101 protein-coding genes, 1 tRNA gene and 1 riboswitch (2 of these 103 cut by a window edge) are annotated in these 115343 nt (G+C 63.1%); of the genes, 52 read left to right on the plus strand and 50 right to left on the minus strand.

Features of this window, described 5'->3' with window-relative positions:
- From dnaK to pabB, 3 genes are all read left to right on the plus strand, one after another.
- Positions 1-342, plus strand: partial view of a molecular chaperone DnaK gene (gene dnaK / locus AB6809_RS24325; protein ID WP_006047881.1) — the 3' end only. 1617 nt of this gene lie to the left of the window's left edge; the window shows 342 of its 1959 coding nt (coding positions 1618-1959); its start codon lies beyond the left edge, outside the window; its stop codon occupies positions 340-342.
- 269 nt (positions 343-611) lie between these two features.
- Positions 612-1751, plus strand: a complete 1140-nt coding sequence (dnaJ, locus tag AB6809_RS24330) for a molecular chaperone DnaJ (protein ID WP_006047880.1) — start codon at positions 612-614, stop codon at positions 1749-1751.
- Between the two features lie 25 nt (positions 1752-1776).
- Complete coding sequence (gene pabB, locus AB6809_RS24335; RefSeq protein WP_310029826.1) at positions 1777-3669, plus strand: aminodeoxychorismate synthase component I; 1893 nt, start codon at positions 1777-1779, stop codon at positions 3667-3669.
- Positions 3670-3699: 30 nt separating this feature from the next.
- On the opposite strand, the gene panB is transcribed toward pabB, so the two are convergent.
- From panB to AB6809_RS24370, 7 genes are all read right to left on the minus strand, one after another.
- Entirely contained in the window at positions 3700-4515 is an 816-nt protein-coding gene (panB, locus tag AB6809_RS24340) for a 3-methyl-2-oxobutanoate hydroxymethyltransferase (protein WP_053857537.1), read from the minus strand.
- A gap of 33 nt (positions 4516-4548) precedes the next feature.
- Positions 4549-5229 (minus strand): deoxynucleoside kinase, encoded by a 681-nt coding sequence (locus AB6809_RS24345; protein WP_053857538.1) that lies wholly within the window; start codon positions 5227-5229, stop codon positions 4549-4551.
- The gene (gene folK, locus AB6809_RS24350) at positions 5226-5759 is read right to left on the minus strand and encodes a 2-amino-4-hydroxy-6-hydroxymethyldihydropteridine diphosphokinase (protein WP_006047876.1); all 534 of its coding nucleotides are present in this window, start codon (positions 5757-5759) and stop codon (positions 5226-5228) included. Before folK ends, AB6809_RS24345 begins: the two co-directional genes overlap by 4 nt.
- Positions 5760-5837: 78 nt before the next feature.
- The gene (pcnB, locus tag AB6809_RS24355; RefSeq protein ID WP_006047875.1) at positions 5838-7439 is read right to left on the minus strand and encodes a polynucleotide adenylyltransferase PcnB; all 1602 of its coding nucleotides are present in this window, start codon (positions 7437-7439) and stop codon (positions 5838-5840) included.
- Positions 7436-8122, minus strand: a complete 687-nt coding sequence (locus AB6809_RS24360) for an HAD family phosphatase (protein WP_006047874.1) — start codon at positions 8120-8122, stop codon at positions 7436-7438. The genes pcnB and AB6809_RS24360 overlap by 4 nt, the downstream gene beginning before the upstream one ends.
- A complete protein-coding gene (gene hda, locus AB6809_RS24365) occupies positions 8115-8858 on the minus strand; it encodes a DnaA regulatory inactivator Hda (RefSeq protein ID WP_029970417.1) in 744 nt (247 codons plus the stop codon). The genes AB6809_RS24360 and hda overlap by 8 nt, the downstream gene beginning before the upstream one ends.
- Before the next feature lie 71 nt (positions 8859-8929).
- Positions 8930-10006 (minus strand): AI-2E family transporter, encoded by a 1077-nt coding sequence (locus AB6809_RS24370; protein ID WP_006047872.1) that lies wholly within the window; start codon positions 10004-10006, stop codon positions 8930-8932.
- A 150-nt stretch (positions 10007-10156) separates the two neighbouring features.
- Here AB6809_RS24370 and purM point away from each other — a divergent pair, with 150 nt between their 5' ends.
- Positions 10157-11224: a phosphoribosylformylglycinamidine cyclo-ligase gene (gene purM, locus AB6809_RS24375; RefSeq protein ID WP_006047871.1), complete on the plus strand. Its 1068-nt coding sequence runs from the start codon at positions 10157-10159 to the stop codon at positions 11222-11224.
- A gap of 152 nt (positions 11225-11376) precedes the next feature.
- Here purM and miaA read toward each other — a convergent pair whose 3' ends face one another.
- Positions 11377-12324: a tRNA (adenosine(37)-N6)-dimethylallyltransferase MiaA gene (gene miaA / locus AB6809_RS24380; RefSeq protein WP_171800387.1), complete on the minus strand. Its 948-nt coding sequence runs from the start codon at positions 12322-12324 to the stop codon at positions 11377-11379.
- 117 nt (positions 12325-12441) lie between these two features.
- Here miaA and AB6809_RS24385 point away from each other — a divergent pair, with 117 nt between their 5' ends.
- Entirely contained in the window at positions 12442-13014 is a 573-nt protein-coding gene (locus tag AB6809_RS24385) for a hypothetical protein (RefSeq protein WP_307251779.1), read from the plus strand.
- Here the strand turns inward: AB6809_RS24385 and mutL are convergent.
- Positions 12998-15121 (minus strand): DNA mismatch repair endonuclease MutL, encoded by a 2124-nt coding sequence (gene mutL / locus AB6809_RS24390; protein ID WP_171800389.1) that lies wholly within the window; start codon positions 15119-15121, stop codon positions 12998-13000. The genes AB6809_RS24385 and mutL overlap by 17 nt on opposite strands.
- Positions 15122-15314: 193 nt before the next feature.
- On the opposite strand from mutL, the gene AB6809_RS24395 reads away from it, so the two are divergent.
- Positions 15315-15980, plus strand: a complete 666-nt coding sequence (locus AB6809_RS24395) for a VTT domain-containing protein (RefSeq protein WP_006047867.1) — start codon at positions 15315-15317, stop codon at positions 15978-15980.
- 114 nt (positions 15981-16094) lie between these two features.
- Here AB6809_RS24395 and AB6809_RS24400 read toward each other — a convergent pair whose 3' ends face one another.
- The 10 genes from AB6809_RS24400 to ydfG all read right to left on the minus strand — a co-directional run bounded on the left by AB6809_RS24400 (position 16095) and on the right by ydfG (position 23500).
- Positions 16095-16469, minus strand: coding sequence for a hypothetical protein (locus AB6809_RS24400; RefSeq protein WP_307251783.1), 375 nt, complete (start codon positions 16467-16469; stop codon positions 16095-16097).
- Between the two features lie 340 nt (positions 16470-16809).
- A tRNA-Lys gene (locus AB6809_RS24405) sits at positions 16810-16885 on the minus strand.
- 278 nt (positions 16886-17163) lie between these two features.
- The gene (ybgF, locus tag AB6809_RS24410; RefSeq protein ID WP_029970412.1) at positions 17164-17913 is read right to left on the minus strand and encodes a tol-pal system protein YbgF; all 750 of its coding nucleotides are present in this window, start codon (positions 17911-17913) and stop codon (positions 17164-17166) included.
- A gap of 19 nt (positions 17914-17932) precedes the next feature.
- The gene (gene pal, locus AB6809_RS24415) at positions 17933-18442 is read right to left on the minus strand and encodes a peptidoglycan-associated lipoprotein Pal (protein ID WP_006047864.1); all 510 of its coding nucleotides are present in this window, start codon (positions 18440-18442) and stop codon (positions 17933-17935) included.
- A gap of 43 nt (positions 18443-18485) precedes the next feature.
- Positions 18486-19778 carry a Tol-Pal system beta propeller repeat protein TolB gene (tolB, locus tag AB6809_RS24420; protein WP_371027355.1) on the minus strand — a complete coding sequence of 431 codons (1293 nt, stop codon included), beginning with the start codon at positions 19776-19778 and terminating at the stop codon, positions 18486-18488.
- 135 nt (positions 19779-19913) lie between these two features.
- Positions 19914-20927 carry a cell envelope integrity protein TolA gene (tolA, locus tag AB6809_RS24425; RefSeq protein WP_307251785.1) on the minus strand — a complete coding sequence of 338 codons (1014 nt, stop codon included), beginning with the start codon at positions 20925-20927 and terminating at the stop codon, positions 19914-19916.
- On the minus strand, positions 20924-21370 hold the full coding sequence (tolR, locus tag AB6809_RS24430) for a protein TolR (RefSeq protein WP_171800390.1): 447 nt from the start codon (positions 21368-21370) through the stop codon (positions 20924-20926). Before tolR ends, tolA begins: the two co-directional genes overlap by 4 nt.
- A 10-nt stretch (positions 21371-21380) precedes the next feature.
- Positions 21381-22058: a protein TolQ gene (gene tolQ, locus AB6809_RS24435; RefSeq protein WP_006047860.1), complete on the minus strand. Its 678-nt coding sequence runs from the start codon at positions 22056-22058 to the stop codon at positions 21381-21383.
- Between the two features lie 157 nt (positions 22059-22215).
- Positions 22216-22695 carry a tol-pal system-associated acyl-CoA thioesterase gene (ybgC, locus tag AB6809_RS24440; RefSeq protein WP_371027356.1) on the minus strand — a complete coding sequence of 160 codons (480 nt, stop codon included), beginning with the start codon at positions 22693-22695 and terminating at the stop codon, positions 22216-22218.
- 58 nt (positions 22696-22753) lie between these two features.
- Positions 22754-23500, minus strand: a complete 747-nt coding sequence (gene ydfG, locus AB6809_RS24445; protein WP_006047858.1) for a bifunctional NADP-dependent 3-hydroxy acid dehydrogenase/3-hydroxypropionate dehydrogenase YdfG — start codon at positions 23498-23500, stop codon at positions 22754-22756.
- A gap of 238 nt (positions 23501-23738) precedes the next feature.
- Positions 23739-23847: riboswitch (ZMP/ZTP riboswitch) on the plus strand.
- Positions 23848-24013: 166 nt separating this feature from the next.
- On the opposite strand from ydfG, the gene glyA reads away from it, so the two are divergent.
- The 7 genes from glyA (at position 24014) to AB6809_RS24480 (ending at position 28825) form a co-directional block, all read left to right on the plus strand.
- A complete protein-coding gene (glyA, locus tag AB6809_RS24450; RefSeq protein ID WP_029970409.1) occupies positions 24014-25261 on the plus strand; it encodes a serine hydroxymethyltransferase in 1248 nt (415 codons plus the stop codon).
- 6 nt (positions 25262-25267) lie between these two features.
- Complete coding sequence (gene nrdR / locus AB6809_RS24455) at positions 25268-25750, plus strand: transcriptional regulator NrdR (protein ID WP_006047856.1); 483 nt, start codon at positions 25268-25270, stop codon at positions 25748-25750.
- Positions 25751-25955: 205 nt separating this feature from the next.
- Positions 25956-26516 (plus strand): GspH/FimT family pseudopilin, encoded by a 561-nt coding sequence (locus AB6809_RS24460; protein ID WP_371027357.1) that lies wholly within the window; start codon positions 25956-25958, stop codon positions 26514-26516.
- Positions 26517-26545: 29 nt separating this feature from the next.
- Positions 26546-26980 (plus strand): prepilin-type N-terminal cleavage/methylation domain-containing protein, encoded by a 435-nt coding sequence (locus tag AB6809_RS24465; RefSeq protein ID WP_371027375.1) that lies wholly within the window; start codon positions 26546-26548, stop codon positions 26978-26980.
- Positions 26977-27795, plus strand: coding sequence for a PilW family protein (locus AB6809_RS24470; protein ID WP_310399966.1), 819 nt, complete (start codon positions 26977-26979; stop codon positions 27793-27795). The genes AB6809_RS24465 and AB6809_RS24470 overlap by 4 nt, the downstream gene beginning before the upstream one ends.
- Positions 27796-27890: 95 nt before the next feature.
- Positions 27891-28382 carry a hypothetical protein gene (locus tag AB6809_RS24475; protein WP_310399965.1) on the plus strand — a complete coding sequence of 164 codons (492 nt, stop codon included), beginning with the start codon at positions 27891-27893 and terminating at the stop codon, positions 28380-28382.
- 11 nt (positions 28383-28393) lie between these two features.
- Entirely contained in the window at positions 28394-28825 is a 432-nt protein-coding gene (locus AB6809_RS24480) for a type IV pilin protein (RefSeq protein ID WP_006047851.1), read from the plus strand.
- 59 nt (positions 28826-28884) lie between these two features.
- Here AB6809_RS24480 and AB6809_RS24485 read toward each other — a convergent pair whose 3' ends face one another.
- The 3 genes from AB6809_RS24485 to AB6809_RS24495 all read right to left on the minus strand — a co-directional run bounded on the left by AB6809_RS24485 (position 28885) and on the right by AB6809_RS24495 (position 30277).
- The gene (locus AB6809_RS24485; protein WP_006047850.1) at positions 28885-29349 is read right to left on the minus strand and encodes a DUF3318 domain-containing protein; all 465 of its coding nucleotides are present in this window, start codon (positions 29347-29349) and stop codon (positions 28885-28887) included.
- Positions 29350-29446: 97 nt separating this feature from the next.
- Positions 29447-29833, minus strand: coding sequence for a phage holin family protein (locus AB6809_RS24490; RefSeq protein ID WP_006047849.1), 387 nt, complete (start codon positions 29831-29833; stop codon positions 29447-29449).
- 141 nt (positions 29834-29974) lie between these two features.
- Positions 29975-30277, minus strand: coding sequence for a YqjD family protein (locus AB6809_RS24495; protein ID WP_006047848.1), 303 nt, complete (start codon positions 30275-30277; stop codon positions 29975-29977).
- Positions 30278-30617: 340 nt separating this feature from the next.
- On the opposite strand from AB6809_RS24495, the gene AB6809_RS24500 reads away from it, so the two are divergent.
- A complete protein-coding gene (locus AB6809_RS24500) occupies positions 30618-31256 on the plus strand; it encodes a peroxiredoxin (RefSeq protein ID WP_006047847.1) in 639 nt (212 codons plus the stop codon).
- Between the two features lie 146 nt (positions 31257-31402).
- On the opposite strand, the gene AB6809_RS24505 is transcribed toward AB6809_RS24500, so the two are convergent.
- A complete protein-coding gene (locus tag AB6809_RS24505; protein WP_053857547.1) occupies positions 31403-32593 on the minus strand; it encodes an acyl-CoA dehydrogenase in 1191 nt (396 codons plus the stop codon).
- Between the two features lie 93 nt (positions 32594-32686).
- Between AB6809_RS24505 and AB6809_RS24510 the strand changes: the two genes are divergently transcribed.
- Positions 32687-33472 carry an IclR family transcriptional regulator gene (locus AB6809_RS24510; RefSeq protein ID WP_107707304.1) on the plus strand — a complete coding sequence of 262 codons (786 nt, stop codon included), beginning with the start codon at positions 32687-32689 and terminating at the stop codon, positions 33470-33472.
- A gap of 38 nt (positions 33473-33510) precedes the next feature.
- Here AB6809_RS24510 and AB6809_RS24515 read toward each other — a convergent pair whose 3' ends face one another.
- On the minus strand, positions 33511-34344 hold the full coding sequence (locus AB6809_RS24515) for an EAL domain-containing protein (RefSeq protein ID WP_006047843.1): 834 nt from the start codon (positions 34342-34344) through the stop codon (positions 33511-33513).
- 259 nt (positions 34345-34603) lie between these two features.
- Between AB6809_RS24515 and AB6809_RS24520 the strand changes: the two genes are divergently transcribed.
- Genes AB6809_RS24520 through fahA form a run of 3 tightly spaced genes read left to right on the plus strand, consistent with a single transcriptional unit; the run spans position 34604 to position 38671 of the window.
- Positions 34604-35968: an MFS transporter gene (locus AB6809_RS24520; RefSeq protein ID WP_307251819.1), complete on the plus strand. Its 1365-nt coding sequence runs from the start codon at positions 34604-34606 to the stop codon at positions 35966-35968.
- A gap of 58 nt (positions 35969-36026) precedes the next feature.
- Complete coding sequence (gene hmgA, locus AB6809_RS24525; RefSeq protein ID WP_307251821.1) at positions 36027-37373, plus strand: homogentisate 1,2-dioxygenase; 1347 nt, start codon at positions 36027-36029, stop codon at positions 37371-37373.
- Complete coding sequence (fahA, locus tag AB6809_RS24530) at positions 37370-38671, plus strand: fumarylacetoacetase (protein WP_371027358.1); 1302 nt, start codon at positions 37370-37372, stop codon at positions 38669-38671. Before hmgA ends, fahA begins: the two co-directional genes overlap by 4 nt.
- 80 nt (positions 38672-38751) lie before the next feature.
- Here the strand turns inward: fahA and AB6809_RS24535 are convergent, their stop codons facing one another.
- A complete protein-coding gene (locus AB6809_RS24535) occupies positions 38752-39918 on the minus strand; it encodes an MFS transporter (protein ID WP_307251825.1) in 1167 nt (388 codons plus the stop codon).
- A 165-nt stretch (positions 39919-40083) separates the two neighbouring features.
- On the minus strand, positions 40084-40890 hold the full coding sequence (locus tag AB6809_RS24540; protein WP_307251827.1) for a crotonase/enoyl-CoA hydratase family protein: 807 nt from the start codon (positions 40888-40890) through the stop codon (positions 40084-40086).
- A gap of 94 nt (positions 40891-40984) precedes the next feature.
- Here AB6809_RS24540 and AB6809_RS24545 point away from each other — a divergent pair, with 94 nt between their 5' ends.
- Positions 40985-41599, plus strand: a complete 615-nt coding sequence (locus AB6809_RS24545) for a hypothetical protein (protein ID WP_029970394.1) — start codon at positions 40985-40987, stop codon at positions 41597-41599.
- 10 nt (positions 41600-41609) lie between these two features.
- Here the strand turns inward: AB6809_RS24545 and AB6809_RS24550 are convergent, their stop codons facing one another.
- Positions 41610-42632: a 2-hydroxyacid dehydrogenase gene (locus AB6809_RS24550; RefSeq protein WP_307251829.1), complete on the minus strand. Its 1023-nt coding sequence runs from the start codon at positions 42630-42632 to the stop codon at positions 41610-41612.
- Between the two features lie 529 nt (positions 42633-43161).
- On the opposite strand from AB6809_RS24550, the gene aspT (AB6809_RS24555) reads away from it, so the two are divergent.
- The 4 genes from aspT (AB6809_RS24555) (at position 43162) to AB6809_RS24570 (ending at position 49737) form a co-directional block, all read left to right on the plus strand.
- Positions 43162-44844: an aspartate-alanine antiporter gene (aspT, locus tag AB6809_RS24555; protein WP_307251832.1), complete on the plus strand. Its 1683-nt coding sequence runs from the start codon at positions 43162-43164 to the stop codon at positions 44842-44844.
- Between the two features lie 85 nt (positions 44845-44929).
- Positions 44930-46612: an aspartate-alanine antiporter gene (gene aspT, locus AB6809_RS24560; protein WP_307251834.1), complete on the plus strand. Its 1683-nt coding sequence runs from the start codon at positions 44930-44932 to the stop codon at positions 46610-46612.
- Positions 46613-46704: 92 nt separating this feature from the next.
- Positions 46705-48369, plus strand: coding sequence for a bifunctional aspartate transaminase/aspartate 4-decarboxylase (locus AB6809_RS24565; RefSeq protein WP_307251836.1), 1665 nt, complete (start codon positions 46705-46707; stop codon positions 48367-48369).
- Between the two features lie 144 nt (positions 48370-48513).
- Positions 48514-49737, plus strand: coding sequence for an alanine--glyoxylate aminotransferase family protein (locus AB6809_RS24570; protein WP_006047831.1), 1224 nt, complete (start codon positions 48514-48516; stop codon positions 49735-49737).
- 479 nt (positions 49738-50216) lie between these two features.
- On the opposite strand, the gene AB6809_RS24575 is transcribed toward AB6809_RS24570, so the two are convergent.
- Positions 50217-51428 carry an MFS transporter gene (locus AB6809_RS24575; protein WP_053857565.1) on the minus strand — a complete coding sequence of 404 codons (1212 nt, stop codon included), beginning with the start codon at positions 51426-51428 and terminating at the stop codon, positions 50217-50219.
- A gap of 394 nt (positions 51429-51822) precedes the next feature.
- Here AB6809_RS24575 and xdhA point away from each other — a divergent pair, with 394 nt between their 5' ends.
- Genes xdhA through xdhC form a run of 3 tightly spaced genes read left to right on the plus strand, consistent with a single transcriptional unit; the run spans position 51823 to position 56412 of the window.
- Positions 51823-53394, plus strand: coding sequence for a xanthine dehydrogenase small subunit (gene xdhA, locus AB6809_RS24580; RefSeq protein ID WP_029970387.1), 1572 nt, complete (start codon positions 51823-51825; stop codon positions 53392-53394).
- Positions 53395-53430: 36 nt separating this feature from the next.
- Entirely contained in the window at positions 53431-55797 is a 2367-nt protein-coding gene (gene xdhB / locus AB6809_RS24585; RefSeq protein WP_307251843.1) for a xanthine dehydrogenase molybdopterin binding subunit, read from the plus strand.
- A gap of 21 nt (positions 55798-55818) precedes the next feature.
- Positions 55819-56412 carry a xanthine dehydrogenase accessory protein XdhC gene (xdhC, locus tag AB6809_RS24590; RefSeq protein ID WP_307251845.1) on the plus strand — a complete coding sequence of 198 codons (594 nt, stop codon included), beginning with the start codon at positions 55819-55821 and terminating at the stop codon, positions 56410-56412.
- A gap of 68 nt (positions 56413-56480) precedes the next feature.
- On the opposite strand, the gene AB6809_RS24595 is transcribed toward xdhC, so the two are convergent.
- The 3 genes from AB6809_RS24595 to AB6809_RS24605 form a co-directional block, all read right to left on the minus strand.
- Positions 56481-57434, minus strand: coding sequence for a LysR substrate-binding domain-containing protein (locus tag AB6809_RS24595; protein WP_029970383.1), 954 nt, complete (start codon positions 57432-57434; stop codon positions 56481-56483).
- A 232-nt stretch (positions 57435-57666) separates the two neighbouring features.
- Positions 57667-58311: a 2-hydroxychromene-2-carboxylate isomerase gene (locus AB6809_RS24600; RefSeq protein WP_029970382.1), complete on the minus strand. Its 645-nt coding sequence runs from the start codon at positions 58309-58311 to the stop codon at positions 57667-57669.
- Between the two features lie 99 nt (positions 58312-58410).
- A complete protein-coding gene (locus tag AB6809_RS24605; RefSeq protein ID WP_029970381.1) occupies positions 58411-59961 on the minus strand; it encodes a TAXI family TRAP transporter solute-binding subunit in 1551 nt (516 codons plus the stop codon).
- A 539-nt stretch (positions 59962-60500) separates the two neighbouring features.
- Between AB6809_RS24605 and AB6809_RS24610 the strand changes: the two genes are divergently transcribed.
- Positions 60501-60854, plus strand: coding sequence for a BON domain-containing protein (locus tag AB6809_RS24610; RefSeq protein WP_006047823.1), 354 nt, complete (start codon positions 60501-60503; stop codon positions 60852-60854).
- Positions 60855-61197: 343 nt separating this feature from the next.
- Positions 61198-61446, plus strand: coding sequence for a hypothetical protein (locus tag AB6809_RS24615; RefSeq protein ID WP_006047822.1), 249 nt, complete (start codon positions 61198-61200; stop codon positions 61444-61446).
- A 48-nt stretch (positions 61447-61494) separates the two neighbouring features.
- Here the strand turns inward: AB6809_RS24615 and AB6809_RS24620 are convergent, their stop codons facing one another.
- Positions 61495-62283, minus strand: a complete 789-nt coding sequence (locus tag AB6809_RS24620) for a sulfite exporter TauE/SafE family protein (RefSeq protein ID WP_006047821.1) — start codon at positions 62281-62283, stop codon at positions 61495-61497.
- A gap of 211 nt (positions 62284-62494) precedes the next feature.
- Entirely contained in the window at positions 62495-63148 is a 654-nt protein-coding gene (locus AB6809_RS24625) for a LysE family translocator (RefSeq protein ID WP_307251853.1), read from the minus strand.
- A 226-nt stretch (positions 63149-63374) separates the two neighbouring features.
- Between AB6809_RS24625 and AB6809_RS24630 the strand changes: the two genes are divergently transcribed.
- The 5 genes from AB6809_RS24630 to AB6809_RS24650 all read left to right on the plus strand — a co-directional run bounded on the left by AB6809_RS24630 (position 63375) and on the right by AB6809_RS24650 (position 69764).
- Positions 63375-64268 carry a LysR substrate-binding domain-containing protein gene (locus AB6809_RS24630; protein ID WP_029970379.1) on the plus strand — a complete coding sequence of 298 codons (894 nt, stop codon included), beginning with the start codon at positions 63375-63377 and terminating at the stop codon, positions 64266-64268.
- 251 nt (positions 64269-64519) lie between these two features.
- Positions 64520-65503 carry a hydroxymethylglutaryl-CoA lyase gene (locus tag AB6809_RS24635; protein ID WP_029970378.1) on the plus strand — a complete coding sequence of 328 codons (984 nt, stop codon included), beginning with the start codon at positions 64520-64522 and terminating at the stop codon, positions 65501-65503.
- Positions 65500-66732 (plus strand): CaiB/BaiF CoA-transferase family protein, encoded by a 1233-nt coding sequence (locus tag AB6809_RS24640; RefSeq protein ID WP_307251856.1) that lies wholly within the window; start codon positions 65500-65502, stop codon positions 66730-66732. The genes AB6809_RS24635 and AB6809_RS24640 overlap by 4 nt, the downstream gene beginning before the upstream one ends.
- A 70-nt stretch (positions 66733-66802) precedes the next feature.
- Positions 66803-68284 carry an MFS transporter gene (locus AB6809_RS24645; RefSeq protein ID WP_006047815.1) on the plus strand — a complete coding sequence of 494 codons (1482 nt, stop codon included), beginning with the start codon at positions 66803-66805 and terminating at the stop codon, positions 68282-68284.
- Between the two features lie 394 nt (positions 68285-68678).
- On the plus strand, positions 68679-69764 hold the full coding sequence (locus tag AB6809_RS24650) for a glycosyltransferase family 4 protein (protein WP_029970375.1): 1086 nt from the start codon (positions 68679-68681) through the stop codon (positions 69762-69764).
- 38 nt (positions 69765-69802) lie between these two features.
- Here the strand turns inward: AB6809_RS24650 and AB6809_RS24655 are convergent, their stop codons facing one another.
- The 4 genes from AB6809_RS24655 to AB6809_RS24670 all read right to left on the minus strand — a co-directional run bounded on the left by AB6809_RS24655 (position 69803) and on the right by AB6809_RS24670 (position 75076).
- Complete coding sequence (locus AB6809_RS24655; protein WP_371027359.1) at positions 69803-72199, minus strand: PIG-L family deacetylase; 2397 nt, start codon at positions 72197-72199, stop codon at positions 69803-69805.
- 115 nt (positions 72200-72314) lie between these two features.
- Entirely contained in the window at positions 72315-72767 is a 453-nt protein-coding gene (locus AB6809_RS24660) for a GDP-mannose mannosyl hydrolase (RefSeq protein WP_006047812.1), read from the minus strand.
- Between the two features lie 56 nt (positions 72768-72823).
- Positions 72824-72973, minus strand: coding sequence for a hypothetical protein (locus tag AB6809_RS24665; protein WP_006047811.1), 150 nt, complete (start codon positions 72971-72973; stop codon positions 72824-72826).
- Positions 72974-73111: 138 nt separating this feature from the next.
- Positions 73112-75076, minus strand: a complete 1965-nt coding sequence (locus AB6809_RS24670; protein WP_371027360.1) for a hypothetical protein — start codon at positions 75074-75076, stop codon at positions 73112-73114.
- A gap of 801 nt (positions 75077-75877) precedes the next feature.
- On the opposite strand from AB6809_RS24670, the gene AB6809_RS24675 reads away from it, so the two are divergent.
- From AB6809_RS24675 to AB6809_RS24715, 9 genes are all read left to right on the plus strand, one after another.
- Positions 75878-76864, plus strand: coding sequence for a helix-turn-helix domain-containing protein (locus tag AB6809_RS24675; RefSeq protein WP_307251866.1), 987 nt, complete (start codon positions 75878-75880; stop codon positions 76862-76864).
- A 41-nt stretch (positions 76865-76905) separates the two neighbouring features.
- Positions 76906-78471, plus strand: a complete 1566-nt coding sequence (locus AB6809_RS24680) for a sugar phosphate nucleotidyltransferase (RefSeq protein WP_029970369.1) — start codon at positions 76906-76908, stop codon at positions 78469-78471.
- Positions 78472-78523: 52 nt separating this feature from the next.
- Positions 78524-79909 carry an undecaprenyl-phosphate glucose phosphotransferase gene (locus AB6809_RS24685; protein WP_029970368.1) on the plus strand — a complete coding sequence of 462 codons (1386 nt, stop codon included), beginning with the start codon at positions 78524-78526 and terminating at the stop codon, positions 79907-79909.
- Positions 79910-79979: 70 nt separating this feature from the next.
- On the plus strand, positions 79980-81119 hold the full coding sequence (locus AB6809_RS24690) for a polysaccharide biosynthesis/export family protein (RefSeq protein ID WP_006047806.1): 1140 nt from the start codon (positions 79980-79982) through the stop codon (positions 81117-81119).
- A gap of 78 nt (positions 81120-81197) precedes the next feature.
- Positions 81198-83432 carry a polysaccharide biosynthesis tyrosine autokinase gene (locus tag AB6809_RS24695; protein ID WP_006047805.1) on the plus strand — a complete coding sequence of 745 codons (2235 nt, stop codon included), beginning with the start codon at positions 81198-81200 and terminating at the stop codon, positions 83430-83432.
- Positions 83433-83488: 56 nt separating this feature from the next.
- Positions 83489-84607 (plus strand): GDP-mannose 4,6-dehydratase, encoded by a 1119-nt coding sequence (gmd, locus tag AB6809_RS24700; protein ID WP_006047804.1) that lies wholly within the window; start codon positions 83489-83491, stop codon positions 84605-84607.
- A 4-nt stretch (positions 84608-84611) separates the two neighbouring features.
- On the plus strand, positions 84612-85568 hold the full coding sequence (locus tag AB6809_RS24705; protein WP_006047803.1) for a GDP-L-fucose synthase: 957 nt from the start codon (positions 84612-84614) through the stop codon (positions 85566-85568).
- 25 nt (positions 85569-85593) lie between these two features.
- Positions 85594-86736 (plus strand): glycosyltransferase family 4 protein, encoded by a 1143-nt coding sequence (locus AB6809_RS24710; protein WP_006047802.1) that lies wholly within the window; start codon positions 85594-85596, stop codon positions 86734-86736.
- Between the two features lie 61 nt (positions 86737-86797).
- Entirely contained in the window at positions 86798-88129 is a 1332-nt protein-coding gene (locus AB6809_RS24715) for a glycosyltransferase WbuB (RefSeq protein ID WP_371027361.1), read from the plus strand.
- Between the two features lie 28 nt (positions 88130-88157).
- On the opposite strand, the gene AB6809_RS24720 is transcribed toward AB6809_RS24715, so the two are convergent.
- Complete coding sequence (locus tag AB6809_RS24720; RefSeq protein WP_370882097.1) at positions 88158-88607, minus strand: hypothetical protein; 450 nt, start codon at positions 88605-88607, stop codon at positions 88158-88160.
- A 215-nt stretch (positions 88608-88822) separates the two neighbouring features.
- On the opposite strand from AB6809_RS24720, the gene AB6809_RS24725 reads away from it, so the two are divergent.
- Both AB6809_RS24725 and AB6809_RS24730 read left to right on the plus strand, forming a co-directional pair.
- Positions 88823-89437, plus strand: a complete 615-nt coding sequence (locus AB6809_RS24725; RefSeq protein WP_006047799.1) for a DapH/DapD/GlmU-related protein — start codon at positions 88823-88825, stop codon at positions 89435-89437.
- A gap of 171 nt (positions 89438-89608) precedes the next feature.
- Complete coding sequence (locus tag AB6809_RS24730; protein ID WP_029970364.1) at positions 89609-91342, plus strand: FAD-dependent oxidoreductase; 1734 nt, start codon at positions 89609-89611, stop codon at positions 91340-91342.
- A gap of 84 nt (positions 91343-91426) precedes the next feature.
- Here AB6809_RS24730 and AB6809_RS24735 read toward each other — a convergent pair whose 3' ends face one another.
- Positions 91427-92644 carry a glycosyltransferase gene (locus AB6809_RS24735; RefSeq protein WP_029970362.1) on the minus strand — a complete coding sequence of 406 codons (1218 nt, stop codon included), beginning with the start codon at positions 92642-92644 and terminating at the stop codon, positions 91427-91429.
- Positions 92641-94083, minus strand: coding sequence for a hypothetical protein (locus AB6809_RS24740; RefSeq protein WP_307251883.1), 1443 nt, complete (start codon positions 94081-94083; stop codon positions 92641-92643). Before AB6809_RS24740 ends, AB6809_RS24735 begins: the two co-directional genes overlap by 4 nt.
- A 281-nt stretch (positions 94084-94364) precedes the next feature.
- Between AB6809_RS24740 and AB6809_RS24745 the strand changes: the two genes are divergently transcribed.
- Positions 94365-95513 carry an acyltransferase gene (locus AB6809_RS24745; protein ID WP_029970360.1) on the plus strand — a complete coding sequence of 383 codons (1149 nt, stop codon included), beginning with the start codon at positions 94365-94367 and terminating at the stop codon, positions 95511-95513.
- 81 nt (positions 95514-95594) lie between these two features.
- Here the strand turns inward: AB6809_RS24745 and AB6809_RS24750 are convergent, their stop codons facing one another.
- Positions 95595-96797, minus strand: a complete 1203-nt coding sequence (locus AB6809_RS24750; protein WP_307251887.1) for a glycosyltransferase — start codon at positions 96795-96797, stop codon at positions 95595-95597.
- Positions 96798-97166: 369 nt separating this feature from the next.
- Between AB6809_RS24750 and AB6809_RS24755 the strand changes: the two genes are divergently transcribed.
- The gene (locus AB6809_RS24755) at positions 97167-98420 is read left to right on the plus strand and encodes an oligosaccharide flippase family protein (protein WP_307251890.1); all 1254 of its coding nucleotides are present in this window, start codon (positions 97167-97169) and stop codon (positions 98418-98420) included.
- A complete protein-coding gene (locus AB6809_RS24760) occupies positions 98420-99493 on the plus strand; it encodes a glycosyltransferase family 4 protein (protein ID WP_307251893.1) in 1074 nt (357 codons plus the stop codon). Before AB6809_RS24755 ends, AB6809_RS24760 begins: the two co-directional genes overlap by 1 nt.
- Before the next feature lie 18 nt (positions 99494-99511).
- On the opposite strand, the gene AB6809_RS24765 is transcribed toward AB6809_RS24760, so the two are convergent.
- Complete coding sequence (locus AB6809_RS24765) at positions 99512-100444, minus strand: hypothetical protein (RefSeq protein WP_371027362.1); 933 nt, start codon at positions 100442-100444, stop codon at positions 99512-99514.
- Between the two features lie 43 nt (positions 100445-100487).
- Between AB6809_RS24765 and AB6809_RS24770 the strand changes: the two genes are divergently transcribed.
- The gene (locus AB6809_RS24770; protein ID WP_307251898.1) at positions 100488-100736 is read left to right on the plus strand and encodes a hypothetical protein; all 249 of its coding nucleotides are present in this window, start codon (positions 100488-100490) and stop codon (positions 100734-100736) included.
- On the opposite strand, the gene AB6809_RS24775 is transcribed toward AB6809_RS24770, so the two are convergent.
- Complete coding sequence (locus tag AB6809_RS24775; RefSeq protein WP_307251900.1) at positions 100718-101374, minus strand: hypothetical protein; 657 nt, start codon at positions 101372-101374, stop codon at positions 100718-100720. The two genes, AB6809_RS24770 and AB6809_RS24775, sit on opposite strands and share 19 nt — an antisense overlap.
- 1025 nt (positions 101375-102399) lie before the next feature.
- Between AB6809_RS24775 and AB6809_RS24780 the strand changes: the two genes are divergently transcribed.
- Positions 102400-104706: a hypothetical protein gene (locus tag AB6809_RS24780; protein ID WP_307251902.1), complete on the plus strand. Its 2307-nt coding sequence runs from the start codon at positions 102400-102402 to the stop codon at positions 104704-104706.
- 78 nt (positions 104707-104784) lie between these two features.
- Here the strand turns inward: AB6809_RS24780 and AB6809_RS24785 are convergent, their stop codons facing one another.
- From AB6809_RS24785 to AB6809_RS24800, 4 genes are all read right to left on the minus strand, one after another.
- A complete protein-coding gene (locus AB6809_RS24785; protein WP_307251904.1) occupies positions 104785-105417 on the minus strand; it encodes an FMN-binding negative transcriptional regulator in 633 nt (210 codons plus the stop codon).
- Positions 105418-105592: 175 nt separating this feature from the next.
- Positions 105593-106930 carry an oxalate/formate MFS antiporter gene (gene oxlT / locus AB6809_RS24790; protein ID WP_006047786.1) on the minus strand — a complete coding sequence of 446 codons (1338 nt, stop codon included), beginning with the start codon at positions 106928-106930 and terminating at the stop codon, positions 105593-105595.
- A gap of 378 nt (positions 106931-107308) precedes the next feature.
- Positions 107309-108172: a neutral zinc metallopeptidase gene (locus AB6809_RS24795; protein ID WP_371027363.1), complete on the minus strand. Its 864-nt coding sequence runs from the start codon at positions 108170-108172 to the stop codon at positions 107309-107311.
- 210 nt (positions 108173-108382) lie between these two features.
- The gene (locus AB6809_RS24800; protein ID WP_029970352.1) at positions 108383-109951 is read right to left on the minus strand and encodes a hypothetical protein; all 1569 of its coding nucleotides are present in this window, start codon (positions 109949-109951) and stop codon (positions 108383-108385) included.
- Positions 109952-110089: 138 nt separating this feature from the next.
- Between AB6809_RS24800 and AB6809_RS24805 the strand changes: the two genes are divergently transcribed.
- Both AB6809_RS24805 and AB6809_RS24810 read left to right on the plus strand, forming a co-directional pair.
- Positions 110090-110659, plus strand: a complete 570-nt coding sequence (locus AB6809_RS24805; protein WP_371027364.1) for a hypothetical protein — start codon at positions 110090-110092, stop codon at positions 110657-110659.
- Between the two features lie 129 nt (positions 110660-110788).
- Positions 110789-111907, plus strand: a complete 1119-nt coding sequence (locus AB6809_RS24810; RefSeq protein WP_029970350.1) for a glycosyltransferase — start codon at positions 110789-110791, stop codon at positions 111905-111907.
- Positions 111908-111931: 24 nt separating this feature from the next.
- Here the strand turns inward: AB6809_RS24810 and AB6809_RS24815 are convergent, their stop codons facing one another.
- A complete protein-coding gene (locus tag AB6809_RS24815) occupies positions 111932-112837 on the minus strand; it encodes an FkbM family methyltransferase (protein WP_006047781.1) in 906 nt (301 codons plus the stop codon).
- A 303-nt stretch (positions 112838-113140) separates the two neighbouring features.
- Positions 113141-114028 (minus strand): LysR family transcriptional regulator, encoded by an 888-nt coding sequence (locus tag AB6809_RS24820; RefSeq protein ID WP_029970349.1) that lies wholly within the window; start codon positions 114026-114028, stop codon positions 113141-113143.
- A gap of 62 nt (positions 114029-114090) precedes the next feature.
- On the opposite strand from AB6809_RS24820, the gene AB6809_RS24825 reads away from it, so the two are divergent.
- Entirely contained in the window at positions 114091-115110 is a 1020-nt protein-coding gene (locus tag AB6809_RS24825) for an SDR family NAD(P)-dependent oxidoreductase (RefSeq protein ID WP_371027365.1), read from the plus strand.
- A 69-nt stretch (positions 115111-115179) separates the two neighbouring features.
- Here AB6809_RS24825 and AB6809_RS24830 read toward each other — a convergent pair whose 3' ends face one another.
- Positions 115180-115343, minus strand: the final stretch of a protein-coding gene (locus AB6809_RS24830) for a hypothetical protein (protein WP_371027366.1). Its footprint extends 601 nt past the window's final position; the window shows 164 of its 765 coding nt (coding positions 602-765); its start codon lies off the right edge, out of view; the stop codon is at positions 115180-115182.

Genomic DNA, 115343 nt, shown 5'->3' on the forward strand with positions numbered 1-115343 from the left:
GGCGACGCGCTGGTTCACAGCACGAAGAAGGCGCTCACCGAATACGGCGACAAGCTGGAAGCTGCCGAGAAGGAAAAGATCGAATCCGCGCTGAAGGACCTCGAAGAAACGCTGAAGAGCGGTTCGAGCGACAAGGCGGCGATCGAAGCGAAGATCGAAGCAGTGGCCACGGCCTCGCAGAAGATGGGCGAGAAGATGTACGCCGACATGCAAGCTGCGCAAGGTGCCGAAGCTGCGGCAGCAGGCGCGGCGGGCGCGAGCGCGGGTGCATCGGCGGGTGGCGCGAGCCAGCCGCAGGACGACGTGGTCGACGCCGACTTCAAGGAAGTCAAGAAAGACTAAAGCCAGGTCGCATTCCGACCGTAAAGCCGCACACGGGTTTTGTGTGCGGCCCGGCTGCACAAGGGACCGCGCCCATCCGGACGCGGGAACGTGCAAGAGCGGTTATCACGCCTGGCGAGCCTTTTAGGCTCTCCGGGCACATTTGTTTTATGGAGGGCGTTGTTTTTTGCCGTATTCAGGCGGCATGAAACAGCGGCCGGACGAGTCGTGAGACTCCAGCATTCAAGAGGAGCCACCGCGCGGCATTGCGCGAGGGGCGTTGAACCGATATGGCGAAACGGGATTACTACGAGGTTCTGGGCGTCGCAAAGAACGCGAGCGACGACGAAATCAAGAAGGCTTATCGCAAGCTGGCGATGAAGCATCACCCCGACCGCAATCCGGGCAACAAGGATGCGGAAGAGCATTTCAAGGAGGTGAAGGAAGCCTACGAAATGCTCTCGGACTCGCAAAAGCGCGCCGCGTATGACCAGTATGGTCACGCGGGCGTCGATCCGAACATGGGCGGAGCCGGCGCGCAAGGCTTCGGCGGTTTTGCCGATGCGTTCGGCGATATTTTCGGCGACATCTTCGGCCAGGCGGCCGGGGGCGCCGCGCGCGGCGGTGGCCGTGCGGGCCCGCAGGTGTATCGCGGCGCCGACTTGCGCTACAGCATGGAAATCACGCTCGAGCAGGCGGCGCACGGCTACGAAACGCAGATTCGCGTGCCGAGCTGGGTCTCGTGCGAAGTCTGTCACGGCTCGGGCGCGAAACCCGGCACGAAGCCGGAAACCTGTCCGACGTGTAGCGGTTCGGGCGCGGTGCGCATGTCGCAAGGCTTCTTCAGCATTCAGCAAACGTGTCCGAAGTGTCACGGCACCGGCACCTATATTCCCGAGCCTTGCGGTCACTGCCACGGCGCGGGCAAGGTGAAGGAAACCAAGACGCTCGAAGTGAAGATTCCGGCAGGTATCGACGACGGCATGCGCATCCGTTCCGCCGGCAACGGCGAACCGGGCATCAACGGCGGACCGTCGGGCGATCTGTACGTCGAGATTCACATCAAGCAGCACTCGGTGTTCGAGCGCGACGGCGACGATCTGCATTGCCAGATGCCGATTCCGTTCACCACGGCAGCATTGGGCGGCGAGATCGAAGTGCCGACGCTTGCCGGCCGCGCGAGCTTCACGGTGCCCGAAGGCACGCAGTCGGGCAAGACGTTCCGGTTGCGCGGCAAGGGCATCAAGGGCCTGCGTTCGAGCATTCCCGGCGACCTGTACGTGCATGTGCAGGTCGAAACGCCGGTCAAGCTCACCGAACCGCAGCGCGATCTGCTGAAGCAATTCGAGAAGGCTTTGGTGGAAGGCGGCGCGCGGCATAGCCCGCAAAGCAAGAGCTGGTTCGACCGGGTGAAGAGCTTCTTCGATTAATGGCGGTTTGAGGTTGGCGGTCAGCATGACGGCAGATGAGCGCGGCGCAGTGTTTGCATTGCTCGATGATTGCGACGCGTCGGCGGCGCGCCGCTCAAGCCGTCTCTACACGCGCTTCGTGCATGAGCGCGTGTGCGCGAACGCCGCGCAGCTCGAAGCCGTGTGCGAAGCCGCGGCAGCGGACGCGCGGCTCGGTCTGCATGCCGTCGTACTCGCCGACTATGAATTCGGCCGGCATCTTCTCGACGGGGAATCGGGTCCGTCGTTCAAGACGCAGCATGGCGATGCCACGCTGCGTTTTTTATTGTTCGAACGTTGCGAAAAACTGTCGCGCGATGAAGTCGACGCGTGGCTCGTGAACGAAGACGGCGGTCTCGCTGAGCCGTCGGTGGCGGGCACGGCGAACGTGCGCGAGAGCGTCGAGCCCGAGGAGTTCAACGCGGCGATCGGCGTGATTCACAGCGCGCTGCACGCCGGCGATTCGTATCAGGTCAACTACACATACCGTCTTGGCTTCGACGTGTTCGGCTCGCCCGTCGCGCTGTATCGGCGGTTGAGGGCGCGGCAGCCGGTCCGCTACGGCGCGTTGATCGCACTGCCGGGCGGCGCGTGGGTGCTGTCGTGTTCGCCCGAGCTGTTCGTTGAGAAGCAGGGCGCTACGTTGCGCGCCCGTCCGATGAAAGGCACGGCGCCGCGCTCTGACGATCCGGCAACGGATCGCGGCGCCGCTGAATTCCTCGGCAGCGATCCGAAGAATCGCGCCGAGAACGTGATGATCGTCGATCTGTTGCGCAACGATTTGTCGCGTGTCGCGCAGACGGGCTCGGTCAAGGTGCCGGCGCTCTTTTCGGTCGAGCCATATGCGTCGGTCTGGCAGATGACGTCGACGGTGGAGGCCGCTTTGCGGCCCGGCACGTCGTTCGCCGGCATACTGCGCGCGCTGTTTCCTTGCGGCTCGATCACCGGCGCGCCGAAGCATCGCACGATGCAGTTGATCGACGAACTCGAGAGCACGCCGCGCGGACTCTATACCGGCGCGATCGGCTGGCTGGACGCGGCCGCGTCGGAACCGGCGGGCTCGGGTGGAAATGCGTGCGGCGACTTCTGCATGTCGGTCGCCATTCGCACGCTGACGTTGAAGCCGTCGGCGCAAGCAGGCTCGTTGCGCGGCACGATGGGCATCGGCGCGGGCATCGTGCTCGACAGCGTCGCCGACGACGAATACGCGGAGTGTCGATTGAAAGCGCGCTTTCTGACCGGCGCCGAGCCGGGATTCGAACTGTTCGAAACCATGCACGCGACGCGCGAAGATGGCGTGCGTTATCTGCCGCGGCATCTCGCGAGACTCTCGGCAAGTGCGGCAGCGTTGGGTTTTCCATTCGATGCCGAAGCCGTGCGCGCACAGATTGCGGAACAGTGCGCGGCGTTGCCTGCAAAGACTGCGCATCGCATGCGTCTCGCACTAGGCAAGAATGGCGCAACGCAGATCACGGCGGCGATCCTGACGCCGTTGGCCGACTCGACGGTCGGCGTGCTGCTCGCAACAGATCACGGCTTCCCGACGATGCAATCCGGCGATCCGCTGTTGCACCACAAGACCACGCGCCGCGCCGAGTATGACCGCGGCTGGCGCGAGGCCGAGGCGAAAGGCGCGTTCGACACGCTGTTCTTCAACGAACGAGGCGAGTTGACGGAAGGCGGGCGGTCGAACGTGTTCGTGAAGCTGGCGGACAAGTGGTGGACGCCGCCGCTCGAGTCCGGCGTGTTGCCGGGCGTGATGCGAAGCGTGCTGCTCGAGGACGACGCGAGCTTGCAGGCGAAAGAAAGAGTGCTGACGCAGGCGGATGTGTTGAACGCCGAAGCGCTGATGATCTGCAATGCGCTGCGCGGAGCGCTGCCGGCGCGGGTTATCCGTTAGAGCGGTGCTAATCCCGCGCCACCCAAACCCTCAAAACGTATGCTCAGGCCCAGGAAACGCCCCATCCTTCACCGCACGCACATAGGCTTCAACCGCCGCGAGAATACTCGGCTGGCCCTGCATGAAATCCTTCACGAAGCGCGGTCGCTTGCCGGGAAAAATCCCCAGCATGTCATGCAACACCAGCACCTGACCTGAGCAATCGAGCCCGGCGCCAATGCCGATCGTCGGAATACGCAACTGCTTCGTGACTTCGCTTGCGAGCAGCGTCGGAATGGCTTCCATCACGATGAGCTGCGCGCCCGCCGCTTGCATCGCGAGTGAATCGCGCAGCAACTGGTTCGCGCCTTCCTCGGTCTTGCCTTGCACCTTGAAGCCGCCGAACGCATGCACCGACTGCGGCGTCAGTCCAACATGCGCGCACACCGGAATCGAGCGCTCGACCAGAAAGCGCACGGTGTCGGCAAGCCACTCGCCGCCTTCCAGCTTCACCATCTGCGCGCCGGCGCGCATCAGTTCGACGGAGCTTCGATACGCCTGTTCCGCCGTGCCGTAAGTGCCGAACGGCAAGTCGGCGACGATCAACGCCGACGGCCGGGCACGCGCCACACTGGCCGTGTGATACGCAATATCGGCGAGCGACACCGGCAGCGTCGTGGTCTGCCCTTGCAGCACGTTGCCGAGCGAATCGCCGATCAGCAAAACGTCGACGCCCGCGCGATCGAGCAGCGCCGCAAAGCTCGCGTCGTAACAGGTGAGCATGGCGATCTTCTCGCCCGCATCGCGCATTGCCTGCAGTTTCGGCACGGTGATCGCGTTCCGGCTCGCTTCCTGCAAATAGGTCATGGGTCGATCCGTTGAAAGAGGGGCGCGCGCCGCTTAAAGCGACGTGCCTTTGACAAAGAATTCCTTGCGGCCGCGCATGGTTTCGATGCGTTCGGCGAGCAGCGCAAGGTCCGCGTCGGAGTCGAGCGGATTCAGATGTTCGGCGTTGACCGTCAGCACCGGCGTGCGGTCGTAGTGATAGAAGAACTCGTTATACGCGTCGCAGAGCGCATGCAGATAGGCGTCGGAAATCTGCAATTCCATAGGCACCGCGCGCTTCTGGATGCGCGAGAACAGCACCTCGGGACTCGCCTGCAAATACACGACGAAGTCCGGCGCCGGCGCGCTCACTTCGAGGCGCGCGGCGAGCGCGCGGTACAAATGCCACTCGTCTTCCTGCAGCGTGAGACGCGCGAAGATGTCGTTCTTCTGCGTCATGAAATCGGCGATAAGCGGCGTGCCGGCCAGTTGCACCGCGTTCACGTCCTGCGCCTGCTGCGCGCGTTGCAACGCGAAATGCAATTGCGCGGGCAACGCATAACGCGTGGTGTCGCGATAAAAGCGTTCGAGGAAGGGATTGTCTTCGGGCCGCTCGAACAATTCCTGCATCGACCAGCGTTGCGCGAGACGCCGCGCGAGCGATGTCTTGCCGACGCCGATCGGCCCTTCGATCGCAAGATAGCCGAACGGAGGCCGCAATTGCGGCGCGGTGACGGTGAGTGGCGGTGAATTCATTCGCAGCGGCCTTTGCCGGCGTTGAGTGCGTTGAGCGTCGGGCACTGGCAAGGCCCTTTGACCTTCTCGATGCGTTGTTCGCGCACGCCGTCGAGCAGCGCGTCAGCGCGGCCATGCCGCGGAATGATCAGCGCGGCGTCGATCTCGACGAGCGGAACCAGCGCAAACGCGCGTTCGACAAGACGGGGATGCGGAACGATCAGATCGGCTTCGTCGATGGATTGATCGCCGAAGAGCAGGATGTCCAGATCGAGCGTGCGCGGTGCATTGCGAAAGGGCCGTTCACGGCCGAACTGATGCTCGATCTTGTGGCACAGCGCAAGCAGATGCCGCACGGGGAGCGTCGTGTCGATCTTCACGACACAGTTGAAATAGTCGTCACCGCCCGCGTCGATCGGGGCAGTGCGATACAGGCTCGACTTGGCGAGCACGGTGATGGTGTGCTGTTGTGCGAGGCACACCACCGCGTCTTTCAGGGTCTGGCGCGCGTCCCCGAGATTCGCGCCGAGGCCGAGATAAGCAACCGTCATGGCATAACTTCCTGCAACTATCGTTCGACGGCTTCAGCCGACGCTGCATGAACCAGCGCTGCGTTAGCGAACGCTGCTTCAGTCTTCGTGCGGGCTGTCGTGGCCCGCTTCGGCGTCTGTGCGTTCGGCTGGCGTGCCGCCCTCCATTCCGTCGCCCGGTTTGCGGTTTCTGGCGCCACCGCCGCGCCGCCGTCGTTTTCTGGGGCTTCGGTCCTTCCCGCCTTGCGTGAGCAATGCCTCACGCGCCGCGATGTCTCCTTCGATGAACTCCGTCCACCACGCTCCGACCGACTCGTCGAGTTCGCCCGATTCGCAGCGCAACAGGAGGAAATCATACCCCGCTCTAAATCTTTGGTGTTCCAGCAGCTTCAGCGCGCTTCTTCCCGAACGTTTTTCGAGGCGCAGCTGCAAGCCCCAGATCTCGCGCATATCGGACGAAAAACGCTTGTGGATAGCGAGTTTCTCGGTCTGCATGTCGAGCACTTCGTCCATCGCGCGATGCAGCGCGGGCACCGGATACTCGCCGTTCGCTTCGAATTTCTGCCAGCGCTGCTGCACGTCGTGCCACAAAAGTGTTGCAAACAGAAAACCCGGCGACACCGGTTTGCCGGCGCGCACGCGTGCGTCGGTATTGTTGAGCGCGAGCGTGATGAATTTTTCGCCGGTCGGCTGCTCGAGCACGACGTCGAGCAAGGGCAACAGTCCGTGATGCAGGCCTTCCTGGCGCAAGCGCTTCAGACAGGCGAGCGCGTGACCGGACAGCATGAGCTTCAGCATCTCGTCGAAGAGACGCGCGGCCGGCACGTTGTTGATGAGATCGGCCATTTTCGCGATCGGGTCGCGCGTCGCGTCTTCGATCTCGAAGTCGAGCTTGGCCGCGAAACGCACGACGCGCAGCATGCGCACCGGATCTTCGCGATAACGCGTGGCCGGATCGCCGATCATGCGCAACAGACGCGCGCGCACGTCGGCCATGCCGTTGTGATAATCCAGCACGGTCTCCGTGGCCGGATCGTAGTACATCGCGTTGATCGTGAAGTCGCGGCGCGTGGCGTCTTCGTGCTGCTCGCCCCACACGTTGTCGCGCAGCACGCGGCCGCTCGCGTCCACCGCGTGCGTGCGGCGATCGAGCTCGTCGCGCTTCAGGCGCCGCGGCGGCGCAGCGTCAGCGGCGGGCGGATCGACCAGCGCGCGGAACGTCGACGTTTCGATGATTTCCTGGCCGAACTGCACATGCACGATCTGAAACCGGCGGCCGATGATGCGCGCACGGCGAAACAGCTTCTGCACCTGCTCGGGCGTGGCGTCGGTCGCGACGTCGAAATCTTTCGGCTTGATGCCGAGCAGCAGATCGCGCACCGCGCCGCCGACGATAAACGCCCGGTGCCCCGCCTGCTGCAGCCCTTCGGTCACGCGAATCGCGTTGCGCGAGATCAGCGTGGGGTCGATGCCGTGCACGTCGTGCGGAATGATGACCGGCACGTCGGGGTCCGGCACCTGTGGTTTGGTGGACGCGCCGCCGCGAGCCGGCTTGCGGCGCGCGCGGCCCGCGCCCGCGGCGCCTTGTGCATGGTGTGCCGGTGCGCTGCCGGTTTCGTCTGCGTCGGCTTCAGCCGGCAGCGTGTCGTCGGCGGATGCTGTGTCCTGGCCGAATAGCTTGCGAATGAGTTTTTTGATCACTGGGGTTGAAAGAGTTCGAGGATGCGCCAGCCCTTGGCTTGTGCATGAGCACGCAATGTGTCGTCCGGATTGGTCGCGATTGGGTCGGTGACCTTTTCGAGCAGCGGAATGTCGTTGTGCGAATCGCTGTAGAAATAGCTGTGCTCGAAGTCGCTCCAGCTTTTGCCGAGCGATGCGAGCCATGCCTCGGTGCGCACGATCTTGCCTTCCTTGTAGCTCGGCGTGCCGGTCGGGCGGCCCGTGTAGGCCGAATGCGGCTGGCCGTCGACGGTTTCCGCTTCGCAGGCGATCAGCGTGTCGACGCCGAACGCGCTCGCGATGGGACGGGTGATGAATTCGTTGGTGGCGGTGACCACGCAGCACAGGTCGCCCGCTTCGCGATGCCGCTTGACCAGTTCGACCGCCGCCGGAAGGATGGCCGGCGTGATCACTTCATGCATGTACTGCGCGTGAAAGTCCGCGAGCTGCGCGCGCGTGTACTTGGCGAGCGGCGTGAGCATGGCGATCAGATACGCGTGAATGTCGAGCTTGCCGGCCTTGTAGTCGGCGTAAAAGCGGTCGTTGTCACGGGCGAAGTTTTCGGCGTCGACCATGCCGTGTTTCACCATGAAGCGGCCCCATTCGTGGTCGCTGTCGGTGGGAATGAGCGTGTGATCGAGGTCGAAGAGTGCGAGATTAGCCATGGGGGTCTATTTTACTTGAAGCGGCGGACGACGCGGCGGGGCCGTCCTGGCCGGGCGAAGCCAGCATCGTGCGCAACAGCGGCAGCGTGACCGCGCGCTTCTGTTCGAGCGAGAAGCGGTCGAGCGCGTCGAGCAGCGCCATCAGGCTCGGCATGTCGCGGCGAAAGTGCGTGAGCAGATAGGCGGGCACGTCGTCGGCGAGCATGATGCCGCGCTCGCGGGCCGCATGCTTCAGCACGGCGGCTTTGCCTTCGTCGGGCAAGGGCGCGAGATGGAACACGAGGCCCCAGCCGAGCCGCGTGCGCAGATCTTCGCGCACCGTCATGCCGATCGGCGGCGCGTTGCCGGTGGCGACGAGCGCGCTGGTCGGATGCGCGCGCACTTCGTTGAAGAGATTGAACACGGCGACCTGCTGCGCGGCGGAGAGGCCGTCGCAATCGTCGATTGCATACAGCGCGACGCGCGGATCGAAACTGAACGCGGCGAGGCTGCTTTGCGGACCGGCGAAGCGCGCATGTCCGCGCGGCGCTTCGTGCACGAGTGCTTGCAGCAGATGTGTGCGGCCGCTGCCCGCTTCGCCCCAGATGTAGAACGTGCGATCGGCGACCGGCCCGGCGGCGAGCGCGCTATCGAGCTCACGCAGGCGCGTGACGAGCTCGGCGTTCGCGCCGGCGAAAAAATTGTCGAATGTCGATGGCGGCGGCGTGCCGAGATCGAGCGTCAGTTGACGAAGCACAGTAGGTTAATGCCGAAAGTAAGGCTGAAGCCGCGAAGTGTCCCGCTGAGCCGGGACGCCGGAGCAGAACATCAATTGTTATAGAGCGTGCTTTGCAGATAGCTTTGCCGCAACTCGCGCATCGCCACCGACAGAATCGCGCTGACCGGCAGCGCGAGCAGCACGCCGAAAAAGCCGAACAACTGCCCGAACGCGAGCAGCGCGAAGATAACCGCGAGCGGGTGCAGGCCGATTCGCTCGCCGACGAGACGCGGCGTGAGATAAAAGCTTTCCACGATCTGCCCGACGCCGTAAATCAGCGCGACCGCGCCGAAGCCGTACCAGTTGCCGAACTGCAGCAGCGCCGCGAGCAGCGCAAGCGCAAGACCGGTCGCGAAGCCGATATACGGAATGAACACGGCGAGCCCCGTGAAAATGCCCACGGGCAACGCAATCTCGAAGCCGGCGATGCTGAGCGCGGCCGCGTAGAACACGGCGAGCACGCCCATCACGAGCAACTGGCCGCGCAGGTATTGCGACAGCATCTGATCCATGTCGCGCGCGAGTTGCAGCGTCTTGTCGAGCCAGCGCCGCGGCACCACGCTCTGCATGCGCAGCAGCATGCGGTTCCAGTCGTAAAGCAGATAGAACAGCACGAGCGGCACCATCACGAGATTGCCGACCACGGTCATCATGACGTTGCCGCTCGTCACGATCGACGTCCACGCATAGCGCGCGACCGTCTGCGCACTGCCTTCGAGCTGGCCCATCACCATGTCGCGCACGCTCGCGAAGTCGAGCGAATCGGCGAGGCCGAGCATCGCAAGCTTGGGTTGCAGCCACGCATTCACATGCGCGAAGAGCTGCGGCACCTGCTGCCGCAACTGCGGCCCTTCCTTCTGGATGACGGCGAACACGAGCAGCACCAGCAGCGTCATCAGCAACGTGAAAAGCAGCATCATCAGCAAGGCGGCGAGTGCGCGCGGCACGCGCCGGCGCACCATCCACGCGACGCCGGGCTGCAGGATGTAGGCGAGAATCGCGCCGAGCAGAAAGGGTGTGAGGACCGGACTCAGCAGCCACAGCAGAATGCCGACGCCGAGCGCAATGGCGAGCCAGATGAAGGCGCGGCGCTGCACGGGAGTCAGTATCGAGGAATTCTGTTGCAAAGTTGTTTCCCTGGTGTCGTCGGAACCGGATGATCAAATTCCAGCCAGCCGGCCGGCAACTCTCTATGGGACCGGAGTAAGCGCTGAAGCGCCAACTCTCGATCGGCATCGGGTAAAATCGCATTTTACCGACCTTCGAGCGCTCCCCCCATGAATCAACCGAAATCCGCCCCGAATTCCACTGATTCGGCCCAAGGTCTGTCGTATCGGGACGCTGGCGTGGACATCGACGCGGGCGACGCTCTCGTCGACGCAATCAAGCCCTTTGCCAAAAAGACGATGCGCGACGGCGTGCTGGGCGGCATCGGCGGATTCGGCGCGCTGTTCGAGGTGCCGAAGCGGTACAAGGAACCCGTGCTCGTGTCGGGCACGGACGGCGTGGGCACGAAGCTGCGCCTCGCGTTTCAGTTGAACAAGCACGACACCGTGGGCCAGGATCTGGTCGCGATGAGCGTGAACGACATTCTCGTGCAAGGCGCCGAGCCGCTCTTTTTCCTCGACTACTTCGCGTGCGGCAAGCTGGACGTCGGCACGGCGGCGACCGTGGTCAAGGGCATCGCTTATGGTTGCGAACTGGCGGGCTGCGCGCTGATCGGCGGCGAAACCGCTGAAATGCCGGGCATGTATCCCGACGGCGAATACGATCTGGCGGGCTTCGCGGTCGGCGCGGTCGAAAAGAGCAAGATTATCGACGGCAGCACGATCGCCCCCGGCGACGTCGTGCTGGGCCTCGCTTCGAGCGGCATCCACTCGAATGGTTTTTCGCTCGTGCGCAAGATCATCGAGCGCGCGCAGCCCGATCTGAACGCGGATTTCGACGGCCGTTCGCTCGCCGACGCGTTGATGGCGCCCACGCATATCTACGTGAAGCCGCTCCTCGCGCTGATGCAGCAGATCGCCGTGAAGGGCATGGCGCACATCACGGGCGGCGGGCTCGTCGAAAACATTCCGCGCGTTTTGCGCGAAGGTCTGACGGCCGAACTCGATCATCGTGGCTGGCCGCTGCCGCCGCTGTTCTCGTGGCTGCAAAAGCACGGCGGCGTCGCGGACGCGGAAATGCATCGCGTGTTCAATTGCGGGATCGGCATGGCAGTCGTCGTGTCCGCTGCGGACGCGGATGCCGCGATCGGTCTGTTGTCGGCGGCCGGCGAGCAGGTCTGGAAGATCGGCGTGATTCGCGAAAGCGCCGCGGGTGAAGCGCAGACGGTTGTGGTTTAAAAGGTCGGTGGTTCGCGCGGCGTTGCGATGGATTGCGCCGCGCGGGCTGTGATTTGCCGGCTTGCGTTTGCCGGTTTGCTTTCGCCGGTTTGCTTTCACGCTTTTCGCGCCTCGCGGCGTTGCTTCATATCCCGCGCTTTACGCTTGACGCTTTACGTCAACGCTTCAATCACCTCTAGCACGCGCGCCGTTGCTTCTCGATCGCAGCAGTCCACCACCACGCGCTCCTCCATACTGCGCAGCCATGTGAGCTGCCGCTTGCACAATTGCCGCGTCGCGAACACGCCTTTGTCGCGCATGGTTGCATAGTCGACCGCGCCGTCCAGATATTCCCAGACTTGCCGGTAGCCGACGCAACGCATCGACGGCATCTCGGGCGACAGATCGCCGCGTTCCCGCAGCTTCACCACCTCATCGACGAAACCGTTTTCCAGCATCGCGTCGAAACGCCGCTCGATGCGCGCGTGCAGCACGCTCCGGTCGGAAGGCTCGAGCGCGATCGGCACGAAGCGCCAATCGGCCGCGGCATCGTCGGTGCGCGCGGGCGCGGCCAGCAGCGTCGACATCGTCTCGCCGGTCAGCATGAAGACCTCGAGCGCGCGCTGGATGCGCTGCGAGTCGTTGGGTGCGAGGCGCGCGGCTGTCGCGGCATCAACGGCGGCGAGGCGCGCATGCAGCGCCGGCCAGCCGTCGCGCGCGGCGTCGGCGTCCAGTTGCGCGCGCACGTTGGGATCGGCGGCGGGCAAGTCGTTGAGCCCTTGCGTGAGCGCCTTGTAGTACAGCATCGTTCCGCCCACCAGCAGCGGCAACCGGCCGCGCGCGTGGATCTCGGCTGTGAGGCGCAGCGCGTCGGCGCGAAATTCGGCGGCTGAGTAGGCGTTGGCCGGGTCGACGATATCGATCAGATGATGCGGCGCGATCGCGCGTTCTTCGGCGGTCGGCTTTGCGGTGCCGATGTCCATCTCGCGATAGACGAGCGCGGAATCGACGCTGATGATTTCGATTGGGTGACGGGTGGCTAATGCCAAAGCAGCCGCGGTCTTGCCGGAGGCGGTCGGGCCGAGTAGGCAGGGGATGGGCGTGGGGGGGCGGGCGGTCATGGGTGGGCCGGCGGGGGAGAATGGGGCGCTGGGGGCGTGGAGGGTATTAAGGCCGTTGCGTGCGTGGAGCGCATCAGGTGCGTTGCGGGCGTCGGGAGCATCGAGGGCGCCAAAGGCATGAAGGGCGTTAAGCGCATCGAGCGCATCAGCCGCATTGAGAACATCAGGCGCATCGAAGGCATCAGGCGCATCGAAGGCATCAGGCGCATCGAAGGCATCAAGAGCATCGAAGGCATCAAGAGCATCGAGGGCATCAAGAGCATGGAAGGCATCAAGGGCATCGAGCGCGTCGCGGGCATCAAGAGCATCGAAGGCATCAAGAGCATCGAAGGCATCAAGGGCATCGAAGGCATCAAGGGCATCGAGCGCGTCGCGGGCATCAAGAGCATCGAGGGGTTGAGGCGCATCGAGAACTTCGCGGGCGTCACGCGCATCAAGACCGTCGAGCGGACCAAGCGCACAAAGCACATCGAGCGCATCAAGAGCATGAGGCGCATCGGGAACATCGCGGGCGTCGCGCGCATCAGGACCATCGAGCGGACAAAGCGTACAAAGCACATCGAGAACATCAGGCGCATCGACAACATCAGGCGCATCGACAACATCGACAACATCGCGGGCGTCGCGCGCGTCAAGACCATCGAGCCCACCACGCGCACCAAACCCCCCACCGTCACTGCCCGCGCATGAACAGCCGATCGAGATCGGACAGCGTCAATTGATACCACGTCGGACGCCCGTGATTGCATTGATCGGCGCGCTCGGTCGCTTCCATCTGGCGCAGCAGCGCGTTCATTTCATCGAGCGTGAGGCGGCGGTTCGCGCGCACCGCGTGATGGCATGCGAGCGTGCCGAGCAGTTCGTGCTGACGCTCGGTCAACACACGCGAGCCGCCGTACGCGTGCAGATCGGACAGCACCGCGCGCGCCAGCGCCTGCAAATCGGCGTCTTTCAGCAGCGCCGGCACTGCACGGATGGCGAGCGTGGTCGGCGACAGCACGGCGAGATCGAAGCCGAGTGCATCGAGCGTGTCGCGCTCTTCATCGACGGTGCCGATTTCGACCGCATCGGCCTGCATGGTCTGCGGAATCAGAAGCGGCTGCACGGCGATCGTGCGATCGGCCAGCGCATTCTTGAACTGCTCGTACAGAATGCGCTCGTGCGCGGCGTGCATATCGACGATCACGAGCCCGTGCGCATTCTGCGCGAGCACATAGATGCCGTGAATCTGGCCGAGCGCGAAGCCGAGTGGCTGATCGTCGGCGGGATTGAACCTGGGCGAGGCGTAGGGCGCCGACGCGTTATACGGCGACGCGCCTTCGGCGGCGGAATCGCGTGCTTCGAAAAGCGTCGCGCCTTGCTGCGCGACCCCGCTGTTGTCCTTGCGGCCGAACAGCGCGTCGTAGAAAGCGAGCGGCTGCGCGACGGGCAGCGTGCCCTGCGTCATGCGCGACTGGCGCATCCAGGTGTTGCCGGGCTGCGACGCGTTGAAGCCGCTGCTTGCCGGGCCGCTCGATGCGTTCCCACCGAAGCCGCCTGCACCGGTTGCGGCTGACGCTGACGCGCCAAACCCCGCCCCGCTAATGGGCGACGCGCCAGACGGCGACGTGCCAAAGGACGACGCCCCAAACGCCGGCGTCCCCAACGAAACCCCTCCGCCCGAGGACGCCTGCAAATGCGCCGCATGCCCGCCCGCCGTCGTTTCGGGCGACGCGCCCGCATGACGCGCCAACGCCCGCTGAACCGCGTGAAAAACGAACTGATGAATCGAGCGCGAATCGCGGAAGCGCACTTCGATCTTCGACGGATGCACGTTCACGTCGACCGCTTCGGGCGGCAGATCGAGAAACAGCACATACGACGGATAACGATCGCCGTGCAGCACGTCTTCATAGGCGGCGCGCACCGCGTGCGTGAGCAGCTTGTCGCGCACGAAACGGCCATTGACGAAGAAGTACTGCTGATCCGAGCGCCCGCGGCTCGCGGTCGGAAGACCCGCGCAACCGTAGACGGCGAGCGGACCGGCCGACTCGTCGAGCGGCAGATGAGCAGTCGCGAAAGTTTCGCCGAGTATCTTCGCGACCCGCACCGGCGGTTCGCTCGCGTTCCAATGCTCGACCGCCTTGCCGTTATGCAGCACCGAAATCGCGACGTCCGGACGCGCCAGCGCGGCGCGTCGAATCTGCTCGAGACAATGTCCGAGTTCGGTCTGTTCGCTCTTCAGGAATTTGCGGCGCGCCGGCGTGTTGAAGTACAGCTCGCGCACTTCGATCGTGGTGCCTTGCGTGCCTGCGGCGGGGCTCAGCACACCCGTTTGCGCATCGACGCGCATCGCGTGCGGCGCATCGGCCGTGCGGCTCGTGATCGTCATTTGCGCGACCGATGCAATCGACGCGAGCGCCTCGCCGCGAAACCCGAGCGTGGCCACTGCCTCGAGTTCGGCGAGCGAGCGGATCTTGCTGGTCGCGTGGCGCATCAACGCGAGCGCCAGTTCGTTCTCGGGAATGCCGCAGCCGTCGTCGGTGATCGAAATACGTTTGACGCCGCCTTCATCGAGCATGATGCGCAACGTCTGCGCGCCTGCGTCGAGTGCGTTTTCCAGCAACTCCTTCACGACCGATGCCGGCCGCTCGACCACCTCGCCGGCGGCAATCTGGCTGATAAGCTGATCGGGCAGCGGCTGGATCGCGCGCAGCGGCCGCGGCGCGGGCGTGCCCGGCGCACTCGGCGTGCTCTGTGTGCTGGCAGCAGCGGCGGAGGCGTCGGCGCGGGCGGGCGTTTCGGGGAATTCGGACATGGCGAAATTATAGCGATTCGGCGCGGCCGTCCTGGAATGGCGTAAACGTGCCGGAGATTTTCCAGGATCGACCGGGCACTTTCTGTATCATGACGCGGTCAATTTGCGGGGTCGGCGACGCTTGCCGCGATCGCCAGTACAACTCCGCCGGATTTTCCCGCCACGCTCATTTTCGCTTGATAAAGGACGCTTTTTGGACACGCTGCTACATCTCGCCAACCTCGTGCTGCACATCGACAAGTTCCTTGGGGAATTCATCCACGTGTACGGCGCCTGGGTCTATGCGGTCCTTTTCCTGATCGTGTTCTGCGAAACGGGGCTTGTGATTCTGCCGTTTCTGCCGGGCGATTCGCTGCTGTTCATCGGCGGCGCGTTTTGCGCGGCTGGACAGATGAATCTCGGTTTGCTGATTCTGCTGCTGTTCGTCGCGGCAACGACCGGCAATACCGTCAACTACATGATCGGACGATCGATCGGTCCCAAGGTTTTCAACTCGCGCATTCCCATGCTCGAGCGTTTCCTGGATCGGCGCGCGCTGCAGAAAACGCACGACTTCTATGAAAAGCACGGCGGCAAGACGATCGTGCTCGCGCGCTTCATTCCGGTGGTGCGCACGTTTGCGCCGTTTGTCGCCGGTGCGTCGGAGATGACGGTCAGCCGGTTCCAGCTTTTCAATATCGCCGGTGCGCTGTTCTGGGTGTTGCTGCTCGTACTGCTCGGCTATTTCTTCGGCAACATTCCGTTCATCCGCCAATACCTGAATGTGATCGTGCTGGTCGGCATTGGCGCGGCGATTGTGCCGGTCGTGCTCGGCGCGCTGTGGAAGATGACGCGCAAGAACGCGTCGAAGCCGAGTTAAACCGGCATCGCTCGGATAGCCCGCTAAGGTTTCTGCATGAACAAACGGCGTCGCGATTTTTCGCGACGCCGTTTTTATTTTGCGGGACCGCCGACACGTTAAGGACGCGGCGGTTCACATCGGCAAATGAGATTCCGTGTACGGCGATGTCGGGATGACGAGCGCTTTGTCCGCGCCGGCTTTCGCGAGCACGTTGCGACGGCTGCGACTGCTCCAGACAAACGCGGCAACGACAGCGAGCGCGTACGCCGCGCTACGCGTAAAAAACGCCGTCGACGTGCTGAACTGGCCATAACGGGTTCGGGCGTCCGCGAACACGAGAAAGGTGAGGGCCGCGTCGAGCAGCACCGCGGCGAACACGAGCGCGGCAAAGACGCGCGAACCGTTTAGCGCAGCGCCCGGTATCAGACGATTACACAGATGGCATGCAACCAGCACGATTGCCAGCAACGCAAGATTCGAGGCGAGATCGAACAGAAAATTGGTCATATCGATGGAATGAAAGCGCCGCACGTTGCGGTGTTGCGAGAGCGTCTGCCTGCGCTGCTTGACAGCGGCTGAGTCAGACTGCGGCGATCATTGCACGTCTTTATGTCTCAATAAATGCTGACGTTCGGAGTCCGTAGCGTTGTCGGAATGTGCGAAGTTGCGTTGGTGAACGGGCGTGGGATGCTGTGGAAAAGTGCAGAGAGTTGAGCGGAGGCTTCTGCTTTTTGGGCTTTGCTTGGACTTGGGTTCGGGCTTGGGCGTTTCTGGAGCGAGCAGAGAAACTGCGACGCAAAAAAGAAAAGGGCTTACGACGCTGACGCGTGTAAGCCCTTGAATCTTTTGGTAGGCCGTACGGGATTCGAACCTGTGACCAACGGATTAAAAGTCCGCTGCTCTACCAGCTGAGCTAACGACCCAAAAGAGAAGCGAAATTATATCGATGGCCCGAAGGGGCTGTCAACCCATTCCGCGCATCCGCCAATGACTGTGCGAAGCAATCCGGATAGTGAAAAGCCCGGGCTTCCGATGTGGAGACCTGGGCTTTCCAGCGAGAGGCGCGCGTGACTATCTTTCTGACACATTGCAGACACTGCGCGTTACAGCCGACGACTCAAGCGACAACTCAAGCAACGACTCAAGCAAAAACTCAACTGCTCAACGATCAACTACGCCAACGCGACGACCACCAAACCGCCTACTTGATCTGCGACAGCTTGCTCTGCGCGGACTGTGCGACGTCCGAGCCGCCGTATTGCGCGACGATCTGCTCAAGCGTCTTCTTGGCCGCAGCCTTCTGGCCTTGCTCGAGCTGATTGTTCGCAATCGCGAGCAACGCCTCCGGCGCCCGCGGATGCTGCGGATAGTTCTTCACGACACCCTGCCAGGTCGCCGTCGAGCCCTTGTAATCGCGCAGCGCATACAGCGCATTGCCGAGCCAGTACTGCGCGGTCGGCTGATACGGACTGCTCGGAAACTTGGCGATGAAGCTACGGAACGACGCCGCCGCGTTCTTGAAGTCGCCGTTGCGGAACTGCTGTGAGGCCGCATTGAACGCATCGGTTTCGCCCGGCTGAACTTCGCCCTGGACACCATCGACCGTTTGCTGCTGCGGCTCGAATTTCTTCAGGCGCGTGTCAAGGTCGGTGTAGTAGTCCTTCTGCTGTTTTTGCAGCGTGGCGAGCTGATTGCCCATGTCCTCGTTCTGCCCGCGCAGCGTTGCGACCTGCTGATTCAACTGGTCGAGGCGGTTGGACTGATCGAGGATCGTGCGCTGTGCTGCCGACAACTGGCTCGACAGACTATCGGTCTTCGCCCGCAGATCGAGAATGGCCTGGCGGGCCTGATCGTCGTCGAAGATGCCGGCGTGCGCCGGCACAGCCGTAAAGACCGTGCCCGCGACGCAGGCCGCTGCGGCAAATCGCAGCCAGGAGAAACGATGCGTCATTCGGCTCATCACCCGTTACTTACTGTTGGTACACGAGGTCGGCGCGGCGGTTCTGTGCCCACGACGATTCGTCATGACCCGTGGCTTGCGGCTTTTCCTTGCCGAGGCTCACGGCTTCCATTTGCGAGTCCGTCACGCCCATCAGCGACAGCGAACGGCGCACAGCTTCAGCACGCTTCTGGCCGAGTGCCAGGTTGTACTCGCTCGTGCCGCGCTCGTCGGTATTGCCCTGGATCAGCACGTGGCGTTGCGGATGGCTCTTCAGGTACTGCGAGTGTTGCTGCAGCAGCGACTGGTAGTCGTCCTTCACCGAGTAGCTGTCGAAGTCGAAGTAAATGCTGCGCTTCGCGAGCGGGCTGTTCGGGTCGTTCAACGGATCGACGTTCACTTGCGCGACATCGTTCGGGTTCGGCTGCGTCGAGACTGCGCCGCCCTTGTTAGCGTTTTCGTCGAGCTTGACGCCCGAGTGACACGCGGCCAATGCGCCGACCATGAGGACTGCAAATGCGAAGCGAAGTTTGGACATCATTTTGTACTCTCCTTGTGTTATTGCATCAGTTATTGCGTCAACGTTATTGCATGAAAGGGCCCCAGGACGGCTCGCGTACGCTGCCTCCCTGCACTGACAGGACCTGCCGGGTGCGACCGTCGGTCGAAACCGCAGCCAATACGCCACGGCCGTTCACCTGAGTGGCGTAAAGAATGTACTGACCGTTCGCCGCGAAGCTCGGCGATTCGTCATGTGTCGTGTCCGTCAGGCCCGTGGCGGCTCCGCCTTGCAGATCCTGGATATACAGCTTGAAGCCGCCGCCGACGCGCGAAATATACGCGAGTTGCTTGCCGTCCGGGCTCACGCGCGGGCTCGTGTTGTAGCTGCCGGTGAACGTGACGCGCTGTGCGCCGCCGGCGCTTTCGCCTTGCGCCGACATCTTGTAGATCTGCGGTTGGCCGCCGCGGTCGCTCGTGAAGTAGATCGACTGGCCGTCGGGCGAGAAGGTCGGCTCGGTGTCGATCGAGCTGCCCTGTGTGAGACGGCGCAGGCCGCTGCCGTCCGCATTGACCGCGAAGATCTGCGTGTTGCCGGTGCGCGAGAGCGCGACGGCGAGCGTGCGGCCGTCCGGCGACCACGCGGGCGCGCTGTTATTGCCCTTCTGATCGGACACGACGATGCGGCGGCCCGTAGGCAGATCGTGAATATAGACGATCGGCTTCTTCTTCTCGAACGAAACGTAAGCGACCTTGGTGCCGTCAGGCGACCATGCCGGCGAGATGATCGGCTCGGGGCTCGACAGCGCGATGTGCGCGTCCTGGCCGTCCGAATCCGAAATCTGCAACTGATAGCGGTTGCCGCTCTTGATGACATACGACAGCCGCGTGGCGAACGCGCCGCGGCCGCCCATCAGCTTGGCGTAGATGTAGTCGGCCACTTTATGCGCGCTCATGCGCAGGCCGCTTTCCGGGCTCACCAGCACGAGGCCGCCGAGACTTTCGCCCTTGACCGTGTCGTACAGCTTGAAGCGCACTTCGTACTGGCCGTTCGGCAGGCGGTTCACGCTGCCGGCCACGAACGCATTCGCGCCCTTCGCCTTCCAGCTTCCGAGATCGACGGAAGCCGTTTCGGGAACGGGCGCAGAACCCGCGTCGATGTTGGTGAATTTGCCGCTGCGCTGCAGGTCCTGACGCACGATGGTGCTGACCTGCTGCGGCGAGTTCGCTTCATTGGCGAAGTTCGCCGTTGCGATCGGAAACTGGGTGGACCCGATGCCCGTGACGAGCACGTTGAGTTGCGCGTTCGCGGCGCCGCCGGCGGCGATCAGGCACGACGCTACAAGTGTCCGCAGGCCTAGCTTGGTCATCAAACTCATGCTGTATGGATTCCCCAAAAACGGTTTTACTAAAGCTTCGCGACAGCAGACAGACCGGAAAACAACTATTTCGTTCCCGAGTGCGCCGCGCCGAAAGGGGCGCGGGGCCTGCTGTCACCCACTGTCAGGCTGCCGTCAACCGGCCGGCCGCAACGTGATCCTGAAACTCCCCGGCGTTTTTCCGTCGATGTCCTGAGGCATCGGATCGGAACGCTGAACGGCTCGCAGCGCGGCATCGTCCCACGCCGCATTGCCGCTGCTGTGCGCGATGGTCGCGCTCAACAGCGTGCCGGTCGGCGAGCAACGAACGGCGATCACGGTCTCGAGACCCTCGGTCTCGCCACCCCACGAAATGTTCGGCCGCACCACGCGCCGAACCTTGTCCGCATAACCGGGCGATGCCGCATTGCCGCCCGAGCCGCTGCCCGTGCCGCTCTTGCCGAGGCCATTGCCGGTCGAGCCCGGAGGCCCGGCCATGCCCTGCATTTGCGCGAGGCGCGCGCGACGTTCCGCGTCGAGTTTCTTCGCCTGCGCCGCGGCTTCGGCTTGCGCCTTTGCCTTGGCCGCCTTTTGCGCATCAGCCTTCTTCTGCGCTTCGGCTTCGGCCTGTTTCTGCTGCTCGTCCTGCTGTTCTTTCAGCTGCTGCTTTTTCTGCTCGGCCAGTTGCTGTTGCTTGAGCTTGTCCGCCTGTTGCTGCTGTTGCAGTTGTTTCTGCTTCGCCGCCGCGGCCTTCTGCGCAGCCAGTTGCGCTGCCTGTTCGGCCGCGAGTTGCTGCTCGCGCTTAGCCTCGGCTTCCTGCTGAGCCTGGAGCTTCTGCTGACGCTGCTGTTCCGCGAGCTGCGCCTCGCGCGCCGCTTCCTGCTGCTTGCGCTTCTTTTCCTGCAGCGCGATGTCGGCCTGTTCGTCGGGCGCCGGCGGAGCAGGCGCAACAGGTACGGGCGGCGGCGTGACCGGGCGCGGAATCACGCTGTCCGGCACCTCGGTCCACAGTTCCGCTTCGGCACCTTCGGGCGTGCTGTTTTGCCACTGGATGCCGTGATACAGGAAGAACCCGAGCAGCGCATGCATCACCAGCGCGAACGCAAAGGCTCGCCCGGTGCCGCGTTCACGCGGTGGCTGGAGCGGATAGTCGGTGTTCTTACGGATCATTGCGATTTGACGAGCAATCCAACGCGTTTGACGCCGCGAGCCTTGAGCTCCGACATCACATTCATCACGACTTCATACTTCACGGTCTTGTCGGCGGCGATCACGACAGGCTGATCGGGATGCGACTGCGCGCGGTCGGCGATGAAGCCGTTAAGCGCGGCTTTCGTCATGTCCTCCTGCTGCTGCGCGCCCGCGTCGTCCTTGTACTTGACGCTCATGTTGCCGTCCGCGCGAATGTTGACGATCACGGGCGGCGTTTGCTGCTGCGGCGCGGCGCCGCCGACTGTCGGCAGATTGACGATGGACGGCGCGACGAGCGGCGCGGTCACCATGAAGATGACGAGCAGCACGAGCATCACGTCGATATACGGCACGACGTTGATGTCGGACATCGCGCGGCGCGAGCGGCCGCCGCGCATGCTGGAGGAGCGAGAGCCTGCCATCGTGGACTCCTTAGTGCGCCTGGCGCTGCAAGATGTTCGAGAACTCTTCGATGAAGGTCTCGAAGCGGATCGCCAGACGGTCGATGTCGTGCGCGTAGCGGTTATACGCGACCACCGCGGGAATCGCGGCAAAGAGGCCGATCGCGGTGGCGGTCAATGCCTCGGCGATGCCCGGCGCGACGTTCGCAAGCGTGGCCTGCTGCACGTTGGCGAGTCCGCGAAACGCATTCATGATCCCCCAGACCGTGCCGAACAGACCGATATACGGGCTGACCGAACCCACCGACGCGAGAAACGCAAGATTCGCTTCGAGCACGTCCATTTCACGCTGGAACGCGGCACGCATTGCACGGCGCGCGCCGTCGAGAATCGCGCCCGGGTCGTTCAGGCGTTTCTCCTTGCCCTTGAGAAATTCGCGCATGCCGGATTCGAAAATTCGCTCTAGCGCGCCGATGGTGTGACGGTTATTCGCGGCACTTTGATACAGCGCCTGCAGGTCGCCGCCCGACCAGAAATCGCGTTCGAAACGCTCAGTTTGCGCGCGCGCCCGGCGGATCGCAAACCACTTGCGGAAGATGAAAGTCCACGACAACAGCGACAGCAGCAGCAGGAGGGCCATGACGGCCTGCGCCAGCAGGCTCGCATTGAGTACGAGAGAAACGATCGACAGATCTTGTGTAGTGTTCATAAAGGTTCGTTTTATCGTCCCGAAAGGGGGCGTCCGGCTTTGCAAGGCCACACGAAGCTTGCCGTGAGCAAAACGGAAGCTTCGGCGGTGACGCAAGCCGAACCATGCTTGGTGCTGCTTGATCGATGCGAGTTCACTGGCGCCGTAACAACGGGAGTCAGCCTGCGTTCGTTGACACGCCGCCCTCGCTGACGCCGGGTCCGCGCCGCAAAGCGGCCAGCACCGGCGAATGAATCGCGGCGGGGCGCAGCGCTGTGCGCTCGACGCAGCCGACCCGGATCGAGCCGGTAGCAAGCAACGTGCCGTCGCGCCACGCTTCCTGCACGAAGTCGACGGATGCCTTGCCAAGGCGCTCGATGCGGCTGACGACTTTCACCACGTCGTCGAGACGTGCCGGCGCCCGATAATCGACCGCCGTGCTACGGACGATGAAAATGGCGCCCGTTTCGTCCGCGAGCCGGTTCTGGTCGATCCCGCAGGCGCGCAGCCATTCGGTGCGCGCCCGTTCAAAGAACTTCAGGTAGTTCGCGTAAAACACGATGCCGCCGGCGTCGGTATCTTCGTAATACACGCGGATGCCCCACGTGTGGCCGATTTCCGCGCCTGGCTGGCTTGTCGTCATATTCATGCGGCGCATTTTACCGGAACGCACACCGCGAGGTCTGTTTCAAGATGTGCGCGCGGCCTGGCGGGCCTCAGCCGCGATGAACGCTCAAACCGGCGAACGATTGCGCGACCGGCATCAGTTCGATCGTGTTGATGTTGACGTGCGCCGGGCGCGTGGCGATCCAGTAGATCGAATCGGCGATGTCCTCGGCCGTGAGCGGCTGCACGTTCTCGTAGACCTTGCCGGCCTTCTGGTCGTCGCCGCGATAGCGCACGTTCGAGAACTCCGTGCCGCCGCACAGGCCCGGCTCGATGTCGGTCACGCGCAGCGCGGTGCCGGCAAGGTCGGCACGCAGATTCAGGCTGAACTGCCGCACGAATGCCTTCGTCGCGCCGTAGACGTTGCCGCCCGGATAAGGCCAGTGGCCCGCGACCGAGCCAAGGTTGAAGACATGGCCGCGGTTGCGCTCGACCATGCCGGGCAACAGTGCATGCGTGACCTGAACGAGCCCGGTGCAGTTCGTTTCGATCATCGTCTGCCATTCGTCCAGGCTCGCTTTATGAGCCGGCTCCACGCCGAGCGCGAGGCCGGCGTTGTTGACGAGCACGTCGATGGCGGCGAAGTCGGCCGGCAACGAGGCGGGCACCGCCTCGACGGCCGCGCGGTCGCGCACGTCCAGCTCGTAGGGCAGGAGAGCGTCGCCGAGTTCGTCGGCGAGCGCTTGCAGGCGGTCCTTGCGGCGGGCGGTGGCGACGACGCGGTGGCCGCCTTTCACGAAGGCACGAGCGATGGCGGCGCCGAATCCTGCGGACGCCCCGGTGACGAACACGATCATTGCAGTTCCCTGGTCGGTAGGAGAGAAAGGCCCCAAGCCTACTTCCAATGCGGCGCTGCGGCAAGGATCAACGAGCCGGAGCAGTTGCGTCGCGAGAACTGCGCAGCCGCCGCGGGACAGGCTTTCGCGGCACGGTTCCGCACTGCCTGTCGGGCCTTCTGCCGGGTCTTTTTCGGCGCCCTTTGCGGCGGCCGAAAGCCGGTTGCCTATTCGATCCTCTTCCAATAAACTAACGCGCTCATCCCTGCGTGACTGGCGATAGAACCGGTTTTGACAATCGGGTTCAAGGTGGAAAAACCCACCGTGAAGCGCGGGGTGCCGTTTTGCCGTTCGCCTGGGCAGCCGTGATCCGCGCGCATTCATCTGCGCTGACGGTGGCTGTCCTGCCTCGCGTGTGCGGCGACTCTTCCTCCGCCACGTCAGGCCAAGCCCAGCCGCCAGCAGCGCCGCGTACCCTCTACGCAAGATTCGGCGCACGATCCGGTCAACCTGAAAACACTCAACGGAATCCGTATGTTTGACAGAGCCCAAAGCACCATCGCCAACGTCGACCCTGAACTGTGGAAGGTGATCGAGCAGGAAAACCGCCGTCAGGAAGAGCACATCGAACTGATCGCGTCCGAAAACTACACGAGCCCGGCTGTGATGGCTGCGCAAGGCTCGCAACTCACCAACAAATACGCCGAAGGTTATCCGGGCAAGCGCTACTACGGCGGCTGCGAATATGTCGACGTGGCCGAGCAGCTTGCGATCGACCGTGTGAAGCAACTGTTCGGCGCCGAAGCCGCCAACGTGCAGCCGAACTCCGGCTCGCAGGCGAACCAGGGCGTGTTCTTCGCGATGCTCAAGCCGGGCGACACGATCATGGGCATGAGCCTCGCGCACGGCGGCCACCTGACGCACGGCTCGCCCGTCAACATGTCGGGCAAGTGGTTCAACGTGGTCAGCTACGGTTTGAACGAAGCCGAAGACATCGACTACGACGCTGCCGAGAAGCTCGCTCAGGAACACAAGCCGAAGCTGATCGTCGCAGGCGCGTCCGCTTTCGCGCTGCGCATCGACTTCGAGCGTCTGTCGAAGATCGCGAAGTCGGTCGGCGCGTATTTCATGGTCGACATGGCGCACTACGCCGGCCTCATCGCCGCGGGCGTCTATCCGAACCCGGTGCCGCACGCGGATTTCGTCACGACCACCACGCACAAGAGCCTGCGCGGCCCGCGCGGCGGCGTGATCCTGATGAAGGCCGAATTCGAGAAGCAGATCAACTCGGCCATCTTCCCGGGCATTCAGGGCGGTCCGCTGATGCATGTGATCGCCGGCAAGGCTGTCGCATTCAAAGAAGCGCTGTCGCCGGAATTCAAGACGTATCAGCAGCACGTTGTCGAAAACGCTCGGGTGCTGGCGGAAACGCTGGTGAAGCGCGGCCTGCGCATCGTCTCCGGCCGCACCGAAAGCCACGTCATGCTGGTCGATCTGCGCGCGAAGAAGATCACCGGCAAGGCTGCGGAAGCCGCGCTCGGCGCAGCGCACATCACGGTCAACAAGAACGCGATTCCGAACGACCCGGAAAAGCCGTTCGTGACGAGCGGTATCCGTCTCGGCTCGCCGGCCATGACCACGCGCGGCTTCGGCGTCAAGGAAGCGGAGCAGGTGGGTAACCTGATTGCCGATGTGCTCGACAACCCGGAAGACGCCGCCACGATCGAACGCGTGCGTGGTCAGGTCGCCGAGTTGACGCAGCGCTTCCCGGTCTACCGCTAAGCCGCCATGCATTGCCCTTTCTGCCGTCACGCCGATACGCAGGTCGTCGACTCGCGTGTCTCGGAAGACGGCGCGACGATTCGCCGGCGCCGCCGCTGCCCGGCCTGCGACAAGCGTTTTACGACGTATGAGCGGGTCGAGCTGGCGTTGCCGGCGGTCGTCAAGAAAGACGGCAGCCGCACGGAATTCGATCGCCGCAAGATTGTCGCGAGCATGCAACTGGCGCTGCGCAAGCGTCCGGTTGCAGCGGACGCGATCGACGCGGCCGTCGCCCGTATCGAGTATCAACTGCTGGGCAGCGGCGAGCGCGAAGTGCGCAGCGAACGTCTCGGCGAACTCGTCATGAACGAGTTGCGCGCGCTCGACACCATTGCCTACGTTCGTTTCGCCTCTGTCTACCGGCGCTTTGAAGACGTCTCCGAATTCGAAGACGTGATCGAAGAGTTCCGCCGCGCCTCTTCTCCTCCCAAGCCTTCCCGCAAGCGCTGATCGGAAGCCCGCCGCCCGGCGCTTCCTGTCGTTTCTGTTTTGCCGCGTGGCTTGACGTTTCTGCATTTGCCGCTCCGATTGTGGTTCGTCGCGTGAATTCTCGCGTGCGGTAGCGTCTGAATACCACCTGGCCATTCGGCCGATTGTTGGACGGTCCGCGAATCGCTAGATTGGCTGCATTCTTTGAAAACGTTCAGGGATGCAGATGAAACAACATGCAATCGCTTCGTCGCCATGCGGCGCATTTACGCTTGTCGAAACGCTGGTCGTGATCGCGCTGCTCGCGGTGATCGTGATGATGGCGACGCCATCGTTCGTAGCCTGGCAGGTGCGCGATCAGGTCGACGCACGTGCGAACGCGCTCGTGTCCACGCTTGCGTATGCACGCAGTGAGGCATTGCGCCGCGGCGCCCGCGTGACCGTATGCAGGACGGACGCGTCGCGCCACTGTCTTGCCGCCGGGCAACCGTGCGGCAATGGCGTCGCCGACTGGTCTTGCGGCTGGGCCGTATTGGCCGAGCGCGGCGGCACGTCTACGCTGTTGCGCGCGCATGGCTCGGTTGCGGCGGTGAGCATCGCCGGCACGCAGACGAATCTCACGTTCACACCGCCCGCCGGACAACTGATCGGCACGTTTCGCAGCTTCGACATTGCGCCGCGAGCGCCATCGAAAGCAACGCAGGGCGATAAGTGGCGGCGCTGCATTCGCATCGCGGCGGGTGGTCGCACGCGAATTACGGACGGCGCGTGTGGGGCGGCGTCGTGAGCCCGCTGGTCAGAAGGTCTTTGCGGCGGCTGCAGGCACGGCCTCACCGCAGTTGCAACAAGCGCCGCGGTAGTTCGTTGATCGAAGTGATGCTGGCCGTTGCGGTGATGGCAGTCACGGCGCTAGGTCTCATCGCCGGGCAATTGTGGATGGCGCGCGAGGCGCGAGCGATGTCGATGCGCGAACACGCCGCATGGATCGCCGATTCGGTCGCTGAAGCGATGTCTGCGCCCTCAGCCAACGACGCCGCGCTTAACGCATGGCGCTCGCGTGCGGCGACGCTGCTGCCGGGCGGCGACGCGTCGGTGATCGGCATAGGAGGTGTGTCGGCGGCCCGCGTCACTTGGACGGCTCCGCGCAACGCGCCGCACGCCGTCGACGACGTGATCGACAAGCCCGAGCCGTGCGGCGGGGTGGACGCGCCCGTGGGCTTTTCCTGCGTCGCATTGGCGTTCGTCAAATGATGCCGCATGCGCATGCGCATGGCGTGCGCGGCCATACGCTGATCGAGCTCGTGATCGCTCTTGCGCTTGGACTCATCGTGACCGCGGGCGCCGTGTCGCTTTACACGACGCAGCGCGCCGCATTCGACCGCGCGAGCAATGCGCTGCGTATGCGCGATGCCGGCTTGACCGCGTTGACCGTCGTTGGGCAGCAGTTGCAGATGGCGGGCTTCGTGCCGGCCGACGCCACGCAATATCGAGCGCCAACGCCGTTGTTCGGCTGTTCGGGCGGGCATCCGACAGGCACGGACGACAGCCGTCCGACGTGCGAGACATTGACGGGCAAATCAGACGGCATTGCGGTGCGATACGTTGGAGACAGCGTGTCGACCTGGCCGTCAGCGACCGGACAGACGACGGACTGCCTCGGACAAGCCGTTACGGGCAATAGCGCTGCGCTCGGCGATCGCGGCGTGCCGGTGGTCAATCGCTTTTACGCGAAGGCGAGCAGCTCGACCGGCGAGCCGGAACTGTACTGCGAAGGCAACGGCAAGACAGGGTCCGCGCAACCGCTTGTCGAAGGTGTCGAGCGGTTGCGCATCAAGTATTGGCTTGCCGGCGCGGCGAATGCAATCGACGCCTCGGCGGTGACCGCCGACCAGTGGACCAACGTGGTCGCGGTTGACCTCTGCGTGCTAGTGCGCGGCGCGCCGCAAGGGCAGCGCTCACGTTATGTCGATTGCGACGGCGTAAGCGGTATCGCGACGGATCTGCGTCCACGGCAAGCGTTCTGGCGGCGAGTTGCGTTGCGCAATTACGCAGGGGGCTTGTCGTGAGCGAAACGCCAGTCATGGCCGAACGAGGTTGCTTGGACGAAGCCGCTCGTCAGCAATCGGATCGACCTCGCCGCCTTCGCAGACACGCCCCGCACATGCATGAGCGCGGCACCGTATTACCCATCGTCCTGCTGATTTCCGCGATGCTGCTCGCGACGTCCGCGGCGTGGTTCGAGGCATCGCTCGCGGCAGCGCGTAGCGCGGTAAACGTGCGTGACTATTTGCAGGCCTTTCACGCCGCCGATTCGGCATTGACCTTATGCGCCCGCAGCGCCGTTGCATCCACGGGCCTGGGTGTGATCGCATCGCAGCCCGCCGCCCATGAGCCAGCGCAATGGAAAGTCGAGGCCACGTTCGAAGGCGCCGCTGCCACACCTTTGGCGCAATGGCCCGGCTCGCTGCGCGCGCCGCAATGCGTGGCCGAAGAGTGGCGTCTCGCCGGCCGCCCCGATGCACGCGCGTATCTGTTGACGGCGCGCGGCTTCGGCAACAAGCGCGAGTCGCAGGTATGGCTGCAGATGCAACTGGTTATCGACGGCGACAGGATCGAACGCCATTGGCGGCGCGTCGCTGCACGGCCCTTTTAGCGAGGTTGCAAATGAGAAGGCTGCATCTATCCGCATTCACCTTGCTCGAGCTGATCATCACGCTCGCGATCGTCGCTGTGCTGGCTTTGTTCGCGGTGCCTTCGTATCGCAGCCATATCGCGCGCACGTATCGGATGGACGCGGCATCGGCGCTGTTGCGCGCGGCGCAATTCGTCGAGGGCGCGGCAAGCGACAGCGTTCTTGCGCTGCCGCCCGGCTTCAACCAGGCTCCGTCATTCGGCTCGGCTGTTTATCGGTTGCGCGTGTTGCCGGCGGACGATGCAAACGGCGGCTATTCGATCGAAGCGGCGCCGGACGAATCAGGACCGATGCGAGACGACGCGTGCGGCGTCTTTACGCTCGACGCGACCGGCATGCGAAGCAATAAGACTGCGGGAAACGGTTCGGCACCGCTGACCGCGCAGTGTTGGGCCACAGGCTAGCAACGGGTCTGCTGCTCGCGCCGGAAGCTGTCTGATACCAGGAGCCATAAGCGACGAATTCAACCCTCGTCGCCAGACCTTGCCGAAGCACGCGACTCGCCCTTGATCTGCTGCCATACGCGATACGCTTCCCACGCGGCGAATGCGAGACCGCCCCACTTGAGTGCGGGCTTCGCACCGGCTGCGAACGTCGCGCGCAACGGTTTCGCGAGCACGAGCGACACGATCGAACTGATCACCGGATATTGCTTCAGAAGTGCGCCGATGGTTCCGGCGTTCAGAAGGCTAGCCTTGGCGCCGCTGCCCATGCGCAGCCCGCCGAAGCCTGGCACGATGAACTTGAGCCAACTGAAGTGAGTGACGGCCTCGCGTAATTCGAGCGTGGCCTGAGCGAATTCCATGCGCTCGACGTCCGCGCGCACGAGCAACAGTTCCTTGCGCAATTCGCGCAACTGCGGTGCGCTCAAGTCTCTCGCCGGCTGGCGCTTGTTACGGTAGGCGGTGCTGGAGTAGCTATGGCTCATGGCGTGTCGGCAGTGAGAGGGGCAAGGAACAGCGCAACGAAAGGGCAATGAACAATGCTACAAACGGCTCGCAAAGCATCACACTGGTTCGCCAACGCTACGGTTTGCGAAACACGTCGCGGTCTTTTTCGAATTCGGCGATGGTGGCATCGAACACCATCGGCGCATTGCGCAGCCCGCTGCGCGCTTTCAGCGCGCACACCAGTCCGGCAATCGCGTAGACGAGCGTGATTCCGGCAAGCGCCTGCCATCGGTAGGTGTCCCAGAACGCAATCGCGATCAGCGCCGTGAGGGCGATCAGGGCCATGGTGGTCAGCATCATCGCGGCAAGGCCGAGGAACAGCACGCCAAGAAGGCGATCCTTTTCTTCGGCGAGTTCAATGCCGATCAGTTCCAGACGCGTTTGCAGAATCGCCGACACCGAACTGATGATGCGGCGTAACGGACTATGTTGTTCGCGCTGCGATTGTGTGTCGATCGTCATGGCTGTGGGCGTTGCGCGGGTTGGCCGAAGCGGCGCGAGGCAAACGTGCGCGCCGGGATAAGCTGACCGGCCTGACGTGCGCCGGTCCGCTCGATTGGCTGGCATGCCGGACATCGCGTGTCCGGCACCTGCGGTGCAGTGTTACTTGCGGTTGATCAGGAGACCCAGCAGCACGCCGGCGCCCGCAGCGATGCCGATGGATGCCCACGGGTGCTCGTGAACGTAGTCGTCGGTTGCGCGAGCAGCCTTCTTGCCTTTCTCGACTACGACGACCTGCACGTCGGCCGCTTTTTCCCTGGCTTGCTTCAGGCGGGACAGCGCCGTTTCGCGCAATTCCGAAGCGCGCTCGCCCGTTGCGCTTGCGGCCTGTTTCAGCAGGTCTTCCGCGTCCGCGAGGACGGTTTTGATATCCGACATCAATCTCTCCTTGTTGACTTCCGACATTGACAGCTCCCCCTTCGTCTCACGCCACGCGTGAATCGTAACCAAAGAAACGGCGACTGGCGAGCGCACTGCCCGGTTGCACCGAGCGAATGCACGAACCGTTCCCGGCGAGGCGAAACTCCCCGAACATCCACTGCGCCACTTCCGCAGTTGATGTTAGTGCATGATGGAGTTGATCTGTCCCGCAAAGTTTCCACTAAATCGGCGAAAATTACAAAACCGCATAAAGTACTGAGCCGATGTTGGTTCGCGATGTACGGCTGCTGCCGTATGCTTTATCTTTGCGGAACCACACGGGCACACGCCCACGCCAGTTTTTCAGAACCTTAAGGAGATGCAAATGAGTCTACGTCTTGGCGATATCGCACCGGATTTCGAGCAGGAGTCGAGTATCGGCCGCATCAAGTTTCATGAATGGCTCGGCGATAGCTGGGGCGTCCTGTTCTCGCATCCGGCCGACTTCACGCCGGTCTGCACCACCGAACTCGGTCTGACGGCCAAGCTCGCCGACGAATTCGCAAAACGCAACGTCAAGACCATTGCATTGTCGGTCGACAGCGCGGAGTCGCATAAGGAGTGGATCAAGGACATCAATGAAACGCAGGCCGCGAGCGTCGGCTTCCCGATTCTGGCCGACGGCGACCGCAAGGTGTCCGAGTTGTACGACATGATTCACCCGAACGCGAACGAAACGCTCACCGTGCGCTCGCTGTTCGTGATCGATCCGAAGAAGAAAGTGCGTCTTATCATCACGTACCCGGCGAGCACGGGGCGCAATTTCGACGAAGTTCTGCGCGTGATCGATTCGCTGCAGCTTACGGACAGCCACTCGGTCGCGACGCCCGGCAACTGGAAGCAGGGCGACGACGTGGTGATCGTGCCGTCGCTGAAGGACGAAGAAGTGATCAAGCAGAAGTTCCCGAAGGGCTACAAGGCACTGCGTCCGTATCTGCGCATGACGCCGCAGCCGAACAAGTAAGTCAGTGAGCATTCGGCGCGTCGGGAAACTCCGGCGCGTCGTCAAATACAAGAAGGCCGGTTCATTGCGAACCGGCCTTCTTTTATTGCTCGCCTCAGCGCACCGTTATCGACGCAAGCGGCGCTCCGTACATGCTCAGACAAGCCTCAGAAAAACGCCTGAATGCCCGTTTGCGCGCGGCCGAGAATCAGCGCGTGAATGTCGTGCGTGCCTTCATAAGTGTTCACGACTTCCAGATTCACCAGATGCCGCGCAATTCCGAATTCGTCCGAAATGCCGTTGCCGCCCAACATGTCGCGCGCCAGCCGTGCGATGTCGAGCGCCTTGCCGCACGAATTGCGCTTCATGATCGACGTGATCTCGACGGCCGCAGTGCCTTCGTCCTTCATGCGGCCAAGGCGTAGCACGCCTTGCAGGCCCAGCGTGATTTCGGTCTGCATGTCGGCGAGCTTCTTCTGAATCAACTGGTTGGCCGCGAGCGGCCGGCCGAACTGCTTGCGATCGAGCACATACTGACGCGCGGTATGCCAGCACGATTCGGCTGCACCGAGCGCGCCCCACGCGATGCCATAGCGCGCCGAGTTCAGGCAGGTGAACGGACCGCGCAGCCCGCTCACTTCGGGAAAGCGGTTCTCTTCCGGCACGAACACTTCGTCGAGCACGATTTCGCCGGTGATCGACGCGCGCAAACCCACTTTGCTATGGATGGTCGGCGCCGACAGTCCCTTCCAGCTCTTCTCGAGAATGAAGCCGCGAATCGCGTCCTTGCCGTTTTCCTCGAGCTTCGCCCATACGACGAACACATCCGCGATCGGCGAATTCGTGATCCACATTTTCGAGCCCGACAGCGAGTAGCCGCCGTCGACCTTCTTCGCGCGCGTCACCATGCTGCCCGGATCGGAGCCGTGATTCGGCTCGGTGAGCCCGAAGCAGCCGATCCATTCGCCGGTGGCGAGCTTCGGCAGATACTTCTGCTTCTGCGCCTCCGAGCCGAATTCGTAGATCGGCACCATCACGAGCGACGACTGCACCGACATCATCGACCGGTAGCCGGAATCCACGCGCTCCACCTCACGCGCGATCAGCCCATACGCCACATAGTTGAGCCCCGGCCCGCCGTATTGCTCAGGGATGGTCGGGCCGAGCAGGCCGAGCTCGCCCATTTCGCGGAAGATCTCGATGTCCGTCTTCTCGTGACGGAACGCTTCGAGCACGCGCGGCTGGAGCTTGTCCTGTGCGTACGCGGCGGCGGCGTCGCGCACCATGCGTTCGTCTTCGGTGAGCTGCTGATCCAGCAGCAACGGGTCTTCCCAGTGAAACTGCGCGGCCTCGGCCATGACATATCTCCTGATTCTTGCGTAATCCAAGCTTGACTTGAGTTCCGCTATGCGAAACAATGTTTTGCAAACGACACCCGAGTGTATCACCCGATGACGCCCGCAGCCACTTTCACCGAGCCGCTCGACGAGCGCAAATTCGTCGTCGCCCTTGCGCGCGGGCTCGAACTGCTGCGCGCTTTCAAGCCGGGCGAGACGATGCTCGGCAACCGCGATTTCGTCGAACGCACGGGTTTGCCGAAGGCGACCGTCAACCGTCTCGCGTACACGCTGACCGTGCTCGGTTATCTGCGGCTCGACGAGGCGCTAGGCAAATATGCGCTCGATGCCGGCGTGTTGTCGCTCGGTTTCGCGTTGCTGTCCGGCACGGACACATTGGAACTCGCGCGCCCGCATATGCGCGCGTTCGCGCGCGAAGTCGGCGCGGCGGTGTCGCTCGGCTGCCGCGACGGACTCGACATGATCTATCTCGACACGATTCGCAGCGAAACGGCGCTCACGCTCGGCCTCGCGCCCGGCTCGAAACTGTCGATGCTGACGAGCTCAATGGGCCGCGCGTATCTCGCCGTGCAGCCTGCCGACGTGCGCCACGCGCTGCTCGCCGAGCTGAAGAAAGCGGCGGGCAAGGGCGGCGCGGCGCTGGTGGCCGAGGCCGTGAAGGAGATCGCGGCGTTCGCCGAGGAGCGCTGCTGTTATTCGTTTCGCGCGTGGCACGACGACGTGAACGCCGTTGCGGTGCCGTTTCGCGAGCCGCGCGAAGGACGCTGGCTCGTGCTGAGTTGCAGCGGGCCGGCTTCGTCGATGGGAGAAGATGTGTTTCGCGAGAAAGTAGCGCCGAGATTGAAGGCGCTTGCGCGGCGTCTGGGAGACGTGGGCTAGCAGTCCGTGGCGCAAATCAAGCCGGGATCAGGCCACGCTCAAGCCGCCCGATCATGATAATGCGCATTAAACAGCGGCCCCTGCACAAAGCGCACATCGTATTGCTGCAACGCTTCGAACTGCGCTTCGTCCATCACGCGATTAAAAATCAGCGGAATCCGCAGCCGGCCCGCGTAGCCGACTAACGGCTTGACCGTCGCGTCGCGCAACGCGACTGCCGCATCCATCTTGAGGAAATCGAGCCGCGCCGTATCGGAGACCGACAGAATCTGCCCCGCGTTCGACAGATTGCCCGCGACCTTGAAGCCGTAGTGCTGATAGCTCTTGGTCAAATAGCCGAGAAAAGTCTTATGCGCGACGGCCGCCGCGGGCAGCTCGATCACGATCCTCGCCGGATTCAGCCCGAACGACGTCAGCACGCTCGAAAAATGCCGCCCGTGATCGTACTTCACGCTCTTCAACAGCCGCTCGTGCACGCGCAGAAATAGCAGGCCGTGCCGCTGTGCGCCGAAGAAATTGATCGCATGCAGCGCGCGCGACATGCGATCCAGCGAGACCAGTTGCTGGTCGTCGCCGATGCGGTCGAACGCGTCGAACATATCGAACGGCGCGGCGTCGAGCCGCTGCGTGACCGCCTGGAAGCCGAGCTCATCGCCGAAACGATCCACGTTTTCCACATCCGACGACAGCGACTGCGCCAACGCATGCACGCTGATGTCGAAGATCGGCTCGTAGCCGCTCGTCAGTTCGAGGTCGTTAAAGCGCGCGAGCGCGAAGTCTCCGTGGCTGCCGGAGCCCATCGCCAGATGTTTGCCGAGAAAGGGATGGTCACTGGCGCGCGCAACGAGAGTGGGGATAGTCGGCGGAATCATTTAGGCGAATGGATCACTTGGTGGCGTGTCGGCGCCGGGACAACGCGCGTACACCGCATCTTCCGATGGTAGCAGTCCGCACCGCCGTCACATGAACAAAATGCTGATAACCATATCCCGCGGATGCCTGTCTGCGCGGGCCGCGGCGCGTGCGTGGCGCAAGCTCCAGGGTATACGTTAATTTCACTTAACGTAATTCGTTTTACTATGCGTAAATTCTTGCGCAAGCATTCGAAGACCCTATCCGGAGACAACCCCCATGAGCGCCAAGCCGGCCACAGCAGCCGTCAACGTGATCGAAGTCGAGCAGGTGCTCGGCGAAACGCATCACCCGGCATTTCAATTGATGTTGCTCGCGTTGTGCGGACTGTGCCTCGTCATCGACGGCTTCGACGCGCAGGCCATGGGCTATGTCGCGCCGAGCGTGATCGGCGAATGGCATGTGTCGAAGGCGGCGCTCGGTCCGGTTTTCAGCGCGAGCCTGTTCGGCATGCTGCTCGGCGCATTGGGGTTGTCGGTGCTGGCCGACCGCATCGGGCGTCGTCCGGTGCTGATCGGTGCGACCTTTTTCTTCGCGCTGTCGATGCTCGCCACGCCCTTTGTCTCGACGATCCCCGCGTTGATCGCGCTGCGCTTCATTACGGGCCTTGGCCTCGGCTGCATCATGCCGAACGCGATGGCGCTCGTCGGCGAATTCTCGACGCCGGCGCATCGCGTGAAGCGCATGATGCTGGTGTCGTGCGGTTTCACGTTGGGCGCCGCGCTCGGCGGATTCATCAGCGCCGCGTTGATTCCGGCCTACGGCTGGCGCGCGGTGTTCTGGGTCGGCGGCGTGGTGCCGCTGCTGCTCGCCGTAGCCATGCTTGCCTTGCTGCCGGAGTCGTTGCAATTTCTGGTGCTGAAGGGCCGCAGCGAGCGCGCGTTGCGCTGGCTCGCCCGATTCGATCCGAGCCTGCCGATCGACGCCAATACGCGCGTCGTCGTGCGTGAAAAGGGCAATGACGGTGCGCCGGTCGCGGAACTGTTCCGCGCGGGCCGGGCGCCGGTGACGCTGATCCTGTGGGCGATCAGCTTCATGAATCTGATCGATCTGTACTTCCTGTCGAACTGGCTGCCTACGGTCATGCGCGACGCCGGTTATTCGCCGAGCACGGCGGTGATCGTCGGCACGGTGTTGCAGACGGGCGGCGTCGTGGGCACGTTGCTGCTCGGCTGGTTCATCGAGCGTTTTGGCTTTGTGCGCGTGCTGTTCGTGTGCTTTGCGGGCGCGGCGCTCGCCGTTGGCACCATCGGGACGGTCGCGCATGCGTTGCCGTGGCTGTTGCTCGTCGTGTTCGCGGGCGGCTTCTGCGTGGTGGGCGGACAGCCGGCGGTGAACGCGCTGGCCGGCCACTTTTATCCGACCACGTTGCGCTCGACGGGCATCGGCTGGAGCCTCGGTATCGGACGGATCGGCTCGGTGATTGGACCGCTCGTCGGTGGCCAGTTGATCGCATTGAACTGGTCGAACGAATCGCTGTTTCATGCGGCCGCCGTGCCGGTGCTGTGTTCCGCGCTGCTGGTGATCGCGCTCGCCGCGGCGACGCGGCAACGCAACCGCCCGTCGCAGCCGCAAACGGCGTGACGAAACACGCGTGACGAAACCCGCGTGAGACGAAATACAGAGTCAACGGAGAACTTGCATGGACACCTCAACACGTCAGCCGCATAGCGCCAGTTCGCGGCTCGAAATCGAGCCCGGTTATCAGTCCGGCTTTGCCAACGAATTCGCGACCGAAGCGCTGCCGGGCGCGCTGCCCGCAGGGCGCAATTCACCGCAGCGCGTCGCCTATGGTTTGTATGCCGAACAATTGTCGGGCACCGCCTTCACCGCGCCGCGCGGCCACAACCGGCGCTCGTGGCTGTACCGCATCCGTCCGGCGGCGGTGCACAAGCCGTTCGCGCCGCTGCCTTCGGAGCGGCTCGTCGCCAATTTCGCCGACGTCCCGCCGACGCCGCCCAACCAGTTGCGCTGGGACGCGTTGCCGATGCCGACCGTGCCCACGGATTTCATCGACGGCTGGGTGACGATGGCCGGCAACGGCGCTGCCGAATCGATGAGCGGCTGCGCGATCCACCTGTACGCGGCGAATCGCTCGATGCAAGACCGCTTCTTCTACAGCGCCGACGGCGAACTGCTGATCGTGCCGCAAGAAGGGCGCCTGCAGATCGCGACCGAACTCGGCCGGCTGGACGTCGAACCGTTCGAGATAGCGGTGATTCCACGCGGCGTGCGCTTCGCGGTGAGCCTGCCCGGCGGCAGCGCGCGCGGCTACATCTGCGAAAACTTCGGGGCGTTGCTGCGCTTGCCGGACCTCGGCCCGATCGGCTCGAACGGTCTCGCCAATCCGCGCGACTTTCTCACGCCGCATGCCGCCTACGAAGACCGCGAAGGCGACTTCGAACTCGTCGCGAAAATGAACGGCAATTTGTGGCGCGCGGACATCGGCCATTCGCCGCTCGACGTGGTCGCGTGGCACGGCAACTACGCGCCGTACAAGTACGACTTGCGGCGCTTCAACACGATCGGCTCGATCAGCTTCGATCATCCGGACCCGTCGATATTTCTCGTGCTGCAATCGCAGAGCGACACGCCGGGCGTCGATACGATCGACTTCGTGATCTTTCCGCCGCGCTGGCTCGCCGCGGAAGATACGTTCCGCCCGCCGTGGTTCCATCGCAACGTCGCGAGCGAATTCATGGGCCTCGTGCATGGCGTCTACGACGCGAAGGCCGAAGGCTTCGTGCCGGGCGGCGCGAGCCTGCATAACTGCATGTCCGGCCACGGTCCCGACGCGGAGACCTTCGAGAAAGCGTCGCATAGCGACACGTCGAAGCCGAGCAAGGTCGGCGACACGATGGCCTTCATGTTCGAAACGCGCACGCTGATCAAGCCGACGCGCTTTGCGCTCGAAACCGCGCAGCTTCAGGCGCATTACTACGAGTGCTGGCAAGGTCTCAAGAAACACTTCAATCCGGAGCAACGATGAGCGCAGTGAGCGATCTTCAGGCGACGCTCGATCCGTCGCGCAAAAGCTGGGTCGAGTCGGCCAACGAGCCGAGTCACGATTTCTCGATCCAGAATTTGCCGTTCGGCATTTTCAGCGACACGAGCAGCGACACGCGCCGCGCGGGCGTGGCGATCGGCGATGAGATCGTCGATCTGGCCGCATTGCAGGCGGCGGGGCTATTGAAGCTGCCGTCGAACGCCGATGTTTTTGCGCGCGATACGCTGAACGACTTCATCGCGCTAGGCCGCGACGCGTGGCGCGGCGTGCGCATCCAGTTGAGCAACCTGCTTTCGCGCGACACCGCGACGTTGCGCGACGACGCGGCACTGCGCGCCAAAGTGCTGGTGCATGCAGCCGACGCGCGGCTTCATTTGCCCGTGCAGGTTCCCGGCTACACGGACTTTTATTCGTCGAAAGAGCATGCGACGAACGTCGGCTCGATGTTTCGCGATCCGAAGAATGCGCTGTTGCCGAACTGGTCGGAGATGCCCATCGGCTACAACGGACGCGCGTCGTCGGTGGTGGTGAGCGGCACGCCGGTGCGTCGGCCGAACGGTCAGTTGAAGTTGCCTGATCAGGACCGGCCGGTGTTCGGCGCGTGCCGCAAGCTCGACATCGAACTCGAGACGGGCTTTGTGATCGGCGGCGGCAATGCGTTGGGCGAGCCGATTGCATGTGCGGACGCGGAAGCGCACATCTTCGGCATGGTGCTGCTGAACGACTGGAGCGCGCGCGACATTCAGCAATGGGAATACGTGCCGCTCGGTCCGTTCAATGCAAAAACATTCGCGACCACGATCTCGCCGTGGATCGTCACGCTCGATGCGCTCGAACCGTTCCGCGTCGCGCAGCCGGTGCAGGAGCCAGAGCCGCTTGCGTATCTACGGCACGACGGCGACCATGCGTTCGACATCGCGCTCGAAGTGAAGCTGCGGCCTCATGCAGCGAAACAGGCGACGACCATCGCGCGAACCAACTTCAGGCACATGTACTGGACGATGGCGCAGCAACTCGCGCATCACACGGTATCGGGCTGCAACACGCGAGTGGGCGACCTGATGGGCTCGGGCACGATCAGCGGCCCGACCGAAGACTCGTACGGCAGCCTGCTCGAACTGACGTGGAACGGCAAGAAGCCGCTCGAACTGAAAGACGGCGGCACGCGCACGTTCATCGAAGACGGCGATGAGTTGACGCTCGCCGGATGGTGCCAGGGCGATGGATATCGCGTGGGCTTTGGGGCTTGCGTCGGGGAGATTGTGGCGGCGCGGGGGTGAACGCGTGAACCTGAAGCGCCGGCCGGCTATGGCCCAGAAAGGCCGCCCGGCCGGCTGGCTTCACTCAGCGCTCCGTGCGTTCACCCCGCCACCGCCATCCTTTGTGCGCGCCGGTCGATCGACATCGACCACAGCGTAAGCAGCAGCGCGCCGACGGAAGTGGCGACGCCGACCCACGGCAGCGTAGTCAACGGCGCGCCCGCACCGATCGCCATGCCGCCGAGCCAGGCGCCCGTCGCATTGCCGAGGTTGAAGGCACCCTGATTCAGCGTCGACGCGAGATTCGGCGCATCGCTCGCGCGGTCGACGATCAGCATCTGCAACGGCGGCACGATCGCAAACGCCAGAACGCCCCACGCGAAGATGGTGATCATCGCTGGAATTTCGGCATGCATGGTGCCGGCGAAGATCGTCAGAATCGCGACGATGGCGAGCAGGAACGCCACCAGCGACGGCATCAACCGCCAGTCCGCGAGCTTGCCGCCGAGCGTGCTGCCAACCGTCAGCCCCAGGCCGAACAGCAACAGCACGAGCGTGACCGCGTGCGGCGTGAAACCGGTCACGTCTTCGAGAATCGGCGTGATGTACGTGAAAGTGGAAAAGAGGCTTGCCGACGCCAGTACGCTGATGCCGAGCACCATCAACACCTGCGGATTTTTCAGCACGCCGAATTCGCGCACGAGGCTCGCTTTCTGCATCTCGATCTTCGCCGGCAGGCAGACCGCGAGCGCGGCGGCCGCGGCGATGCCGATGCCCGTCACCGCCCAGAAGGTCGCGCGCCAGCCGGCGGCCTGGCCGAGCGCCGTGCCGAGCGGCACACCGAGCACATTCGCCAGCGTGAGGCCGGTGAACATCAGCGCGATGGCCTGCGCGCGGCGGTTCGGCGCGACGAGCCCCGCGGCCACCACTGAGCCGATGCCGAAGAACGCGCCGTGGCAGAACGCGGTGACGATCCGCGCGGCCATCAGCACCGCGTAGCCCGGCGCAAGCGCGCACAGCAGATTGCCGACGATGAATACGCCGATCAGGCTCATCAGCGCTTTCTTGCGCGGCATGTTGGCGACGGCGATCGCCACGATCGGCGCGCCGATCGTCACGCCGAGCGCATAAGCGGAGACCAGCATGCCGGCAGCCGGAATCGACACCGACAGATCGCGGGCGACGTTGGGCAACAGCCCCATGATAACGAATTCGGTGGTGCCGATGCCAAAGGCGGCAATGGCGAGAGCAAGCAGGGGCAAAGGCATGGCGGCGGACTGTGGATCGGCGCGGCGCGAGACGTCGCGCGGACGGCGCGCGTTTTCGGGGCGAAAGCGCGTGCGCCGTGCTGAAAGCAAAACAGTTAGGGATTTTACCTAAGTCAAAACGATAGTGCTGGGCGCTCAGTCGTGTGCACGGCGCGGCTGTTGTTTTTAATCCGACGTCTTGCCGTGACGTCCCGCGCCCTTCGTAAAACGCTCGGCGCCCGCAACGCCTTCGTCGAAAACCGCCTGATATCCGCCGGCGCCTTCGCGCCGCAGCGCGTCGGCGAGATCGTCCAGCATGCTATTTTCCAGCACCGAGCGGCGGTCGGCCAGCAGCGCCGCCTGCGGAAAGGCCGCGAGTTCGGCGGCCAGGTGCTCGGCCGCCGCGCGCGCCTCGCCTTTGGCGACCACGCGATTCGCGAGGCCGAAAGCGAGCGCTTCCTGTGCGCTCACCGCGCGGCCGGTGAGTATCAGATCGAGCGCGCGCGACATGCCGATCAGCCGCGGCAAGCGAATCGTCCCGCCGTCGATCAGCGGAATGCCGACGCGGCGGCAGAACACGCCGAGCACCGCGTCCTCCTCGACGACACGCAGGTCGCACATGGCCGCCAGCTCCAGACCGCCCGCGACCGCGTAGCCCGTAATCGCCGCGATGACCGGCTTCGTGAAATGCATGCGCGTCGGTCCCATCGGTCCGGGACCGCTGCCGTCCGCGTGAATCTCGTTGCGGCGCGTGTCGTCGGCGAGCGCGCTCAGATCCGCGCCCGCGCAGAAGGTGCCGCCCGCGCCGAACAGCACGGCTGCGCGCCACGCCGGCTCGGCTTCGAAGCATTGGAACGCGGCGCTCAACGCATCGGCGACGAGGCGGTCGACCGCATTACGCCGCTCCGGACGCTCAAGCACGATGGTTGCTACGCCGTTATCACGGTTAGCTTCGATACGCACATATTGGTTGAAATTTTGCGTGCTTATCATCGTCGTCTCCCTGAAGGTCCGCGTTCGCCCGTTCGTTGATCCGTTCGGGCGCCAGTGCAGCGCTCATGCACAGCAGTTAATACCGTGGCTTGACATGCTTCTTTCACAATCGACTCGTAGCGTTAGCGCTCTCTTAACGCGCTGGCGAGCTGCCGCCAGCTTATCGAGCCTGCCTTTGCCTCTAGCCAATTCACCGTCCGCGGGTGCGCCGGCCTGCGCGGAGACCGTCTGGATCGTCCCGCTCGACCGGCATTCATGGTACGACCACGTGCGTCTGAAACGCGTCTTCGTCGCCGACGGCACGCGGCATCAGGTCGTCGTGGTCGACGTGCGCAAGCTGCTCGCGTGCGCCGATCGCGACAACACCGATTATGTTCTGAAGCCCGTTGCCGAATGGCATGCGGGAAAGGTGCGCGGCATTCGCGAGTTCCTCGATCCGGACAATCCGCGCATTCCGCAGATGCCCTACGTGACGATCTCGACGCGCCGCGCTTCGGGCCTGCTCGGGTGGCTCGGTTTCGAGCGCGAGGGCGTGGTGGCGTTTCGCAACGGGCAGCATCGCGCGCGCTATCTCGCCGATGCCGGGGCGCGCTGGTTTCCGGTGGAAGTGCACGAGCGCGAGGCGGCGTTGCTGCGCGAGATATGCGGCGCACCGGACGACGCCCGCACGGCGATTCGCCCCGTTCCGCTGAACGCGGGCGGCGGGTAGATTTCCGGCTTCAGCCAGGCAGGCCCGACGACGCCTGGTCGTTCGCATGCACCGCGTTGCGAGGCGTGCCCGCTTGCCACGCGGCGACGTTCGCAAGCGTGGTCTGCGCGATCTCGTTCATCGCCTCGCGTGTAAAAAACGCCTGGTGGGCCGTCACGATCACGTTCGGGAACATCAGAAGACGCGCGAGCACGTCGTCTTGCAGCGGCAGATTCGAATGGTCCTCGAAGAACAGACCGCCTTCTTCCTCGTACACGTCGAGCCCCAGATGGCCGAGCTGACCGTCCTTCAGCGCGCCGACCAGCGCATTGCTTTCGACGAGCCCGCCGCGCCCCGTGTTGATCAGCATCGCGCCGCGCTTCATTCTGGCGAGCGCGGCCGCGTCGATCAGATGGTACGTTGCCGGAAGCAACGGACAATGCAGGCTGACAATGTCCGATTCCGCGAGAAGCGTGTCGAGCGTCACGTAGCGCGCGCCGAGCGCGAGCAGATCGTCGGCGGGCGTGCCGGGATCGTACGCCAGCACGCGCATGCCGAAGCCCGACATGATGCGTCCGAACACGCGGCCGATCATGCCGGTGCCGATCACGCCGACTGTCTTGCCGTGCAGATCGAAGCCCAATAGTCCATGCAGCGAGAAGTCGCCCTCGCGCGTGCGCGCGACCGCACGCGGCAGGCGCCGGTTCAATGCAAGCACGAGGCCCACCGCATGCTCGGCGACCGCGTGCGGCGAATAAGCGGGCACGCGGGCGACGGCAATGCCGAGGCGCTCGGCCGTTGCGAGATCGACGTGATTGAAGCCTGCGGAGCGCAAGGCGATCATGCGCGTGCCGCCGGCATGCAGATGTTCGAGCGTCGCGGCATCGACACGATCGTTGACGAACGGACACACGACCTCATAGCCACGCGCGAGCACCGCGGTTTCGCTGTTCAGATGCGATTCCTGGAAATGCAGTTCATAGCGATGCGCGGCATTGGCTTCGGTGAAAGTCTCGACGTCGTATTGACGGCTGCTGAACAGGATCATGCGCATTGCTCACTCCATTTAATCGCATACCGGCGCTGCGCAATTCGCAGTTTTATGAAGACGGCGCTTTAGCGCTCAATGAAAACGAGTATAAGGAATTCATCAAAAGGTGCAATGCAATAAAGCGGCTAGACGATGCCTTTCCATAGGTCCGCTATTCGCGAAGTCAAGAACAACCGCGAAAAAATAACATTGACAGGTCTTCTCAAGTTACATAATTTAAAAAAGCCCGTGAGCGCCAGAGGCTGTCTTGGGCGGAAACGGTAAACCGCGCCGCGCGCACGGTACGTGTGGCAATTTGTCCCTGCAAAGCCATCGGCGTGGTCCGATTGCAAATGCTGTCTTTTTCAATGACGCAGTAGTCAGTGCGGCGTTCGTATTGCGCTGCCTGCCTGTTCCGTCATATGGCGTTTAATTGAACCGTCCAGTTGAACCATTGACCAGATCAGAACAGTCTTCACGAAAGCAGTCACGCAATTTGCAGTCGGCGTTATTGAGCAGATCGCTAATCGAACTTATAAATTGGCCGGCCAACATGATCGCTGAATTGCTGAGGGCTCAACCGGAGATCGCGCTGTTCACGAGCCTCGCAATCGGCTATTTGATCGGCTCCTTTCGTATCGGCCCTATTCAATTGGGCGGCGTTTGCGGCACGTTGATCGTCGCGCTGCTATTGGGTCAGACCGGCGCGCGGCTCGCCCCCGATTTGAAGAACATTGCATTCGCGCTCTTCATCTTTGCGCTGGGCTTCACGGGCGGGCCGCAGTTTTTCGCCAATATCGGCCGGGGCTGGCGCTATGGCCTGCTGTCGGTGATCGAGATCGTGTCGGTGCTCGCGCTGATCGTCATCGCGGTGGCCGTGATGCGGCTCGACGCCGGCACCGCAGCCGGCCTGCTGGCCGGCGCAGCAACGGAGTCCGCGGTGATCGGCACAGCGTCGGAGGCGATCGCGAAGCTCGGCCTCGTAGAAGCTGAGACGGTGCGCCTGCAGGCCAACGTCGTCACTGCATACAGCGTGAGTTACCTGTTCGGGCTTATCACCATCGTGCTCTTTACCAGTCAGTTCGCGCCCTTGCTGTTGCGCATCGATTTGCGCGCCGAGGCGGAAAAAATGTGGCGCACGCTCGGCGGCGATGGCGCCCTAGGCGACGGACAGCGCGCCGCCGCGCCTGCGCTGGTGGGCCGCGCGTTCCGCATCGACGGCGCTCATGGAGCGACGGTTTTCGCCATCGAACAGCAGCACGGCTTCAATCTCACCATCGAGCAGGTGCGGCGCAACGGCTCGGACCTGCCCGTCGAGCCGCAACTCGCGCTCGCGTCCGGCGACCTCGTGCTGGTAGGCGGCCGGCGCGAAGCTATCGTCGCGGCGGGGCCGGTTCTCGGCGATGAAGTGGACGGCGCGGACTTCGGCCAGGTCCTCGCGGAAACGCGCGACGTCGTGCTGACGCGGCGCGACGCGCACGGTCTCACGGTCGCTCAACTGCGCGAACGCGCGGCCCCGGAGCAGGGACGCGGCGTCTATATCGCGGCCGTCACACGGCTCGACTCGACGATCCCCGCGTTGCCCGGCACGGAACTCAATCGCGGCGACGTGCTGACGCTCGTCGGCGCGAAGACCGACGTGGAGCGCGGCGCCCGGCGTCTCGGCTATGTGCTCGTCGCCACGCAGAAGACTGACTTCGTCTATCTCGGCCTCGGCGTGCTCGCGGGCATGGCGATCGGTCATCTCGGCGGGCGCATCGGCGGCGTGTCGCTCGCATTGGGCACGGGCGGCGGATGTCTGCTGTCGGGCCTGCTGTTCGGCTGGATTCGCTCGCGCTATCCGCTCGTCGGCTCGTTGCCTTCGGCGGCGGCGCAGATTCTCAAGGACTTCGGGCTCGCCACGTTTATCGCCGCGGTCGGTTTGTCGGCGGGACCGGATGCGATCAGGCTCGTGCGCGAGTACGGCCTCGCGTTGCCGGCGGCGGGCATTCTGCTCGTGCTCGTGCCGGGGCTGTTGTCCTTATGGATCGGCCGCGTGTTCCTCAAGCTCGACACGCCGATGCTGCTCGGCGCGATCGCCGGTCAGCAGTGCAGCACGCCCGCGATCAGCGCGCTGGTCGGCGTGGCGGGCAATTCGACGCCGGTGATCGGCTACACGATCACCTATGCGCTCTCCAACATCCTTTTGCCGTTGATGGGTCCGGTCGTGGTCGGCGTTGCCGGCAAGTTGGGTTAGGCAGTCAGCAGTGCCGTCAGGCGTCGCTCGTGCGCTCGCGGCAGTGGCTGGTAATTAGCATGGCAAACTAAAAAGCGAGGGCACGATGGACTGGCTACACCAAATCTTCCAGAAATCACCTGAGATAGCGTTGTTTCTGTCGCTGGCGGCGGGTTACTTCATCGGCCAGATCAACTTCGGCAAATTCCAGTTGGGCGGCGTGGGCGGCTCGCTGCTTGCCGCCGTGGTCATCAGCCAGGCCGGCGTGACGATCGACAACGGCGTCAAGTCGGTGATGTTCGCGGTGTTTATCTACGCGGTCGGCTATGACTCTGGTCCCGGCTTCTTCAATTCGCTGAACCGCAAGACGCTGCGCGAAATCGCGATGGCGGTCTTTCTCGCGGTCACGGCGCTCATCACCGTCGTGGTGTGCGCGAAGCTGTTCCATTTGAACAAGGGACTCGCGGCCGGCCTCGCCGGCGGCGCGCTGACGCAGTCGGCGATTATCGGCACGGCGGGCGACGCGATCGCGCGCCTCGGCTTGCCCGCGGACCAGGTCAAGGCGCTGCAATCGGACGTGGCGATTGCCTACGCGGTGACCTACGTGTTCGGCTCGCTCGGCGCGATCATCGTGTGCGTGAACATCTTGCCGAAGTTCATGGGGCAGAGCCTGCGCGATGCGTCCATCGAAGCCGAACGCGAGCTTGCAGCGGGCGCGCCGGCGCAAGGACCGGGGCAACTGCGCGCGTTGCCGGAACTGGTGGGGCGCGCGTACCGGATCGACGTCAGCGCGGGCAAATCCGTGAAAGAAGTCGAGACGCTGCATCGCGATCTGCTGACCATCGAGCGCGTCAAGCGCGGCGGTCATACGCTCGACCCGACGCCCGATCTGATCCTCGAACCCGACGACGTCGTGCTGGTCGTGGGCCGTCGCGAAGCCGTCGTCGAATTCGGCTCGAACGGCAGCGAGGTCGCCGACATCGGCGACGTGGGCGTCGTCATGCAAACGCGCGAAGGCGTGTTCACGCGCAAAGGCATGAACCACACCACAATCGCCGCGGCACGCGAGATCGTGGACCGCGACATGCGCCACGGCGTGTATATCCAGAGCATTTCGCGCGCCGGTCAGCCGCTGCCGCTTTTGCCCGAGACAAAGCTCGAACACGGCGACGTCATCACGTTCTACGGATCGCCGAAAGACACGAAGCGCGCCGTCGACGCCGCGGGTTACGAACTGCCGTACACCATCAAGACCGACTTCATCTACATGGGCGTGGGTCTCGTGCTCGGCTTGCTGATCGGGCTGATCGTCGTCAATGTCGGCGGCATTCCGCTCACGCTCAGTTCCGGCGGCGGCTGCCTGCTTGCCGGCCTGCTGTTCGGCTGGATGCGCGGCAAGCATCCGATGTACGGCGTGATGCCCACGGCCGCTTCGCAGTTGCTGAAGGACTTCGGACTCGCCGCTTTCGTCGCCGTGGTCGGCCTGAATTCCGGCTTGCAGGCGGTGGTGACCGTCAAGCAGAGCGGCATGACGATCTTCCTGCTCGGCGTATTCGTCACGCTCTTCCCGCTTCTGCTCACGATGCTGTTCGGCCGCTACGTGCTTCGCTACAACAACGCGGCCATCCTGGCGGGCGCGCTGACGGGCTCGCGCAGCGCCAACCCGGCGTTCGGCGGCGTGCTCGACAAGGCGGAAAGCGCGGTGCCGACCGTGCCGTTCGCCATCACGTATGCGATTGCAAACGTCGCGTTGACGTTGCTCGGGCCGCTGGTGGTGGGGCTCGTCTAGCGGAGCGTTGTATCGGTCTCTTCGCGCCGGCCGCGGCATCACGCAGAGCAACTCGCGGCGGCGCTTTCATCTGGCTCATTGGAGAACGCATCATGGCAAAAGAGAAGGGCGACAGCAAACATGGCGATATGGCGCAAGCGGGTCTTGCCGCGCTGAGCCCGTTCGAACTGAAGGATGAACTTATCAAGGCCGCGGGCGGCGGCGCGGTCGAGCGTCCGGCCAACGCGGCGATGCTCAACGCCGGGCGCGGCAACCCGAATTTTCTCGCGACGATTCCGCGTCACGGCTTCTGGCAACTCGGCCTCTTTGCGATGCGCGAGTCGGAGCGTTCGTTCGCGTACATGCCGGAGGGCGTCGGCGGATTCCCGCGGCGCGATGGTCTCGAAGAGCGCTTCGATCTGTTCCTGCGCGAGAACAAGGGCGTGCCCGGCATCGACTTTTTGCGCGGCGCGGTGTCGTATGTGCGCGATCAGTTGGGACTTTCCGCGGGCGATTTCCTGTATGAAATGTGCGAAGGCATCCTTGCATCGAACTATCCGGTGCCGGACCGGATGCTTAAGCTATCCGAAATAATTGTCGGCCAGTATCTGCGCCGCGAGATGATCGGGCAGCATCCGTTTGTCGGCGAGTTCGACGTGTTCGCCGTGGAGGGCGGCACGGCGGCCATGACATACATCTTCAACACGATGCGCGAGAATCACCTGCTCAAAGCCGGCGATACGATCGCGCTCGGCATGCCGATCTTCACGCCGTACATCGAGATTCCGCGACTGAACGACTACCAGTTGAACGTGGTGAACCTTCACGCCGCCGTCGAGAGCAATTGGCAGTATTCGAAAGAGGAACTCGACAAGCTGCGCGATCCAAAGGTCAAGGCGTTCTTTCTCGTGAACCCGAGCAATCCGCCTTCGGTGAAGATGGACGACGAGAGCCTCCAATACATTGCTGACATCGTCAAGGAACGCCCGGATCTGATTCTTCTCACCGACGACGTGTATGGCACGTTCGCGGACGACTTCGTGTCGCTGTTCGCGCTCGCGCCGAAGAACACGATTCTCGTGTACTCGTATTCGAAGTACTTCGGCGCGACCGGCTGGCGTCTTGGCACCATCGCGACGCATCGCGACAATGTGCTCGACAGGTTGATTGCCGAGTTGCCGAAAGAGGCGAAGGAGCAGTTGCACGAGCGTTATGAATCGATCACGACGGAGCCCGAGAAGCTCAAGTTCATCGACCGTCTGGTTGCCGACAGCCGTACCGTCGCGCTCAATCACACGGCGGGCTTGTCGACGCCGCAGCAGGTGCAGATGGTGCTCTTTTCGCTGTTCTCGCTGATGGACACGCCCGACGCGTACAAGAACGCGTTGAAGCGCCTGATCCGCAAGCGCAAGCAGGCGCTCTACGAGGAACTCGGCATTTCGTTCGAGGACGACGATCCGAACCAGGTCGATTACTACACGGTTCTCGACGCCGAGTTCCTCGGCGAACGGATGTTCGGGCGCGAGTTCGTCGAGTGGCAATTGAAGAACACGCAGCCCACTGAACTGCTGTTCCGGCTCGCGCGCGAGGCGCGGGTGGTGCTGTTGCCGGGGCTCGGCTTCGGCACGCAGCATGCGTCGGGGCGCGTGTCGCTCGCCAATCTCAATGAGTCGGACTACCGGCAGATCGGACGCGCGATGCGGCGGCTCATCGAGGAATACGTCGAGCGCTTCAATGCGGAGACAGGCAAGAAGCTCGATAAAAGCAAGGTGAAATGACGCCGCCCGCTCGGGCATGGTCAAAAAACTTGCGCAATTGCGCGGATCGGTGAATGATCGAAAAACGGCCTCGCCAGTGTCACTGCTGGCGAGGCCGTTGACTGCTGTGCGTTCCGTGTTTGCCGTTTCCTTCAAGTGCCGATCATGCCGACTTCATCGTTCAACGTTACGTCTACTGCTGTGCCCTGTCCGGTTGTCGAATCGCTCGACGCCATTCTTCCCGAAGAGCCGTTGCTGATGATGGGCGCGGGCCCCGTGCCGATTCCCGCCGCCGTCGCCAAGGCCAACACGATCGTGATCAATCACCTGGGCGCTACGATGGTGAAGGTGATCAGCCAGGTGAAGACCATGGCGCGCTACGTGTTCCAGACTCATTCGAAGTGGGTGCTGGGCGTCGCGGGACCGGGCTCGGCCGCGATGGAAATGGCGATCTCCAATCTCGCGTGGGAAGGCACGCGCGTGCTCAGCATCAAGAACGGCTTTTTCAGCGGACGGATGGCCGAGATGGGCCGCCGCGTCGGTGCGCGTGTGAGCACGCTCGAAGTCGGCGACCAGTCGGTGGCGAGTCTCGATGAGATTGCCGAGGCGATTCGCCGCGAGCGCCCCGAGATCGTCACGGTGGTGCAGGGCGAGACGTCGAATACGGTCTGGAATTATCAACTGAAGGACATCGCTGCCCTGGCGAAAGCGGCGGGCGCGCTGGTGATCGTCGACGCGGTGTGCACGTTGAGCACGATGCCGCTCGCGATGGACGCATGGGGTATCGACGCCGTCATCACCGGCGGACAAAAGGGTTTGTCGTCGATTCCCGGCGTCTCGCTGATTGCATTCTCCGATGCCGCCTGGGCGCGGGTGAAGGGACGCACCGCGCCGAATGCGCATTGGTGTCTCGATGCGTCGCTCGCGGAAAACTTCTGGCACAACGCGGGGTATCACTACACGGCGCCGGTGTCGGGCGTGCTCGCGTTGCATGAGGCGTTGCGGCTCGTGTGCGCCGAGACGCTGGAGAAGCGTTTCGCGCGGCATCTGAAGTGTTCGGTCGCGTTGCAGGAAGGCGTGACGGCGCTCGGTTTGCAGTTGTATGCGCCGAAGGCGTGCCGGTTGAATTCGGTGGTGGGCATCGAGGTGCCCGAGGGCTTGAGTCCCGGCGACGTGTGCGCGCACATTTCGCGGCAGCATCAGGTGGAAATTTCAGGATCGTTTGGATTGCCGATTGTCCGCATCGGTCAGATGGGCGAGCAGTGCCGCGAACACAATCTGTTTAGGACCGTGCATGCGTTGGGTCGGACGATGGTGGACCTTGGCGTTAAGGTCGATTTGCCTGCCGGCGTGGCGGCGTTGGAGCGGGGATTGTCGGAGGGGAAGTAGAGCTTTGTATCACGTCTTTGCCAAACTTGGACGAGTCTCGCCGGCAGCGCTACTGCTTTGCGCAAGCGTGATCACTCGTACACACTGCGCGAATCCGTTGCTGTTGTGGGCCCGCTTCTTAGAGCTCGTTGAAGCCAGCGCAAACGCATCGTGTTTATTGACGCTTGCACTTGCCTCAGGCGGTGCAACGCTCGCGCGCAATCCAGACGGGCCTTCAGCATGTCGAGGCGCGTCTGACTCTCTGACCTGAAGTTGACGCCGAAGCGCACAGGTCCCTTTCAGGCGCTCCGTAGACGGGAGCCAGCGGCAGGCGAAGCGCGCTAAGCGGCGACCTGTGCTTATGCAATTGCAAGCAGCCGCCGAAGCTTGTCGCGTCGCAGTGCCGCAGCGCTGCCGCCAGCCGGCGAGCGCCCAGTCGTCATGCATCGCGGAGGCAGGCAAGCAGTTGCGCGTCAAACACCACCCTACGCAGCCCCACCTCAAAGCGCCGCAGGCATCTTCCCAACCCTCGCATCGCGAAGATAAAGGAAGGACGAAAGCCCAACAGCCGCCGCCGCCGCAATAGCCGCAAACAGAAACACTGACCCGTATCCGAACTCGCCAGCAATGTACCCGGCCAACGGACCGGTAATGCCGAGCGACAAGTCGAGGAAAACCGAGTAAGCCGACAGAGCCGCGCCCCGGCTTGCGGGCGGCACGAGCCCGACGGCCTCCACGCCAAGCGCTGGAAAAACCAGCGCGAAGCCGAACCCTGTCAGCGCCGCGCCCGCCAGCGCCACATGCGGCTCGGGCGCGAGCCACAGCATCAGCAAGCCGGCACACTCGAACGAAAACGAAGCAATCGCAACGCGGAATCCGCCATAGGTTTTGATCGTGTTGGCAAACAGCAGCCGCGCGCCGATGAAGAGCGTGCCGAACACCGTCAGCGACAAGGCCGCGTTCGGCCACTGCTTCGCCGCATAGAACAACGTGATAAACGTCGCGATCGATCCAAAACCGGCCGAGCCGAGCGCGAGGCCGATGCCGTGCGGCAGCACGCGCGTGAATACGCTTCGGTACGACATGCGCTCGCCATGCACAAGGGGCACCGGCGCGATCGAGCGCGCAAGATAGAAGCCGAGCGCCGCCAGCAGCATCACCAGAATGCCGAGCGCCGCGAAGCCGACCGTCCGCTCGATCGCCACGCCGAGCGGCGCGCCGACGGCGAGCGCGCCATACGTGGCAATGCCGTTCCATGAGATGACCCGCGCATTGTTGCTCGTGCCGACGCGGCCGATCCCCCACAGAATCGCGCCGGTGCCGCACAGGCTCTCGCCGAATCCGAGCACGAGCCGGCTGCAGACGAGCAGCGCGAGACTCGCCACCGGCCAGCGTCCGCACAACACGGCCAGCAGCAACAGAACGCCGCTCGCGCCACATCCGAGCAAGCCGATCGACACCGTGCGCTTCGGCCCGAGCGTGTCGGCGGAACGGCCGGCGAGTGGCCGCGACGCCAGCGTCGCCAGGTACTGCACGCTGATCGCCGCGCCCGCGAGCACGGCGCTGTAGCCGAGGTCGTCGTGGACGTAGCCCGGCAGCACGGCGAGCGGAATACCGATCGTCAGGTAGCAAAGAAACGTGAAAAAGACGACCGGAATGATCTGCAGGGTCGTCGCCAGTTCGCTGCGAGGTGTGGCTGAATCGGTGGACATGGGGAAAACGAGACTTGAAAACGGCGGGAAGGCGTGATTTTCCCATGGAACCGATTCTCTTGCAGCGTTTGCTTAATAATGATCGGACGAAAGAGGGCGTGAAACGCTAGGAAAATGCCGCTTATGTCGCGTGAAACGCTCCGTTCGCCGAGCAACACCACTGCGGGGAAACACAAACACTGTCCGAAACGCAACGTCAGCACGGAAAACACATCAATCCGGCCACCCCAACATAAGCCAACTGCCCGCCAAACCCATCTCAATATCGCTTTGCGAATATGTCCCGCATGCGATTGCCGCTATGGGTTCTATTTATTGACGGTGATAGTTTTCGAACCATCCCCGCGGCGCTGGCAGCCGCACACGAGATTCGAGAACATCGAGAGCACGAGACATGACTGAGCCGATTCGCTTCTATCACCGCAACGCGATCCGCGAGATCAAGGACGCGCCCGTCACCCGCACGGTGCTGCAGTATCTGCGCGAGGACGCGCATTGCACAGGCACCAAGGAAGGCTGCGCAGAAGGCGATTGCGGCGCCTGCACGGTCGTGATCGGCGAGCGCAACGAAGCGGGCGGCGTCGACTTCAAGACGGTCAACGCCTGCATCCAGTTCATGCCGACGCTCGACGGCAAGGCGCTCTTCACCGTCGAAGACCTGCGCCAGCCTGACGGCTCGCTGCATCCGGTGCAGGAGGCGATGGTCGAATGCCACGGCTCGCAGTGCGGTTTCTGCACGCCGGGCTTTGTCATGTCGATGTGGTCGCTGTATGAAAAGCACGGTCACGAACATAGCTGCGCGAACCGGACTGTGCCGTCGCGCGAAACGATCAGCAATGCGCTGACGGGCAATCTGTGCCGCTGCACCGGCTATCGTCCGATCGTCGATGCAGCCGTGCGCATGTTCGAAGCGCCCGCGCCCAAGGCGCCGGTCAACGTCGACGCATTGGCCGGCGCGCTCGCCACACTGCAACGCGACGACACCTTCCATTACGAGCACGCCGGTCAGCGCTTTCACGCGCCGCGCACCGTCGAGGCGCTCGCGCAGATCAAGGAGGCCGAGCCGGCCGCGCGCATTCTCGCGGGCAGCACGGACATCGGCTTGTGGGTCACCAAGCAGATGCGCGAGCTCGGCAATGTGGTCTACGTGGGGCAGATCGCCGAATTGCAGAAGCTCGAAACGCGCGGCGAGTGGATCGAAATAGGCGCGGGCGTCACCGTCGAAAAAGCCTATGCGGAGCTCGCGAAGCAGTACCCCGAACTCACGGAGATGTGGCAACGCTTCGCGTCGCTGCCGATCCGCAACGCAGGCACGCTCGGCGGCAATATCGCCAACGGCTCGCCGATCGGCGACTCCATGCCCGGCCTCATCGCGTTGGGCGCGCGCGTGATTGTGCGCGGCGGTGCGATCGAACGCGAAATGCCGCTCGAAGACCTGTACCTCGCCTATCAGAAGAAGGATATGGCCGAGCATGAGTTCGTCGTGAGCATAAAGGTGCCGACTCGCACCGGCGTGCGAGAGAAGCTGCAATTTCGCACGTACAAGCTGTCGAAGCGCTTCGACTCGGACATTTCGGCCGTGTGCGCGGCGTTCTCGTTCATCGCGGATGGCAAGCTGATTCGCGAGCCGCGCATCGCATTCGGCGGCATGGCGGCGACGCCGAAGCGCGCGGCGCATGCCGAAGCCGTACTGCGCGATGCCGAATGGCACGAAGCGACGGCACAGGCCGCGATGCTCGCGCTCGGCAACGACTACGCGCCGCTCTCCGACATGCGCGCGACCAGCAACTATCGTCTGGAAGCCGCGAAAAACACCTTGTATCGCTTCTGGCTCGAAACGCGTCCGCATAATCCGCTGCCGAAAAGCGCGCTCGACGTGCGCGCGGTCGAGGCTGCCTGCGCGCCTGGCGGCGTCGACATCGACGTTGACATCGGCGGTCAGCTCAACGCCGCCGCAAGCGCCTGACGCGCGCGATCCACGAGCAACACGGAGAACACAACAATGAATCAGCATGCCGAACCATTCCTGAAAGACGCCCAGGCACTCGACGACTTCACGCAGGTCCACGTATCGCGTCCGCATGAATCGGCGCATCTGCACGTGAGCGGCCGCGCCACCTACACCGACGACATTCCAACGGTCGCGGGCACGCTGCACGCGGCGCTCGGACTGTCGGCCAAAGCGCACGCGAAGATCGTGGCGATGTCGCTCGACAAAGTGCGCGCGACGCCCGGCGTGGTCGCGGTCTTCACGGCCGACGACATTCCCGGCGCGAACGATGTCGCGCCGATCGTCCACGGCGACGATCCGATTCTCGCTGATGGCATCGTGCAATACGTCGGTCAGCCGGTCTTCATCGTGGTCGCGACGTCGCACGAAATCGCGCGGCATGCCGCACGCCGCGCCGAGATCGTCTATGAGGAACTGCCCGCAATCCTCACCGCGCAGCAGGCGCGCGCCGCCAATCAATACGTGTTGCCGCCGATGAAGCTCGCGCGCGGCGAAGCGGGAACGAAGATCGCGCGAGCCGCGCATCGCGAGGCCGGCGAAATCCTGCTCGGCGGCCAGGAGCAGTTTTATCTCGAAGGGCAAATCTCCTACGCGGTGCCCAAGGACGACGACGGCATGCACGTCTACTGTTCGACGCAGCACCCGACCGAAATGCAGCATCTCGTCGCGCACGCGCTGGGCGTTGCATCGCATAACGTGCTGATCGAATGCCGGCGCATGGGCGGCGGTTTCGGCGGCAAGGAATCGCAGTCGGGTCTGTTCGCGTGCTGCGCGGCGCTCGCCGCCTGGAAGCTGTTGTGCCCGGTCAAGCTGCGCCCCGATCGCGACGACGACATGATGGTCACCGGCAAGCGCCACGACTTCCACTACACGTATGAAGTCGGCTACGACGACAAGGGCGTGATCGAAGGCGTCGCGGTCGACATGACTTCGCGCTGCGGTTTTTCAGCGGATTTGTCCGGCCCCGTGATGACGCGCGCGCTGTGTCACTTCGACAACGCGTACTGGCTTTCGGACGTCGCCATCGACGGCTTTTGCGGCAAGACCAACACGCAATCGAACACCGCGTTTCGCGGCTTCGGCGGTCCGCAAGGCGCGTTCGCGATCGAATACATTCTGGACAACATCGCGCGCTCCATCGGCGAAGATTCGCTCGACGTGCGCCGCCGCAATCTGTATGGCAAGACCGAGCGCAATCAGACGCCGTATGGCCAGGTCGTCGAAGACAACGTGATTCACGAACTGATCGACGAACTCGAAGCGACGAGCCAATACCGCGCGCGCCGCGCGGCCATCGACGAATTCAACGCAAACAATGAGGTGCTCAAAAAAGGCCTCGCGCTCACGCCGGTCAAGTTCGGCATTGCGTTCAACGTCACGCATTTCAACCAGGCCGGCGCGCTCGTGCATATCTATACCGATGGTTCCGTGCTCGTGAACCACGGCGGCACCGAAATGGGCCAGGGCTTGAACACGAAGGTCGCGCAGGTCGTCGCGCATGAACTCGGCGTCGGCTTCAATCGCATTCGCGTGACCGCGACCGATACGAGCAAGGTCGCGAATACATCGGCGACGGCGGCATCGACGGGCTCCGATCTGAACGGCAAAGCCGCGCAGGACGCGGCGCGTCAACTGCGCGAGCGCCTCGCCGCGTTCGCCGCCGAGCGTTTTGGCGCGGGCGAGGTCAAGGCTTCGGAGGTGCGCTTCGCGCATGATCGCGTGATCGTCGGCGAGGTGGTCTTGCCGTTCGAAGAAGTGATCGCGAAGGCGTACCTCGCGCGAATCCAGTTGTGGTCTGACGGTTTTTACGCGACGCCGAAGCTCTACTGGGATCAGGCGAAGCTGCAAGGCCGGCCGTTCTATTACTACTCGTATGGCGCAGCCGTATCGGAAGTCGTGATCGACACCCTGACCGGCGAAATGCGCGTGCTGCGAGCGGACGCGCTGCATGACGTGGGCGCGTCGTTGAACCCGGCGCTCGACATCGGCCAGGTGGAAGGCGCGTTCATTCAGGGCATGGGCTGGCTCACCACCGAGGAACTGTGGTGGAACGCAGGCGGGAAGCTGATGACGCACGCGCCGTCCACGTACAAGATTCCGACCGTCAACGATACGCCGCCGGTCTTCAACGTGCGCCTCTTCAAGAACCGCAACGCGGAGGACAGCATTCATCGTTCGAAGGCGACCGGCGAGCCGCCGTTGCTGTTGCCGTTTTCGGTATTCTTTGCGATTCGAGACGCCGTCTCGGCGGTCGGCGATCACAAGGTGAATCCGCCGCTGAACGCGCCCGCGACGAGCGAGGAGATCCTCAAGGCAATCGGTGCGGTACGCGCGGCCACGTCCGCCGCGCGCCGCTAACAGAGAAGAGGGATGAGCGCGATGAAAGACTGCTCTTCCATCCAGATCGGGCGGCGCAGCGCGGTGGAAGCACCGCGCGCGGCGCCGATGCACATCGTGCTGTTCGGCGCGGGACACGTGGGTCATGCGCTGATCGAGTTGCTCGGCAATCTGCCGTGCGTGGTTCAGTGGGTCGACGAGCGCGACGAGCTCTTTCCCGACGAGACGCCCGCGAACGTGCAGATCGAAGCTACCGACACGCCCGATGCAATCGTCGACGCCGCGCCGCCCGGCGCATGGTTTCTCGTGATGACGCATAACCATGCGCTCGATTTTTCGCTCGCTGAACGCATCATGCGGCGCACCGATTTCGCTTATTTCGGCATGATCGGTTCGAAGACGAAGCGCGTGAAGTTCGAGCGGCGTTTGCTGGAGCGTGGCGTGGAGCTTGAACGGCTTGAGCAGATGACGTGTCCGATCGGCGTGCCCGGCATCGTCGATAAGGCGCCTGCGATGATCGCCGTCGCGGTGTGCGCGGAGTTGTTGCAGGTTCGCGGGCGGCGGGCTGCTGCGTGTGCATCTGCATCTGCTTCGATGCAAACGGACGCGGAATACAAGCGGCCTCTCAGCGTCTAAGCGATAAACGTCCAACGCGCCCGGACAGCCTGAAACGCATGGACCGCGTGAGTTCATCTCGCCACAACTCACCGCGCCCGCCTCGCCCCCCGCGCCTTCTGCGCGACCAGCCCGTCCGAGACATCGGACATCAACGCACGCAGCCAACCCAGATCGCTTGGGCGATCCGGCTGTGGATGCCACATCTGATAGCACTTGATACGCGGAAACGGAATCGGCGCCTCGACCACCGCGAGCGGCAGAATGCTCGCATAGTGGGTCGCGAAACGACGCGTCGTCGTGAAGATGAGATCCGATTGCAGCAGCGTCTGCGGCACGAGGCCGAAGTAGGGCAGCGTGGCGACGATGCGCCGCTCGGCTTTCGCGCGCGCGAAACCGGTGTCGATCGCGCCGCCGCGCGCGCCGCTATACGGCGTCGGCGCGAGATGCGGCGCGGCGAGATAGGCTTCGCGCGTAAGCGGCGCACGCGTCAGCGGATGATCCGCGCGCATCATGCACACGACAGTGTCCGAGAAAAGATCGCTGCGCTCGAAACGCGGATCGGGCTTCGGCCAGTTGCCGATCACGAGATCGAGCTCGCCGGCATCGAGCGCGGCGGAATGATCGAGCATCGGATTCAGCGAATCGATTTCGAGCCGCGCATGCGGCGCCGCCTCGCGAAACTGCGCGATCACGGTCGGCATGAAGAAGTCGTTCAGATAATCGGGCGCGGCCACGCGAAACGTGCGGCGCGAGCGGCCCGGATCGAAATCGCCGTGCGGCGTGGCCACGAAATCGACTTCGCGCAGCACGCGTTGCGCCGACGCCAGCAGCGATTCGCCATACTCGGTCGGCACCATGCCCGACTTGCCGCGTACGAGGATCGGGTCGTTCAGCGTCTCGCGCAGCTTGCGCAGCGCCGTGCTGATCGCGGGCTGGGTTTGATTGAGCCGCAGCGCGGCATGCGTGACGCTGCGCTCGACAAGCAGCGTGCGCAGCACGCGCACGAGCCAGATGTCGAGGGAGGCGGCGGTGTCGTCCATGGTAGAAGCCAAGCGAGGGCGAGCGGGCGTTGTGCCCCGGTGCCCGAAAGTCAGCCGCGCGCAGGCCCGGCAACACGCGGGTCATGCATCGCGCAAAGGTTATAACCTTAGGCCCGATTGCACCGCGGCGGCCATAGCGGGCGCGGTATGACCGGCATCAGCCGCGCAAGCGCCGCCACCGAGCGTCATGCCGCGCTTGCGGCCACCACGCATCACGCCACGTGTTCCGCGTTCAAAGGTCCGCGAGACCCGAGGGCAACGCGCTGATCCGCTTCACTTCGCTCGATTCCAGCCAGTTCGGCGTGCGCGCGCAGTACAGCACCATCGGCAGCGCGTCCTCGCCCCAGAACAACTGGTCGTTCAGACGAAAGGTCGGCACGCCGTAGACGCCGAGCCCGATTGCATCCGCCGTATTGCGCCGCAACTGGGCTTGCACTTCCTCGCTCTTGATGAGCTCCGGACCATCGGGCATGCCGACGCGCTCGCACAGTTCGGCGAACGTCTCGTCGGTCGAAGGATCGCGGCCTTCGCGCCAGATGAAGCGGAAGATTTCGCGCACGCACACCACGTCCGCCTGCGCGGCAGTGGCGAGCAACAGCGGCTTCATCGAGTCGAACGGATGGGCCGGCGGCATCTTGTAGGGAATGCCGAGCTGTTCCGCGCGAAAGAGCGCGTGCCGGTACATGAAGGTGCGCTTGGCCGGCACGCTGTACGCCGGCCGCTGCCCCCAATGGCGATACAGGTCGTTCAGCACCACGGGCGTGAAGGCGAAGTCGAAGCCCGGCCATTTGTCGTGTTGCTCGAGCAGCAGGTACGTGAACGGCGAGACGAAATCGTAGAACCACAGCGGCTGCGCGGCGTCGATGCCAACGGTCATATATGTCTCCCGGATTGCCTGTCCGACAGATCGGCGGATGCGTCTGCTAGATCGTCGGAATTGTAATGATCTTACGCGGTGCCGCAGCGGCTTGCACCGTCAATCTGGTTTGCGGCGCTCGTCGGCGCGGGTTTCGCCGATCTCGGCGGCTTCGTTCGGTGCGGCGTCGGTTTCGGCGGCTTTGCCGGCTTTGCCGGCGTGGCCCGCATTGTCCGCTGAGCCAGCGGCGCGTGCTTCGATGTTCGCGGCAGAGTCTTCCTCGGTTTCGTCGTCCGTGGTATCGAACGCCTCCGACATCTCGTGCCGGCCATCGCGGCTTTGCGTGAGCCTTGCCCGAACGAAGCCGATATGCTCGCGCAGCACATAGAACTGGTCGGCATAGGCGAGCGGCATCTTCAGACCGTTCACCGAATCCTCGATGGCGTCGAGCCGTTGCAGCAGCGACGCCCGCTCGGCCGCCGAATGATCGCTGAGCGCGCTGCGCTCAATCGCGATCAGCGCGCCATACCAGCGATAGATGCGCGACTTCACGCGCCACGCATACAGCGACGGCACGAGCCGCAGCGCCGGAATCAGCAGCACGATAAGCGGCACGACCACCACCAGCAGACGGTCGGCGAGGCTCGCGAGCCAGAACGGCAACACTCGGTACAGGAAGCCTTTGCCCGACTTGTAGTAGCGCGCGGCGTCGTCGCTGATCGGGAAGTCGTGGGCGAGCGGCGCGGGGAATTCGCCGGCGCGCTGCATGATGTTCGCCTTGCCGTGCACCTCGCGCGCGGCGTCGATCAGAAGGTCCGACAGCGCCGGATGCAGCGAGTCGCGCGCCACCAGTTCGGCGGTCGGCGCGACCATGTGAATCGGCGCGGACGGCAGATTCTTGCCGAGGTCGAACGCGCCCATCGGCAATTCCAGCTGCGTCAGATACGGAAAGCGCCGCGTGTACGCGTCGGCCTGGACGAAATCGTAGAACTGCACGTTCGGCGTACGGTAAAGCTTGCCCATGACCGCGGGCTGCGCGGAATCGCCGGCCAGAAAAGCCGCATCCACCTTGCCGGAGACGAGCGCCTGCGCGGCGTCGTCGCCGGAAAGCGGCAGCAGTTTCGTCGTGCCGCCGGGCTCGATGCCGTTCGCCTTGAGGAGCGCGAGCGCCAGTTGGCGCGTGCCGCTGCCCTCGGCGCCGACCGCGAGGCGCTGGCCCTTGAATTCGGCGAGCCGCGCAACCGTGGGGCCGTGATAGAAGATCGCGAGCGGCACGTACGACACGCTGCCAAGCGATATGAGCCCGTTGCTCGCCGTGCCCGGCGCCATGCCGTCCTGCACGAAGCCGACGTCGACGTCCGAGTTCGGGTCGGACAGCCGCTTGAGGTTTTGCAGCGAGCCTTCGGAGGGCAGCACCTTCAACGTGATGCGGTTGCGCGCCAGAATCTCCTTGTACTTCTGCGCGGCGTTCCAGAACGTGCTGCCTTCGGGACCGGCGCTGATGGTCAGCGTGCTGGGCGGCGCGGGCTGGATCAGGCGCACGGCGACCCAGATCGCGGCCACGGCGATCAGGAAGATGGGTCCGAACGAGACCGCGAGGTCGCGCCATGAGATCGCGACAAAACGCGCGACGAGGCGGGGAGGGCGTAGGCGCCCGGGGACTGGCTTCATCGGATGACGGGGACGGCGACTGTCGAAGGTGAACTGGAATGCGGCGCTGCGCGTGGCGCCGATGGTACCTGAGATTGCCGCGGCGGCGGAATGCGCGGCGTCGGCGCGCGCCGAGAAAGCCGTAACAAAAGGTGACTGCGGGTGACTGCGGGGTGACTGCGCCCGCCGGCGAATCGCCACTGACCCGCATCGCGTATGACTAAACCCTTTGCGCTTCTGGCCCGGCTAGATTAAATTGTGCATCGCTGCCGCGAACACACGTCTCGCGCGGCGCGACCCGGCACGACAGACAAGAACCGGGCGCGTCGGCGGATCTCGCGGCTTGCCGGTTTCCGTACCGCATCGCATGCAGGTCAGTATCGTCAGCGCGTGCGGTATAGGCAGCCGGTCTCTCTTTGTGCCTCTCGCATCTCGTGTCGCCGCCCACAGCCGGCCATTGCCTCGCCGCGCGCATTGTCGCGCGTCGGCCGTGGCCGCAGGTAGTCGTAACGAAGCCGCTTATTCAAGCGGTCCAATATGAAGCTAAGGAGAGAAGAAATATGAAATCGGTCGGTTTTCTGAAGACGCTGGGCTCGGTGGTGGCAATGGTGGTGGCATGCAACGTCTATGCTCAGGCAAGCGATGCAACGGCAACCGGCACGACAGCCGCCCCCGCCGCCAGCGCGAAGGCGAGCAAGAAGGCCAATAGCCAGCTCGGCCGCAAGGTGCGCGCCGCGATCTCGAAGACGCAAGGCGTCGACGTGTCGAACATCTCCGTGCGTGCCCGCGGCGGCGCGGTGACGCTGACGGGTTCGGTGCCCGACCAAGGCCAGATCGACGCGGCCGGCGAGGCAGCGAAGGGCGTCGCGGGCGTGACGTCGGTGTCGAACAAGCTGTCGGTGATGCAGCAGTAAGCGTGACGAGCGGGCGCATCGGTCAGCCCGCCTTGATGGCGCGCTGACCGGCTGCGTGAGTGGGCGAGATAGCGCCGGAAGCCGCTCTTTACACGGCTCTTTATACGGCTCTTCGCGCGGCTCCCGACGCAATGCGCCGTTCGATGCATGCGAAAAAGCTCCGGCAATCCTGCCGGAGCTTTTTTTCGCCACGCGATTACGCGCGATCATTCACAAGCAGCGACGATTGCGTCGCCATAGCTCGATGCGGTGCGGCCCTGCGCCGTCGTCCGACTGTGCGCAATGACACATTTGGGACGCTGCCCAAAGCGTACTGTGTGCATGGAGAACTGGAGTCATCGCCATGCAAACCACGCTCCTGCGCTATACCGATCTGCCCATCACCGACCGCGCCGCTTTCGAACTCGTCTGTGCGCGGCACGGCTTCGCGCCCGCGCATTTCGACGTCAGCGTTCACGCCGATCCGGCCGATCCCGCCCAGGGACGCCTCGTCACCGTGCGGCGCGGCGGCTGGGCGCAATCCTATTACGACCGCCAGGGTCAATGGGTCAGGCAATTCGAGGCCGATCTCACCTGCCGCTTCTTCAGATGATTCGCGTCACGGCGGCGGGCACCCCCAGCACCACCCCCAGCGCCGCTCTCAGGCCAGCACGAGGCGCACGCCGACCAGCGTGAGCGTGGCGGCGAGCAGATTGCGCAGCAGCGCATCCGGCGCGCGCGCGGACAGCATGCTGCCGATCGCGATGCCCGGCAGCGAGCCGACCAGCAGCGACAGCAGCATCGACCAGTCGACGGAACCGAGCAGCCAATGGCCCGCTCCCGCGAGCAGCGTGAGCGGCACCGCATGCGCGATGTCCGAGCCGACGATGCGCATGGTCGGCAGCAGCGGATAAAGCAGCAGCAACACGGTCACGCCGATCGCTCCCGCGCCCACCGAAGTCAGCGACACGAGCACGCCGAGCACGGCGCCCGTCAGCATGGTGAGCACAAGCGTGCGCCCCTGGCTCGGCGTGCGGCGGCGGTGCGCGCCCAGCGCGGCGAGCTGCGGACGGAACACGAGCGCGACCGCGGTCACGAGCAGCGCGGCGCCGAGGACAAGCTGGATCAGCCGGCTCGCGCCCGGCGTGTCCATCCCGTAGCGGTGCAACAGCAGCAGCGTGATGGTCGCGGCGGGCACGCTGCCGGCCGCGAGCCGCAGCGTCACCTGCCAGTCGACGGAACCCTTCAGGCCGTGGACCAGCGTGCCCGTCGCCTTGGTGGCGGCCGCGTACAGCAGGTCGGTGCCGACGGCCGTCGCCGGATGCACGTTGAAGAGCAGCACCAGGATCGGCGTCATCAGCGAGCCGCCGCCCACGCCCGTCAGTCCGACCAGAAAGCCGACGAACAGGCCGGACGCGGAGTACAGCAGATCGATATGCGGAAGAGCCATTGAAGAGACCGCGGGCGGTCGGTGGATTGACGGTTAGGGCACGGGCGGCGCGCGTGCCTCGACCGCCGACGCGGGTCGGCAAACTGGAAAGAAGGCGGCGCCCCGCGCGGCGAAAGCCGCTATTGTCGCAAAACTGACGCCGCAGCGTACGGAATGCGCGGAAGCGGGCGTGCCGCGAGGTCTGAGAGCGGGGTTGAGAGCGGTGCGCCGCTCAGAGCGCGCGGCGAATTTCGACGACGCCGAACGCCGCCAGCATGATGCCGACGAACCGGTCGATCGCGAGCCGCAGCTTGCTGCCGATCGCATGCCGCGCCAGCGACACTACGCTCACGAGGAAACACCACCACGCGATCGAGCCGCAGAACACGCCGCCGACGGTCGTCAGCGCGATCGTCGATGAAAATGCGCCGCGCGGCGCGAGCGTCGTGAACAGCGCGGCGAACATGATGACCGTTTGCGGGTTCGTCAGCGTGAGCAGCAGCGAGCTTGCATAGGCGCGCAATGCGCCGGCGCGGCCCACCTGCGCGAGCTTGCTGTTGCTGTTGCCGTCTGGTTCGCCGTTGGCCGTGTCTGCCGGCGCTTTTTGCAGCAGCGTGCGCACGCCGAGATACAGCAGGAACAAGCCGGCGAGCAGATGCAGCGGCCGGTCATAAGCCAGCATGAACTGCGAGATGCTGACGAGGCCGAGCGCGGCGATCAGACCATACAACGCGTCGCCCGTTGCTATGCCGAGGCCGATCGCAAGCCCCGCCCGCGGACCGCCGGTCAACGTGCGGCGAATGCAGAGCATGCCCATCGGGCCGACCGGCGCGGCAATCGCGAGGCCGACGCCGGCGGCGGTGAAGAAGAGGCTGGTCATCGACATGGCGGGTTCCGATGGTTGTTGTCTGGATAGCGCGGGGCGAGCGATGTGTGTCTAAAAGCTGCAACCCGCCGCCTCTCACGACCATCGCCCAGCATAGCCACAGCGCATCCCCCGAGCAAGCGCCGACTCCACACAATGTCACTAACCGTGAATACCCTGGCCTCGCGCGGCTGCCGCTTCTCATCGGGCATAATTTTCCGCACTCAAATCCTCGGAGCCGATGCCCATGTGGCAGATCGATCAGGTGACGTTGCGCTTGTTCATCGCCGTGTGCGAGGAAGGCACCATCGCGCGCGCCGCGGAGCGCGAGTTCATTGCGCCTTCGGCGGTCAGCAAGCGGATCGCCGATCTCGAAGCGCTCGTCGACGTCGCGCTGCTTTCGCGCAGTCAGCGCGGCGTGCGCGCGACGGCCGCCGGCGAGGCGCTGTTGCGGCATGCGCGGCTCATCATGCGCGGCCACGAACGCATGCAGGCCGAACTCAGCCAGTACGCGGCCGGCGCGCGCGGGCATGTGCGCGTGCTGGCGAACGTATCGTCGATGGTGGAGTTTCTGCCCGAGGCCTTGTCCGAATTCCTGAAGGCCAATCCGCAGATTCGCGTGGATGTCGAAGAGCGCGTGAGCGCGGAGATCGTGCGCGGTCTCGAGGAAGGCGTTGCCGATCTCGGCATTTGCCGCGACGTCGTGTCGATGGGCAGTCTCGACGCGCTGCCGTACCGCGCCGACCATCTCGCGCTGATCGTGCCGCGCGGTCATCCTCTCGCCGCCGAGGCCAACGTCGGCTTCGAGCAGACGCTCGCCTTCGATCATCTCGGCCTCTCGTCGAACGCATCGGTCAATGCACTGATGCAGCGGATCGCGGCCGAGAAAGGGCGCGAGTTGAACTACCGCACGTACGTGTCGACCTTCGACGCCGCGTATCGCTTCATCCAGGCCGGCCTCGCGGTGGCGATTCTGCCAGGCGAAGCGCTGCCGCGCCATGCCGCCGACGAATACGGCATCGTCGCCGTACCGTTGCGCGACGCATGGGCCGAGCGGCGCTTCGTGATCTGCGTGCGCGACCGCGGCGCGCTGACGCTTGCCGCGTCGCATCTGCTGGATCATTTGCTGCGCGCGGTTTAGGGCGTTGCGCCGCGGTTGCGCTAACTACTCACGCTCCACGCATGCCCCGCCCCTTCTGAAAAGCCCTTAAGGGTTTCCCCTCTGCGACGCCGCACGGCCGTCCCGCTTGCTTCGCCGGCCATCGTCAACGGCGATGGAGTGCTTCGTCAACGCAGACTTTGCTACGCGCACGCGCGCAGGCACGCTGTGATCCGTGCTTCATTTCCCCGCATCTTCCCGCAGGAATTCAACCCATGAGCGACATGAGCGACATGAGCGAGACAAAGGAACGCGTCGTCATAACCGAAGTCGGCATGCGCGACGGTCTGCAAAGCATCGCGCGAACGATGCCCACCGAATTCAAGCGCCGCTGGATCGATGCCGCGTATGCCGCCGGCGTGCGGCACATGGAAGTGGCGTCGTTCGTGCCGGCGAAACTGTTGCCGCAGATGGCCGACGCCGACGAAGTCATCGCTCACGCACTCGGCTACCGCGATCTGATCGTGACCGCGCTCGTGCCCAATCTGAAGGGCGCGCAACGCGCACTCGAAGCGGGCGTGCATCGGATCGTCGCGCCGATTTCGGTGAGCACCGCGCACAGCCTCGCGAACGTGCGCAAGACGCCGGCCGAAATGGTCGATGCGTTTGCAACCATGCGCGACGCGATCGACAGCGCGCAAGGCGCAGGCACACGGCGCGTGCAATTGATCGCCGGTTTGTCGACGGTATTCGGCTGCACGCTGCAAGGCGCGGTGCCTTATGCGGACATCGCCGCGATCGCACGCGACGCCGTCAACGCAGGCGCCGATGTGATCGCGCTCGGCGATACCACCGGCGAAGCCACGCCGCGTCAGGTCGGCGAGATCATCGACCTCGTGCGCGGCGTCGCGGGCGACAAGCTGCGCTCGCTGCATTTCCACGACACGCGCGGCTTGGGCCTCGCGAATACGCTGATCGCGCTGCAACACGGCATCCGCGAATTCGACGCGTCGCTCGCCGGCCTCGGCGGCTGCCCGCATGCGCCTGGCGCGACGGGCAACGTCAACACCGAAGACCTCGTGTTCATGCTCGACAGCATGGACTACGAGACCGGCATCGACCTTGCCCGCCTGATCGCGTCGCGCGACGTGCTCGCCGATGCCTTGCCGGGCGAGCCGCTCTACGGTTATCTCGCGCGCGCCGGTGTGCCGAAGCAGTTCGCGATCTCCCAACCCAGCCAATCTTCAACTCCTTCGTGCTCGCAGGTGCCGCAATGAACGCCTCTTCTTTTACCGACAATTCCGCCGACGCGCCGCAACGCGCGTTGCCGCTCGCCGGCATTCGCGTGATCGAGCTTTCGCATATGGTGATGGGCCCGACGTGCGGGATGATCCTCGGCGATCTCGGCGCCGAAGTCATCAAGGTCGAGCCGCCGCGCGGCGACGGCACGCGGCGCCTGCTCGGCACCGGCGCGGGTTTTTTCCGCACCTTCAATCGCAACAAGAAGAGCGTCGCGCTCGACCTCGATAGCGAGGCGGGACTTGCCGCGCTGCATGAGCTCGTCGATACCGCCGATGTGTTCGTCGAAAACTTCAAGCCGGGCCGCATGGCGAGCCTCGGTCTCGACTACGCGTCGCTGCGCGAGCGCAACCCGAAGCTCATCTACGTTTCGCACAAGGGCTTTCTCAACGGGCCTTATGAGCACCGGCTCGCTCTCGACGAAGTCGTGCAGATGATGGCCGGCCTCGCCTATATGACGGGCCCCGTGGGCCGTCCGCTGCGCGCGGGCAGTTCGGTCAACGACATCATGGGCGGCATGTTCGGCGCGATCGGCGTGCTGGCCGCGTTGCACGAACGGCATGCGAGCGGACGCGGCAAGGAAGTGCAGAGCGCGCTCTTCGAGAACTGCGTGCTGCTGTCCGCGCAGCACATGCAGCAGTATGCGGCCACCGGCGTGGCGCCTGCGCCGATGCCCGAGCGCATCAGCGCATGGGCCGTGTATGACGTGTTCACGCTTGCCGGCGACGAGCAGATGTTCATCGCCGCAACGGGCGACGGTCAATGGCGCGCGTTGTGCGCGATTCTCGGCCGCGCCGATCTGCTCGCCGACCCCCGTCTCGCGACGAATAACGATCGGGTGCTCGCGCGCTCATGGCTGTTGCAGACGCTCGGCGAAACGCTGCGGGAATTCGACGGCGCGGCGCTCGTGCCGCTGTTCGAACGCGACCATATTCCGTTCGCGTCGATCGTGAAGCCCGAAGAACTGTTCGACGATCCGCATCTGAACGAAAGCGGCGGCCTTGCGCGTCTCACGCTCGACGACGGCAGCGAAACCGCGATGCCGCTGCTGCCCATTTCAATCGACGGTGAGCGTTTGCAGCCGCGTCAGCCGATCGCGAAGATCGGCGAGCACACGGCTGAGGTGCTGCGCGAACTCGGCTATGACGACGCGCGAATCGCCTCGTTGACGAGCGGTTCAAATCAGACGCCGCGCGAAGCCGCATAGGCGTTTCTTGTCGCGCACGCGGTCAACCAAGGCTTAACCGGCAACAGACCGGCATTCAAGGAGACAGACGATGAAGTCGTCGAATCAAACAGTGTATGCAACAGCGCTCGGCGATGCCGGCGCGCTCGGCTTGCCTTCGGGCGCCGGCGCAGCGGCGGGCGGCCGTGCCGAAGAAATCGCCCTTGGCGGCGCGCGCATTTCGGCGCGGCTCGACCGCCTGCCGGCCACGCGTTCCATCTGGAAGCTCGTGATGTTGCTGAGCCTCGGGCTCTTCTTCGAACTGTACGACCTCATGTTCTCCGGCTACATCGCGCCGGGCCTCGTGAAGAGCGGCATTCTCACCGCGACGACGCATGGTCTCTTTGGCACGAGCGGTGTCGCGAGCTTTATCGCCGCATTGTTCGCGGGGCTTTTCATCGGCACGGCGGCTTGCGGTTTTCTCGCCGATCGCTTCGGGCGGCGCGCGATCTTCACATGGTCGCTGCTGTGGTACACGGCGGCGAACATCGTCATGGCGTTTCAGGACACGGCGCTCGGGCTGAACCTGTGGCGCTTTATCGCGGGCATCGGCATCGGCGTGGAGATCGTGACGATCGGCACGTACATCTCCGAACTGGTGCCGAAGCATGTGCGCGGCCGCGCGTCCGCGTGCTCGCAGGCCGTGGGTTTTTGCGCGGTGCCGATCGTCGCGTTTCTCTCGTATCTGCTGGTGCCGCATCGATATTTCGGCCTCGACGGCTGGCGTCTCGTCGTATTGACCGGCGTGGTCGGCGCGATCGTCGTCTGGTGGATTCGCCTCGGTTTGCCGGAGAGTCCGCGCTGGCTCGCGCAAAAAGGCCGCCTCGACGAAGCCGACGCGATCATGACGCGGCTCGAGGCGCGAGTCGAACGCGAGTATGGACGTGCACTGCCGGAGCCTGCATTGCCCGAGCCGGTGCGGGCGCGCGCTGCGTTCCGCGATCTGCTCGTGCCGCCGTATCGCAAGCGCACGCTGATGCTGATCATCTTTCACGTATTCCAGACGATGGGCTACTACGGCTTCGCGAACTGGATTCCGACCTTGCTGATCAAGCAGGGCATCACGGTGACGACGAGCCTGATGTATGCGAGCATCATCGCCGTGGCCGCGCCGCTCGGACCGCTGCTCGGCTTGCTGATCGCGGACCGCTTCGAGCGCAAGACGGTGATCATCTGCATGGCTGCGGTCAACGTGGTGTGCGGGCTGCTGTTCAGCCAAGCGCGCGAGACCGTGCTGCTCGTGAGTCTCGGCGTGTGTCTCGTGCTGGCCGGCAACATCATTTCCTACAGTTATCACGCGTATCAGGCCGAACTCTTTCCCACCAGCATTCGCGCACGCGCTGTCGGTTTCGTCTATTCGTGGAGCCGGCTTTCGGCGATGTTCTCCGCATTCGTGATCGCCGGATGCCTGAGAGAGTTTGGAGTGAATGGCGTGTTCGCATTCATTTCGAGTGCGATGGTGATCGTGATGCTCGCTATCGGCACGCTGGGGCCGAAGACGCGCGACGTCGCACTGGAGGACATCTCCAAGTAGCGCACTGGGCGCGAGAACAAACGTGCTCGCGCTTCAATAATCTTTCCGGCAATGTGCGGTAGCGCACGTTGATTGCCGCCACGAGTTCGCGGCGCCGCGCGGTCGTTCGGATCGCAACGGCAACGGCGGCGGATTTGCGTCCGGAATGGGCGATACCGCGCATTTCACAGCGGAAGAAGTCTTGGCCTTGGCGCAAATTTGCAGGATGTTGGGTGTAACGTTTTCTGGCGACTGCTGCCGGTGCATCGGCAAGTCGCGGGTTTCGGAGACGACGCGCGTCACGAATGCGCGCCACATACTAACTATCGGATGAGAGCGTCGAGTGGGCCGTTTTTGCTCACGTGCGCGGATCATCTCGCCGCTGTGAAGCGGGCGGTCATCAGAGAGATAAATCGTGAGGATTCTTCAACTGGTTCACGCACCACGATTGTCGGGGGCAGAAGTACTCGTCAAAGGGCTTGCAATTCATCATCAGCGTGCCGGGCATGAAGTCTGTATGACTTCGCTGCTGCCGCAGCAGGACGATTTCGCCGACATTCGCGCGGAACTCAACGCGGCCGGCGTGATGTGCCGCTTTCCGCAAGTGCGTCATGGACGCGCGGGCAAGCTGGTGCACCTGTATCGCGTAGTGCGCGAGTTTCGGCCGGATTTCATCATTGCGCATGCGACGCTTGCGGCGCTCTATGTGCGTTTGTTGCCGGTGCATACGCCTATCGCATGGGTAATGCACTCGGGCGTCAACGACTTCGAGAACGGCGCGCTCAAACGCGCCGAACGACTGCTGTCGCGGCGAGCTAGTGCGATCATCGGCGTGTCGCAGCAGAATCTCGACGACTATATGCGCGAGATCGGCCGGCATCCGTCGATGGTTGTGATTCCTAATGGTGTGGACGCGTCGCAATTCGCCGCGCCGGACGCCACGCCTGCGCATGACAGCGCGGTGCCGCCGAAGCAGATCGTGCAGCTCGGCCGGTACATAGAAGCAAAGAGTCAGTTGCACACCGTTCGCGCGTTCGAGCGCGTCTTGCAGGTGGAACCCGAAGCACGTCTGCTGCTTTGCGGTGTGGTCGAAGAACTCGACTATCACCGCGCGGTGGTGTCGCTGGTCAGAGAGCTTGGGCTCGAGAGCAAAGTGACCGTATGCGGACCGCGCTCGGACGTCGCCGCGGTGTTGCGTTCGTCGCGCGTGTTCGCGATGCCCTCGCGTTTCGAAGCGCAGAGCATTGGCTTTCTCGAGGCGCTGGCGTCCGGCATTCCGGTCGTCGCGAACCGGATTCCTTCGTTCGGCTTTGCAAGCAGCCTGCCCGGCGTGAGCCTCGTCGATACGACGGACGTCGAAGCGTACGGCCATGCGCTCGCTAACGCGCTCAACACGCCGCGCGCACATCGGCAACTCGCCGGTTATACGTTGCATGACACGGCGGATCGCTACATGTCGATCGTGCGCAAGTTCGCAGAGCCTTTGCGCATGTCTGCCTGACACGATCGACCGGCCGCTTCGTTACGCGTCGCACGACGTTATTGAGCGAGCCGGTCGATTCGCACCGTCTCCGAAAAAAGCCCCGGCAATTCGCCGAGATCCTGCGGCGTGCCCAGCGTCAGGCCGTATTTCAGCGGATAGCTCGACAGCGCCGGAGCGCCGCCAGTGAAGTAAAAGTCGCCGAGCGTCGCGTCCACTCGACGATAAAGCGCGAGCGCCGCGCCTTGCTTGCCGTGAACGTAGGCCGGAAACACATCCGACCACGACATGCCGCGCAACGAAGCGACATGCGCGGGCACGGCAGTAGCGTCGGCGATATCAAGCGCCGCAATGTCGATCAGCGCGTCCGGGTCAGTGCCGTCGAGGCGCGGCGTGACCAGCAGCAGCGTGTCGCGATCTTCGCCGTGCAGCGAGGCGACCGCGGGCTTCACGAAGCCTGGCATGAAGCCGGCCGGCAGCATTTTGCGTTCGCCGATCGTCATGCCCGCGTTGTCGTTGCGTATGACCCTGAGCGACACGCGTTCTTGCCCCGTCTCCAGCGCAACGAGCGATGAGCGCGAGCCCGCCTTGCCGAAGGGCAAGAGCGTCGCATTCTGCGTGAGACCTTTGGCTTCTGCGACGAGCGTGGGCTGTGCAGCAGTGCTTGCCGCGCCGTTCGAGGACGCGAGCCACAAATCGAGTCCGCTGTCCGCGCGCTTCTGTGCAATCAGCACACTCGCGCGATGCGTGCCGGTGAAATCCGCGGCCACATATTGCTGCGTCAGCTCGGGCTTGAACGCGGTATTTGTTTGCAGCCAGAGGCGCGGCGCATCGAAATGATCGCCCGCGCTGCGCAGCAGCCAGAAGGCGGTGCCGTTCTCGCGCGCGGTGACGATCATCAGATCCGCCTTGCCGTTGCCGTCGAAGTCGCCGAGCAGAAAGCGCGCGCTGTCGAAGCACAACTTGTCGCCCGCGCAGCTTGGCGCGGTGGCGCGTGCATCGAATGGAACCGCGGCCTTGTACCACAGCGCCGGCGGCGCGGCGCGTTCCAGCGACGCGACATAGACATCGAATCCAGGGCCGTCGTGCTGCCGTTGCACGTAGACGGCGGACGCGTCGCCCGTTCCCGTCACGTCGGCATACATGGCGGTCGCGAGCCGCAGATCGTTTGCCTGAATGTGCTGCGTCGTGGCCCAGCGGTAACGCGTGGTGAGCGCCGCGCAGCCGCGCATCGTCAGCTTGCCGCCCGTTTCGCCGAGGCAGTGACGCATCGGCGTGTAGACGAGGCCGAAGTCCCAAGGCGTCCAGCGTTGCGCGAGGTCCCATTGATCGCAGCTTTCCGCGCGCAGATAACCGTCGCGCTCGGCAATGCATTGCGACGTGGCCACACTCACGAGCGCGGCGTTGCGTGCATTGCCGGGATACACCGTGAGCGGTTCCCATCGCCATTGCTGCGCGGCCGATCCGTTGCACGCGGCGAGTGTGGGCGCCTGGTTCATGCCGGGCGCGGTCACACAGCGGTTCGTCGCCACGTTGAATAGCGTGATCGGGCGCGCGACGAAGTCCGGCACACGGCGATCGCTGCGGTCCGCGAACGCATAGCGTCGTGCGATCCAGTTGCCGTCCCACTGGAATTCGCCGAACACATGCGACGACTCGCTTCCGTCGACGGAAAAATAGCTCGCGACGATGTCGCGCTTGCGTTGCACCTCGGCAGCAGGAAGATTGCCGGGCCAGCCGCCGGTGGGATAAGTCACGTGGTAGACGATCGGCACGCTGTTGCCGAGCGTCTGCGCGACATGACGCGTTATGCGCGCCGCGAGAATGTGATCCGGGTGCTCGACAAATGGTACGGTATCCGGATTAAGTGTGTAGATCAGCGTGGCTTGCGCGAGAATCGTCTTCAGTGTCGCGGAGAGCGACTCGCGATCGTACTTCATGCGCCCCGAGCCGTCCGCGTTGATCGGATACGTGGATAGCGTTGCGCGCTGTTCCCATAACAAGCCGAGCGGCTCGCGGCCGCCGCGCACGCCACCGCCCGGCAGCCGCAGTTCGAGCAGCCGAACTTGCGGCTTGGCTTTCAGCACCATTTCATGCACGAGCTTGCCGGCGATCTCGACGCTCGACTCGTTCCATACGTCGGGCACACCGGCCATGCGCGCATACGCGAGCCGCGAGGCCTGCTCGCGCGTCAGCACATAGGGCAGCCTCGCGCCGTTTGCGCCTCCGATCAGATGAACTGTGGTGATGCACCATCCGGCATCGAGACGCTCGCTAATCGCGGGATCGACGAACAGCAGATCGTCGTCCAGATGCGCAACGACGGTGACGAGCGTTCCCGCCTTGCAGTCCGCCGCGCGCGCTGCCGTTGGTAACACGGCCAACGCGAGCAGCGCGAAGAGCGCGCCGAGCGCAATGCATATTCTCCGAACAACACGGGCCGCCGATGATCGCATGTGCATTCGAGCCTTTTATAGTGCGCTCGATCATACTGCAATCATCTGACGTTCCGCGTTGGCGGGCTAACACTGTGCATACGGTGGCTGCTTAGCGGGAATACTAGCGGAAACACTAACGGAAATACGCCTTGGTGTTTTCATGGACGTCGTCGCGCGCGAGCAGTTCGTGAGGCGTGAGCCACAGATATTCGCTGTGCTGATCGGGCCGGCCGACCGGCTGCGCACTCGCTACCGACAACGCATAAGCAAGCACAATGTAATGCGTCGACACGCCAGGCTCGCCCGCGAAATTATCGCTGTAGTGATGTTCGAATACGCCTTCGAAGCGCGCCGAGGAACGTGCGAGTTTCGCGATGCCGAGCTCGGCGTCGGCGATGCGCGAGAAAGCGGCGTCGAGCGTTTCGTCCTTGAGGATGCGGCCGCCGGGAACGAACCACGTGCCGCGCGCGGGCCGATTGCGGCGATGACCGAGCAGAACGCGTCCGTCTGCATCGCGAACCAGCAGATCGATCGCGACGAGCGGCGTCAAACGAACAACATCGAGGAAGTCGATTTCCGTCAGCATGCGGGTTCCCGAGCAAGCTCGCTATTGCCACGGTGATTTCCGTGGCGCAAGCAGTGTTAATAGTCGCCACGGTTGTCGTCGTCGCGAGTCAGTCTTTGCGCGACGTCCGCGATCAGCAGCAAAAGCATGAGAGTGCCTGCCGCCGCAAACGCGAATGCACCGGCTATCGCGGCCAGCACGAGCATGATCCACGCAACCCCGTTCATTATTAGCGCCCCCGCGCGTCGATACAGATGCTAATTGCGGCGGCCGCGGTGTTCTGTGCGCTAGCTATCGCGGTTCGCGTAGTTCTCGTAGTTCTCGTAGTTCGCGTAGTTCTCGCCGCATGACTTCGAGCCGGAACGCTAGCGGGCGACGTAACCTTCCGGCGCAGTGACAGCGTCCTTGAATACGTCGGCGTTACTCGACACCACGTATAAAGGCGTGGGCGACAGTTTCAACGTTGCGACGCCGTCGCGATACGGCACCGCCGCCGCGTTGCCCATCATGTCGAGCGTGGTGACTTCGCCGCTCGTGCCGGGCGCGTCGACACGCAAGCGATATTCGACGCTTTGCCCCGCGTTGAAGCCGGTTTTCGCGCTCCATTTGTCGTTGTCGTGAGTCCAGAGCGCGGTCACGATCTTGCCACCACCGAGCCTTCGAAATGCGTACGCATGGACGCCGTTCGGCAACGCTTTGAGCGGCCCGAGCGTGCTCGTTCCGTCGACGATGCGCGTCATCGCCGCCACCGCGAGCGCCGCCGGCTTCGGACTGATGCGAGACGGACCATAGGCGCCTTTCGCATGCTCGAGTTCGAAGAAGATGCCGTAGCCGGGCGCCGCGTCCGGCATGTCCGCGAGATAGAACACGTAGGTCATGTCGGCGCCTTCGCCGAGCAGAATCAGATGCGTGCGCACGACGACCGCGGCTTGCGCATACAGCACGTCAGCGCCCGGATAGCGCTTGCCATACGATTCGCCGATGTCGTAACTGATGCCCGTCTCGGTCACGAATAGCGGCGCGCCGGGCTTCAGGTATTGCCGCATTTCGTGGCGCAACGCGCGCATCGACGCAGCGAGCGCGCCCGATACCGTGCCCTGATTGCGCGTGTCGGCCACGCGCTCCGGCGGATGCGACGGTGTGGTGCCAATGTCGTAATAGCCGTGCACGGTCATGCCGTCCATATAGCGGCCGATGCCGAGCGGACCCAAACGGCGCATCCACGTCACGTTGCCTTGCACCGATGAATACGTGAGGCCCATCACCACCGCATGCGGATCTGTCTGATGGATGCCTTCCCACACGGCCTTGTACATCGCGACGAAATTCGCGTCGCTGTCGCGCCACGGCAAACCGCCGTCGGCGTCGGGCTCCCAGGTAACCTGATAGTAGTTGTCGCGCTGCTTCGGAAAATAAGTCGTGCGAACGCGATTCGATTCCGCGCCTACCTTCGCCATGTACTCCTTCATCTGCGCGAGTGAAGTGGGTGCATAGCTATGAGTTTGCTTGCCCGTCGTGCTCGCCCATTTGGGGATGCCGTCGAGCTGGATCAGACGCAAGAGATCGCCGCGTTGCAGGTAGGGCGTGAGCTGCTTCGTCGCGGGATCGAAGGTGCCGGGTTTGTCCGGCTCTTCCATGTACCAGTTGCGGTTGTCGTTTATCCACGTGAGGCCGAGCGCGGTATAGACCGGACGATAACCGTCGCCGTCGCAGCAATGCTGACCGGGCGCGAGATACGCGGTGCCCTGGCCGCCGAACCGATGCAGGTCTTCATACGGAAAGCGTACGGCCGGTAGCGTGGCCGCGGTATCGGGCAGCACGCCGAAAGTGGCGATGCCGGCCGGCCGCGTGCCGCGCGATGACAGTTCACCCTGCGCGCGTTCGAGCGACGCGGACACGGCGAAATAGCCCGCTATCGGCGATGCGCAATTGAGCGTCCATGACATTGCGCCAGCGGCGACGCTGAAGCGACCGCTTGCACGCACAACATTCCACGTGTCGCGTATCTGCCAGATGAGCGTATCGTTTTGCGGCGCGCGCGTGGTGAACACAAGCGCAAACGGTTTCGATGCGGCGAAGAGACGCGTGCCGTCGCTCGGTGTATCCGCTTCGATCAAATCGCCTGCGGACGCTGCGCTTGCTTGCGACGAAGGCGCCGAGCAACGCAGGCCCTTGCCGTCAGACGCCTTCGTATCGACCTGCGCCGCCGCTGCCTGGCATTCAACTGCCGATACGCAGAGCGCCGCGAAAAGAACCGCACGTGCAGTCGCACGCCCCGGCACGGACCTTATAATGCTTCGCACTGCGCGATGCCTGTTTGAATTCGACATACCATCCCCCGTGTATCCCGTGCTGCTCGCGCTGTGTCTCGTCGCGCGAGCGTCGTCAAACTGCTAATTCACCAGGCCAGAGCCGCCGCGACGTAGTGTCCGTTGCTGCATGTTGCGGAAACCGCATAGTGCATTTCCGCAAGCTTCTGGCCGTTTCCGACTGGCGCGCGTCTACGCGATCCGCCGCGGGTCCGTCAATTGCGCTGTCATCTTAACGGCCGTTATTCCCCATGTTTCAGGCCTGAAACATTAATCGCCGTATTTATATTGAATGCACCCAATAAGAACAAATTAAATAACCGAAAGGCCGTGCAAGGTGCCTATATTAGACACTGCTTCGCGTTATTGAAGTGCGCGGTTCCTATCGTCAGCCGAAACCTGCGCGGCGGTTGCGCGGGGGAATCTCCACAAGCGGGAGAGTTTGTGCGCAACCGCTCCATTCATTGGCGAAAACGCCTTTATTTTGGCCCTGGTTCCGTGCGGATCGAATTGTAACCGCCCTTTTTTGAGTAGCGAACCAGTGTGCGGTGGCGAACGAAATCGAGTTCTGCTTTGAACTAAGATTCGCACAACGCCAATTCAATGATATGTCGAATCGGCAATTAATTCGGTGCAATTCGGTGTTGGCGGAATATTGCCGAAAATCACCGCGAGCTACTCCTGTCAATGCGCCAACATGTCAGCACTATCGGTCATGGCGGCTAAATACTTGACTAGTGGTGGCTATGATGCACTGCTCAGAGTCGGCCCCGGCGTGGCCGTTGATGGTGAAAGTAAATCCGTTTTCTGGTGAGGATAGCTATGACCTGCGCGAGTCTCGAGTCTGCCATGCTGCGTTGGGTGCACGCACCGAACAAAGGCATGCGCCGCATCGCGATACTGATGTTCAACGACTGCTCGCTGCAAGGCGCCGGCGTTGTAGCCGAAGTGTTCCAGGCAGCGAATGAACTGGCTTCCTCGGGCCCGAGCGGCTGTTCATATGACGTGTGCTTCCTCTCCGCCGATGGCGGCATGGTGACGTCGTCGTCGGCTCTGCGCGTGTGGACCGATGGACTCGACGCGCGACATTACAGCGGCTTCGACGCGCTGTACGTAGCAGGCGGCAAGGGCGCCATCGCGGCGGCGCGGGACGAGCGCCTGATCGCGTGGCTGCGCCGCGTGCGGCACAACACCGGCATGATCCGGCCGATCGCGGAAGGACGCGCGCTGCTCGACGCGGCCTACTTGCCCGACGCAAGCGGCATCTATGCATTGCGCGACGAATCGGCGAAAACACCGCGTCAGAGCGAGCAGGGCGCCGACGCCGGCGATCGTCTCGAGTCGATGCGCAGCGCGCTCGGCATGATCAAGCGCGACCTGGGCGCGGCGGCTGCGCGCACCGTTGCTGAGCGCTTGCTTGCCGATTCGTGCTCGAACCTCGCGCCGCTTCTCAGCGAAGACGGCGCGCTTACGCCAGGCGACAAGGTGCGCGCGGCGGCTCGCTGGCTGCAGGAAAACTGCCAGCAATCTATTTCGATCGCGGACGCCGCGCAGTTCGCGGCGATGAGCGAACGCAACTTCCTACGCCGCTTCAAGATGGAAATGGGCATCACCCCATCGAGTTTTCTGTTGCACGAACGCCTTGCCGTGACGTGCAGCCTCTTGACCGAATCCGAATTGCCGGTCGACAAAATCGCGCGCCGCACGGGCATGGGCAACGGCGACCGTCTCGCCAAGGTGTTTCGCAAGCGAATGAGAATTTCGCCGACCGAGTTCCGGATACAGAGCCGCCGCATGGTCGGCCAGTAGCATCGGCGGGTTGTTTTGCAAGAGTCATAAGGATTGCAGATATGTTGAATCAGGGAGCTGGAAATAATACGTCGTCCCATGCTGGTGAGGACGCACGCGGCGCGCGTTGCACGCGCATCGTCCCGGTCATTCTCGCCGGTGGTTCCGGCACGCGTCTGTGGCCCGTGTCGCGCGAAAACTTTCCGAAGCAGCTCATCGACGTGGTGGGCTCCGATTCGCTGCTGCAAGCCACCGCGCGACGCATGAACGACTTTCCCGCGGGCTGGCAAGTCGATGTTTCGCCGATCATCGTATGCGGTGAAGAACACCGCTTCGTGATTGCCGAGCAGCTTCATGAGAATGGCGTCGAAGCGCGTCTGATTGTCGAGCCCGCTCGCCGCGATACGGCGCCCGCGCTGACGCTCGCGGCCTCGCTCGCTTGCGCTGAAGGGCAGGATGGAATTCTCGTCGTGATGCCGGCGGATCATTCGATCGCCGACGTCAACGCGTTGCAGGCTGCGCTCGAAAACGCGGCACGTTACGCCGAACGCGGCGCGATCGCGACGCTCGGCGTGCCGCCGACGCGTCCCGATACGGGCTTCGGTTATATCCGCATCGGCGCCGCGCTCGGCGACGGCGCGCATGCCATCGACGGCTTCGTGGAAAAGCCCGCGGAAGAGATCGCGGCGCAGTACGTCGCAGCCGGGGTGTACTGGTGGAACAGCGGCATCTTCATTGTGCGCGCAAGCGTCTGGCTCGACACGCTCGCGCGTTTGCAGCCGGACATGCACTCGGCTTGCGAGCGCGCATTCAGCGGCGGTCGCAGCGAAGACGGGTATTTCCGCCCGCTCGTCGATGCGTTTCTGAGTTCGCCGGCCGATTCGATCGACTACGCGGTGATGGAGCGCTTGAGTGAGGCGGCGGACGCTGCTGCCGCCGACACGGCAAGCGCAGATACAAAGGCAAGCGCAAAAGATGCGTCGCCCGCAGGCGTGGTGGTCCGACTCGAAGCCGGCTGGTCCGATCTCGGTTCATGGGACGCCGTCTGGGCCGCGATGGAAAAAGACGCCAACGGCAATGCGGGCCGTGGTCGCGTGGCGTTCGAGGGCGCGGTGTCGAGCTACGCGCATTCCGAAGGACGCCTCGTCGCCTGCGTCGGCACGACGAATGTGGTGGTGGTCGAAACCGCCGACGCGGTGCTCGTGGTGGACCGCTCGCATGTGCAGGACGTCAAGGGTCTCGTGTCGCGCATCAAGGCGCAGAACGCACCGGAGGCCGACGCGCATCGCAAGGTGCATCGTCCGTGGGGCTTTTACGATTCGATCGACCACGGCGAGCGTTTTCAGGTGAAGCGCATCGTCGTGACGCCGGGCGCGCAGCTTTCGCTGCAACTGCATCACCACCGCGCCGAGCACTGGGTCGTGGTGCGCGGCACCGCGCTCGTCACGCGCGGCGAAGAGCAATTCCTGCTGAGCGAAAACGAATCGACTTACATTCCGCTTGGCATCCGGCATCGGCTGGAAAACCCGGGGAAAGTGCCGCTCGAGATCATCGAGATCCAGTCGGGCACTTATCTGGGCGAAGACGACATCGTGAGATTCAACGACAACTACGGCCGCTGCTCTTAAGCAGCGGTCGCGGCGGATTGCGGACAGGAACGGTCAGTACGAGGTAAGCAAAATGCGCAGGTTTCAGGATTTGCTCGCGCGAATGTTCGATGTCGCGCTGGTGCTCGTAGGAGCGGCGGTGGCGTCGCAGATCCGCTTCGACTACCTCGCTCAATCGGGTTTCTATTGGGCGCTGGTGATGTTCGCCGCAGCCTTCGCGCTCGCGATCTTTCCGGCGTTCGGCGTCTATGAATCATGGCGCGGCCGCTCGAAGCTCGCGCTCGCAGGACAGGTGTCGCTCGCGTGGCTGATCGTGCAGGGCAGTGCGCTGGTATTGATGTATTCGCTGCATCGCAGCGACTTCGTATCGCGTTTGTGGTTTTCGTATTGGACCGCCGTGACGGGCGGCCTGCTGATCTCGTATCGCCTCATCACGCATGCAGTACTTGCGCGTGCACGCGGCGCGGGGATGAATCTGCATCGGGTCGCGATAGTGGGAAGCGGCTCGCAATGCGACGCGCTGATTCGCCGCATCGATTCCGCGCCGACCACGGGCTTTCGCGCGACGGCGGTCTACAACACGAAGCCGGATCAATCGCCGGTGAATAGTAAAGGTGTGCCGGTTTTCGATAGCGTGGATGCGCTCGCTGAATACATCCGCACGAATGACGTTCATGAATTGTGGCTGATGCTGTCGCTCGCGGAAGAGCCGCTGATCTGTTCGCTCGTCAGCGAGTTTCGCGACGATCTGGTGAACATTCGCTTCATGCCCGACGTGCGCAGTCTCGCGCTTTTCGAGGGCAGCGGTGTGATCGAGTTGCTCGGTGTGCCTGCAATCAACCTCGTGGCGTCGCCTCTTTCGGCGAGCTCGATGCTGAAGAAAGAGATCTTCGATCGCCTGTTCGCAGCTACCGCGCTCTTCTGTCTTGCGCCGCTTCTCGTTGCTATTGCGCTCGCGGTAAAGCTCTCGTCGCGTGGGCCGGTGTTTTTCAGGCAGAAGCGCAAGGGCGCGGATGGACGCGTATTCACGATCTACAAGTTCCGTTCGATGCGCATGCATACGGAGCAAAAGGGCACCGTCAGCCAGGCGACGCGCAACGATCCGCGCGTGACGAAAGTCGGTGCGTTCCTGCGCCGTACGAGCCTCGACGAATTACCGCAGTTTTTTAACGTATTGCGTGGCGACATGTCGGTCGTGGGACCGCGTCCTCATGCGCTCGAGCACGACGACCTCTATCAGAAAGTGGTCGCGGGCTACATCAATCGCTATCGGATCAAGCCGGGTATTACAGGTTGGGCGCAAATCAACGGCTTTCGTGGCGAGACCGACCGCATCGAAAAGATGGAACGTCGCGTCGAACATGACCTGTACTACCTGGGGCATTGGTCGTTTGCACTCGACATGCGGATCATCGGCGCGACGATTGTCGCCGGACTGGTGCATCGAAACGCTTACTAGTTGTTAACAAAGCACGCAAGGCGGTGCCTCTTTCCTGAGACATTCGCTCTTGCGCAAGGAGGAAAAAGTTATGAGCTCGCTTGGTACACGCACGGGAAGTCTCTCGGTTTTCGCAATCGCTGCACTGCTCGCGGGCTGCGCTGCCGCGCCCGGTCAGCGGATGGACACGCCGGCCACTCTTCAGGAGACGGGCGGCGATTTCAGCACCGAACCGTCACAGCAGCAGACGATACCCATTACGGACATCAATCTGTCGCTCGTGCGCAAGATGCACGCGGACCAGACCAGTGCCCCGTTGCCGCCGGCAACGCTCGCGCTCTTCGGCAAGCCGGGCCCATACCGCGTCGGCCCTGGCGACGTGCTGCAGATCGTCGTGTGGGATCACCCCGAACTCGCAGCGGCGCTCGGCCAACCGGCGCAGAACGCCAAGTCTTCGGATGCGGCCTCGGGCTTTCTCATCGACGAGAAAGGCGATATCCAGTTTCCGTATGCGGGCACGGTTCACGTGGCCGGCAGGGACGTCAGCGCGATCCAGAAGGAACTGTATAACCGCCTGAGCAAGGTGTACCAGAAGCCGGAAGTGACGGTGCGCGTGGCCTCTTTCCGTAACGCGCAGATTTTCATCGACGGTGAAGTGCGCACGCCGGGCGCGCAGTCGCTGAACGACATCACGATGTCGCTGACGAGTGCGATCAGCCAGAGCGGCGGCTTCAGCCCGAACGCGGACCGCAGCCGTGTCGAGTTGATCCGCAATGGCGTCACGTATCAGTTGAACATGGACGACCTGCTCAAGCGCGGACAGAACCCGTCGAACATCTATCTGCAGGCGGGCGACGCAGTGCGTGTGGCCTCGCGTGAAGACAGCGGTGTCTACGTGATGGGTGAAGTGAACAAGCCGGCGACGGTCACGCCGATGCGCAACGGTTCGCTGACGCTCTCGCAGGCCATTTCGGACAGCGGCAGCTTCGACCAGGCTACGGCTTCCACGCGGCAATTGTTCGTGATCCGAAATTCCGCGAGCGAATCGCCGCAGATCTATCACCTCGACGCGAGCTCGCCGGTATCGATGATCCTTGCGAACCAGTTCGAGTTGCAGCCGAAGGACGTCGTGTACGTGGGCCAGGGCGGGCTGGTTCGTTTCAACCGTATCCTGAACCTGTTGTTGCCGGCGATCAATGCGGCTGTGACCGGCGTGGTAGTAGCGAAGTAAGCAGCAAAACAAGCAGCAAAGTAAAAAACGTATAAAGCAGTTCAGAAAAACCGCGGGTTATGCTGGGTGAGACCAAACATGGCAATCAACTTCGAGAACCGCTATACGGACGTGTCCGCAGCGGATGAGTTGCATCTTTCGGACTATCTCCGCACTATCGTGCGGGGCTGGCGCACTATTGCAACCGTGACGCTGATCGCGCTCGCGCTGGGGTGCGCGTACGCTTTCCTTGCGCCACCGACGTACCGGGCGGACGTGCTGTTTCACGTCGAGGACAAGACGGCGAATGCCAACGCGAACGGCAAGGATTCCTTGCCGCCGCTCACCGGCATGTTCGACACGAAACCGTCGACGGCAGCGGAGATCGAGCTGCTGAAGTCGCGTCTCGTGACGGAGGAGACCGTCAAGAAGCTGCATCTCGACATCACGGCGACGCCGCGCTACATGCCGGTGATCGGAGGGCTGATTGCCGGGCTGGTGAACGGGCAATGGGGCTTCAAACTGCCCCAGTTCATCAACCTGTCCGGCTATGCGTGGGGCAACGAGAGCATTTCGGTGTCGCGCTTCGACACGTCGAAGGAGATGTACGACACCACCTTCACGCTGGTCGCGGGCAACGACCGCTCGTACGTGCTGCGCGACAGGAACGGCATTGCGATCCTGTCGGGCCACGTCGGCGAAACGGTCCAGACGGATACCGCCGACGGTCCTATCGCGTTGCGTGTCGATGCGCTGACCGGCGCGGCCGGCTCGCAATTCGAGCTGTCGCGTGCGTCGACGCTCAGCACCGTCGACCGCTTGCAGAAGGCGCTCGTCGTGCAGGAAACCACGCTGCAATCCGGCGTGATCCGCGCGAGCCTCGAAGGCGGCGACAGTGCGCTGACCGCGGCGATCGTCAACAGCATGGCGCGTGAGTTCGTGCGCCAGGACGTTGCAAGCCGTTCGACGGAAGCCGAGCACATGCTCGCATTCCTCGATCAGCAATTGCCGGGCTTGCGCAAGGAACTGGACGAGGCGGAGCAGCGCTACAACAAGTTCCGCAATACGCACGGCACGGTCGATCTCGGCGAAGAGAGCCGCCTGCTGCTTCAGCAGATCGTCGACAACAAGACGAAGCTGCTCGATCTGCAAACGCAGCGCGCCGAGATGTCGCAACGCTTCACGGCGAATCACCCGGCAGTCGCTTCGCTCGATGCGCAGATCGCAGCGCTGCAAGGCGCGCAGGTCAACATGAACCGCAGCGTGTCGGTGATGCCGGATACGGAGCAGACCGCGTTGCGTCTGTTGCGCGACGTGCATGTCGACACCGAGTTGTATACGAACCTGCTCAATAGCGCGCAGCAGTTGCGCGTCGCGAAGGCGGGCCAGGTCGGCAACGTGCGCGTGGTCGATTTCGCCGAAGCACCCGATGAGCCGGTGCGTCCGAAGCGCGTGATCGCGATCCTCATCGCGCTGGGCGGCGGTCTGGTGCTCGGCATCATGCTGACCTTCTTCAAGCGCGCGATGTATGGCGGCGTGGAGCGTCCCGACGAACTGGAAGCCGTGCTCGGCGTGCCGGTGTTCGCGGTGGTGCCGCGCAGCCAGACGCAGTTGCGCTTGCAGGAGGACGTCATGCTGCGCCGGCGTGGTCTGCATGTTCTCGCGCAGCAGGCGCCGGAAGACATTGCTGTAGAAGGGGTGCGCAATCTCCGTACATCACTGCAACTTTCGCTCGATCATGCCGCAAATAACGTCGTGATGATTACGGGCTCGCGGCCCGACGCAGGCAAGTCGTTTCTGTCGGTGAATCTCGCGGCGCTCGTCGCATCGGCGAATAAACGCGTGCTGATTATCGACGGCGACATGCGGCGCGGCGACGTGCACTCGCACTTCGGCATCGGACATCAACCGGGCTTGTCGGATGTGCTGAGCGGAGGCGACCTGACTTCGATGATCCAGCGCGACGTGCTGCCCGGACTCGATGTGCTGGCCAAGGGCACGTTGCCCTCGCATCCGTCGGAACTGCTGATGAGCTCGCGCTTCCAGACGATGCTCGACGAACTGAAATCACGCTACGACCTCGTGATCATCGATACGCCGCCGGTACTCGCCGTCACCGATTCGACGCTGATCGGCAAGCACGCGGGCACGACGCTGCTGGTGGTTCGCCACGGCCGTCATCCGTTGAATGAAATTGCCGAGACCGCCAAGCGTCTTCGTAATGGCGGGGTTGGACTCAGAGGCGTATTGCTCACCGACGTGCCGCAGGAAGGGGCTTTCCTCGGCTCGGGTTATCAAGGCGGATATTACGGATATGACAGCATAGCGGGCTGAAATCGCGGCCGAGTTTCTCGCTACAAGTGTTGAAAAGTTAACAAGGAGAAGCCTTCATGAAACGCAAGGTCGCGCTGATCACGGGGATCACGGGGCAGGACGGGTCGTACCTCGCCGAGCTGCTGCTCGCCAAAAACTACGACGTGCACGGCATCAAACGCAGGTCGTCGCTGTTTAACACAGACCGGATCGATCACCTCTATAGAGACCCACACGATCCGGAACAACACCTCTTTCTGCATCACGCCGATCTCACGGACTCCACCAGCATTCTGCGCGTGATTCAGCGCGTGGAGCCGGACGAGATTTATAACCTCGCGGCACAAAGTCACGTTGCGGTGTCGTTCGAGGAACCGGAGTACACGGCCAACGCCGATGGTCTTGGCGCACTGCGGATTTTGGAGGCGGTGCGTATCTTAGGTATGCAGAATAAGACGCGATTTTACCAGGCGTCGACGTCCGAACTTTACGGCCTCGTGCAACAAGTGCCGCAATCGGAGACGACGCCGTTCTATCCGCGCAGTCCGTATGCGGTGGCGAAGATGTTCGCGTACTGGACAACGGTCAATTATCGCGAAGCGTACGGTCTTTATGCCTGCAACGGGATTCTGTTCAATCACGAATCGCCGGTGCGTGGCGAGACTTTCGTGACGCGCAAGATCACGCGTGCGATTGCGCGTATTGCGGTCGGCATGCAGAAGACGCTCTATCTCGGCAATCTGTCGGCGTTGCGCGACTGGGGCCATGCGCGCGATTACGTCGAGATGCAGTGGCGCATGCTCCAACAGGAGCAGCCGGAGGACTTCGTGATTGCGACCGGCGTGCAGTACAGCGTGCGTCAGTTCGTCCAGCATGCCGCGGGTGAACTGGGCGTCACGGTGCGCTTTGAAGGCAGCGGTGTCGACGAAATCGGCATTGTCGACAAAGTGGAAGGGCGCGAGACCAGAATGTCGCCGGGCGACGTGATCGTGCGTGTCGATCCGCGCTACTTCCGGCCGGCCGAAGTCGAGACGCTGCTCGGCGATCCGTCGAAGGCGCATGCGAAGCTGGGCTGGCAGCCTACGACGCCGTTTGCCGCGCTCGTCAAGGAGATGGTGCGCTCCGACTTTCAGATTGCACGTCGTGACGCGCTCGTCACGCTCGCCGGCTTCACGGCGCTCGAACATCACGAGTGATGCGATGAACAAACAGTCACGCATTTTCGTCGCGGGGCACCGCGGCATGGTCGGCTCCGCTCTCGTCAGGCGGCTCGTCGCAGCGGGCTACACGAACGTCGTCACGCGCACGCGGCTCGAGCTCGATCTCATGGATCAGGCCGCTGTGAACCGCTTTTTCGAGGCCGAGAAGATCGACGTCGTGCTGCTTGCCGCGGCGCGCGTGGGCGGCATTTTTGCGAACGCGTCGCGGCCGGGCGAGTTCATCTATGAAAACCTGGTGATCGAAACGAACGTGATTCACGCCGCGTATCGGGCGCAGGTCGAGCGGCTGGTGTTCTTCGGTTCGTCGTGCATTTATCCGAAGCAATGCCCGCAGCCGATTCGCGAGGAGTATCTGCTGACTTCGTCGCTCGAGCCGACGAACGACGCATACGCCATCGCGAAGATCGCCGGTTTGAAACTCTGCGAGGCGTACAACTGCGAATACAACACGCAGTACGTATCGCTGATGCCGACCAACCTGTACGGCCCGAACGACAACTACGATCTCAAGAGCAGCCATGTGTTGCCGGCGCTCCTGCGCAAGGCGCACGAAGCCAAGCTGAACGGCGCCGATACGCTGACGGTATGGGGCTCGGGCACACCGCGCCGCGAGTTCCTGCATGTCGACGATCTCGCCGCGGCCACGCTGTTCGTGCTCGAAAACAACGTGATGGAAGGGCTTTTCAACGTGGGCGTCGGCGAAGATCTGTCGATACGCGAACTGGCGGAGTGCATTTGCAAGGTGGTCGGCTTCGACGGCGAGCTCGTGTTCGACGCGTCGAAACCCGATGGCACGCCGCGCAAGTTGCTTGACGTCTCGCGCCTCGCGCAGATGGGCTGGCGGGCAACGATCGGACTGGAGCAGGGAATCGCGTCGACGTATCGGGAATTCGTCGAATCCTATGCCGGGTCGCCGACCGCGGCCGCCGTGCAATGACGTTTTTTCGAGGAGCTGCATAAAAATGAGTGCATCCGTCACCATCTTCCATAACGTCGTATGGTCGCGTCACAAAGGTGTCGTCTTTTCTGCGCTGCATAATATTTCGGCATCCGGAGCAATTCGCTACCGGATGGTGCAGATCGCCGATACCGAGCACGACCGCATCGGCTTTTCCGAGGTCGACTATTCGTACCATCGTTATCCGATGCAAAAACTCTTCGACGGCTGTTACGAAGACGTGCCGACGATCAAGATGATCGCGCGGCTGACGTGGGAAGTGCTGAAGGCGAAGTCCGATCTGATCGTGCTGCCGGGTTATCACCGTCCGGAATACTGGGCGATGCTTGCGGCTTGCATCGTGACCGGCAAGCGGCGCGCGGTGTTCTGCGATTCGACCGGACGCGATCGTCCGAAGAAGCTTCTCACGTCTATTCCGAAGCGCGTGTTCTTTTCGCTGTGCGACGGCTATTTCGGTTTCGGCGAGCGCAGCCGCGAGTATCTGCTGTCCCTCGGCGCAAAGCGCGAGAAGATTTTCATACCGTGTCAGGCCGCCGCATTGCCCGGTTCTTTCTCGCCGGAGCGGGCATTGGTCGAACGCGTCGCCGCGCGTGCCGGCAATCCGCCAGTGTTTCTATACGTCGGGCGTCTGTCGGAAGAGAAGGGCGTCGGCACGTTGATCGAAGCGTTTGCCGGTTTGCAAAAACGCGTACCCGCTGCGCAATTGCGCATTGTCGGCACGGGGCCGATGGCCGACGCATTGCGTGCGAAGGCCGTCGAATTGCACCTTGAGAACGCCGTGACCTTCGCGGGCAGCTTGCAGGATGAGCCGCTCACGCGCGAGTACTACGGCGCGACCTGCATGGTGCTGCCGAGCTTCAGCGAGCCGTGGGGTCTCGTCGTCAACGAGGCGCTCGCGCACGGCTGTCCGGCTGTCGTCAGCGAGAGTTGCGGCTGCGTGCCGGAACTCGTGATCGACGGCGTGAGCGGCTATTCGTTTACCGCAGGCGACGTCGCCGGATTGCAGCGCACGCTGTTAAAAGCAATGGAAGCCTTCGCCGATGCGAGCGGCACCGCTCACCGTTGCATGGAAGTGATTCGCCGGTTTGATCCGCCTTCCGCAGCCGCCAATATTGCCCGGGGCTGTGCGCTGATGCTGAGCGATTGACGGGTGTCGCGGCGCCGCCGCGAGGTCGGGCATGGAAGCTTTAACACGTTAGATACGCACAATGAAGATCCTGATCTACGGCCTCAATTACGCGCCCGAGCTCACGGGGACCGGCAAGTACACGGCTGAAATGGCCGCGTTGCTCGCAAGTCGAGGGCACGAGGTGCGGGTGGTATGCGCTCCGCCTTACTACCCTGAATGGCAGGTTTCGCCGGGCTATGCGTCCTGGCGTTATCGGCGGGAAGAGCGCGACGGTGTCGCGATCTGGCGCGCGCCGCTATGGGTGCCGTCGCGACCGAGCGGCCTGAAGCGGATGATTCATCTGGCTAGCTTTGCGGCGACCTCGCTGCCTGTGCTCGCCTTGCAGGCGTTATGGCGCCCCGATGCAGTCGTGTTGATCGCGCCGACCTTGATATGCGCGCCAGCATGCCTTGCGCTGGCTCGCGTGGCGCGCGCCAGTGCGTGGCTGCACATTCAGGATTACGAAGTCGACGCGGCGTTCGAGCTCGGCCTTCTGAAAGGCTCGCGCGCGGCGCGAATCGCGCGCTGGGTCGAAAGCCAGTTGTTGCGGCGCTTCGACGCGGTGTCGTCGATCACGCGGCAGATGAGCGCGCGCGCGTCGGCGAAAGGCGTAGCGCCTTCGAAAGTAGTGTGCCTGCCCAATTGGGTCGACGTGTCGGCCATTTATCCGCTGTCGCGAGCGAGCGAATACCGTAGTGAGTTGAACCTGTCCGACGCGCAGAAGGTCGTGCTGTACTCCGGCAACATGGGCGCGAAGCAGGGCATTGAAACGCTTGCGGAAGCCGCTGCTTCGCTCGCGTCCCGTCCTGATGTCACGTTCGTATTTTGTGGCGGCGGCGCGGCGAGAGAGAACCTAGAGAAGCGCTGCGCAACGTTGCCGAACTGCGTCTTCTTGCCGCTTCAACCGGCGGAGCGCCTGAACGAACTGCTCAATCTCGCGGACATTCACGTGCTGCCGCAACGCGCCGATGCAGCGGATCTCGTCATGCCGTCGAAGCTGACCGGCATGTTCGCGAGCGGCCGCGCGACGATCGCGATGGCTCGGCGCGGCACCGCGCTGCACGAAGCGGTGCATGCGCGCGGCGTCGTCGTGCCGCCCGATAACGTGAAGGCGCTGGTCGGCGCGATCACCGCTCTCGCCAACGACCCCGAGCGGCGCGCGGCGCTCGGACGAGCCGCGCGCGATTACGCGGAGAGCGCGCTTTCGCCGGACTCGACGATTAGTACTTTTGAAGAACGCATCGGCATGCTGTGCCGCGCGGCAGGAAGAAGGCGCTTGAGGGCGAGCGCTACGTACTTCGACGCCAGGCCTTCAGCGGTGGTCGTGACGCATGCGAAGCCGGCGACCACGGAGGACGCCGCGCCGGAATGATCCGGCCGCGGCCATCATGAGTGCGCGATCACCACGGCGAACGGTAGACGGAACGCTTACCCATCGTGTACGGATCGGCGTAGGTGGCCTTGGCGGCGCCTTGCGGCACGAGCTTGTCGTCGGCGCGCGGACGCGCTGCCGCATCGGCGACACGCAACTGGCCGTTCGCGACGGGCGGCGCCTTGCGCTTGCCCGCTGCACCCGGCTTGCCGGCTTGCTCGCCATCGGTGACAGTCATGCGTTGTTCGTCGAGCAGGGCTGCACGGCGCCCGTTGTCGATATTGGCGTCCCGCGGATTGCCGGCGACGTAGCCGTCAGGCGCGCCCAGCAGCTTCTGTTCGCGCTTGCGCTGAACGGCGCGGCGATCGACTGGAGCGGGCGCCGGCGCGCCATAGCCGGTCGGCGCCGTGGCGGTCATGGCCGGCGCGGCCTTCTGCGCGAATGCGGGTGCTGCGCAAACGGCGGTGAGAAGAAGCATGCAGTGGGCGGTGTGTCGAATCAGTGTTGTCATTGTGGTCCCCGGGTTGATGCAGTCCAATGAAAACATCGTGCGCCAAAATCCATGCACGCAGCCGCCAAAACGCTTGCCTGCGCGGCCACGTAGTGAAGAAGAGCGAGTCTGCCAAAGACAGGCATCGAGATTAATTAGCATCCCTGTGCATAAACGCACGGCGCACGGTATGGAGAAGAATCATGGGCAATATCGCAGACGATCCGCGGCTCGCTTGTGCGCCGCCAACTGAAAGCGCCGGCGCGGAGCATCGCGTGATCGACCTGAGCCTCGCGGGCAAGGGCAATTATCGTGCGGGGCGCGGCGCGCTCGTCGAGCTCATATGGTTTGTAGTCGAGGCGTGCGTCATCAATAACAAGCTGCTGCCGCTCTCATCCGTGCGCGTCGCGTTGCTGCGTCTGTTCGGCGCGCGGATCGGTACCGGCTGCCGCTTCGTGCATCCATTGCGGGTGAAGGCGCCGTGGAATCTCGAAGTGGGCGACAAGTGCTGGTTCGGCGTCGACGTATGGATCTATAACCAGGCGCCGATTCGCATCGGCTCCAATGTTTGCATTTCTCAGGGAACGTTCCTGACAGCCGGCTCGCACGATATGAGCACCACGATGGACTTGCGCGTCGCGCCGATCGTGATCGAGGACGGCGTGTGGATCACGTCGAAATGCGTCGTGCAAATGGGCGTGACGATAGGCCGCTCGGCGGTCGTCACACCGCTCTCTGTGGTGCATCGCTCGCTTGAGGCCGGGGGCGTGTACGGCGGAAACCCGTGTCGTTTTTTGCGGAAGCGTTTTCTTCCGTGACCTGAAGCACAGAAATAGATCCGCAGCTTTTATACGCTGAGGAGACCGATGTCGTGGCAACCGGACAATTGATGCATCCGGTCACGGCATAGGGGCGCGTTGCTTGCCGGCCATAGGCCCGCAAGCCGGCGACGCCTTAAAAAATCATGATGAAGAACACGGGAGCTGCGGATGTTCATCGATACTCGCAATGTCGAACAAAATACGGTCATCGAAACGACGGTCTGCATTATCGGGGGAGGCGTCGCGGGCATCACGCTCGCACGCGAAATGTCGGCCGCCGGGGTGGATACCTGCCTGCTGGAAAGCGGCGGGTTTGCGCCTGACGAAGAAACGCGCGACCTGTACCGCGGCGAAAACGCCGGACTGCCGTATCGATTCGCGGACGGCTCGCGCAGCCGCTATTTCGGCGGCAGCAGCAACTGCTGGGGCGGCTGGTGCCGTCCGCTCGATCCGTGGGACTTCGAGAAGCGCGACTGGATTCCGCATAGCGGCTGGCCATTCGGACTCGAAGAACTCGCGCCGTACTACGCGCGCACGCATGAATTGCTGAAGCTCGGTCCGCAGAACTTCGACCCCGCATACTGGGAGCGTGAGATTGGCCGCTCCGACGTGCGCCGTCTACCGCTTGGCACCGGCGACATGCGCGACACCGTTGCGCAGTTCAGCCCGCCGGTGCGCTTCGGCAAGGTGTATCGCGAGGAATTGGGGCGCTCCACGCGGGTGCGCGTCTTTCTGCACGCGAACGTCCTCAATATCGACGCCGATGCGCAAGGCACCACGATTACCCGCGTGCAGGTGGGCACGCTCAGCGGCCGCCGGATGACCGTGAAGGCGCGCATCTTCGTACTGGCTGCGGGCGGGATCGAGAACGCGCGACTGTTGCTCGCTTCGAACAATGTGCATGCAGCAGGACTTGGGAACACTAACGATCTCGTCGGACGCTATTTTATGGACCATCCGCGAATGATGTGCGGAAAGGTTCGCTTCCGCCAGGGCGTCCCGCGTAACAAGCTCTACGACATCAAGTATCACTACCAGAATGCCGCGGTCTCGGCGCATGGCACGAAGATCTCGTCGCAGCTCGCACCGAAGCGCGAAATGATGGAGCGCGAACAACTGCTCAATTCTCGCGTGTGGCTCTATTCGCGCTGGTACGGCGAGGCGAGTGCGGGCTCGGAGGCGCTGATTCGCTGCAAGGAAGCGCTGATGCTCAAGGACCAGCCCGGACGCAGGCTCACAGCCGACATCGCGACGATGGTCGCGCATCCGCTGCATACGGTCGGCTACGGCCTCGCGCGCTTGCTGCAATGGCCCGCACTCATCACCGACGTCACGCTGCAGGCCATCGTCGAGGCAGTGCCGAATCCGGACAGCCGTGTGACGTTGTGCGCGGATAAGCGCGATCGTTTCGGCATGCCGCGCGTGAAAGTGGAGTGGCGTCTCGGCGACCAGGTGAAGCGCACGTTCGATAAAACATTCGCCGGATTCGCAAGAGAGTTGCAGATGGCCCGCGTGGCCGACGTCGAACTCGACGCGCCGCTCGAAGGCAGAGCGTGGCCGGACAAGCTGGAAGGCACGTGGCATCACATGGGCACGACACGCATGCACGATTCGCCGCGCGAAGGCGTGGTCGATCGCGATTGCAAGGTGCATGGCATCAGCAATCTGTATATCGGCGGCAGTTCGGTGTTTCCGACTGTCGGCGCAAACTTCCCGACCATTACGATTGCCGCGCTATCGCTCAGGCTCGCCGGACATCTGGCGCGTCAGCTCGATGTGCCACATGTCGTCGGCGGCACGCATGCGGAAGCCGCGAATAACGTGAGCGCGCCGGCGCAGTCTCCGGTCGAGACGTTGCCCATCGCAGCGTCTACATTGACGTCGTTGATGAAGGAACAATGAAGTAGAAGAGAAGGCGGTGCGGCCAACGCGCTGCCGCCGCAAACGCAAACGGCGCTCGAACGAGCGCCGTTTTTTTCGTGCGATTCAGCGGCTTGGCTGGCTCGCCTCGCGCAACCCGGCGAGCTTGTTGCGGTTCGCTTCGCTGTCGCGGCCGCCTCTCGTTTCCAGCAAACTCGTCAACGCGCTCACCATGGTGTCGATGCGGAAACGCGCATGGAAAGTGCGCGCGGCTTGCACACGCATCGCTGCGCGTGCGGCGTCGTCGAGCTCGAGCCAGCGAATCAGGCTCTTCTCGGTTCCGTCGACTGTGTCGGTTGCTATCAGTCCCGCGCCGTCTTCTTCGATTTCGCGCCATACGTTGACCTTGTCGGAGATCAGCGCGGGCAGTCCGCAACCGAGTGCCTCGGCCACCGCGACGCCGAAGTTCTCCTGATGCGACGGCAAGGCGAACACGTCGCTCGCGTAAAAAGCGCCCCACTTGAGATCGCCTTGCAGCATGCCGGGCAGACTCAGGCGATGCGCGATTCCGGCTGCTTGCGCCTGAGCCCGCAGGCTCGCGGCCCAGCCGGTTTCGTCGGGGCCGGCAATCACGAGATGCAGCGCGTCGTCGCGTTGCGCCACGCGCGCGAATGCGTCGATCAGCAGATCGCAGCCTTTCTTCGCGTGTACTCTGCCGAGAAAGAGCACGATGCGTTTGCCGCGTGCGCCCGGCACGGCCTGTAAAAACGCTTCGCGCGCCGACGCTATGTCCACCTCGGGCACCGTGGTGCCGAACGGCACGATGCGTTCGCGCGCACGATAGAGCCAGAACGATTGCCGTGCGCGCGTGCGCTCTTCTTCGGTCGTGAAGATCACCGCGCGCGCGTCGCGCAGCACGCGGTACTCCGCCCACGGCCAATAAAGCCATTTCTTTAGATGCTTGAGCGGATACGCTTCCTTGAACCACGGATCGAGCATCCCGTGCGCGTACACGTAATACGGCACGTCGCTGTCGTGCAGCGCCTTCCATGTCGCGAAACCGTGGTATTGCCACAAGCCGTGCACGATGACGGCGTCAAAGCGCTTCGCGTGATTCGCGAGCCACGGCGCGAGATACGCGCTATAGCTATAGCGATTCGAAGTCGGGCCGAACGCATGAACGGGAAATGGAAAAGCCGCGAGGTACGGGTCGTCCGGCGCATCGCAAGTGGCCACTTCTATTTCATGGCCGGCTTCCTGCATCGCGATGCCGCTGCGGCGAACGCCTTCAACGGGACCGCCCGCGCGCGGATCGACGCTTGCAAGCACGTGGAGGATTTTCATCGCGCAATGTCCGGTCGGTTGGAACCCGGCAGTTGTGCCGTGTGCGACATGCCGAGCGTGCCGGCGAGATCCGGGCGGCCCATGCCAGGTTGAATGCGTCCCGGCAAGTCCGGCATCGCGGCGGGCCGCATACGCCGGGCGCTACGCACGCGATTCGCGCGTGCGGGCAGCGCGAGCTGCAAACGCGTATAAGTGGCGATCATCAGACCGAGTCCAATGCCGAATACGAGGCCCGAAAAGCGCGGGCCGAGAGGATTGCCGCCAATCGACGTCGCCGGCAATGCGGCAAACAGCATGATGGCGCGTCCGAATACCGGCAGCATCGGTGCATCAGGTACGACCTTGCGCCAGTAGCGATAGGCGAAGAAACACACCGCGAGCGCGCCGAGCGTGGCAAGCGGCATCGCGATGCCGAATACGAGTCCGCCCGCAAACAACTGATAGACCCAGAAATTGTGACCCGCGGCCCATTCGTTGATCGCGTAAAAGTCCTGCTTGCTGAACTGGCCCGCAAGGTCCGGCAAATAGACCGGCGAGTAGCGGTAGTAGTGCCCGTAGCCCGCGCCGAATAGAAGCGTTTCCGGCGAAGCACTCACCTGGTCGTACTGATCGCGCATTTCGGCGAGACGCGTGATGGTGGTCGGGTCCTTGCCGGAGACAGTTGCTTCCGAGAAGAATATGCGCTGCGTCCAGTGTTCCGCGACATTTGGAACGGCCAGTGCCGCGATGCCCGCCACGCCCGCCAGCACCGAGGCGACGACGACACCGCGACCGACGGCGCGCCAGATTTGCCGCACCGACGGCGCGCTGAGCGCCATCGCGATCAGGAACAGCAGCACGGTGCCGACCAGCAGGCTGCGCGTGACGCTCAGCAATTCGACGATCACCGTGCCCGCGAATACGGCCACCGTGTATAGCGAATAGCGTTTGGCGACGACGAACTCATGCAGCAGCACGCCTTGCAGTCCGAGCAGCGTCACGGAGATGATGCGAAAGCGCACCTCCTCGAGACCGCCGCCCGTTGCAATGCCGTAGACAAACGTAAATACAAGGCTAATCACATTGCCGAGGAACAGTGCTTTTTCGAATTGAGCGATTCGATGCTCGCTCCACGGCCGGCACGCGACCAGGTAGCCGAGCAGAAACAGGATGAACGGCAATAGCACGCGCAAATAATTGCCGCTGTCGTTGTCCTGAATCAGTTGCGCGACGACGCTGCCGAACACGCACAACAGCATGCTTGCGGTGACGACCGAGCGTAACGGAGAGCGCTCGTGAAAGCGCGGTGCGATCAGCAGAAGGGCGAGCCCTGCCGCCATTGCTGGAATGACAAAGATGAACTGGGCGAAGTGCCCGGTGCTTGCGTTGGTGGCCTTATAGTCCAGTGCAAGCGGTAAAAGAAAGATCCATATCCATGGCGTTGCATACTGATGGCGCATTCTTGTTTCCTCCCCGTCGCCGTCATTTGCCGTCGTCTAAGCGGACGGTCTCGCGTCGGGTCATTGTGCGCGCAACCTTATGCTTGTGCGCGTCGCCAATGCGGTTCGTCTCCGGCTGCCTGGATTCTGGCGACACTGGAAAGGGCTATGCCTGCAAGACGCACGCAAGCTGGCCGATGTTGTCGCTGAATGCCTTGATCTTGGCGCTCATACCTGCTTCCCGCCACCCATGATGCAAACAGGACAATGCGGCCGATAAAACGGAAAAAGGGGAAAACAGCATGAAGCTATTTGGCGGGACGGGACCCGCGAAAGCCAGACGGGCGATCGAACTCGACTTCGTTCGCGGCATCGCCATTATTGCGGTAATGGGCTTTCACTTTCGTACTGTTCACACCAGTAATGTTCTGCTCCAGATTATCGAGTACCCGCTAAAGAGCTTTGGGCGAGAGGGCGTCAATCTCTTCTTTACCTTGAGCGGCTTTCTGGTGGGCGGACTGCTGCTGCGGCAATACGCCGAAACAGGCCACGTCGACGCACGGCGCTTCATTGTGCGACGCATGTTCCGCATCTGGCCCGCGTATTACGTGCTGATCATATTTCACATGCTCGCCGGGCGGCATCCGTGGAATACATTTCTTTTCCAGAACCTCACGCATCTTCAGAACTATTTCGGCACGTCGATCACGCAGACCTGGAGTCTCGCGGTGGAAGAACATTTCTATCTCGTGCTGCCGGCGCTTTTATTGCTTTTTTCCCGCTTGCGGCTCGGCGCGTGGACGATTATCGGCGTACTGTCGGGCATCTGTGCGGTAACGCTCATAGCGCGTTGTTTTGCAGTTGCGGATGGGGATTTGCAAGGCGCGTTCGCATACACGCAGTACCGTATCGACAGTTTACTGATCGGCGTGATTCTCTCGGCGATCTACTGGATGAAGCCCGGCATCTATCACCAGATCGCGAAGCGCAAATGGCTGTTGGTCGGCTGCGTCGGGCTGCTGTGCGCCTGGCTCGCGTTGGCCACGAAACATATCGTGCTCGACGAAAGCATCGGCTACACGATTCAGGCACTCGGTTTTGCCGCGCTCATCGTTTTCGTTCTGGAGTACTCCGGGTCGCTGCGGACGACGTGGATTTATCGCGGCGTCGCGTGGGTCGGTCTTTATTCGTACGGTATTTACTTGTGGCACTCGCTCGCGCTTGCGCCGGGCGAGATGCTGATTCGCAAGGCGACTGCGCTTGGCTTCGCGCCGAGCATCATCTGGATCGTGGCGCTTTCCGCGCAGTTCGTCATTGCGATCGGGATCGGCTATGTGACCACGCGCGCAATCGAGTATCCGTTCATGCTGATGCGCAATGCGCTGTTCCCGGAAAAGCGCAGCAGCTCGGTGCGCGAGGAAGTGCCGGTGGCCGGCGGGCAGTTGTCCTGAAAGCGCGGGCTTATTCATGACGTGCGCCGGCTTTTAAGCCGGCGCATCACGTCACGCCAAGTCACGCTGAGAGCTTTTGAATCACGCCATCTGCTGCAGCAAAGTGTGTTTGAATTCGCCGAGCGTGTTTTGCGACAGAAGATTGTCGCGTGGGGCCGCAGCCGAATGTTCGTGCGGCCACGAGGTCAACGTTTCGGTAATGGCTTTCCCGATCGACGCCGAACTCAAGTCGCTCAGAATCGGGCCCAATTCGCAGCGTCTGCTGAACCAGCCGATCAAACCGTCTTCCGTTGCGATCACCGGCTTGCCAAAGCGGTATGCCTGCACGAGCACGCCGCTCATGCCGTAGTGACCTTTGTAGCCGAGCCATACCGCATCGCATGCGGAAAACAGATCGCGCTCCATGTCGTTGGAAATAAACGAGTCGAGCACGACCGGCGCGGGCGTGAGACTGCGCACATGGTTGCGCATGAAGTGGCGTGTGCCTGCATCCTGCTCGCCCGCGACAATCAACGTCGGCGCGTGTTCGAGGCGCGTCATTGCGTGGACGAGTTCGTAAATGCCCTTGCGTTCGGTAATCGCGCCATAGACGAGCAGATAGCGCTGCCCGGGGTCGAGCCCGAGTCGCTCGCGCGCAAGCGCGGGATCTTCCGCGCGCTCGTCGGGGAACGGGTCGGCCACATAAGCGACCTTCGCACTGCCTTTCGATACGTGGTGCGCCGCCCATTCGGGCAAGGTCGGATCGATGCTCAACAACGTGCGTAGACCCGGCGTGCGAACCGCGCGCCTGAACAGTTGCGCCTTGATCGCGTTGACGAGCGGACGATCGGGCGCCTTGATGCCGACCTTGTGATGATGAAACGTCGAGCGCATCGTGATGCCGATCCACGGGGTCTTGCAGAATGGCGAGCCGAGAAAGGGCAGGCCATTGAAGAAGTAATCGGCATACGGCACGACAACAAGCCGGATCGATTGCGCGCGGCTGAGAATCCGATACGCGCGTTCGAAGTAGTGATGAAAGCGCCAGTACTGATTGCGTTCCCGCAAACGGTGCGTGCGGCTTTCTTCCGGATCGACGAATGCAATCTGCTGGTCGGCGCGATTTGCAGCGGTAATCTGCCGCGCGAGCCGATGATCTTCATTCGCGCATTCGGTGACGAGAATGCATGGATAGCCGGCCTCCGCGCACGCCTGCATGATCCACTCCGCGTAGCGCCAGCGATGACCGGTGAGGTTCGGCTCAACGATCAGGACAAAGTCAGGTTCGATCACGTCGGTAGGCATAGGCGGGAGTCAACATACATGGGTTGGGGAATTGCATCAGTGCAAGCGGCATGGACGAAACGACGCGCGCCGCGGGCTCTGCGATGCAATCAGATGAATAACGTTAGCACTGCCAGCAACCGCAAAACTGCCAGATTCGCGCGTTGTGTGGTTAAACGTACTACCACGCAAGGGCCGCGGCTGAAGCGGCCTGGTTGATGGCGGTTGACGGCGAATCTCTCGCGGTAAGGTCATGCTTACGGTTCCAGATGAACCATTGCCAGCTTGCTGGCGCGACCAATTCAATCCAATCCGGCGCGGCGGTGTTCACAGCGAGTCATGACGCGCTGCTAACCGCTCTACAGCGCTGCAATTCGACGGAGAACCAGCTTGCGGGCGATCAGGCTTCCCGCGCTCTCGATAGCGAGCAGCTTCGGCGCGAGCGCGGCGACATGGGTGTTGTTACAACAGTTCGCGGTGCGGGGACTGGTGGCGATCAAGTTTCTGGCGATTGGCCGCATGCTCGGACCGGCGGCAATCGGCAGCGTCAGCGTGGCCTTGCTTGCGGTTGCGATTGCCGAGGCGTTGTCCGACACGGGACTCGCGCAAGCGGTGATTCAGGGCGAGCATGCGCCGACGCGCCCGCAGCTCAGCGCCGTATGGACGACGCTGACGGCGCGCGGCGTGTTGATTTCGTTGCTGCTGGTTGCGTCGGCGCCGTTGTTATCGAGTCAGTTTCATCTCGACGGATCGCTCGTGCTGATTCAACTCGCCGCGTTGCTGCCGCTGTTGCGCGGGCTTGCATCGCCGGCTTATTACGTGGTGCAGCGCGAGCGGCGCTTTCAGCATATAGCGGGAGTCGAGGTGGCGGCCGCGTTTGTCGATTGTTCTGTCGGGCTCACGCTCGCTTATTTCGGCGCGGGCGCGGCGTCGGTGCTGATCGGTCTCGTTGCGGGAGAAACGTTGAAGAGCGTGCTGACGTGGGTCACCATGACGCCGCGCCCGCCGGTGCGCGCGGTGTGGTCGGGCATCGGCCAGTATGTCGGTTTCAGCCGATGGATCTGGGCAAGCAGCGTCATCAACCTGCTGCTGAATCAGTTCGACAAGGTGGTGGTCGGCAAGCTGCTTGGGCCGACGCAACTCGGCGGCTATCAAATGTCGTCGCGCCTAGCGCAGATGCTGCTCGCCGATGCGGCGATCGCGATGTCGCAGTATCTGTTTCCGACTTTTGCCGCGCATCATCGCCGCAATGCGCAGGCGGCTTCCAGGCTCATCAGGATTTATCTGCTCGTGGCCGCCGTTGGGCTTGCTGCATTTGTCGAACTGCTGCGGCTCATTGCCGAGCCGATGTTCTCGTTGATTCTCGGCGCAGCCTGGCTGCCGGCAGTGCCGCTCTTCAGGATACTGGTCATCAATATGGCAATCGGTGCGTTGATCGCGGTACTCGTGTCGTATCTGCGCGCAATCGGCGATGCGAAGGCCACCGTGCATGCGTCCGCGATTCAGGTGGTGGTGCTGCTCGTCAGCGCTCCGCTCGCGGTGCGCTGGTGGGGCGTGACAGGCATTGCATGGTCGATGACGCTGGGCCTCGGCTGCGCCGCGGCGTGGATGCTCTACAGAACCTTGAAGCCAAGGACGGCATGATGCGTGTCTTCCACCTCGTACTGGCGCCGCGTTTGTCGGGCGCCGAAGTGCTCGCGAAAGATCTCGCGCTCGATCAGTGCTCCGAAGGAATGGCGGTGTGCATGGCGTCGTTGTTGCCCGCGCATGCCGATTTCGCGTCGCTCGCCGATGAATTGCATGCGCAGGGCGTGGAGTGCTGGTTTCCGCCGAAGCGGCACCACGCGCTCGGCAAGCTGTGGAATCTGTTCGTCGCGGTGCGGCGGTTTCGGCCCGACGTCATCTTCGCGCATGCGACGATTCCGTCGTTCTACGCGCGTGCGTTGCCGCTCGGCGCGCCGGTCGTCTACGTGATGCATTCCGCGACCAATGACTTCGAGCGGCCGCTCTTCAGGCGCGTCGAGCATGTGCTGTCCGGGCGCGCGCGCGTCGTGATCGGCGTATCGCAGCAAGGCGTGATGGACTATGTCCAGGCAATCGGCGTGCATCCGTCGATGACGGTCGTGCCGAACGGCGTCGACCTCGCGCGCTTCGCATTCACCGACGGTGGCGAGCGCGTGAGCAGCGTGCCGCAAATCGTGCAGATCGGCCGATATGCGTCGGTGAAAAATCAACTGCTTACCGTGCGGGCTTTTAGCGAAGTACTGACGCGGATCGAGGACGCACGACTCGTGCTCTATGGCGTGGTCGAGGACCCTGACTATCAGCGCGCGGTGGTTGCGCTTGCAACGGAGCTGGGCATCGGGGAGCGCGTCGTCGTGGCCGGTCCGCGCAGCGACGTCGCGACGGTGCTGTCGGAATCGAGCGTGTTCGTGATGCCGTCGCGCTCGGAAGGACATAGCGTGGCGTTTCTCGAGGCGCTGGCTTCGGGCGTGCCGATCGTCGCGAGCAGGATACCGGCGTTCGCATTCGCGAATAGTTTTCCTGGCGTGCAACTCGTCGACACCGACGACATTCGTTGTTACGCCGACGCGATCGTCATGGCGTTAAGCCAGGAGCGCGTGCAAAGATCGCTCGTGGGACTCACGCTGCGAGACACGGCCGAGCGATACCGCGCGATTGCACGGCAGGTGTGCCCGGCGGTATCGGCGCGTTAGGCGCTGTTCGCCGCGCGTTCAGTGATGAGCGTTGATGTCGTGTGTATCGGGCGCAGGGCTCGGCTCGGATTCCACCGCTTGCACGCTTGCGAGCGCCGACTCCTGCATCGCCAGTGTCACGAGATGCCGCGCTTCCCTGCTGCTCGAATCGATCTCCAACGCGCTGCCCGCATTGCGCGACACGCAGTCCCAACGCGCGATGTAGCCGCAGCCGCGCGCGAGACTCAGCAGTGCGTCGCGCTGCTGCTCGCGCGTGTTGATGGCGGCGCGCAGGTTCTGCGCTTCACGGCTTTGAGGCTGCACCACCATGGCTGCGGCGACGCGCACCTTCGTCGCCGAGAGGTTGTTGTTCTGCAGGCTCGCGCGCGCGGCGCGCAGATGCCGTGACAGATCGGCGCGCGCTTTTTCTTCCGCGGTGAGCGGAGGCGGGGCGCTGGGGACGGGTTTCGGTTGTGCGGAGGCGATTGCTATGGTCGTAGCTGCGGGCGTTGCGGCAGTTGACACGACTGGAGCCGCAGACGCGGCGCGACGCGCGGCGAGTGAGGGCGACGCGGACGGCGACGCTGGTGCTCGCGATGCCGTGGACGACGACACGGGCAACGACCTTGGCGATGCAGCCGCCACTGCCACCGACGGCGTAGGCGCCGGCTCTCCACGCGGCGCAGCCACTTCGGCAGCCGAACGCACTGAAGATACCGGAGTAGGGCGCTCGACGGCTCCGATAGCCGGCACGACACTCGGTCTCTTAACAGCACCCGACACAGCGACAGGTTCCCCTTCGACACCCTCATCGCTACTGTGTATGAAGCCCGCATACACCGCCGACGCGACGACCAGCGCCGACGCGGCAAGCACGAGCGGCTCGCGCAGTCGCCGATAAGCGCTCTGGACCACGACGGCTTCTTCGATCGTCGCATACGGATTCGCCAGCGCACGCGACGGACTCCACACTCTCCGAGCCGGAAGCCGCCTTGGCGGCAGCGGGCGAGTGTCGTTGAGCCGCACGGTCAGCGTCGGCACCATCGCGCCGTACGAAGGAGTGCTGCGCGCGCGGCATGACGCGCAAGGCATCATGCGGTTGGCGAGCGGCGCTCCACATTGTTCGCATCCCGAAGTATTGATCTGGTCTGTATTCATGTCGTTATTGATGGCGAGGTTGCGGGCGTCGGATTCGCTTGCGGCAGCCGGCGCGCGTCCGCCGCAAGTCGTGCTTGCAGCGGACGCTTACTGGGCGACGACGTAACCACGCGCCTGCATGCACGCGCCGTAGGCGGCCCAGTAGCGCGTCATGGGCGGCTCGGGCGCGGGCAGAGGCGGCAAGGCGGCCATGCCAGGTTGCGAGGCGCCCGGCGCGCTTGCCGTGGTAGCGGGCTCGGAGGCGCCTTTGTCCGCGATTGCCGCCGATGCCGACGCCGGCGCAGTCGCGGATGCTGCGTGCCCGGCATTCGCGGTGGCCGTCGCGGTCGCGCTGGGCGCTTCGCTCGCCGGAGCCGCGGGTGTCGCGGAAGCCGCATTGCTTGCGGCGGCGGCCGTTGCCGTACCGGGCTTCCCAGCGGAAGCCGCAGTGGGTGCTGCTGGCTCCATGCCGTCGGGAATCGCGGTGCCGGGTGGCGTCGCGGAAAAAGTACTGGGAGGCAACGGCGGACGCGATGGCGCGCCCGTCGACGATGTTTTGGTCCCAGCCGGCTTCGGCGGCGGCGTCTGGGGTTCGTGCGCCATGTTGACTTTGGTTTGCTTGTTTGCAGTCGCGTAACACATCGCGCTGTCGACGCTGCGTTGATACGCGCTTTGACTTCGAATCGGATAGATGACCGGCTGCCACGCGAAGGCCACGTTGCTAACCGCCATCAAGGTCATCAGGGTATAGGTTTTGTATCCCATCGCAGTCGCTCCCGCAGCGATGTTGAGCCGTTCGCCGGCAATTGCGCTTCGCGGTGCGTTCTGGTTGCGTGGATCTCGCCGCACAAACGGCGGTTCACTGCCGCGAAGGCTGCTTTCCTCAGCGTACCACTGTGGTGCGCGAGGTCAGTGCGTTGCATAACGCGCGAAAACGCCATCGTGCAGTCCAATCAGGACATGCGCCGTGGGGGTTCGCATGTGTTTGACGCCCTTCATAAAAGCATAGTGCAAGTAGAACGATGCGTGGCACGCGGCGTTCGCGCGGGCACTCAGTGGCGAAGTATTGCCGAAGTACCGGCGAAGTAGTGGCGGAAAGCGGCGTGCGCGGCGCGCTATCGCCGTCCCCAATTTCGCCTATCCGCCGACGATTACAGGTTTTACCTTTTCGCCTCGATCGCGAGGCAGGCTTTTCGCAGAGCCGCGCATTTGCGAAAGTCCGGCCTCAGCATCGGGAGCAGGGGCAGGATCGCTACTTATCGGCCCGTGAGCGCACTTCGTTGCAGTTTTGAAACGTTTATAATTCTTCCGCCAGCGCACCCGTAAGTACTACCTGTGGCGCGCGGATCGCGGTGAATCTCAGCAAGATTTCCATCCGGCGCCTTCGTGGCGCCGCGCAGTACTGGTAACAACGATGCCGGCCAGCATGCCTGCGTTCTTCTTACCGCTCGCTTGACGTCTGTCGCCGGGTGTGTCGCGCGTGACAGACGGTGTGTCCAACCAACAGCATTGATCGATGACGGGAAAACGACTGGCTTTCATTGTCAGTTAGCCATCCTAATGGTTGGAAGCACAACGAAAGACAAACGGTTCTGGTGGTCCTGTTTTCTAAATGAGCGCGTAAGACATAGCCGCGCTGGTCTTCGCTCGTCCCGCGCTTGACACGTTCAGACGGACCGCTTTGCGTCCGGGGGGACGCTTTTTCTTTCTATCCGACAAGACAAAGACGGCACGGCCAGTCCGATGCCGTTCCATTTTCGGGGATAACTCTTCTTCGCAAGACAGGGACAATGGTTAGATATTCGAGGTTGATTGGGATCGCGGCGACAACGGCGCTGGCATCCTTTGGTGTGCAAAACGCACAAGCGCAAGCCAGCACGGTTACCGTCGCGGGTCAGCAATACAAGCTGTGCGCGCAGGAGAACGGCAAGTGCTCGTTCCTCGGCACGGCTTCGGTCGTATTCGGTGCGGTGCCGCCCAATGCGCCGTCGACGATGCTGACGAGTCCCCGCACGTTCAGCAACGGCGTGGGTTGCTATATGGGCGCTGTATCGGCAACTGATCCGGCGTATGGCTATGACAAGGCGTGCTGGATGCGGGCGGCCGCTGCGCCAGCACCCGCGCCTGCGCCTGCACCCGCACCCGCGCCAGCACCCGCACCCGCGCCAGCACCGGCGCCTGCACCTACACCCGCGCCTGCACCTACGCCCGCACCCGCACCCGCACCTACGCCTGCGCCCGCTCCGGCACCTGCACCCGCGCCGACCCCGACCGCCACACCAACGCCAAGCCCTACACCGACGCAATCCGTCGCAACCAGCGCAGCCATCTCCTGCGGCACGCCGGCCCAGACCGCGGGCGGCACCGCTAACGGCATCATCAGCGCCGATACGCCGACCAGCGATGGCTTGCGCGTCTTCCCGAACAACGCCGCGTTCAAGATCGCCATCACGACGAACGCGCCGGGAGCCGACACGGTCGTCTGGTCCGTCGCGGATTCGAATGGCGCGATCAAGACGCAGGGCAGCTTCCCGGTTAGCTCAGGCGTGCAGACCAACACGTTGTCGTGCAAGTCGACGTGGGCCGGCTACGGCGCGCTGACTGCAACGTTGCGCTCCGCGGGCGGCACGCTGCCGAAAAGCGGCACCCGGCCAACTGGCATTGCAACCTTCGGCGTGCTGCCTGACCTGAGTTCGGCGATCGGCACGGTGGCCTACGCGCATCAGGACCAGCATCGCTTCGGCATGCAGGGCTTCAACGGCAACATCGCGGCGCTGCGTGCGCTCGGCATTTCGTGGACGATCGACGACCGCCAGGTATCGACGATGGAACCCAACGGGCCGTACACCTACACGCCGAGCGTGAACGATCTCGATCCTTTCTATAAGGCCAATCCCGATCAGATGCGTATCGTGCGTCTCGACGGCCTGCCCGCATGGGATTCGAAGACGGGCCAGTTCAACGACAGCTATTACGCGCCGTCGAACATGACCGAGTTCAAGGACTTCATGGCGCGCGTCGGGACCAACACGAGTTCGATTCGGGCTGCAAACTATCCGAATCAGCAGAAGAACTACTATCAGGTGACGTGGGAGCCGAGCCTTGGCTGGGCGGATAGCGACACGAACTTTGTCGCGATGTACAAGGCCGCTTACGAAGGCATCCACTCGACCGATCCGAATGCGGTCGTGATGGGCACGGGCAACCCGTTCGCCGCCAATTGCGATACCTGCACCACCGGCTATCTGAAGAAGTTCGGCGCGCTCGGCCTGTGGAATTACATCGACGCGGTGTCGACGCACGGCTACTGGAATGCGGGCACGTATCCGGCACATCCGCCCGAGTTGCAGGACGCCGACCCGGATGCCGCGAACCAGGCCAATGCGCTCGACAATCAGATGACGCAACTGCGTTCGGTGATGCAGGCGGGCAAGCCCAACATGAAGCTCTTCTTCACGGAAGCGGGCACGAGCTACGATCCGGGCCTCAGTTATGGCCCGAACGTGCCGTCGCAAAACCAGTTGTTTGCTCATGCGGCAGTCGGCGTGCGCTCGCACATCATCGTGCTCGGCGGCGGCGCACAGGTGACCACGCTCTTTTACGGTCCCGACTATCCGGGCGAAGTCGGATACGGCTCGTTCTTCGATCTGAACAACGCCCAGGGTGCGTTCGGCGCGACGAACCTCTCGCCGAAACCCGAAGCAATGGCGTTCGCGACGATGACGCGCGTTCTCGACGGCACCAACACGCTGGGCCGTGTGAAGGGCGCGCCGTCAGGCACGTTCGCCTACGCGTTCCAGCAACTGGGCAACGGCAAGGTGGTGACGGCCGCGTGGGCGCACAGCAATGCGCAATGGCCGACGAGCGGCGGCGTGTACAGCCAGACGTATTCGACGAGCTATACGCTGCAGGTCGACAACGCCGGCACGTCGGGCAACGTGACGAAGATCGATGGATACGGGAACGTCAGCACGGTTCCGTATAGCAACGGTTCAGTGACGCTGACCCTTACCGAAGTGCCGCAGTACATTGTGTCCAGCAACGCGACCGTGGCGAAGAACAACTCGACGGTTCCGCTCGGCTACACCGGGCAATAAATGTTCGGGTAAATAACCTGCCGACACTTCTCCGGGATCAAGCAAGCGCCCGGAGGAGTGCCCGCCACGCAGGCAGCGTTATGGCTTCTCTGCAAGGCACGCGAGCATCTGATCGCCGATCCGGTTCTCGCGTGCCTTCAATGTTTCTCCGGCGCCCTGAATATCGCGCGCGTCCTTGTTCTGGCTGAGCTTGCTCTTGCCGATGAGCCGCGTGATCTCGATCTCCACGCCGACAATCGCTTTGAGCATTGCGTCGATGTATTCGGCCGGCGCGTCACCCATCTTCCACGGCTGCGTTTCGCCGGCTTCATGCGTACGCGTGAGGCGCGCCACGACGCCCCGCACGTACTTCTCATCATCGCGGATCGTGATGCGCCCATGCGCGTGCACGACGACGTAGTTCCATGTCGGCACCTGTCTGTGCGCTTCGTGCTTGCTCGGATACCAGGTCGGCGAAACATGCGCGTCGCCGGCGCGGAACACGACCAGCGTTTCGTCGCCATTGGCCACGTCCTGCCAAAGCGGGTTATTGCGCGCCACGTGAGCGTGCAGCACGCCGAACTCGCCTTCGTTGGATGCCAACTCGAACGGAATGTGATTCGCGTCGAGGCCGTTCGCGCCGTGAGTAATCAGCGTGCCGAACGGATTCTGCGCGATGAGCGTGTGCAGCACGTCTTTGCGTGCTTCGTTGAAATGGGCTGGGACGTACATGATTGCTCCGTTGAGTTCGTGCACGCAGTGTGCGCCGAAACGGGGCAATCCTGAAGAGCCAGCTTCCGCCGATTTTATTGGGCCAGAAGCTTGGGCCAGAAACTTGGGCCAAGAGCGGCGGCGCGCGCCGTTACCGACGCGCGCGATGCCGCCCGTGCGTTCGATACAACTTCCGTCAACCACCATCGGCAGATACACGCGCCGATTCGCTGATCAATGAGCCGCCGCTATAGACGCTTTCCGTCGCAGGGCTCGCGTGCCGCGCGGCATGCGCGCGGCGCATCGGCTTGAGCACGAATAGCGCGAGCAGCGCGGCTGCGGCCGCCATGCCCGATGCAAGCATGAAGACCGCATGCCAGTTGCCGGTTGCCGCCGTGATGACGCTCGTGAACGGCACCAGCAACGCGGCCGTGCCCTTCGCCGTGTACAACAACCCTGCGTTGGTGGCGGCGAATTTCGGGCCGTACGTGTCGCCGCAGGTCGCGGGGAACAGGCTGTAAATTTCGCCCCATGCAAAGAACACGATGCCGGTCAGCACGACGAACGCGACCGGACTCTGCCCGTATTTCGACAACGCGAGAATGCCGACCGCTTCGATCGCGAACGCAAGAAACATCGTGTTTTCGCGGCCGATGCGATCCGAGATCCAGCCGAAGAACGGGCGCGTCAGACCGTTCAATACGCGGTCGATCGTCAATGCAAACGTCAGCGCCGGCAGGGTCAGGCCGAGCAACGAAACAGGCGAATCGTGCAGGCCGAAGTCTTTCGCAATCGGCCCGAGTTGCGCGGTCGCCATCAGACCGCCTGCGGCCATCATCACGAACATCAGGTACATCACCCAGAATATTGGCGAGCTCACCACTTCGCGCGGCGTCGCGTTATAGACGACGCGCTTGAGCGCGCTCTTGGCCGACGCGAGCAGACTGGCCGGCGGTGCGAGCAGCGCAAGCCCGAGCGCAACCACGATGATTCCCTGGCCGAGACCGAACCACAGGAAAGTCGCTTCATAGCCGCTGCTTTTGATCATGTTCGAAATCGGAATGACGGTCGCCGCCGATCCCGCGCCGAAGCCCGCTGCGGTGATCCCCGCAGCGAGGCCGCGGCGGTTTGGAAACCACTTCAGCGCGTTGCCGACGCAAGTGCCGTAGACCGCGCCCGCGCCCACGCCGCCGATCGCCGCGGCAATGTAAAGCACGGGCAGCGATCCGGCGACCGAGTTGAGCGCCCACGCGATCGCGCACAGCAGGCCGCCTCCGACCACCACCGGACGCGGCCCGTATTTGTCGACGAGATAGCCTTCAACCGGCACGAGCCATGTTTCGGTCACGACGAAGATCGTGAACGCGACCTGGATCGCAGCACGGCCCCATTGGTATTTTTCGTTGATCGGATTGACGAACAAAGTCCAGCCGTACTGCATGTTGGCAATCATCGCCATACAGATGACGCCGAACACGAGTTGCACCCACGGTGACGCTACCCACGACGCTCCCTTCTGGTGATCCGTTTCCATCGCTGTCTCCTTTGACATGCCTTGTCTTGTGATTGCGGGCGCCACGCTCCGCGGACAACCGTTGGACGTCTTTAACGCGTCTTGAAGTCGGTGGTCGAATCGATACAGTATGTGATATATCAAGTAAGTCAAGCGAAAGAAACCCCACGTTCTGACGACGTCTTTCCTGATAAGAAAGGAAAACGAAGGAATGCTGCCGACTCATTCGAAAGAGTCAAAAAAAGCCCGCCGGCAAGGCCGGCGGGCTGAGGGCAGGCAGTGAGACAAGGCTGTTCACCGCGTGCCTTGCCTTTATAGTCGAAAGTGAAATGTAATGTTAGTTTTTTTATTTGTAGGGGTTGCACCGACGGGTGTTTCCTGGTTAGCCGGCGCTCAAACTCATAGCGATTGCGCCGAGAAGGTATCGCATTGGCGAATGTCGCCGCTCGTCATGCCGCGCCTGAGCCACCGTTGCCGCTGCTCGCTCGTGCCGTGCGTGAATGCTTCGGGAACGACGCGTCCTTGCGATTGCCGCTGCAACCGGTCGTCGCCGATTGCGCCCGCAGCATTCAGCCCCTGCTCGAAGTCGCCCGGCTCCATCAGCTTCGCGTTCATCTGCTGTGCGACGGCGGCCCATACACCCGCAAAACAATCGGCCTGCAATTCGAGGCGCACGGACAGCGCATTGCCCCGCGCTTGCGACATGCGTGCACGCGCGGCCTCGTACTTGTCGGAGATGCCGAGCAACTTCTGGATGTGATGCCCGACTTCGTGCGCGATCACATAGGCTTGTGCGAAGTCGCCGCTCGCGCCGAAGCGGTCGCGCAACTCGCGATAGAACGACAGGTCGATGTAGACGGTGCTGTCGGGCGGACAGTAGAACGGACCCATCGCCGACTGGCCCGTGCCGCACGCCGTCGGTGTGGCGTCGCTGAACAGCACGAGTTTGGGCGCCGGATAATCCTGGTTGAACTGCGTGCGGAAAATGTGTTGCCACGTGCGTTCGGTGTTGCCGAGCACGCGGCGCACGAAGTGGCTGCCGGCATCGTCGGCGGGGCGCGCGTTGGTCGGTGCATTGGCCTGCGGCGCATTGCCTTGCAGCACCTGCGCGCCGTTGATGATCGTCAGCGGATTAATGCCGAAGAAATACGACGCGGCCAGCGCGATGACGATCGTCCCGATGCCGATGCCGCCGCCTACCCGCATACCGCCGCCTCGCCGGTCTTCGACGTTCTGGCTTTCCACTTCATCATCAAGGCGCATGGCGTTTCTCCGTGTTCTCTAGCGACAGGCTGTGACGCATTGCGGTCTACTGCCGCAATGGAGCAGTAAGCATACCTGCGTCGCGTGCCGGTATGCATGGGCCGCGTGTGCCGACGCTGATCTGCGCTCAGTTTCAAGCAAAAAAATAGCCTCCCGCCGGAGTGCAGCGGGAGGCCAGCTTTGCAGTATGGATGCGACGATTTCGCCGTATCAGCTATCCACGTGGCTCGACGTGAAAGCGGTGAACGCACCATACGGCGGATTCAACGCGGTCCCATTCGTCATAATGCCGAACGTGTTGTTGCCGCTATCGAGCACGTAGTACATGACGGCCTGAATGTTGTGCGTCTTGCGCGCCGCGTAGAACGAACCCAGTTGCGAAGTGATGTAACTCGCGCGATACGACTGCGCCTGTTCGGGGCCCGTATTCCACTCGGTGATGAAGAACGGCACACCGTATCTGGCTTTGCAGTAGGCAGGCAAATTGAAGCCGGGACCGGCGCCATCGGTTCCGATGTTGAAGATGTCGCCGTAGACTTCGTAGTTGTGCCACGTCGTGATGTCCCAACGCACCTTCGGATAGCCGCCGCTGCCGTCCGGTTGCATGCCGTCCCACAGCGCATCCGACGCACCGACATCCGCGACGCAGAAGTTCACGCCGCATTTAGCGCCGGGCTGTGCGGCCTTCACGCCGTCGATCATGCCGCGCATCGCGCCACGCATCACCGGCCAGTTCGCATTGTTGAAGTCGAGCGCCTTGGTCCCTGCATTCGTCGAATCGATGATGATGGCCCTGTCGCGGGTCAATTCGTTGCCGCATTCATAGAACGTCACGCCGTATTGCTTCAGCGTATTGGCGATCGTGAAGGCGGGTCCATAAGTGGCGTTATATGCGGCGGATTCTCCGGCCAGAAGCCTGCCGCTGCTGTCGCGAAGACCAAGATCGAGCAAAACGAGCAGCGTCATGCCGGCCGACTGGAAGGCCTGCGCGAGCTTGACCACGGCATTCAGTTGAGCAGGGTCCGCCGTGCAGCCGACGCGGTAGCTGGTACAACCCAGGCCCTTCAGGATCGACACGACCTGTGCGGGCGTGTACGTGTAATCGAAGTGACCGTTCATGCCGAAGAAGCTGCCCGCGCTCGCCGCGATGGGAGTGCGCGGATCGTTGCACGGCAGCCATTGAGAGGCGACTTCCGCATTGGCGTAGAACTGTCCGCTCGTATTGCGGCAATAGATCTTGCCGCCGTACCACAGCACGAGCGACACGGCGTAGTTGTTGCCCACCACGGCGCCGTTTCTCGAGATGACGCCATTGGTGAGCGTCCACACCGCGCCGGTCTTGTCGATGATGCTGGATGCGGACGGCATCGTGGTGCCGTCCGGCGAAGTCGTGCCGAGGCGCGGGTCGCTCGAAGCCTGCCACGTCGAGCCGGTCCACTGATAGAACTGCGCGCTCGTGTTTTCAACGTAGATGTTGCCGTTGAAGCACATGGCGAGAACCACGTTGTAGTTGTTCCCGGCCTTTGCGCCATTGCGATAGGCGACGCCGCCGGAAAGCGTCCAGGTCGCGCCCGTGCCGTCGATCAGCGACGTGGCCGGCGGCATAGCCGCGCCGTTCGGAGAAGCGCTCTTTGCGGTCGCGCTCGTCTTTTGCGCGCTGGCGCCAGAAGTCGAAGTAGTTGCACCCGCATCTTCAGCGCCGCCACCACCGCAGGCGCTCAAAATCACGCTTCCGCCGAATGCGCCCAGCGCACCAATAAACTGCCGTCGTTTCAACATTATGAGTTATTCCACTATCGAGAAAGTCCCCGAATAAAGATAAAAATGTGTTCTTATGTTGGTTAATTTCTTATTGCGAAACTCGAAACGTTATTTTTATTGGCACTACTGATCGTCCAGGAAATCTGAGTGCTTTTAATGCGTTATGCTGGTTGTTTTATCCAACCGGTTAAAGCCGCCGGAATGAACGTGCGCACGAGCAGGGAACGCTCGGGCACGACGCGTGCGCCAACGGTTCAATCAACAGAGGAAATCAACCGACGTCGCCGCGCGCGGCCGAATGTGGGTACGGCGCACTCGCGCAAACGTTTGTCCGGGGATCAAGCCGACCGCGTAATTTTTTCGGACGGTTACTGCGAACCGGGTAGATCTTACCCGGAAGCGCTGCGGCTCAAAATGAAAAATAGCTGTATTCCGCCAGAAAGCAGGATTGTTTCCGATCAACGCTTCTATCCCGAAAAAATTACGCTTTCGCCTGATGTATGGGGACTGGTCGCCCTGCATTATTTGCGCTTTGACCCCAAGAGGAGCAAGTCGTTTTTTCCGCTTTCGCCGCGCGCGGATTTTCCGAGCGGCTGCGGGCTATCCGAGGTGACCTGGCGTGCGGGTCTTCGGTCCGCACTTTCGGACATCGAATCGGCGGCGCGGGCGCAAATTGGCGCGTTTTCAGGTGATTGCGGCCACACAATGCCGTTTTTTGCATGCTAAGCTGGACTGAACATACTGATTAAATCACTCGATATTCATTGGAAGCGTTCATAACGACGGGAATTCAAGACGTCGGAATTACGTTCGCGCTTATTGTTCCGCGAGTGCACTCTGACCGGAGATTGTCGAATGTCGCAGATTTCTCACGACGCCAGCAGCGCGCACGGAAACGATGAAACGAAACGGCTGCGGCGACGCGTGCTGATGTGTCCTTTTACGAATCCGACCAACCGCTATATAGAGATTCAAAAAGATCTGTACAGGTCGGTCGGCTACGATGTTGCTCCGTTGTCCATCAAGGGCTTGTTAAAGGGCGGCTTTACCGATCTGTTCAAGCCGGAAAATGTTCTCGTATTCCATTGGCTCGAGTACAGGCCGTTCAGGCGACAGAAAGGCACTGCGCAACTGAGCTTCGGCGGCTCACTGCTTTTTGCTTTCTATTGTTCTCTGATGCTGCTTGGGCGAGCCAAGGTTGTGTACTTCGTGCACGACCAGGCAGTGCACGATACGGAGGGATTCAACAGGCGCCTGTCGATGCGGATCATTGCATTCGTGCGCCGTCTTGCGGATTTCCGTGTGGTGCACGCGCCGGACTTTCAGGAGCAGTACCGCGCCCAGTATTTGCCTCATCCGCTGTACTGGGACTCGCCCGGTCATCAGCCGCACAATGCAAGGCCGGAAAGATCGGCGCCGCTCTATACGATGCTCGGCGTGATCCGTCCGTATAAGCAGATCGATGCGGTGCTCGACGTCTGGCCGCCCGATTGCAAGTTGCATATAGCGGGGCACGCCACCGACGCTTACCTTGCCACGCTGAACGAGATCATCGATAGAAGATCGTTGCGAGACGCGGTGCGCCTTGAATCGCGCTTTCTCTCCGACGCCGAGTTTGCGCAAAGCATCGCCGACAGCGATGTGCTGATTCTCCCGCACTCGGCCGACTCGATGCTGGTCAGCGGCGCGTTCTTCGAGGCTATCGGACTCGTGCCGGTTTTGATCGCGCGCTCGACGCCGTTCATGAAATGGGCAGCAAGGAAGTTCGACAACGTCATTCTCTTTAACGACGCCAGCGAACTGCCTGCAATCCTGCGCTCGGTCAACGAGTCGTGGCAGACGTATGCCAACAATGCGAGTCATCGCAAGGCACTCGACGAGTTCGGCTGGAAAACCTGCTGCCGGCGTTACGGACACTATCTGGAGACCGTCGGCGGACAGGCGGCTGCGGTGGAAAAGCCGGTAACGGAGTGAGGTTTTTGCGCGGGCGCCTGCTAGCTAGCCACCGATCGACGGCGACTTCGTCGCGTAGATGTCCACGTAATTCAGCGGATCGTCGCGCCACTGCGTGATCGTGCCGCGCAAGCGAGTTGTGATCGTTTTCATCGATTCAGTCGGGCCGTGCTTGCCCGCTTTCGCGTCGGTTTCTTCAATCCGGCCGTGACTGAAGTGGTCTTCGAGAAACGTGAGCACGATGTCCGGATTGCCGCCTAGCCGCGCCATATGATACGGCGACCATTCGACGAGAATCGCATCGGCCTCTGCAAGCGTTTTGCTGCCGCCCGCGAAGACGTAAGGCTCAGCGCCCTGCGTATCGATTTTGGCAAAGACGGGGCCGGTCAGATGAATTGGCAGATCGTCCAGCCTGACACAGCGCACCTCGATGATCTGCCGACTCTTTTCATTCTGTTTTGCCGGGAGACCGGTTTCAATGTGAAGGCGATGATCGCCCAGATTGCCGTCGGCAATTTCAAAGGGCAGTACTTCTTCGCGTTCGTGCAGCGCGAGTTGAAACGTCTCTATATTGGATGACGGGCAGTTCTCAGCAATGTTGCGCAGCAGATTGCGATAGTTGGCCGGTTCGGGCTCGAACGCGTAGCACTTCACGCGCTCGTTGCATTGCGCAATCGGAATGGTCGTCATGCCGATGTTCGCGCCGATGTCGAGGTAAGTCCCGCCGGATTCGCCAAAGAATGTCTTTAACTTCTCCGCGAGTTCGGGTGCCCAGCGGCCGGTCTCCGCGTATTTTCTCAGAATGCTCAAATCGTTGGAGCTGCTAACCATCGTGCCGTACTGTCCCGCGGCGGAGAAGCGGACAACGTTGAGCTTGCGCGAAAGGCTCGACAGGTAGAGATAGCCATACTCCCGCGTGAGCGAGCTATCCTCTAACAGGGACTTCGCCATAACATGCCGCAGCCTCAACGGAAGCATTGAAGCTACGGCGCCTGTCGCGGAGAGTATAAGTTTCTTCATGAGAAACAGCATACCGCAGCGTTATTTCACGGCGAGGTCCAAGTCTCCTCGCTTTCGGCAAAGGCATCAACGAAATCGGCCACTCGTTGCGCGAGCGTTCAGCGGCGAGTCGTTGGGGTTGTCAGGCAAGACGGGTTTTCCCTGGATGTGCGTGCCTTTATCGGCTTTTCGATGTTGCGACGCAATGCCCGAACCGCGCGCAGCGTGGGCACACATGCGCGCCGACAATCCCCGTTATTGCACATAGCCCATGAGTCCTTCGACGAGCGCATCGAACGTCGCGCGGCAACGCGGACTGTTGCGCAGATCCTCGTGCATGGTCACCCACGTATCGAGGCGTAGCGCGACGAGCTTCGGCAGCACGCGAACCAGCGACTTGTCACGACGGGCAAGCGCGACCTGACAGACACCGATGCCGGCACCCGCGCGAATCAGTGCGAGCTGCGCGAGGTCGTTGTCCGTGCGGATCGACAGACCCGCACGCGAATACCCTGGAAAGGCCTTGCTGGCATCGCGAACGAACGCGCTCGGCCTGTCGTACCCGATGATCGCGTGCTGCCACAGTGAGGCGGCGTTGCGCGGCGTTCCGTGTTTCGCGAGGTAATCGCGCCGCGCATGCAGGCCGAGTTCGATGTTGCCGATGCGCCGCGCGACGAGCTGCGTCTGCTTCGGCCGCATCATGCGCACGGCGACATCGGCCTCGCGCTTGAGCAGATCTTCCACGCGGTTGGACAGCACCAGCTCGACGACAAGCTGCGGATAGCGCTCGCGAAGCGCCGCAATGATAGGCGGCAGCACTTCCGCGCCGACGACCTCGCTCGCCGCCACGCGCACCGCGCCTTGCACCTGGGCAGCGTCGCTCCTGGCCGCGCGCTCCAGTGATGCCGCCGTGCTCTGCATCGTCTCCGCGTGCGGGCGCAGGGCGAGGGCGATGTCGGTGGGCTGCAAACCCGTTTGTGAGCGCGTGAATAGAGATACTTTCAGCGCGCGTTCGAGCGCTTCGATATGACGGCCCGCCGTGGGCTGCGTGATGCCGAGCGAGCGCGCGGCGCCCGACAATGAGCCTTCTTGCAGCACTGCAAGCAGCGTGCGATACAGTTCCCAACCAATGTTATCAGCCATGCAATTTTGTATATCCGGTCAACGGAGTTCGCTAATTTTATTGTGCCAGTAAAAATCGGAGAATGGCTTCATCGACAGAGGAAAATGGAGCAACTGACGTGGCACACAAAACAGTACTCGTACTTGGCGCAACGGGCGGCATCGGCGGGGAACTTGCGCGGCAACTGCTTGCAGCAGGCTGGCATGTGCGGGCGATGCAGCGGTCGTCGAGTGCGTCGAGTGCGTCGAGTGCATTAAGTCCGCGCACGGACGGCATCGAATGGGTGGAGGGCGACGCGATGAATCATGCGGACGTGCTGCGCGCGGCGCAAGGCGCGTCGGTCATCGTGCATGCGGTTAATCCACCGGGTTATAGGCGCTGGGAACAGCTTGTCCTGCCGATGCTGGATAACACCATCGCAGCAGCGAAAGCGGTAGGCGCAACGATCGTGCTGCCCGGCACGGTGTACAACTTTGGGCCGGACGCGTTTGCGGTACTTGACGAAGATGCGCCTCAGCATCCAGTGACAAAGAAAGGCGCCATCCGCGTGCAAATGGAGGCTCGGCTGCAACGCGCGACCCCAGAAGGGTTGCGCGCGTTGATTGTGCGAGCGGGTGATTTCTTCGGCCCGCGAGCGCGCAATAACTGGTTTTCGCAGGGTCTCATCAAACCTGGAAAGCCCGTCGCAAAGATCAGTTATCCGGGGGCGCGCGGGGTTGGCCATCAGTGGTCATATTTGCCTGACGTAGCGCGTACGATGCTCGAGCTGCTTGCGCGGCGCGACACGCTGGAGCCTTTCGCGCGCTTTCATATGGGTGGCCACTGGGACGAGGACGGTACTCAACTCGTGGCGGCCATTCGTAGAGTCGTGGCGCGGCGCACGGGGCGAGAACCGGGCGTCGGCGGAATTCCGTGGGCGCTCGTCAAGCTCGCGTCACCGTTTAATGCGACGTTTCGCGAATTGGGCGAGATGCGCTATTTGTGGCAAACGCCTGTCCGGATGCAAAACACCCGATTGATCGCTACGTTAGGGCACGAGCCGAATACGCCAATCGACGAGGCAGTGGAAGCGACGCTTTCAGGTTTAGGCTGCATTAGCTAATAGCATGATCAAGCGGTACTACTTGTCGCCGCATTCCAATGTGAATAAGCAGGCTGTCAGAACCAGCCATTACTTTTCCAGCGACTGGAGAAGCCTCGCCAGGTTCTGCGGTTGCACGCGGATGATCCCGCCGCGCGGACTGTCTATGTCGGCAATCAGCGCGAGTGACAATGAGATCGTCACGGGCAGAATAGTCATGAGCAGTGCAGTACGGCGCTTCCCTTTGGCGCCAT

The organism is Paraburkholderia sp. RCC_158 (assembly GCF_041355255.1).
GTDB lineage: Bacteria > Pseudomonadota > Gammaproteobacteria > Burkholderiales > Burkholderiaceae > Paraburkholderia > Paraburkholderia graminis.

Excerpts from the sequence above, each read along its gene's own strand:
- AB6809_RS24760 (WP_307251893.1), top strand. The coding sequence starts at position 98,420 with ATGCGTGTCTTCCACCTCGTACTGGCGCCGCGTTTGTCGGGCGCCGAA.
- AB6809_RS24490 (WP_006047849.1), bottom strand. The coding sequence starts at position 29,833 with ATGACGATCGACACACAATCGCAGCGCGAACAACATAGTCCGTTACGC.
- AB6809_RS24800 (WP_029970352.1), bottom strand. The coding sequence starts at position 109,951 with ATGTTGAAACGACGGCAGTTTATTGGTGCGCTGGGCGCATTCGGCGGA.
- AB6809_RS24630 (WP_029970379.1), top strand. The coding sequence starts at position 63,375 with ATGTGGCAGATCGATCAGGTGACGTTGCGCTTGTTCATCGCCGTGTGC.
- AB6809_RS24810 (WP_029970350.1), top strand. The coding sequence starts at position 110,789 with ATGTCGCAGATTTCTCACGACGCCAGCAGCGCGCACGGAAACGATGAA.
- AB6809_RS24775 (WP_307251900.1), bottom strand. The coding sequence starts at position 101,374 with ATGGGATACAAAACCTATACCCTGATGACCTTGATGGCGGTTAGCAAC.
- AB6809_RS24480 (WP_006047851.1), top strand. The coding sequence starts at position 28,394 with ATGAGAAGGCTGCATCTATCCGCATTCACCTTGCTCGAGCTGATCATC.
- AB6809_RS24610 (WP_006047823.1), top strand. The coding sequence starts at position 60,501 with ATGAAATCGGTCGGTTTTCTGAAGACGCTGGGCTCGGTGGTGGCAATG.
- AB6809_RS24345 (WP_053857538.1), bottom strand. The coding sequence starts at position 5,229 with ATGAATTCACCGCCACTCACCGTCACCGCGCCGCAATTGCGGCCTCCG.
- AB6809_RS24540 (WP_307251827.1), bottom strand. The coding sequence starts at position 40,890 with ATGATAAGCACGCAAAATTTCAACCAATATGTGCGTATCGAAGCTAAC.
- AB6809_RS24605 (WP_029970381.1), bottom strand. The coding sequence starts at position 59,961 with ATGAAGCCAGTCCCCGGGCGCCTACGCCCTCCCCGCCTCGTCGCGCGT.
- panB (WP_053857537.1), bottom strand. The coding sequence starts at position 4,515 with ATGACCTATTTGCAGGAAGCGAGCCGGAACGCGATCACCGTGCCGAAA.
- AB6809_RS24780 (WP_307251902.1), top strand. The coding sequence starts at position 102,400 with ATGGTTAGATATTCGAGGTTGATTGGGATCGCGGCGACAACGGCGCTG.
- AB6809_RS24735 (WP_029970362.1), bottom strand. The coding sequence starts at position 92,644 with ATGAAAATCCTCCACGTGCTTGCAAGCGTCGATCCGCGCGCGGGCGGT.
- AB6809_RS24570 (WP_006047831.1), top strand. The coding sequence starts at position 48,514 with ATGCCGACTTCATCGTTCAACGTTACGTCTACTGCTGTGCCCTGTCCG.
- pabB (WP_310029826.1), top strand. The coding sequence starts at position 1,777 with ATGACGGCAGATGAGCGCGGCGCAGTGTTTGCATTGCTCGATGATTGC.
- AB6809_RS24795 (WP_371027363.1), bottom strand. The coding sequence starts at position 108,172 with ATGCGCCTTGATGATGAAGTGGAAAGCCAGAACGTCGAAGACCGGCGA.
- tolR (WP_171800390.1), bottom strand. The coding sequence starts at position 21,370 with ATGGCAGGCTCTCGCTCCTCCAGCATGCGCGGCGGCCGCTCGCGCCGC.
- tolA (WP_307251785.1), bottom strand. The coding sequence starts at position 20,927 with ATGATCCGTAAGAACACCGACTATCCGCTCCAGCCACCGCGTGAACGC.
- folK (WP_006047876.1), bottom strand. The coding sequence starts at position 5,759 with ATGACGGTTGCTTATCTCGGCCTCGGCGCGAATCTCGGGGACGCGCGC.
- AB6809_RS24565 (WP_307251836.1), top strand. The coding sequence starts at position 46,705 with ATGGCAAAAGAGAAGGGCGACAGCAAACATGGCGATATGGCGCAAGCG.
- AB6809_RS24815 (WP_006047781.1), bottom strand. The coding sequence starts at position 112,837 with ATGGCGAAGTCCCTGTTAGAGGATAGCTCGCTCACGCGGGAGTATGGC.
- AB6809_RS24615 (WP_006047822.1), top strand. The coding sequence starts at position 61,198 with ATGCAAACCACGCTCCTGCGCTATACCGATCTGCCCATCACCGACCGC.
- AB6809_RS24665 (WP_006047811.1), bottom strand. The coding sequence starts at position 72,973 with ATGAACGGGGTTGCGTGGATCATGCTCGTGCTGGCCGCGATAGCCGGT.
- tolQ (WP_006047860.1), bottom strand. The coding sequence starts at position 22,058 with ATGAACACTACACAAGATCTGTCGATCGTTTCTCTCGTACTCAATGCG.
- xdhB (WP_307251843.1), top strand. The coding sequence starts at position 53,431 with ATGAATCAGCATGCCGAACCATTCCTGAAAGACGCCCAGGCACTCGAC.
- nrdR (WP_006047856.1), top strand. The coding sequence starts at position 25,268 with ATGCATTGCCCTTTCTGCCGTCACGCCGATACGCAGGTCGTCGACTCG.
- AB6809_RS24620 (WP_006047821.1), bottom strand. The coding sequence starts at position 62,283 with ATGGCTCTTCCGCATATCGATCTGCTGTACTCCGCGTCCGGCCTGTTC.
- oxlT (WP_006047786.1), bottom strand. The coding sequence starts at position 106,930 with ATGGAAACGGATCACCAGAAGGGAGCGTCGTGGGTAGCGTCACCGTGG.
- AB6809_RS24400 (WP_307251783.1), bottom strand. The coding sequence starts at position 16,469 with ATGACCAATTTTCTGTTCGATCTCGCCTCGAATCTTGCGTTGCTGGCA.
- dnaJ (WP_006047880.1), top strand. The coding sequence starts at position 612 with ATGGCGAAACGGGATTACTACGAGGTTCTGGGCGTCGCAAAGAACGCG.
- AB6809_RS24695 (WP_006047805.1), top strand. The coding sequence starts at position 81,198 with ATGGCAATCAACTTCGAGAACCGCTATACGGACGTGTCCGCAGCGGAT.
- AB6809_RS24820 (WP_029970349.1), bottom strand. The coding sequence starts at position 114,028 with ATGGCTGATAACATTGGTTGGGAACTGTATCGCACGCTGCTTGCAGTG.
- AB6809_RS24625 (WP_307251853.1), bottom strand. The coding sequence starts at position 63,148 with ATGTCGATGACCAGCCTCTTCTTCACCGCCGCCGGCGTCGGCCTCGCG.
- AB6809_RS24510 (WP_107707304.1), top strand. The coding sequence starts at position 32,687 with ATGACGCCCGCAGCCACTTTCACCGAGCCGCTCGACGAGCGCAAATTC.
- AB6809_RS24535 (WP_307251825.1), bottom strand. The coding sequence starts at position 39,918 with ATGCCTTTGCCCCTGCTTGCTCTCGCCATTGCCGCCTTTGGCATCGGC.
- AB6809_RS24715 (WP_371027361.1), top strand. The coding sequence starts at position 86,798 with ATGAAGATCCTGATCTACGGCCTCAATTACGCGCCCGAGCTCACGGGG.
- ybgC (WP_371027356.1), bottom strand. The coding sequence starts at position 22,695 with ATGCGCCGCATGAATATGACGACAAGCCAGCCAGGCGCGGAAATCGGC.
- hmgA (WP_307251821.1), top strand. The coding sequence starts at position 36,027 with ATGGACACCTCAACACGTCAGCCGCATAGCGCCAGTTCGCGGCTCGAA.
- AB6809_RS24475 (WP_310399965.1), top strand. The coding sequence starts at position 27,891 with ATGCATGAGCGCGGCACCGTATTACCCATCGTCCTGCTGATTTCCGCG.
- aspT (WP_307251832.1), top strand. The coding sequence starts at position 43,162 with ATGATCGCTGAATTGCTGAGGGCTCAACCGGAGATCGCGCTGTTCACG.
- AB6809_RS24675 (WP_307251866.1), top strand. The coding sequence starts at position 75,878 with ATGACCTGCGCGAGTCTCGAGTCTGCCATGCTGCGTTGGGTGCACGCA.
- gmd (WP_006047804.1), top strand. The coding sequence starts at position 83,489 with ATGAAACGCAAGGTCGCGCTGATCACGGGGATCACGGGGCAGGACGGG.
- AB6809_RS24500 (WP_006047847.1), top strand. The coding sequence starts at position 30,618 with ATGAGTCTACGTCTTGGCGATATCGCACCGGATTTCGAGCAGGAGTCG.
- AB6809_RS24360 (WP_006047874.1), bottom strand. The coding sequence starts at position 8,122 with ATGGCTAATCTCGCACTCTTCGACCTCGATCACACGCTCATTCCCACC.
- tolB (WP_371027355.1), bottom strand. The coding sequence starts at position 19,778 with ATGAGTTTGATGACCAAGCTAGGCCTGCGGACACTTGTAGCGTCGTGC.
- AB6809_RS24485 (WP_006047850.1), bottom strand. The coding sequence starts at position 29,349 with ATGAGCCATAGCTACTCCAGCACCGCCTACCGTAACAAGCGCCAGCCG.
- AB6809_RS24470 (WP_310399966.1), top strand. The coding sequence starts at position 26,977 with ATGATGCCGCATGCGCATGCGCATGGCGTGCGCGGCCATACGCTGATC.
- AB6809_RS24685 (WP_029970368.1), top strand. The coding sequence starts at position 78,524 with ATGCGCAGGTTTCAGGATTTGCTCGCGCGAATGTTCGATGTCGCGCTG.
- aspT (WP_307251834.1), top strand. The coding sequence starts at position 44,930 with ATGGACTGGCTACACCAAATCTTCCAGAAATCACCTGAGATAGCGTTG.
- AB6809_RS24725 (WP_006047799.1), top strand. The coding sequence starts at position 88,823 with ATGGGCAATATCGCAGACGATCCGCGGCTCGCTTGTGCGCCGCCAACT.
- AB6809_RS24505 (WP_053857547.1), bottom strand. The coding sequence starts at position 32,593 with ATGGCCGAGGCCGCGCAGTTTCACTGGGAAGACCCGTTGCTGCTGGAT.
- ybgF (WP_029970412.1), bottom strand. The coding sequence starts at position 17,913 with ATGACGCATCGTTTCTCCTGGCTGCGATTTGCCGCAGCGGCCTGCGTC.
- AB6809_RS24710 (WP_006047802.1), top strand. The coding sequence starts at position 85,594 with ATGAGTGCATCCGTCACCATCTTCCATAACGTCGTATGGTCGCGTCAC.
- AB6809_RS24550 (WP_307251829.1), bottom strand. The coding sequence starts at position 42,632 with ATGCGCATGATCCTGTTCAGCAGCCGTCAATACGACGTCGAGACTTTC.
- ydfG (WP_006047858.1), bottom strand. The coding sequence starts at position 23,500 with ATGATCGTGTTCGTCACCGGGGCGTCCGCAGGATTCGGCGCCGCCATC.
- xdhA (WP_029970387.1), top strand. The coding sequence starts at position 51,823 with ATGACTGAGCCGATTCGCTTCTATCACCGCAACGCGATCCGCGAGATC.
- fahA (WP_371027358.1), top strand. The coding sequence starts at position 37,370 with ATGAGCGCAGTGAGCGATCTTCAGGCGACGCTCGATCCGTCGCGCAAA.
- AB6809_RS24750 (WP_307251887.1), bottom strand. The coding sequence starts at position 96,797 with ATGCCTACCGACGTGATCGAACCTGACTTTGTCCTGATCGTTGAGCCG.
- xdhC (WP_307251845.1), top strand. The coding sequence starts at position 55,819 with ATGAAAGACTGCTCTTCCATCCAGATCGGGCGGCGCAGCGCGGTGGAA.
- AB6809_RS24720 (WP_370882097.1), bottom strand. The coding sequence starts at position 88,607 with ATGCTTCTTCTCACCGCCGTTTGCGCAGCACCCGCATTCGCGCAGAAG.
- AB6809_RS24595 (WP_029970383.1), bottom strand. The coding sequence starts at position 57,434 with ATGGACGACACCGCCGCCTCCCTCGACATCTGGCTCGTGCGCGTGCTG.
- AB6809_RS24640 (WP_307251856.1), top strand. The coding sequence starts at position 65,500 with ATGAACGCCTCTTCTTTTACCGACAATTCCGCCGACGCGCCGCAACGC.
- AB6809_RS24545 (WP_029970394.1), top strand. The coding sequence starts at position 40,985 with ATGCTTCTTTCACAATCGACTCGTAGCGTTAGCGCTCTCTTAACGCGC.
- AB6809_RS24825 (WP_371027365.1), top strand. The coding sequence starts at position 114,091 with ATGGCTTCATCGACAGAGGAAAATGGAGCAACTGACGTGGCACACAAA.
- glyA (WP_029970409.1), top strand. The coding sequence starts at position 24,014 with ATGTTTGACAGAGCCCAAAGCACCATCGCCAACGTCGACCCTGAACTG.
- AB6809_RS24515 (WP_006047843.1), bottom strand. The coding sequence starts at position 34,344 with ATGATTCCGCCGACTATCCCCACTCTCGTTGCGCGCGCCAGTGACCAT.
- AB6809_RS24600 (WP_029970382.1), bottom strand. The coding sequence starts at position 58,311 with ATGACCGTTGGCATCGACGCCGCGCAGCCGCTGTGGTTCTACGATTTC.
- mutL (WP_171800389.1), bottom strand. The coding sequence starts at position 15,121 with ATGTCCGAATTCCCCGAAACGCCCGCCCGCGCCGACGCCTCCGCCGCT.
- AB6809_RS24680 (WP_029970369.1), top strand. The coding sequence starts at position 76,906 with ATGTTGAATCAGGGAGCTGGAAATAATACGTCGTCCCATGCTGGTGAG.
- AB6809_RS24705 (WP_006047803.1), top strand. The coding sequence starts at position 84,612 with ATGAACAAACAGTCACGCATTTTCGTCGCGGGGCACCGCGGCATGGTC.
- AB6809_RS24385 (WP_307251779.1), top strand. The coding sequence starts at position 12,442 with ATGAAGGGCGTTAAGCGCATCGAGCGCATCAGCCGCATTGAGAACATC.
- AB6809_RS24635 (WP_029970378.1), top strand. The coding sequence starts at position 64,520 with ATGAGCGAGACAAAGGAACGCGTCGTCATAACCGAAGTCGGCATGCGC.
- purM (WP_006047871.1), top strand. The coding sequence starts at position 10,157 with ATGAATCAACCGAAATCCGCCCCGAATTCCACTGATTCGGCCCAAGGT.
- AB6809_RS24520 (WP_307251819.1), top strand. The coding sequence starts at position 34,604 with ATGAGCGCCAAGCCGGCCACAGCAGCCGTCAACGTGATCGAAGTCGAG.
- pal (WP_006047864.1), bottom strand. The coding sequence starts at position 18,442 with ATGATGTCCAAACTTCGCTTCGCATTTGCAGTCCTCATGGTCGGCGCA.
- AB6809_RS24745 (WP_029970360.1), top strand. The coding sequence starts at position 94,365 with ATGAAGCTATTTGGCGGGACGGGACCCGCGAAAGCCAGACGGGCGATC.
- AB6809_RS24740 (WP_307251883.1), bottom strand. The coding sequence starts at position 94,083 with ATGCGCCATCAGTATGCAACGCCATGGATATGGATCTTTCTTTTACCG.
- AB6809_RS24575 (WP_053857565.1), bottom strand. The coding sequence starts at position 51,428 with ATGTCCACCGATTCAGCCACACCTCGCAGCGAACTGGCGACGACCCTG.
- AB6809_RS24785 (WP_307251904.1), bottom strand. The coding sequence starts at position 105,417 with ATGTACGTCCCAGCCCATTTCAACGAAGCACGCAAAGACGTGCTGCAC.
- AB6809_RS24670 (WP_371027360.1), bottom strand. The coding sequence starts at position 75,076 with ATGTCGAATTCAAACAGGCATCGCGCAGTGCGAAGCATTATAAGGTCC.
- AB6809_RS24690 (WP_006047806.1), top strand. The coding sequence starts at position 79,980 with ATGAGCTCGCTTGGTACACGCACGGGAAGTCTCTCGGTTTTCGCAATC.
- AB6809_RS24655 (WP_371027359.1), bottom strand. The coding sequence starts at position 72,199 with ATGCGATCATCGGCGGCCCGTGTTGTTCGGAGAATATGCATTGCGCTC.
- AB6809_RS24805 (WP_371027364.1), top strand. The coding sequence starts at position 110,090 with ATGCGTTATGCTGGTTGTTTTATCCAACCGGTTAAAGCCGCCGGAATG.
- AB6809_RS24645 (WP_006047815.1), top strand. The coding sequence starts at position 66,803 with ATGAAGTCGTCGAATCAAACAGTGTATGCAACAGCGCTCGGCGATGCC.
- AB6809_RS24460 (WP_371027357.1), top strand. The coding sequence starts at position 25,956 with ATGAAACAACATGCAATCGCTTCGTCGCCATGCGGCGCATTTACGCTT.
- AB6809_RS24495 (WP_006047848.1), bottom strand. The coding sequence starts at position 30,277 with ATGTCGGAAGTCAACAAGGAGAGATTGATGTCGGATATCAAAACCGTC.
- miaA (WP_171800387.1), bottom strand. The coding sequence starts at position 12,324 with ATGACCGCCCGCCCCCCCACGCCCATCCCCTGCCTACTCGGCCCGACC.
- AB6809_RS24730 (WP_029970364.1), top strand. The coding sequence starts at position 89,609 with ATGTTCATCGATACTCGCAATGTCGAACAAAATACGGTCATCGAAACG.
- AB6809_RS24660 (WP_006047812.1), bottom strand. The coding sequence starts at position 72,767 with ATGCTGACGGAAATCGACTTCCTCGATGTTGTTCGTTTGACGCCGCTC.